Source organism: Flavobacterium anhuiense (assembly GCF_050990855.1).
Taxonomy (GTDB): domain Bacteria; phylum Bacteroidota; class Bacteroidia; order Flavobacteriales; family Flavobacteriaceae; genus Flavobacterium; species Flavobacterium anhuiense_C.
Map to the genome: position 1 here is coordinate 1,808,944 of NZ_CP158861.1, position 115,343 is coordinate 1,924,286.

At 33.7% G+C, this 115,343-nt stretch carries 110 protein-coding genes and 2 tRNA genes (2 of these 112 only partly in view); 60 read left to right on the forward strand and 52 right to left on the reverse strand.

Annotated elements, in window-relative coordinates; all coding sequences use genetic code 11:
• The 17 genes from ABTV69_RS08050 to ABTV69_RS08130 all read left to right on the forward strand — a co-directional run.
• Positions 1-1,075, forward strand: the 3' portion of a protein-coding gene (locus tag ABTV69_RS08050) for an OmpA family protein (protein ID WP_433835233.1). Its footprint begins 938 nt before the window's first position; the window shows 1,075 of its 2,013 coding nt (coding positions 939-2,013); its start codon lies off the left edge, out of view; the stop codon is at positions 1,073-1,075.
• A gap of 410 nt (positions 1,076-1,485) precedes the next feature.
• A complete protein-coding gene (locus ABTV69_RS08055; protein ID WP_433835235.1) occupies positions 1,486-1,911 on the forward strand; it encodes a CBS domain-containing protein in 426 nt (141 codons plus the stop codon).
• 154 nt (positions 1,912-2,065) lie between these two features.
• The gene (locus ABTV69_RS08060) at positions 2,066-4,357 is read left to right on the forward strand and encodes an NADP-dependent malic enzyme (RefSeq protein WP_433835237.1); all 2,292 of its coding nucleotides are present in this window, start codon (positions 2,066-2,068) and stop codon (positions 4,355-4,357) included.
• A 76-nt stretch (positions 4,358-4,433) separates the two neighbouring features.
• Positions 4,434-5,015, forward strand: a complete 582-nt coding sequence (gene ruvA, locus ABTV69_RS08065) for a Holliday junction branch migration protein RuvA (RefSeq protein WP_433835239.1) — start codon at positions 4,434-4,436, stop codon at positions 5,013-5,015.
• A gap of 25 nt (positions 5,016-5,040) precedes the next feature.
• Entirely contained in the window at positions 5,041-12,249 is a 7,209-nt protein-coding gene (gene sprA / locus ABTV69_RS08070) for a cell surface protein SprA (protein ID WP_433835241.1), read from the forward strand.
• A gap of 86 nt (positions 12,250-12,335) precedes the next feature.
• Positions 12,336-12,716 carry a glycine cleavage system protein GcvH gene (gcvH, locus tag ABTV69_RS08075; RefSeq protein WP_095927914.1) on the forward strand — a complete coding sequence of 127 codons (381 nt, stop codon included), beginning with the start codon at positions 12,336-12,338 and terminating at the stop codon, positions 12,714-12,716.
• Positions 12,709-13,092, forward strand: a complete 384-nt coding sequence (locus ABTV69_RS08080) for a VanZ family protein (RefSeq protein WP_433835243.1) — start codon at positions 12,709-12,711, stop codon at positions 13,090-13,092. The genes gcvH and ABTV69_RS08080 overlap by 8 nt, the downstream gene beginning before the upstream one ends.
• A gap of 115 nt (positions 13,093-13,207) precedes the next feature.
• Positions 13,208-13,951 (forward strand): deoxyribose-phosphate aldolase, encoded by a 744-nt coding sequence (deoC, locus tag ABTV69_RS08085; RefSeq protein WP_433835245.1) that lies wholly within the window; start codon positions 13,208-13,210, stop codon positions 13,949-13,951.
• A gap of 19 nt (positions 13,952-13,970) precedes the next feature.
• Positions 13,971-16,094, forward strand: coding sequence for a gliding motility protein RemB (locus ABTV69_RS08090; protein ID WP_433835247.1), 2,124 nt, complete (start codon positions 13,971-13,973; stop codon positions 16,092-16,094).
• 156 nt (positions 16,095-16,250) lie between these two features.
• Positions 16,251-17,153, forward strand: coding sequence for a heme o synthase (cyoE, locus tag ABTV69_RS08095; RefSeq protein ID WP_433835249.1), 903 nt, complete (start codon positions 16,251-16,253; stop codon positions 17,151-17,153).
• A 2-nt stretch (positions 17,154-17,155) separates the two neighbouring features.
• The gene (locus tag ABTV69_RS08100; RefSeq protein WP_433835251.1) at positions 17,156-17,743 is read left to right on the forward strand and encodes a cytochrome c oxidase subunit 3; all 588 of its coding nucleotides are present in this window, start codon (positions 17,156-17,158) and stop codon (positions 17,741-17,743) included.
• A gap of 42 nt (positions 17,744-17,785) precedes the next feature.
• Complete coding sequence (locus ABTV69_RS08105; RefSeq protein WP_433835253.1) at positions 17,786-18,769, forward strand: cytochrome c oxidase subunit 3; 984 nt, start codon at positions 17,786-17,788, stop codon at positions 18,767-18,769.
• Between the two features lie 18 nt (positions 18,770-18,787).
• On the forward strand, positions 18,788-19,138 hold the full coding sequence (locus tag ABTV69_RS08110) for a cytochrome C oxidase subunit IV family protein (RefSeq protein WP_201998583.1): 351 nt from the start codon (positions 18,788-18,790) through the stop codon (positions 19,136-19,138).
• A gap of 79 nt (positions 19,139-19,217) precedes the next feature.
• Positions 19,218-19,865, forward strand: coding sequence for a hypothetical protein (locus ABTV69_RS08115; protein WP_433835256.1), 648 nt, complete (start codon positions 19,218-19,220; stop codon positions 19,863-19,865).
• Between the two features lie 6 nt (positions 19,866-19,871).
• Complete coding sequence (locus ABTV69_RS08120; RefSeq protein WP_433835258.1) at positions 19,872-20,558, forward strand: SCO family protein; 687 nt, start codon at positions 19,872-19,874, stop codon at positions 20,556-20,558.
• Positions 20,559-20,560: 2 nt separating this feature from the next.
• Positions 20,561-21,103: a DUF420 domain-containing protein gene (locus ABTV69_RS08125; protein ID WP_433835260.1), complete on the forward strand. Its 543-nt coding sequence runs from the start codon at positions 20,561-20,563 to the stop codon at positions 21,101-21,103.
• Positions 21,093-21,353, forward strand: coding sequence for a hypothetical protein (locus ABTV69_RS08130; RefSeq protein ID WP_433835262.1), 261 nt, complete (start codon positions 21,093-21,095; stop codon positions 21,351-21,353). The genes ABTV69_RS08125 and ABTV69_RS08130 overlap by 11 nt, the downstream gene beginning before the upstream one ends.
• A 17-nt stretch (positions 21,354-21,370) precedes the next feature.
• Here the strand turns inward: ABTV69_RS08130 and ABTV69_RS08135 are convergent, their stop codons facing one another.
• Positions 21,371-22,777: a DUF4403 family protein gene (locus ABTV69_RS08135; protein ID WP_433835264.1), complete on the reverse strand. Its 1,407-nt coding sequence runs from the start codon at positions 22,775-22,777 to the stop codon at positions 21,371-21,373.
• Between the two features lie 180 nt (positions 22,778-22,957).
• Between ABTV69_RS08135 and ABTV69_RS08140 the strand changes: the two genes are divergently transcribed.
• From ABTV69_RS08140 to tsaB, 7 genes are all read left to right on the forward strand, one after another.
• Positions 22,958-23,659, forward strand: a complete 702-nt coding sequence (locus ABTV69_RS08140; RefSeq protein ID WP_433835266.1) for an ABC transporter ATP-binding protein — start codon at positions 22,958-22,960, stop codon at positions 23,657-23,659.
• On the forward strand, positions 23,652-24,896 hold the full coding sequence (locus ABTV69_RS08145; protein ID WP_433835268.1) for an ABC transporter permease: 1,245 nt from the start codon (positions 23,652-23,654) through the stop codon (positions 24,894-24,896). The genes ABTV69_RS08140 and ABTV69_RS08145 overlap by 8 nt, the downstream gene beginning before the upstream one ends.
• A gap of 2 nt (positions 24,897-24,898) precedes the next feature.
• Positions 24,899-26,164: an ABC transporter permease gene (locus tag ABTV69_RS08150; RefSeq protein WP_433835270.1), complete on the forward strand. Its 1,266-nt coding sequence runs from the start codon at positions 24,899-24,901 to the stop codon at positions 26,162-26,164.
• A gap of 38 nt (positions 26,165-26,202) precedes the next feature.
• Positions 26,203-27,318, forward strand: coding sequence for an efflux RND transporter periplasmic adaptor subunit (locus ABTV69_RS08155; protein WP_433835272.1), 1,116 nt, complete (start codon positions 26,203-26,205; stop codon positions 27,316-27,318).
• An 85-nt stretch (positions 27,319-27,403) separates the two neighbouring features.
• Positions 27,404-28,855: a TolC family protein gene (locus ABTV69_RS08160; protein WP_433835274.1), complete on the forward strand. Its 1,452-nt coding sequence runs from the start codon at positions 27,404-27,406 to the stop codon at positions 28,853-28,855.
• A gap of 6 nt (positions 28,856-28,861) precedes the next feature.
• Positions 28,862-30,154, forward strand: coding sequence for an efflux RND transporter periplasmic adaptor subunit (locus tag ABTV69_RS08165; protein WP_433835276.1), 1,293 nt, complete (start codon positions 28,862-28,864; stop codon positions 30,152-30,154).
• 302 nt (positions 30,155-30,456) lie between these two features.
• On the forward strand, positions 30,457-31,128 hold the full coding sequence (gene tsaB / locus ABTV69_RS08170; RefSeq protein ID WP_433835278.1) for a tRNA (adenosine(37)-N6)-threonylcarbamoyltransferase complex dimerization subunit type 1 TsaB: 672 nt from the start codon (positions 30,457-30,459) through the stop codon (positions 31,126-31,128).
• A 2-nt stretch (positions 31,129-31,130) separates the two neighbouring features.
• Here the strand turns inward: tsaB and ABTV69_RS08175 are convergent, their stop codons facing one another.
• The 3 genes from ABTV69_RS08175 to ABTV69_RS08185 form a co-directional block, all read right to left on the reverse strand.
• Positions 31,131-31,943 (reverse strand): mechanosensitive ion channel family protein, encoded by an 813-nt coding sequence (locus ABTV69_RS08175; RefSeq protein ID WP_433835280.1) that lies wholly within the window; start codon positions 31,941-31,943, stop codon positions 31,131-31,133.
• An 88-nt stretch (positions 31,944-32,031) separates the two neighbouring features.
• Positions 32,032-32,439, reverse strand: a complete 408-nt coding sequence (locus tag ABTV69_RS08180) for a YtxH domain-containing protein (protein ID WP_433835282.1) — start codon at positions 32,437-32,439, stop codon at positions 32,032-32,034.
• Between the two features lie 144 nt (positions 32,440-32,583).
• Positions 32,584-33,483, reverse strand: coding sequence for a NifU family protein (locus ABTV69_RS08185; protein ID WP_433835284.1), 900 nt, complete (start codon positions 33,481-33,483; stop codon positions 32,584-32,586).
• A 143-nt stretch (positions 33,484-33,626) separates the two neighbouring features.
• Between ABTV69_RS08185 and ABTV69_RS08190 the strand changes: the two genes are divergently transcribed.
• Positions 33,627-34,616 carry a PorP/SprF family type IX secretion system membrane protein gene (locus ABTV69_RS08190; RefSeq protein ID WP_433835286.1) on the forward strand — a complete coding sequence of 330 codons (990 nt, stop codon included), beginning with the start codon at positions 33,627-33,629 and terminating at the stop codon, positions 34,614-34,616.
• An 11-nt stretch (positions 34,617-34,627) separates the two neighbouring features.
• Positions 34,628-35,143 (forward strand): gamma carbonic anhydrase family protein, encoded by a 516-nt coding sequence (locus ABTV69_RS08195; protein WP_433835288.1) that lies wholly within the window; start codon positions 34,628-34,630, stop codon positions 35,141-35,143.
• Positions 35,144-35,244: 101 nt separating this feature from the next.
• On the opposite strand, the gene ABTV69_RS08200 is transcribed toward ABTV69_RS08195, so the two are convergent.
• The 6 genes from ABTV69_RS08200 to ABTV69_RS08225 all read right to left on the reverse strand — a co-directional run bounded on the left by ABTV69_RS08200 (position 35,245) and on the right by ABTV69_RS08225 (position 40,081).
• The gene (locus ABTV69_RS08200; protein ID WP_433835290.1) at positions 35,245-35,958 is read right to left on the reverse strand and encodes a LytR/AlgR family response regulator transcription factor; all 714 of its coding nucleotides are present in this window, start codon (positions 35,956-35,958) and stop codon (positions 35,245-35,247) included.
• A 106-nt stretch (positions 35,959-36,064) separates the two neighbouring features.
• The gene (locus ABTV69_RS08205; protein WP_433835292.1) at positions 36,065-36,775 is read right to left on the reverse strand and encodes an intradiol ring-cleavage dioxygenase; all 711 of its coding nucleotides are present in this window, start codon (positions 36,773-36,775) and stop codon (positions 36,065-36,067) included.
• 12 nt (positions 36,776-36,787) lie between these two features.
• On the reverse strand, positions 36,788-37,903 hold the full coding sequence (locus tag ABTV69_RS08210; protein ID WP_433835294.1) for a sensor histidine kinase: 1,116 nt from the start codon (positions 37,901-37,903) through the stop codon (positions 36,788-36,790).
• Entirely contained in the window at positions 37,904-38,230 is a 327-nt protein-coding gene (locus ABTV69_RS08215; protein ID WP_433835296.1) for a DUF4907 domain-containing protein, read from the reverse strand.
• Positions 38,220-39,227, reverse strand: a complete 1,008-nt coding sequence (locus ABTV69_RS08220) for a Kelch repeat-containing protein (RefSeq protein ID WP_433835298.1) — start codon at positions 39,225-39,227, stop codon at positions 38,220-38,222. Before ABTV69_RS08220 ends, ABTV69_RS08215 begins: the two co-directional genes overlap by 11 nt.
• 14 nt (positions 39,228-39,241) lie before the next feature.
• Positions 39,242-40,081: a DUF6268 family outer membrane beta-barrel protein gene (locus ABTV69_RS08225; protein WP_433835300.1), complete on the reverse strand. Its 840-nt coding sequence runs from the start codon at positions 40,079-40,081 to the stop codon at positions 39,242-39,244.
• Positions 40,082-40,312: 231 nt separating this feature from the next.
• Here ABTV69_RS08225 and ABTV69_RS08230 point away from each other — a divergent pair, with 231 nt between their 5' ends.
• Positions 40,313-41,641: a DUF4270 family protein gene (locus ABTV69_RS08230; RefSeq protein ID WP_433835302.1), complete on the forward strand. Its 1,329-nt coding sequence runs from the start codon at positions 40,313-40,315 to the stop codon at positions 41,639-41,641.
• Positions 41,642-42,877, forward strand: a complete 1,236-nt coding sequence (locus tag ABTV69_RS08235; RefSeq protein WP_433835304.1) for an aromatic hydrocarbon degradation protein — start codon at positions 41,642-41,644, stop codon at positions 42,875-42,877.
• Positions 42,878-42,881: 4 nt separating this feature from the next.
• Here ABTV69_RS08235 and murI read toward each other — a convergent pair whose 3' ends face one another.
• From murI to ABTV69_RS08275, 8 genes are all read right to left on the reverse strand, one after another.
• Complete coding sequence (gene murI, locus ABTV69_RS08240; RefSeq protein WP_433835306.1) at positions 42,882-43,658, reverse strand: glutamate racemase; 777 nt, start codon at positions 43,656-43,658, stop codon at positions 42,882-42,884.
• A 150-nt stretch (positions 43,659-43,808) separates the two neighbouring features.
• On the reverse strand, positions 43,809-44,312 hold the full coding sequence (locus tag ABTV69_RS08245) for an OmpH family outer membrane protein (protein WP_198854446.1): 504 nt from the start codon (positions 44,310-44,312) through the stop codon (positions 43,809-43,811).
• A 14-nt stretch (positions 44,313-44,326) separates the two neighbouring features.
• On the reverse strand, positions 44,327-45,361 hold the full coding sequence (locus tag ABTV69_RS08250) for an OmpH family outer membrane protein (protein ID WP_433835309.1): 1,035 nt from the start codon (positions 45,359-45,361) through the stop codon (positions 44,327-44,329).
• Between the two features lie 42 nt (positions 45,362-45,403).
• Positions 45,404-48,151: a BamA/OMP85 family outer membrane protein gene (locus ABTV69_RS08255; protein WP_433835311.1), complete on the reverse strand. Its 2,748-nt coding sequence runs from the start codon at positions 48,149-48,151 to the stop codon at positions 45,404-45,406.
• Entirely contained in the window at positions 48,084-48,824 is a 741-nt protein-coding gene (locus ABTV69_RS08260; RefSeq protein WP_379699223.1) for an isoprenyl transferase, read from the reverse strand. Before ABTV69_RS08260 ends, ABTV69_RS08255 begins: the two co-directional genes overlap by 68 nt.
• Positions 48,825-48,826: 2 nt before the next feature.
• Positions 48,827-49,519: a DUF6089 family protein gene (locus ABTV69_RS08265; RefSeq protein WP_433835314.1), complete on the reverse strand. Its 693-nt coding sequence runs from the start codon at positions 49,517-49,519 to the stop codon at positions 48,827-48,829.
• A gap of 173 nt (positions 49,520-49,692) precedes the next feature.
• Positions 49,693-50,577 carry an NAD kinase gene (locus ABTV69_RS08270; RefSeq protein ID WP_433835316.1) on the reverse strand — a complete coding sequence of 295 codons (885 nt, stop codon included), beginning with the start codon at positions 50,575-50,577 and terminating at the stop codon, positions 49,693-49,695.
• Positions 50,578-50,663: 86 nt separating this feature from the next.
• Positions 50,664-51,323: a CBS domain-containing protein gene (locus tag ABTV69_RS08275; protein WP_433835318.1), complete on the reverse strand. Its 660-nt coding sequence runs from the start codon at positions 51,321-51,323 to the stop codon at positions 50,664-50,666.
• 115 nt (positions 51,324-51,438) lie between these two features.
• On the opposite strand from ABTV69_RS08275, the gene ABTV69_RS08280 reads away from it, so the two are divergent.
• The 8 genes from ABTV69_RS08280 to ABTV69_RS08315 all read left to right on the forward strand — a co-directional run bounded on the left by ABTV69_RS08280 (position 51,439) and on the right by ABTV69_RS08315 (position 58,585).
• Positions 51,439-52,152, forward strand: coding sequence for a pyridoxine 5'-phosphate synthase (locus tag ABTV69_RS08280; RefSeq protein WP_433835320.1), 714 nt, complete (start codon positions 51,439-51,441; stop codon positions 52,150-52,152).
• Positions 52,153-52,177: 25 nt separating this feature from the next.
• A complete protein-coding gene (locus tag ABTV69_RS08285) occupies positions 52,178-52,942 on the forward strand; it encodes an alpha/beta fold hydrolase (protein WP_433835322.1) in 765 nt (254 codons plus the stop codon).
• 56 nt (positions 52,943-52,998) lie between these two features.
• Positions 52,999-53,343: a phage holin family protein gene (locus tag ABTV69_RS08290; RefSeq protein WP_433835324.1), complete on the forward strand. Its 345-nt coding sequence runs from the start codon at positions 52,999-53,001 to the stop codon at positions 53,341-53,343.
• 112 nt (positions 53,344-53,455) lie between these two features.
• Positions 53,456-54,778, forward strand: a complete 1,323-nt coding sequence (locus ABTV69_RS08295) for a trigger factor (protein ID WP_433835326.1) — start codon at positions 53,456-53,458, stop codon at positions 54,776-54,778.
• Positions 54,779-55,095: 317 nt separating this feature from the next.
• The gene (clpP, locus tag ABTV69_RS08300; protein WP_433835328.1) at positions 55,096-55,770 is read left to right on the forward strand and encodes an ATP-dependent Clp endopeptidase proteolytic subunit ClpP; all 675 of its coding nucleotides are present in this window, start codon (positions 55,096-55,098) and stop codon (positions 55,768-55,770) included.
• Between the two features lie 175 nt (positions 55,771-55,945).
• Positions 55,946-57,178 carry an ATP-dependent Clp protease ATP-binding subunit ClpX gene (gene clpX, locus ABTV69_RS08305; RefSeq protein WP_433835330.1) on the forward strand — a complete coding sequence of 411 codons (1,233 nt, stop codon included), beginning with the start codon at positions 55,946-55,948 and terminating at the stop codon, positions 57,176-57,178.
• 164 nt (positions 57,179-57,342) lie between these two features.
• Positions 57,343-57,942, forward strand: coding sequence for a hypothetical protein (locus ABTV69_RS08310; RefSeq protein ID WP_433835332.1), 600 nt, complete (start codon positions 57,343-57,345; stop codon positions 57,940-57,942).
• Positions 57,932-58,585 (forward strand): murein L,D-transpeptidase catalytic domain-containing protein, encoded by a 654-nt coding sequence (locus ABTV69_RS08315; protein ID WP_433835334.1) that lies wholly within the window; start codon positions 57,932-57,934, stop codon positions 58,583-58,585. The genes ABTV69_RS08310 and ABTV69_RS08315 overlap by 11 nt, the downstream gene beginning before the upstream one ends.
• 140 nt (positions 58,586-58,725) lie before the next feature.
• Here ABTV69_RS08315 and ABTV69_RS08320 read toward each other — a convergent pair whose 3' ends face one another.
• The gene (locus tag ABTV69_RS08320; RefSeq protein ID WP_433835336.1) at positions 58,726-59,691 is read right to left on the reverse strand and encodes a GlxA family transcriptional regulator; all 966 of its coding nucleotides are present in this window, start codon (positions 59,689-59,691) and stop codon (positions 58,726-58,728) included.
• A 140-nt stretch (positions 59,692-59,831) separates the two neighbouring features.
• Between ABTV69_RS08320 and ABTV69_RS08325 the strand changes: the two genes are divergently transcribed.
• The 7 genes from ABTV69_RS08325 (at position 59,832) to serB (ending at position 63,997) form a co-directional block, all read left to right on the forward strand.
• Positions 59,832-60,254 carry a VOC family protein gene (locus ABTV69_RS08325; RefSeq protein ID WP_433835338.1) on the forward strand — a complete coding sequence of 141 codons (423 nt, stop codon included), beginning with the start codon at positions 59,832-59,834 and terminating at the stop codon, positions 60,252-60,254.
• A gap of 10 nt (positions 60,255-60,264) precedes the next feature.
• Positions 60,265-60,669 carry an SRPBCC domain-containing protein gene (locus ABTV69_RS08330; RefSeq protein WP_433835340.1) on the forward strand — a complete coding sequence of 135 codons (405 nt, stop codon included), beginning with the start codon at positions 60,265-60,267 and terminating at the stop codon, positions 60,667-60,669.
• A gap of 19 nt (positions 60,670-60,688) precedes the next feature.
• Positions 60,689-61,093, forward strand: a complete 405-nt coding sequence (locus ABTV69_RS08335) for an SRPBCC family protein (RefSeq protein ID WP_433835342.1) — start codon at positions 60,689-60,691, stop codon at positions 61,091-61,093.
• A gap of 127 nt (positions 61,094-61,220) precedes the next feature.
• Positions 61,221-61,631, forward strand: a complete 411-nt coding sequence (locus tag ABTV69_RS08340) for a VOC family protein (protein ID WP_433835344.1) — start codon at positions 61,221-61,223, stop codon at positions 61,629-61,631.
• A gap of 1 nt (position 61,632) precedes the next feature.
• On the forward strand, positions 61,633-62,070 hold the full coding sequence (locus ABTV69_RS08345; RefSeq protein WP_433835346.1) for an SRPBCC domain-containing protein: 438 nt from the start codon (positions 61,633-61,635) through the stop codon (positions 62,068-62,070).
• A 106-nt stretch (positions 62,071-62,176) separates the two neighbouring features.
• Positions 62,177-62,611: a VOC family protein gene (locus ABTV69_RS08350; protein WP_433835348.1), complete on the forward strand. Its 435-nt coding sequence runs from the start codon at positions 62,177-62,179 to the stop codon at positions 62,609-62,611.
• A gap of 156 nt (positions 62,612-62,767) precedes the next feature.
• On the forward strand, positions 62,768-63,997 hold the full coding sequence (serB, locus tag ABTV69_RS08355) for a phosphoserine phosphatase SerB (protein WP_433835350.1): 1,230 nt from the start codon (positions 62,768-62,770) through the stop codon (positions 63,995-63,997).
• Positions 63,998-64,199: 202 nt separating this feature from the next.
• Here serB and ABTV69_RS08360 read toward each other — a convergent pair whose 3' ends face one another.
• From ABTV69_RS08360 to ABTV69_RS08370, 3 genes are read right to left on the reverse strand one after another with little or no spacing between them, the layout of a single operon-like run.
• Positions 64,200-64,727 (reverse strand): STM3941 family protein, encoded by a 528-nt coding sequence (locus tag ABTV69_RS08360; protein WP_433835352.1) that lies wholly within the window; start codon positions 64,725-64,727, stop codon positions 64,200-64,202.
• A 1-nt stretch (position 64,728) separates the two neighbouring features.
• Entirely contained in the window at positions 64,729-64,971 is a 243-nt protein-coding gene (locus tag ABTV69_RS08365; protein WP_433835354.1) for a redox-active disulfide protein 2, read from the reverse strand.
• Between the two features lie 16 nt (positions 64,972-64,987).
• Positions 64,988-66,499 (reverse strand): GH3 auxin-responsive promoter family protein, encoded by a 1,512-nt coding sequence (locus ABTV69_RS08370; protein ID WP_433835356.1) that lies wholly within the window; start codon positions 66,497-66,499, stop codon positions 64,988-64,990.
• A gap of 243 nt (positions 66,500-66,742) precedes the next feature.
• On the opposite strand from ABTV69_RS08370, the gene ABTV69_RS08375 reads away from it, so the two are divergent.
• Positions 66,743-67,537 carry a DUF2797 domain-containing protein gene (locus tag ABTV69_RS08375; RefSeq protein ID WP_433835358.1) on the forward strand — a complete coding sequence of 265 codons (795 nt, stop codon included), beginning with the start codon at positions 66,743-66,745 and terminating at the stop codon, positions 67,535-67,537.
• Between the two features lie 166 nt (positions 67,538-67,703).
• Complete coding sequence (locus tag ABTV69_RS08380; RefSeq protein WP_433835360.1) at positions 67,704-68,750, forward strand: glycosyltransferase family 9 protein; 1,047 nt, start codon at positions 67,704-67,706, stop codon at positions 68,748-68,750.
• 117 nt (positions 68,751-68,867) lie between these two features.
• Here the strand turns inward: ABTV69_RS08380 and ABTV69_RS08385 are convergent, their stop codons facing one another.
• The 3 genes from ABTV69_RS08385 to sppA all read right to left on the reverse strand — a co-directional run bounded on the left by ABTV69_RS08385 (position 68,868) and on the right by sppA (position 74,357).
• Positions 68,868-71,468: an AsmA family protein gene (locus ABTV69_RS08385; RefSeq protein WP_433835362.1), complete on the reverse strand. Its 2,601-nt coding sequence runs from the start codon at positions 71,466-71,468 to the stop codon at positions 68,868-68,870.
• Positions 71,469-71,641: 173 nt separating this feature from the next.
• On the reverse strand, positions 71,642-72,589 hold the full coding sequence (locus tag ABTV69_RS08390; protein ID WP_433835364.1) for an alpha/beta hydrolase family protein: 948 nt from the start codon (positions 72,587-72,589) through the stop codon (positions 71,642-71,644).
• Between the two features lie 10 nt (positions 72,590-72,599).
• Positions 72,600-74,357 (reverse strand): signal peptide peptidase SppA, encoded by a 1,758-nt coding sequence (gene sppA / locus ABTV69_RS08395; RefSeq protein WP_433835366.1) that lies wholly within the window; start codon positions 74,355-74,357, stop codon positions 72,600-72,602.
• Positions 74,358-74,494: 137 nt separating this feature from the next.
• Between sppA and folK the strand changes: the two genes are divergently transcribed.
• On the forward strand, positions 74,495-75,631 hold the full coding sequence (gene folK, locus ABTV69_RS08400; RefSeq protein WP_433835368.1) for a 2-amino-4-hydroxy-6-hydroxymethyldihydropteridine diphosphokinase: 1,137 nt from the start codon (positions 74,495-74,497) through the stop codon (positions 75,629-75,631).
• A gap of 4 nt (positions 75,632-75,635) precedes the next feature.
• Here the strand turns inward: folK and ABTV69_RS08405 are convergent, their stop codons facing one another.
• The 4 genes from ABTV69_RS08405 to ABTV69_RS08420 form a co-directional block, all read right to left on the reverse strand.
• On the reverse strand, positions 75,636-75,986 hold the full coding sequence (locus ABTV69_RS08405; RefSeq protein WP_433835370.1) for an MmcQ/YjbR family DNA-binding protein: 351 nt from the start codon (positions 75,984-75,986) through the stop codon (positions 75,636-75,638).
• Between the two features lies 1 nt (position 75,987).
• Complete coding sequence (locus ABTV69_RS08410) at positions 75,988-78,174, reverse strand: T9SS type B sorting domain-containing protein (protein ID WP_433835372.1); 2,187 nt, start codon at positions 78,172-78,174, stop codon at positions 75,988-75,990.
• A gap of 42 nt (positions 78,175-78,216) precedes the next feature.
• Positions 78,217-78,753 (reverse strand): RNA methyltransferase, encoded by a 537-nt coding sequence (locus ABTV69_RS08415; RefSeq protein ID WP_433835374.1) that lies wholly within the window; start codon positions 78,751-78,753, stop codon positions 78,217-78,219.
• A gap of 74 nt (positions 78,754-78,827) precedes the next feature.
• The gene (locus tag ABTV69_RS08420) at positions 78,828-79,259 is read right to left on the reverse strand and encodes a DUF1573 domain-containing protein (protein ID WP_433835376.1); all 432 of its coding nucleotides are present in this window, start codon (positions 79,257-79,259) and stop codon (positions 78,828-78,830) included.
• 157 nt (positions 79,260-79,416) lie between these two features.
• Between ABTV69_RS08420 and mutS the strand changes: the two genes are divergently transcribed.
• The 4 genes from mutS to ABTV69_RS08440 all read left to right on the forward strand — a co-directional run bounded on the left by mutS (position 79,417) and on the right by ABTV69_RS08440 (position 82,879).
• Positions 79,417-82,023, forward strand: coding sequence for a DNA mismatch repair protein MutS (gene mutS / locus ABTV69_RS08425; RefSeq protein ID WP_433835379.1), 2,607 nt, complete (start codon positions 79,417-79,419; stop codon positions 82,021-82,023).
• Positions 82,024-82,183: 160 nt separating this feature from the next.
• Positions 82,184-82,256, forward strand: a tRNA-Gly gene (locus ABTV69_RS08430).
• A 15-nt stretch (positions 82,257-82,271) separates the two neighbouring features.
• Positions 82,272-82,357 (forward strand) — tRNA-Leu (locus tag ABTV69_RS08435).
• A 138-nt stretch (positions 82,358-82,495) separates the two neighbouring features.
• Positions 82,496-82,879 carry a DUF1508 domain-containing protein gene (locus ABTV69_RS08440; protein WP_433835381.1) on the forward strand — a complete coding sequence of 128 codons (384 nt, stop codon included), beginning with the start codon at positions 82,496-82,498 and terminating at the stop codon, positions 82,877-82,879.
• A gap of 119 nt (positions 82,880-82,998) precedes the next feature.
• Here ABTV69_RS08440 and ABTV69_RS08445 read toward each other — a convergent pair whose 3' ends face one another.
• Positions 82,999-83,214, reverse strand: coding sequence for a PG1828 family lipoprotein (locus ABTV69_RS08445; RefSeq protein WP_008467260.1), 216 nt, complete (start codon positions 83,212-83,214; stop codon positions 82,999-83,001).
• Positions 83,215-83,551: 337 nt separating this feature from the next.
• Positions 83,552-84,781 carry a 3-deoxy-D-manno-octulosonic acid transferase gene (locus ABTV69_RS08450; RefSeq protein WP_433835383.1) on the reverse strand — a complete coding sequence of 410 codons (1,230 nt, stop codon included), beginning with the start codon at positions 84,779-84,781 and terminating at the stop codon, positions 83,552-83,554.
• A 137-nt stretch (positions 84,782-84,918) separates the two neighbouring features.
• Here ABTV69_RS08450 and ABTV69_RS08455 point away from each other — a divergent pair, with 137 nt between their 5' ends.
• The 6 genes from ABTV69_RS08455 to ABTV69_RS08480 all read left to right on the forward strand — a co-directional run bounded on the left by ABTV69_RS08455 (position 84,919) and on the right by ABTV69_RS08480 (position 89,084).
• A complete protein-coding gene (locus ABTV69_RS08455) occupies positions 84,919-86,052 on the forward strand; it encodes a DegT/DnrJ/EryC1/StrS family aminotransferase (RefSeq protein WP_433835385.1) in 1,134 nt (377 codons plus the stop codon).
• A gap of 2 nt (positions 86,053-86,054) precedes the next feature.
• A complete protein-coding gene (locus ABTV69_RS08460) occupies positions 86,055-86,495 on the forward strand; it encodes a nuclear transport factor 2 family protein (RefSeq protein ID WP_433835387.1) in 441 nt (146 codons plus the stop codon).
• Positions 86,496-86,509: 14 nt separating this feature from the next.
• Positions 86,510-87,526 (forward strand): UDP-glucose 4-epimerase GalE, encoded by a 1,017-nt coding sequence (galE, locus tag ABTV69_RS08465; RefSeq protein ID WP_433835389.1) that lies wholly within the window; start codon positions 86,510-86,512, stop codon positions 87,524-87,526.
• 84 nt (positions 87,527-87,610) lie between these two features.
• Positions 87,611-88,522, forward strand: coding sequence for a DMT family transporter (locus tag ABTV69_RS08470; RefSeq protein WP_433835391.1), 912 nt, complete (start codon positions 87,611-87,613; stop codon positions 88,520-88,522).
• 56 nt (positions 88,523-88,578) lie between these two features.
• On the forward strand, positions 88,579-88,773 hold the full coding sequence (locus ABTV69_RS08475) for a hypothetical protein (RefSeq protein ID WP_433835393.1): 195 nt from the start codon (positions 88,579-88,581) through the stop codon (positions 88,771-88,773).
• The gene (locus ABTV69_RS08480; protein WP_433835395.1) at positions 88,758-89,084 is read left to right on the forward strand and encodes a hypothetical protein; all 327 of its coding nucleotides are present in this window, start codon (positions 88,758-88,760) and stop codon (positions 89,082-89,084) included. Before ABTV69_RS08475 ends, ABTV69_RS08480 begins: the two co-directional genes overlap by 16 nt.
• Before the next feature lie 90 nt (positions 89,085-89,174).
• Here the strand turns inward: ABTV69_RS08480 and fabD are convergent, their stop codons facing one another.
• Together fabD and ABTV69_RS08490 are read right to left on the reverse strand one after the other, a co-directional pair.
• Positions 89,175-90,047 carry an ACP S-malonyltransferase gene (gene fabD / locus ABTV69_RS08485; protein ID WP_433835397.1) on the reverse strand — a complete coding sequence of 291 codons (873 nt, stop codon included), beginning with the start codon at positions 90,045-90,047 and terminating at the stop codon, positions 89,175-89,177.
• 71 nt (positions 90,048-90,118) lie between these two features.
• On the reverse strand, positions 90,119-90,481 hold the full coding sequence (locus tag ABTV69_RS08490; RefSeq protein ID WP_433835399.1) for a DUF983 domain-containing protein: 363 nt from the start codon (positions 90,479-90,481) through the stop codon (positions 90,119-90,121).
• Positions 90,482-90,654: 173 nt separating this feature from the next.
• Here ABTV69_RS08490 and ABTV69_RS08495 point away from each other — a divergent pair, with 173 nt between their 5' ends.
• Positions 90,655-91,518, forward strand: coding sequence for a helix-turn-helix domain-containing protein (locus tag ABTV69_RS08495; RefSeq protein WP_433835401.1), 864 nt, complete (start codon positions 90,655-90,657; stop codon positions 91,516-91,518).
• Positions 91,519-91,740: 222 nt separating this feature from the next.
• Here the strand turns inward: ABTV69_RS08495 and ABTV69_RS08500 are convergent, their stop codons facing one another.
• The 4 genes from ABTV69_RS08500 to ABTV69_RS08515 form a co-directional block, all read right to left on the reverse strand.
• Positions 91,741-92,274 carry a YceI family protein gene (locus ABTV69_RS08500; RefSeq protein WP_433835403.1) on the reverse strand — a complete coding sequence of 178 codons (534 nt, stop codon included), beginning with the start codon at positions 92,272-92,274 and terminating at the stop codon, positions 91,741-91,743.
• Between the two features lie 322 nt (positions 92,275-92,596).
• Positions 92,597-93,313: a pirin family protein gene (locus tag ABTV69_RS08505; protein ID WP_433835405.1), complete on the reverse strand. Its 717-nt coding sequence runs from the start codon at positions 93,311-93,313 to the stop codon at positions 92,597-92,599.
• Between the two features lie 426 nt (positions 93,314-93,739).
• Positions 93,740-94,093, reverse strand: a complete 354-nt coding sequence (locus tag ABTV69_RS08510; RefSeq protein WP_433835407.1) for a hypothetical protein — start codon at positions 94,091-94,093, stop codon at positions 93,740-93,742.
• A gap of 6 nt (positions 94,094-94,099) precedes the next feature.
• A complete protein-coding gene (locus tag ABTV69_RS08515) occupies positions 94,100-95,581 on the reverse strand; it encodes a helix-turn-helix domain-containing protein (RefSeq protein ID WP_433835409.1) in 1,482 nt (493 codons plus the stop codon).
• A gap of 211 nt (positions 95,582-95,792) precedes the next feature.
• Between ABTV69_RS08515 and aceB the strand changes: the two genes are divergently transcribed.
• Positions 95,793-97,394: a malate synthase A gene (gene aceB / locus ABTV69_RS08520; RefSeq protein ID WP_433835411.1), complete on the forward strand. Its 1,602-nt coding sequence runs from the start codon at positions 95,793-95,795 to the stop codon at positions 97,392-97,394.
• A gap of 201 nt (positions 97,395-97,595) precedes the next feature.
• Positions 97,596-98,876 carry an isocitrate lyase gene (gene aceA, locus ABTV69_RS08525; protein ID WP_433835413.1) on the forward strand — a complete coding sequence of 427 codons (1,281 nt, stop codon included), beginning with the start codon at positions 97,596-97,598 and terminating at the stop codon, positions 98,874-98,876.
• 150 nt (positions 98,877-99,026) lie between these two features.
• Here the strand turns inward: aceA and ABTV69_RS08530 are convergent, their stop codons facing one another.
• The 8 genes from ABTV69_RS08530 to ABTV69_RS08565 all read right to left on the reverse strand — a co-directional run bounded on the left by ABTV69_RS08530 (position 99,027) and on the right by ABTV69_RS08565 (position 107,355).
• Entirely contained in the window at positions 99,027-99,602 is a 576-nt protein-coding gene (locus ABTV69_RS08530; RefSeq protein WP_073407828.1) for a Crp/Fnr family transcriptional regulator, read from the reverse strand.
• The gene (locus ABTV69_RS08535; RefSeq protein ID WP_433835415.1) at positions 99,602-99,922 is read right to left on the reverse strand and encodes a DUF6370 family protein; all 321 of its coding nucleotides are present in this window, start codon (positions 99,920-99,922) and stop codon (positions 99,602-99,604) included. The genes ABTV69_RS08530 and ABTV69_RS08535 overlap by 1 nt, the downstream gene beginning before the upstream one ends.
• A 2-nt stretch (positions 99,923-99,924) precedes the next feature.
• Entirely contained in the window at positions 99,925-101,085 is a 1,161-nt protein-coding gene (purT, locus tag ABTV69_RS08540) for a formate-dependent phosphoribosylglycinamide formyltransferase (protein ID WP_433835417.1), read from the reverse strand.
• A 184-nt stretch (positions 101,086-101,269) separates the two neighbouring features.
• Positions 101,270-103,138, reverse strand: coding sequence for a peptidase U32 family protein (locus ABTV69_RS08545; RefSeq protein ID WP_433835419.1), 1,869 nt, complete (start codon positions 103,136-103,138; stop codon positions 101,270-101,272).
• Positions 103,139-103,281: 143 nt separating this feature from the next.
• A complete protein-coding gene (locus ABTV69_RS08550; protein ID WP_433835421.1) occupies positions 103,282-104,058 on the reverse strand; it encodes a hypothetical protein in 777 nt (258 codons plus the stop codon).
• Positions 104,059-104,169: 111 nt separating this feature from the next.
• Positions 104,170-104,625: a ferritin-like domain-containing protein gene (locus tag ABTV69_RS08555; protein ID WP_433835423.1), complete on the reverse strand. Its 456-nt coding sequence runs from the start codon at positions 104,623-104,625 to the stop codon at positions 104,170-104,172.
• Between the two features lie 361 nt (positions 104,626-104,986).
• Entirely contained in the window at positions 104,987-106,177 is a 1,191-nt protein-coding gene (locus ABTV69_RS08560; protein ID WP_433835425.1) for a pyridoxal phosphate-dependent aminotransferase, read from the reverse strand.
• 80 nt (positions 106,178-106,257) lie between these two features.
• Positions 106,258-107,355, reverse strand: coding sequence for a fatty acid desaturase family protein (locus ABTV69_RS08565; RefSeq protein ID WP_433835427.1), 1,098 nt, complete (start codon positions 107,353-107,355; stop codon positions 106,258-106,260).
• Between the two features lie 107 nt (positions 107,356-107,462).
• Here ABTV69_RS08565 and rsmG point away from each other — a divergent pair, with 107 nt between their 5' ends.
• Positions 107,463-108,092 carry a 16S rRNA (guanine(527)-N(7))-methyltransferase RsmG gene (gene rsmG / locus ABTV69_RS08570; RefSeq protein WP_433835429.1) on the forward strand — a complete coding sequence of 210 codons (630 nt, stop codon included), beginning with the start codon at positions 107,463-107,465 and terminating at the stop codon, positions 108,090-108,092.
• 36 nt (positions 108,093-108,128) lie between these two features.
• On the opposite strand, the gene ABTV69_RS08575 is transcribed toward rsmG, so the two are convergent.
• The 7 genes from ABTV69_RS08575 to ABTV69_RS08605 all read right to left on the reverse strand — a co-directional run.
• Positions 108,129-108,926 carry a DUF4476 domain-containing protein gene (locus ABTV69_RS08575; protein ID WP_433835431.1) on the reverse strand — a complete coding sequence of 266 codons (798 nt, stop codon included), beginning with the start codon at positions 108,924-108,926 and terminating at the stop codon, positions 108,129-108,131.
• A 60-nt stretch (positions 108,927-108,986) separates the two neighbouring features.
• Positions 108,987-110,141, reverse strand: coding sequence for a thiol-activated cytolysin family protein (locus tag ABTV69_RS08580; protein ID WP_433835433.1), 1,155 nt, complete (start codon positions 110,139-110,141; stop codon positions 108,987-108,989).
• 32 nt (positions 110,142-110,173) lie between these two features.
• Positions 110,174-111,025 (reverse strand): hypothetical protein, encoded by an 852-nt coding sequence (locus ABTV69_RS08585; protein WP_433835435.1) that lies wholly within the window; start codon positions 111,023-111,025, stop codon positions 110,174-110,176.
• Between the two features lie 162 nt (positions 111,026-111,187).
• The gene (locus tag ABTV69_RS08590) at positions 111,188-111,919 is read right to left on the reverse strand and encodes a hypothetical protein (RefSeq protein ID WP_433835437.1); all 732 of its coding nucleotides are present in this window, start codon (positions 111,917-111,919) and stop codon (positions 111,188-111,190) included.
• 259 nt (positions 111,920-112,178) lie between these two features.
• A complete protein-coding gene (gene pruA / locus ABTV69_RS08595) occupies positions 112,179-113,804 on the reverse strand; it encodes an L-glutamate gamma-semialdehyde dehydrogenase (RefSeq protein ID WP_433835439.1) in 1,626 nt (541 codons plus the stop codon).
• Between the two features lie 223 nt (positions 113,805-114,027).
• Positions 114,028-114,414, reverse strand: a complete 387-nt coding sequence (gene apaG, locus ABTV69_RS08600) for a Co2+/Mg2+ efflux protein ApaG (protein ID WP_008467225.1) — start codon at positions 114,412-114,414, stop codon at positions 114,028-114,030.
• A gap of 79 nt (positions 114,415-114,493) precedes the next feature.
• A protein-coding gene (locus ABTV69_RS08605) for a DUF5103 domain-containing protein (RefSeq protein WP_433835441.1) crosses the window boundary here: on the reverse strand, positions 114,494-115,343 show its 3' portion. 404 nt of this gene lie beyond the right edge of the window; only the last 850 of its 1,254 coding nucleotides appear in the window; its start codon lies off the right edge, out of view; its stop codon occupies positions 114,494-114,496.

Genomic DNA, 115,343 nt, shown 5'->3' on the forward strand with positions numbered 1-115,343 from the left:
TGATATTTATAAAGTTGCAATTAATAATGACGGAACTTTTGGCACACCAGAAAATTTAGGTCCGGCTATTAATACAGAAGCGAGAGAAACTTTTCCTTTTATTTCTGGAGAAAACGAATTGTATTTTGCCTCTGACGGGCGTCCAGGTCTTGGCGGACTGGATATTTTTGCTTGTCGCATAAAAGCAAACGGAACTTATGATGATGTTCTAAATGTTGGAGAACCTGTAAATAGCAAGCAAGACGATTTTGCTTTCAGTATAAATAGTCAAAGCAGAAGCGGTTATTTTTCTTCAAACAGAGATAGCGGACAAGGTATGGATGATATTTACAGATTTACAGAAACAAGAAGACTAATCTGTGAACAAAATTTATCAGGAACCGTTACCGATGCAGAGTCAAACGAAATCTTGGCAAATACTGCTCTGACTTTGTTTAATGAAAAATTCGATCCAGTTGGAACAATCACTACAGACGAAAAAGGAAATTATGTTTTTCCTGATTTAAGATGTGGTAAAAAATACACGATTAGAACTGCTAAAAACGATTACAATGCCAAAGAAGTTGCAGTAACAATTAACAAAGAAAAAGGAGAAACAACACAATTGATTGCATTAAATAAAGTGTTCAAACCACTTGCGACAAAAGCGGTAGCAATCAAAAAAGTGGCTATTAGTCCCGTGAAGTTGGAATCTATACGAGTTGGAGTAGATATTGCGAAATTGTTAAACCTTCCAATGAATTTCTTTGATTTGGGTAAAGCAACGATTAAAAAGACATCAGAACCACAATTAATGAAAGTGGTGAATCTTTTAAACGATTATCCAACCATGAAACTTGATATTCGTTCGCATACAGACAGTCGTTCTTCTACAGAAAGCAATCAGATTCTTTCAGAAAAAAGAGCACAATCAACAAAAAACTGGTTGGTTCAAAAAGGAATAACCGAAGACAGATTATCTGCCAAAGGTTACGGAGAAACGCAATTGGTTAACAAATGTGCTGACGGAGTAAAATGTTCAGAAAAAGAACACATGAAAAACAGACGAAGCGAATTTATTATTGTGGCAATGTAAATGGCTTTTAATTAAAGTATATGAAAAACCCTTTTCTAAATTTTAGAAAAGGGTTTTTTAGTATGTGCAAAATAACTCCGCTAAGAGTTTTATGGTTGGTAGAATGTATTGTTTTTGAGTTGTGTTCCAAGGGAACACCTGATTTTTATTTCGTAGAAAAAATAAATATACCAATAACAACTCCGCTAGGAGTTTAAGTCGGTAGGTCGGTAAACCTCGGTAAAAGTTAAAAAATCTAATATTTCTCAAAAAACAATTCTTAGCGATTTCATTTTTTGCATTATAATATTAAAAATTGAATTTAGGGGTTATTATATTTAAAATGAATAAGTTATAGTTTTAATAAATCGTTTTCGTTGCAGATCGTGTTGCTTTTTATTATAACTTTATAATCCTAAAAATTTTTCATTATGACTGTAGATCAAATACTTAAAGCAAAAGGAAGAAATGTCTATTCTATTCTCTCCAATTTAACGGTTTATGATGCGTTAAAAGTTATGGGAGAAAAAAATATTGGAGCAATTTTAATTATCGATGATAATGTTTTAAAAGGAATATTATCGGAAAGAGATTATGCGAGAAAAATTGTTCTGAAGGATAAATCTTCTAAAGAAACTTTTGTTCATGAGATTATGGAAAGTAATGTTTTTACAGTAAAACTTTCAGATAATCTTGAAGATTGTATGGAACTTATGAGCGAAAAAAGAATAAGACACTTGCCTGTTCTGGAAGACGGAATCGTGGTAGGAATCATTTCAATCAGCGATGTAGTGAAGGCAATTATAGAAATTCAAAAAGACACGATCAACCATTTGAATTCTTATATTTCTCAATAAATAGCAACTAAAAACGATAAAAATTCAAACGAGTCCAATTTCTATTGGGCTTTTTTTATTTATTCGAATAGATTTTAGGAAAAGAAAACGACAAAAAGACGCCATTTTAAAACAAGACTTATATCTTTGTAAGCTAGAATAAATGCTAAAAAAAATGAACAAAGAGAGTAAAAGAAGAGAAGCGTTACTGTATCATGCAGAACCAACTCCAGGAAAAATTCAGGTAGTTCCAACAAAAAAATATGCAACCCAGAGAGACTTATCATTGGCTTATTCACCAGGAGTTGCAGAACCATGTTTAGAAATCGCAGCAAACAAAGAAGACGTTTATAAATATACAGCAAAAGGAAATTTAGTAGCCGTAATTTCAAATGGTACAGCTGTTTTAGGACTTGGAGACATTGGTCCAGAAGCAGGAAAACCAGTGATGGAAGGAAAAGGTCTATTGTTTAAAATATTCTCTGACATTGATGTTTTTGATATCGAAATCGATACTAAAAATGTAGAAGAATTTATTCAGACTGTAAAAAATATTGCTCCAACTTTTGGTGGTATTAACCTTGAGGATATCAAAGCTCCAGAATCTTTTGAAATAGAAAGAAGATTGATCGAAGAATTGGATATTCCAGTAATGCACGATGACCAGCACGGAACAGCAATTATCTCTTCAGCCGCTTTAATCAATGCCCTTGAATTGGCAGGAAAAAAAGCTGAAGATGTAAAAATGGTAGTTTCTGGTGCAGGATCTGCAGCAATTGCTTGTACAGATTTATATGTTTCTTTGGGAGTAAAAGTAGAAAACATTTTAATGTACAACAGTAAAGGCCTTTTAACAAAAGACAATCCTTCACTTTCAGATTTGCAATTAAAATACGCTATTGATGGTCCTAAAATTGAATTAGCAGAAGCAGTAAAAGGAGCTGATGTTTTCATCGGATTATCTTCTGGAGACATTTTGTCGCCTGCGATGCTGTTAACGATGAAAGAAAATCCGATTGTATTTGCAATGGCAAATCCAAATCCCGAAATCGACTATAACTTGGCCGTAGAAACGCGTAAAGATGTTATTATGGCGACAGGACGTTCAGATTTTCCTAATCAGGTAAATAACGTTTTAGGTTTTCCTTATATCTTTAGAGGGGCATTAGACGTAAGAGCGACAAAAATTAATGAGGCTATGAAAATGGCTGCGGTAAAAGCTCTAGCTATTTTAGCAAAAGAACCAGTTCCAGAACAAGTAAATGTAGCTTACGGAGAAACAAAACTTGGTTTCGGACAAGAATATATCATTCCAAAACCATTCGATCCACGTTTGATTACTGTTGTGGCGCCTGCAGTCGCAAAAGCCGCAATGGAATCGGGAGTTGCGAAAAATCCTATTACAGACTGGGCAGCTTATGAAGACAAGCTTCGCGAACGCATGGGTAACGATAACAAAATGGTGCGTTTAATTACAAACCGTGCTAAATTAAATCCTAAACGTGTTGTTTTTGCAGAGGCAGATCAATTAAACGTTTTAAAAGCAGCTCAAATTGTTTACGAAGACGGAATCGGATTTCCTATTTTATTAGGAAACAAAGAGCAGATTTTAGAATTGAAAAAAGAACTTGGTTTTGATGCAGATCTAGAAATTATCGACCCAAAAACCGATGAGGAAGCCGCAAGACGTGACAAGTTTGCAAAAGCTTTTTGGGAAGCTAGAGGAAGAAGAGGAGTTTCTAAATTAGATGCAGAAAAATTCATGCGCGAAAGAAATTATTTTGCTGCAATGATGGTTAACGAAGGCGAGGCAGATGCTTTGGTTACAGGACATTCTAGAAGTTACCCTTCTGTGGTAAAACCAATGATGCAATTAATTCCGAAAGCACAAAATGCATCGTTGATTGCAACTGCAAACATGATGCTTACTTCTCGCGGGCCAATGTTTTTATCAGATACAGCAATAAACATTAATCCGTCTGCACAAGATTTGATTAATATTGCTGTTATGACTTCAAAAACAGCTAAAATGTTTGGAATTGAGCCAGTTATAGCAATGGTGTCTTTCTCAAACTTTGGTTCTTCAACTAGCGAAAGCGCTGGAAAAGTGAGAGAAGCAGTAGCTTATTTGCATAAAAATCATCCAGATCTAATTGTTGACGGAGAAATTCAGGCAGATTTTGCTTTGAATCCAGAAATGCTTCAAGAGAAATTCCCGTTTTCTAAATTGGCAGGAAAAAAAGTAAATACCTTGATTTTCCCTAACTTAGAATCGGCAAACATCACTTATAAATTATTAAAAGAATTGTATAAAGTGAATTCAATTGGACCAATTATGATGGGTATGGGCAAACCAGTCCATATTTTCCAATTGGGTGCAAGCGTTGAAGAAATGGTAAATATGGCAGCTATTGCCGTTATTGATGCACAGGAAAAAGAAATCAAAAAGAATAAAATAGCACAATAAACCTTCAACAAGGATTGAACAAATTGTCGTAGTTTTATGGCATTTTGTTTATATTTGATACTAATAAATTAGATCTATGATAGCACATTTGCAGGGAAGATTAGTAGAAAAGAATCCGACGGAAGTTGTAATTGATTGTGGTGGAGTTGGTTATCAGGTGAATATATCGCTACATACCTTCTCCTTAATTCCAAATTCTGAAAATATAAAATTGTATACGCATCTTCAAATTAAAGAAGATGCGCATACTTTATATGGTTTTGTTGAAAAATCCGAACGAGAAATTTTTAGAATGCTGATTTCTGTTTCAGGAATTGGAGCTGGAATCGCAAGAACAATGCTTTCTTCTATCGAGCCAAAGCAAATTATAAATGCCATTGCATCAGGAGATGTGGGCACAATCCAGTCCATTAAAGGAATTGGAAACAAAACAGCACAAAGGGTTATACTTGATTTAAAGGAGAAAGTTGTTAAATTGTATGATATAGATGAAGTTTTTGCCGCTCAAAACAATAGAAATCGAGATGAAGCGTTATCTGCTCTAGAAGTATTAGGTTTTGTTCGAAAAGCTTCAGAAAAAGTAGTTGAGAAAATAGTTAAAGAAGATCCAGAGGCTACTGTTGAAACAATTATCAAAAAAGCTTTAAAAAGCTTATAAATTTCATTTTATATAAAAGAATTCTATGCGTAAAATTTGTATTTTGTTGCTGGTATTACTCTGCAGTAATGTTTTGCGGGCACAGGTTACACCGGCGGCACAAGATACAACTAAAACTCAGTTTTCAGTAGGTAAGATAGAGTTGGAAGACCCACCAAGCGTGCTTTCAGCATATAGATATGATCCTATTACAGATCGTTATATTTATACTAATTCGGTAGATGGTTTCTCTATCAATTATCCTTTAATTTTAACTCCAAAAGAATATGAAGATTTAGTTCTAAAAGAAGCAAGAAGAAATTATTTTAGAAAAAAATCGGATGCTATTGATGGTAAAAAAGCAGGAGCCGAAGCTGCTAAAAAAGATTTATTGCCAAGGTATTACATCAATTCGAGTTTATTCGAAAGTATTTTTGGAAGTAATACCATAGATGTAAAGCCCACAGGATCAGTAGAGATGGATTTGGGTATGCGCTATACCAAACAAGATAATCCATCATTTTCGCCAAGAAATAGATCTAGCCTTACTTTTGATTTTGATCAAAGAATCAGTATGAGTTTAATGGGAAAAATTGGAACTCGTTTGGAGGTAAATGCCAACTATGATACACAATCTACATTCGCTTTTCAAAATTTATTTAAGCTAGCGTATACTCCTTCAGAAGACGATATTGTTCAGAAAGTTGAGGTGGGTAATGTGAGTATGCCTTTAAATAGTACCTTGATTCGAGGTGCGCAAAGTTTGTTTGGGGTAAAAGCACAGCTTCAATTTGGAAAGACTACCGTAACAGGAGTCTTCTCAGAACAGAAGTCTCAAACCAAAAGTATAGTCGCAGAAGGTGGAGGAACGGTACAGAACTTCGATTTATTTGCTTTAGACTATGATAATGACCGACACTTCTTCTTGTCACAATACTTCAGAAATAAGTACGATGCGTCACTTAAAAATTATCCATTAATTGATAGCCGTGTTCAAGTTACACGAATCGAAGTTTGGGTAACAAATAAGCAAAATAGGGTAAGCACATCAAATAATAACTTAAGAAACGTAATTGCACTTCAGGATTTAGGAGAAGGGCAGGTTTCTGGTGTTCCAGATAATGAAGTTGTTGTGATTACAGACCCAGTAGGCTTCTTTAATAATCCTGTAGATTCGCCAACTGATAATACAAATAACAAATACGATCCAGCTGCAATAGGCAAGCCAGGAAGTTATTTAAATTCTAATATTAGAGAAATTGTAACAGCAAAATCTGGATTTAATAATGCTAATACAAATGAAGGGACAGATTATTCTGTTCTAGAAAATGCTAGAAAACTAACCACAAACGAGTTTACTTTTAATGCACAGTTAGGTTATATCTCTTTGCAGCAGCGTTTGGCAAATGATGAAATTCTGGCGGTTGCATTTGAATATACTGTTGGTGGAAAAACATACCAAGTAGGGGAGTTCGGAAGTGATGGTGTAGATGCAACTGTAGTTACAGGAAATAACAATGCCAATCAGGCAATCGTAACACAAAGTTTGGTTTTGAAAATGCTGAAAAGTAGTTTGACAAACGTACAAAATCCTGTTTGGAACTTGATGATGAAAAACGTGTATCAAATTCCACAAGCTTATCAAATCAAGCAAGAAGATTTCAGACTTAATATTCTTTACACAGATCCTTCACCGATAAATTATATTACTCCAGCAACAGGAAGTACTTTTCCTCCAAATCCTGCGCCAGATGATAAGATAGAGCAAACGCCATTATTAAATGTCTTTAATCTGGACCGTTTAAATTACAATAATGATCCGCAGACAGGAGGAGACGGTTTCTTTGATTATGTTCCTGGGGTAACAGTAGATGTGCAGAATGCAAGAATTATTTTTACCACCAAAGAGCCTTTTGGAGAACTGCTGTTTAGAAAATTAAATACTAATTCTGGAGAAAGCTATAATGATCCAAGTACCTACAATGCGAATCAGAAGAAGTATGTGTTCCGAAATATGTACAAAAATACTCAGGCAGGTGCGTTGCAGGATAGTGATAAAAATAAATTCTTATTAAGAGGAAAATATAAATCTTCTGGAAGTAATGGTATTCCAATCGGGGCGTTCAACGTTCCCCAGGGATCTGTGGTAGTAACAGCAGCAGGACGTGTTCTGGTAGAAGGTATTGATTATAGCGTCGATTATCAATTAGGAAGAGTGCAGATTTTAGATCCATCCCTTCAGGCTTCCAATACACCAATTGAAGTTTCATTAGAAAACAATTCTATCTTCGGTCAGCAGACAAGAAGATTTATGGGATTTAATATTGAACATAAAATTTCTGAAAAATTTGTTATTGGAGGTACTTTTTTGAAAATGACAGAACGTCCATTTACTCAAAAATCTAGTTATGGACAAGAGTCTGTAAATAATACTATTTTTGGTTTCAATGGAAATTATGCAACAGAAGTTCCATTTTTAACCAGATTAGCTAATAAATTACCTAATATCGATACAGATGTTCCTTCTAACCTTTCGATTCGTGGAGAAATTGCATTTTTAAAACCAGATGCTCCAAAAGCAAGTGATTTTGAAGGTGAAGCTACGATTTATATTGATGATTTTGAGGGTACGCAAACTACAATCGATATGAGGTCTGCTTATGCGTGGAGTTTAGCTTCTACTCCATTTATTAATTCTGCTACAGACAATACTTTTAATGCTAGTTCAAATACATTAGAGTATGGTTATAAACGTGCAAAGTTGTCTTGGTACAGTATCGATCCAATTTTCTTTACTAATAAGCCATCTGGAATCTCAAACGATGATTTATCTTTAAATACAACGAGAAGAATTTATAGTAAAGAGCTTTATCCAAATACTGATATTGCGCAAGGGCAAATTCAGGTAATTAACACCCTAGATTTAACATATTATCCATCTGATAGAGGGCCATACAATAATAATCCTGATTTTGCTACCAGTGTTCCTTCTGCTAATTTTGGTGGAATTATGCGTGCTTTGAACTCAACTAATTTTGAACAAGGTAATGTCGAATATATTCAATTTTGGGTACTTGACCCTTATGTTGGTACAGGTCAGGCTCAAGGAACTAATAATGGAAAAATCTATTTCAATTTAGGGGAAGTTTCGGAAGACGTTCTTAAAGATGGAAGAAAACAATATGAAAATGGTTTAGGGCCAGATCAGGTAATGGTAAATCCGCAACCGCTTTGGGGAGATGTGCCAGCATCTCAATCTCTAATTTACGCTTTTGATACAAATGCAGATAATCGTAAAAACCAAGATGTTGGTTTAGATGGTTTACCAGATGCAAGGGAGGGATCTATTTATACCAATTACGCAGGAGATCCGGATCCTGCGGCGGATAATTATACTTACTTTTTGAATACAGACGGCGGCGTATTAGAGCGCTATAAAAAATACAACGGAACAGAAGGAAACTCTGCAGTAAGTGTTGATGATCCAAATAGAGGTTCAACAACACTTCCAGATGTGGAAGATATTAATCGTGATAATACGATGAGTACAATCAATGCCTATTATGAATATAGTATTGATGTACGACCAGGTATGCAAGTTGGAGAAAATTATATTACAGATATTAGAGAAGTTCAAAATGTAGAACTTCCAAATGGAGGTTCAACTAATGCAAGATGGATTCAGTTTAAAATTCCAGTTTCAAAACCTCAAAATACAATCGGAAATATTAGTGATTTTAGATCGATTCGTTTCATGCGTATGTTCATGACAGGATTTAATGATCAAATGACAGTTCGTTTTGGAGCTTTAGATTTGGTAAGAGGCGAGTGGAGAAAATATACAGGGACATTAGATGCAAATGATGTAAATCCGGATGATGATGGAACTCAATTTGATGTTGCCGCAGTAAATATCCAAGAAAACGGAACTAAATGTCCGGTAAATTATGTTATTCCTCCTGGAGTTCAGAGAGAGCAGCTGTACAACAATAATACAATTATCAACCAAAATGAACAGTCTTTAGCAGTTAGAATAGGAGGTTCAGGATTAGAATATCAAGATTCTCGAGCTGTTTTCAAAAATGTAAGCGTGGATATGCGTCAGTATAAAAAATTGAAAATGTTCCTTCATGCAGAATCACTTCCAAATGAAAGCCAGCTTTTAGATGACGAAATGATCGGATTTATCCGTTTTGGTAATGACTTTACACAGAACTTTTATCAAGTAGAGATTCCGTTAAAAGTAACAAGCACAGGTGGATCTTGTACAATTAGCGCTGATCAGGTTTGGCTTGAAGAAAATAATATTGACTTAGCATTGTCTTTACTGACAGCAATGAAAATTAAAGCGATGTCGATAGATCCTACTTCAGGTAAAAGAGATATCAATGGCGTTTATTATCCTGATGATGATCCTGAATTAATTCCATCTGGTGGTGATGGTGACAGTAAATTAAGATTAGGTATCAAAGGAAATCCGAATTTTGGATTGGTTCGAAATTTAATGGTCGGAGTAAAAAGTGCGGCAAACCATAAAGATATTTTGGGAGAAGTTTGGTTCAACGAACTTCGTATGTCTGACTTGGAGAATAAAGGAGGTATGGCTGCATTATTGAATGTTGATACCAATATGGCCGATTTAATGACTCTGTCTGCTTCTGGTAAAAAGAGCACGATTGGTTTTGGTTCTCTTGAACAAGGAGCCAATGAAAGAGATCGTGAAGATATTCAGCAGTATAATATTGTGACAAATATTAATTTAGGAAAATTGCTTCCATCTAAGTGGGGTATCAATCTTCCTTTCAATTATGCAATTGGAGAAGAGGTTATTACACCAGAATACGATCCATTTAATCAGGATATTAAGCTGGATCAATTACTAGCTGAAACAACAGACCCAACAGAAAAAGAAAACATTAGAACACGTGCAGTAGATTATACTAAACGTAAAAGTATCAATTTTATTGGTGTCAGAAAAGATAGAGCGCAAGAGCAAAAACCTCATGTTTATGATATTGAAAACTTTACGTTTTCTCAATCTTATAATCAGGTAGAGCGACATGATTATGAAGTTGAAAGTTATGAAGACGAACAATCTAATACTTCGGTTAACTATGCGTACACTTTCCAACCGAAAGAAGTAGTTCCGTTTAAGCAAACCAAATTCATGAAAACGAGTGATTATTGGAAATTGTTAAGCGACTTTAATATTAACTATCTTCCTTCGAATGTTTCGTTTAATACTAATATTTTAAGACAAAGCAATCGTCAGCAATACAGACAAGTTGATGTAGAAGGTATTGGATTAGATCCCCTTTACAGAAGAAATTTTGCATTTAATTATCAATATGGTTTTGGATTTAATTTGACCAAATCATTAAAATTAAATTATACTGCAGCGTCTAATAATATTGTTCGTAACTTTTTGAATGATGATAATACGCCAAAAGAAGACTTTAATATTTGGGACGATTATTTTGACATAGGAATACCAAATCAGCATTTGCAGCAATTGGTTTTAAACTATGATATTCCTATTAATAAAATTCCAATATTTAGTTTTGTAAAAGCAACTTATTCCTATACGGCAGATTACAATTGGCAAAGATCGTCAACGGCGCTTTCTCAATATGTTGATGACAGTGGTGTTTCATGGGATTTGGGAAATACAGTTCAAAATGCCAATTCGAATACGCTTTCTACTACATTAAATATGAATTTACTGTATAAATATTTAGGTCTGGTTCCAGGAGGAAAGCCTGCAAAACCAAAACCAGTAGCGCCGCCAAAACCGGGAGAGAAAATTGTAAATACGGCTAAACCAGTTACAAACAGTAATCCATTTTACGATGGCTTAATTGGAGTTTTGACGAGTGTTAAAAATGTTCAGATTAACTATACCAAGAATAGCGGTACCGTTTTACCAGGATATATTCCAGGAGTAGGTTTCTTTGGCTCCTCTAAACCTTCATTAGGATTCGTATTTGGTAGTCAGGATGATGTGCGCTTTGAAGCGGCTAAAAATGGTTGGTTAACTAGTTATCAGAATTTTAATCAAAACTTTACTCAAGTAAGCAACAAACTTCTGAAGGTAACAGCAAATGTTGATTTATTACCTGATTTAAAAATTGATTTGGCAATGGATAGAGCCTATTCTGAGAATTCATCTGAACAATATAGTGTAGATCAAAATACAGGAGAGTATATGCCATTGTCGCCTTATACTTATGGAATGTTTTCTATTTCGACTGTATTAATTAAAACAGCTTTTTCAACAAGTACGGAAACAGAATCAGCAGCATTTGATGATTTTAGAAGTAATCGTTTGGTGATAGCAAACCGTTTAGCAGAACAACATTATGGTGCAGGTGTTGAGATTCCTAGATATGGAGATGCGAATAATCCAATTCCAGCTGAAACAGATCCTAATTATAAAATTTATGTAGCCAATGAAGGATATCCTATCGGTTTCTCAAAAAGTAACCAAGCGGTACTGTTGCCTTCATTTATGGCGGCCTATACAGGAGGCAATGCTTCTAGCAGTTCTACAAGTATTTTTAGAAGTTTCCCTATTCCAAACTGGAATGTAAAATATAATGGTTTAATGCGTTATAAGTATTTTAAAGATCATTTCAGACGTTTCTCTTTACAGCATAATTATAGAGCATCCTATACAATTAGCCAGTTCAGATCTAATTTTGATTACTTGGAGAACCCAGGCGGTCAAGATGTGAACACGAACTTCTTCAATAAAACAATTATGTCTAATGTTAACTTAGTGGAGCAATTTAGCCCGCTGATGCGAGTAGATTTTGAGTTGAAAAATTCATTCCGTATATTAACAGAGGTTAAAAAAGACCGTGCTTTGTCTATGAGTTTTGATAATAACTTATTGACAGAGGTAAGAGGAATCGAATATGTTGTTGGAGTAGGATATCGTTTTAAAGACGTCATCATCTCGTCAAGATTGGCAGATAATCCAACTGGAATTATAAAAAGTGACATAAACATAAAGGCCGATTTTTCATATCGAAATAATGAAACCTTGGTTCGCTATTTAGATTACGATAACAATCAGCTGGCAGCAGGACAAAATATCTGGACTTTAAAATTAACGGCAGATTATGCTTTCAGTAAAAACTTAACAGCAATATTCTATTATGATCATTCGTTCTCGAAAGCAGTTATTTCGACTTCTTTCCCTCTAACGAATATCAGATCAGGATTTACACTTCGTTATAATTTCGGAAATTAAATTTGAGTTTCTAAACTAGATTTCATTAGAAGATTATTACATTTGTGGCTATAATTTTAAACAATCAATTTTCAAACACAACGATTATGAGCATACCAGCAAATTTAAAGTACACAAAAGATCACGAATGGGTTAGCATCGAAGGAGATGTTGCGACTGTAGGAATTACTCATTTTGCACAAAAAGAGTTAGGAGATATCGTGTATGTTGAGGTAGAAACTTTAGATCAAACACTTTCAAAAGACGAAGTTTTTGGAACGGTTGAGGCTGTAAAAACAGTTTCTGATTTATTTTTACCGTTAACAGGTGAAATCATTGCTTTTAATGAAGATTTAGAAAGTGCTCCTGAAACTGTAAACTCAGATCCTTATGGAGCTGGATGGATGATTAAAATAAAAATTGCTGATGCTTCAGAAATTGATACTTTATTATCTGATCAGGCTTATAAAGAATTAATCGGTGCCTAAACAACTATTATTAATTTGGGCAATTCTCTGTTCTGGAATCATTGGCTATTTTTGTCTGACAGATTCTAGTAATATACCAGCAGTTAGTTTTCCGAGTATTGATAAGATTGTACATTTCTGTTTTCATTTTGGATTTACAATTTCATGGATTTTGTTTTTCAAAAAAGAATTAAAGGGAAAAGATTCAGACGATTATAAAGCGTATCTAATTTCGTTTATATTCTCTGTTTTTTTTGGAATTACAATTGAAATTCTTCAAAGTGCTCTTACGGTGACAAGAACTGCAGATGTTACAGATATTCTGGCAAATGCACTTGGAGCCTTTGTGGCAGTTTTTTCGGCAATAGGATTTAAAAGGCAAATCGATAAAATATAATTCAAGAAACCCACTTCGGTGGGTTTTTTATTACAAGAAAATCAAGCAGTTAAAAAGCTATGTTTTATCAATTTAAAATGTACTTTTGTGCTGGTTTTCTGCAACTTCAATCAAAATGAATGTAAAGCAATATTTAGACTCCACGTATTTAAAAACTGCATCGCAAGCTGGTCTTTCGGAAGCAGAAAATGCTGTTGTGGTCCAAAATGCAATTGTCGAGGCAATTCAAGAAGGTTTTAAACTGATTATGATTCGTCCAGAATATGTTGCGATGGCGAAAAAAATGATTGTCGAAGCCAATTCTGTTTTGTTGGTTGGAACCGTAATCGATTTTCCTGAAGGAAAGTCGAGTCTTGAAGCCAAAATAAAAGAAGCAAACGAAGCAATTGCAAACGGAGCCGACGATTTGGATTTTGTTTGTAATTATGAAGCGTTCAAAAACGGTGATCTTGATTTGGTTAAAAAAGAAATTTTAATTGGAACACAAATCGGATTGGCCAACGATAAAACAGTAAAATGGATTATCGAAGTTGCTGCCTTAACAGATAAAGAAATTATGCAGCTATCTGCTTTGATAAAACATGTTGTAGTATCTAATTTTAAAGAAGATGATTTTGACTCTGTTTTTGTGAAATCTTCGACAGGTTTTTACCAAACAGATAATAACCTGCCAAATGGAGCAACAGTCCCGTCAATAATCATGATGCTAGAAAATGCCTCGCCACTTTTAGTGAAAGCAGCAGGTGGAGTTCGCTCATTTGATGAAGCAGCAGAAATGATTCGGTTAGGAGTAAAACGTATCGGTACTTCTGCGGCAAAAACAATTGCAAACGGAGAAATTTCGCCAAATCAATATTAAACAAATACCCAAATTTTAAGTGAATAAGTTTTTTTTGTCCCTTGTTTTAATTTTTTCGTTCTTTATTATTTCCGCACAGCAAAATGGCAATTCTTCAGTTCAGCCAGGTTTTGCGACAGAAAAATTTCCCGTTTTTCCTAATTGCGAAAATCTAGAGGGCAAAAAATTGGAGAACTGTTTTTATAAAGAAGTTCAGGATTTCGTATTCAACAATTTTCAGGTTCCTCAAAAATTGAAAGAGAACAATTATAAGGGAGCAGTAAAATTGCTTTTTGAAGTAAATGCAGAAGGAGAATTTAAAGTTATTTATGTTTCTGCAGAAAACGAGGAATTGTCTGAAGAAGCAAAAAGAGTATTCGGAACTTTTCCAAAAATAAAACCATCAACTTATAGCGGCAAACCTACTTATTCGAAATATACGATATCGATCGATATTCCGCTAAAAAGTGCAGCACAACTTGAAGCAGAAGCTTTGGCAGCAGCAGAAATAATAAAGCAAACAGCTAAACCAATGACTGAATTGGATAGTATTGTGTATAAAAAATACCGAAATCCAGAATTTGATAGTCATTTAAATATTCCTTTTTCACATAGCTACTATTCGCAATTTGATGCAGAGATGAATCAGGTTGGAAGCAATAGTCATACGGCATCTAAGCCTTATACTTATGCTGAGGTTTCAAAATATTATAATTTAAGAGCAGTTAATGAGTCGTTGCAGAAAAAAACTTCGACTTGGCTGGGAAGAAAATGGTGGAATGAAAATCTAGTACAGATTCAGGGCGAAGATTACTGGTTTGTTTTAAATCCTATTGTGGATTTACAATTAGGAAAAGCTTCAGATCTTGATGCTTCTTATACTTATGTGAATACTAGAGCGCTAAACTTTCGAGGAGGTTTAGGAAAACAAATTAACTTTACGACTACGTTTTTTGAAAGTCAGGGAAGATTTGCAGGATATTTTAATGATTATGCTGAATCAATTAAACCTTCTGGAGGAAATCCAGCTATAATTCCAGGGATTGGAATCGCTAAAAGATTCAAAACAGATGCATACGATTTTCCTTTAGCAGATGCTAACATTACTTTTGCACCAGGTAAAATTTTTGATTTTCAATTAGGTTATGGACGAAATTTTATTGGGGATGGTTATCGTTCTTTATTAGAAAGCGATGGAGCAAGTCCGTATCCTTATTTTAAGTTGAATACAAAATTTTGGAAAATTAAGTATACCAATACGTATATGTGGATGAAAGATGTTCGTCCAGAGGTAACGGCTGAAAGAACCTATGCAACAAAATTTATGGCAAACCATTATTTGAGCTGGAACGTTTCAAATAGATTAAACTTAGGATTTTTTGAATCTGTTGTTTGGACAAACTCGAACAATAGAGGTTTTGATGCTAATTTTATTAATCCGATTATTTTTTACAGAGCAGTAGAATTTGGTTCTTCATCTAAGAGTGGGAATGCTCTTTTAGGAATAACAGGAAAATACAAGTGGAATAACAGCTTAAATCTGTATTCGCAATTCTTGATTGATGAATTTTCTGTTTCTGATGTAGGAGCTGGGAATCAAAGCTGGAAGAATAAATTCGGATTTCAATTTGGGGCAAAGTATTTCAATGCGTTTAATGTAAAAGATCTTTTGGTACAGGTTGAATTTAATCGCGTTCGTCCTTACGTATACTCACATAGTGCTGTTATTACTAATTACGGACATAACAATCAGAGTGTAGGGCATCAATGGGGCGGAAACTTTAAAGAGCTTATTGCGATTGCAAGATATCATAAAGGGCGCTGGCTTGCCGATGCAAAATTTACAGTTGGAACAAGAGGTTTAGATTTTGATACAGTAGAAGACTCTTATAATTATGGAGGGAATATTTATAAAAGTTATGATGTAAAACGTCCGTATGATACAGGCGTCAAGATAGGGCAGGGAAATAAAACAAATGTTTTTATTGCTGATATACAAGGAGGGTATTTAATTAATCCAATGACAAACTTGAAGTTGTTTGGAAGTCTAATCTATAGAAATTTTGATCCAACGCAAGAAACAGCCGCAACTTTTAAGCAAAGTACAACTTGGTTTAGTATTGGATTGCGTTCAGATATTTTTAACTGGTATTTTGATTACTAGCTTTTAATAAGATTTTTCGAAACAATAGTGTTAAAGAATGCTGAGATCTTAATTTGTATAGGTTTTATTGAAAAAATCTAATTTTATAGGTTTAAATTCTACAATCTAATTTGTACATTTGCACCACTCAAAAAAAATATACAAAATACAACGGTATTGAACGCTGCAAAAAATACATTATCACTTAAATCAATATTTCTAGACTTTAAAGAGATTACTAAAGCTGGTTTAGCTATTAGTGTTTTGTTTTCTTCTATTGCGGGATATTTGTTAGGAGTAGATTCTGAACATCCTTTTAAATGGAGTGTTTTGGCTGTTTTGGCAGTTGGAGGTTATTGTATGGTTGGAGCTTCAAATGCTTTTAACCAAGTAATCGAAAAAGATATCGATTCTTTAATGGATCGTACTAAAAATCGTCCGGTTCCTTCTGGACGTATGTCTCCTAAAGTAGCTTTATTAGTGGCAAGTTTGCTGACTATTATGGGTATTGCGCTTCTTTATACAATAAACGCTAAGTCAGCAATGTTTGCTGCAATTTCTATATTCTTGTATACGAGTGTTTATACGCCACTGAAAACAGTTACCTCACTATCTGTTTTTGTTGGAGCTTTTCCTGGCGCGATTCCGTTTATGTTGGGCTGGGTAGCGGCAACTGGCGAATTTGGAATTGAAGCGGGCACTTTGTTTTTAATTCAATTTTTTTGGCAGTTTCCACATTTTTGGTCGATTGGCTGGTTTTTGTATGAAGACTACGAAAAAGCGGGAATTTTTATGCTTCCAACAGGCAAAAAAGATAAGGGAACAGCATTACAAATCATCTTGTATACAATTTGGCTTATTATAGCATCGTTATTACCTGTATTAGGTTTTACAGGACAATTATTTATTTCTCCAATTGCGGCAGTTTTGGTGTTTCTATTAGGGATTTGGATGCTTTTTTATGCAGTTCGTTTGTATAAGTTGAGAACCGCAAAGGCAGCGAGAACATTAATGTTGGTAAGTGTTTCTTATATTTCGCTTTTACAAATTGTATTTATAGTAGATAAATTTTTAAGATAGTTATGGAAATGACATTGAAAACAAATGAAGAACAAGTAAGAAAATCAAAATCAGCAAAATTGATTCTGCTTTTCGCAATGGTTAGTATGACCATGATGTTTGCTGGTTTAACAAGTGCATTTGTAGTAAGTAAATCAAGAGCAGACTGGTTGAAGAACTTTGAGCTTCCTTCTGCATTTTACTGGAGCACTGCGGTTATTATTGCTTGCAGCATTACTTTTCATCTGGCAAAAAAAGCAATTCAAAAAGACAACAGGAGCGCAGTTACTAGTTTGCTTCTAGGAACTTTAGCTTTAGGGATTTTATTTATAGTACTTCAATTCAAAGGATTTGGACAAATCGTTGCAGAAGGGTATTACTTTACAGGAGAAGGTAGTTCAATTACTACAACTTTTCTTTATGTGGTAACAGTTACGCACTTGTTACACTTGGCTGGCGGATTAATTTCACTTTTAATTATAATTTATAATCATTTTAAACAAAAATACAATTCGACTCAAACTCTTGGTATAGAACTAGGTGCGATGTATTGGCACTTTTTGGATTTATTATGGGTATATTTATTTTTATTTTTATATTTCTTTAAATAAGAAAAAAACGTAAATTTGGGAACTTTTTAACGAATATCTTTTATGGGAGCGACAGTTACTACTGCAAACAACGACGAAAAAACTTGGGGAGGCGGTCACAATGAGCCTTTAGGAGCAAGTTATGGTAAAATGATGATGTGGTTTTTTATCGTATCAGATGCCTTAACATTCTCTGGATTTCTAGGAGCTTATGGTTTTTCTAGATTTAAATTTATTGAAACTTGGCCTTTGGCTGATGAAGTGTTCACTCACTTCCCATTTATGCATGGTGTTGCGGCTCCAATGTATTATGTAGCATTAATGACTTTTATTTTGATCTTTTCTTCTGTAACAATGGTTTTGGCTGTTGATGCAGGACACCAATTGAAAAAGACAAAAGTTGCAATTTATATGTTCTTAACTATTATTGGAGGTTTAATTTTCGTTGGTTCTCAAGCTTGGGAATGGAAAAACTTCATTAAAGGTGAATATGGAGCAGTTGAAACTGTTGGAGGTAGCTTACTTCAGTTTGTTGACAAAGATGGTAAAAGAGTAGCTTTAGCTGATTTTGCTGTTAAATTGCCAGAACAAAGAGAAGCTCTAACAAGAAGCCACTCAACTTGGTTTATGGAAGATGCGCAATCTCTTCCGACTTATACAGTTGCTGAAGTTCAGGCTGGTTTTAAAGCACATCCTGAAATCTTAATCAGAACAGAAAAACTTACAGATAAAAAGAAAAAAACAATCTTATCAAGAGAAGAATCTGAAAAGCATTTAGCTACTGCTAAATATGTTGTAGAAGGTGCTAACTTGATTAGAAATGAGTACGGTAATAAATTATTTGCTGATTTCTTCTTCTTTATTACAGGTTTCCACGGATTCCACGTATTCTCTGGAGTTATTATCAATATCATTATTTTCTTTAACGTATTATTAGGTACTTATGAGAAAAGAAGAAGTTACGAAATGGTGGAAAAAGTTGGATTATACTGGCACTTCGTAGATTTAGTTTGGGTATTTGTATTTACAGTTTTCTACCTAGTTTAATTTTAGAATTTAATTATTATGTCACACGAGCACGTATCAAATACAAAAAGAATCTGGTTTGTTTTCGGATTACTTTCAGTAGTAACTACAGTTGAAGTTATTTTAGGTATCTACAAGCCTGCATCATTAGAATTTACTCATTTTGTTGGTTTGAATCTGTTAAACTGGATTTTCTATATCCTAACAGTTTTTAAAGCATATTATATTGTATGGGCATTTATGCACATGGAAGGTGAAAAAAGCAGCCTTAGATGGTCTGTAGTTTCTCCTGTTATCTTCCTAGTTTTATATTTATTGTTTATTCTGTTGACAGAAGGGCATTATATTTATGGGGTTTTTAAAGATTCTACTATTAAATGGAATTTTTAACATGATATTAATTCGAAAAGAAGCTCCGATTTACGGAGCTTTTTTTATTTTTGTACCTCAATAATTTTCCATTAATACAATGAAAAAAAATATAGTTCTCTTTGTACTTTTTGTATTGCCAATCGTAGCGTATTTGTTTTTTGCTTCTGGTGTAAATAGTTTTACAACACTTCCTGTAATAACACCAAAAGTGGCTGATTTTGGAAATTGGAATTCATTAAACGGAAAAAAAATCTCCCTTGATAAAAAGATTACTGTATTAGGTTTTGCTGGTACGAACATTCTTGAAAATAGAGGCAATTATTTTAATTTAAACGAAAAGATCTATAAACGTTACAATGGTTTTGAAGATCTTCAATTTGTAGTTCTTTGTCCTATAGGAACTGAAAAAGAAGCTCAGAAAATAGTTGATGCTTTGTCTCCTTTTACAGATGTTAAAAACTGGAATTTTGTGTTTGCTTCAAAAGAAGACATCCAAAGCTTTTATGACGGATTGCATTTAAAAGAAAAACTAAATGAAAATCTGGGAACTTCTAATGTATACATCATCGACAAAGAACGCAATTTAAGAGGAAGAAAAGATCAGAAAGAGTATAAAGAAGGTTACGATACTTTTCATCCGTCTGAGTTGAGCAATGAAATGCTGGATGATTTCAAAATCATTTTATATGAATACCGCGCGGCTTTAAAGAAGAATCATAATGCTACTAAGCAACTTTTAAAATAATTTATAATGTTTAAAAACAAATCATATATTGGAATCTCTTTTATCATTTTGATTTTTGGGATTTATGCAATTCCTAAAATTGTTGATCGAGTTAAAAACGGTGACGTTGTAAAAGGAAATCGTTTGGATAATGTTGGTGTAAAATCTTCAAAAGAGGCTAAACTTTTGACTATTGGTCCAGCTCCAAAATTTGAATTGACGAATCAGGACAATGTTAAAGTTTCTAATGAAACATACAAAGGAAAGGTATATGTTTTAGAATTCTTCTTTACAACTTGCCCCTCAATCTGTCCAAAGATGAATATGAGTATGTTGGAAATTGAGAAGACTTTTTTCGGTAATCCTAATTTCGGAATTGTTTCTATTACAATAGATCCAAAACACGATACGCCACAAGTTTTAAAAGATCATGCAAAATTGCTTGGAGTCAAATCTTCCAACTGGAATTTCTTGACTGGAGATCGAAATATAATTATGGATTTATCAAACAAAGGTTTTAATCTTTATGCAGGAGAAAATGATAAAGTAAGCGGAGGATTTGAACACTCAGGTTTATTTGCTTTAATTGATAAAGATGGAAACATCCGTTGCCGAAAAGACGAATTCGGAAATCCAAATATCTACTACGATGGTTTAGATAAAAAAGGAGTTCGCGATATTCAAGAAGACATTAAAATTTTATTAGCAGAATAAAAATGGAAGATAATACTTTAGAGAAAAAATATAGTAAATTCATTATTGCCGTTTCAATTATAATTCCGGTTGTAGTAGCAATTTTGTTTGGAGTTAAACTAAAAGACTTTGGTTATAATGTTGAACCTTTGTCTATGCTGCCTCCAATTTATGCAACAATCAATGGTTTTACAGCGGTAGTTTTGGTTGCGGCTGTTTTGGCTATTAAAAAAGGGAATCAAAAACTGCACGAACGATTAATGACTTTGGCTATTGCGTTGTCTGTTGCGTTTTTGGTGATGTATGTTGCTTATCACATGACTTCAGATTCTACTAAGTTTGGTGGAGAAGGAGCAATACGTTATATCTATTTCTTTATCCTTGTAACACACATTTTATTATCAATTGCCATTATTCCGCTTGTTTTAATAACGTATGTAAGAGCGCTTGCAAAACGTTTTGACAGACATAGAAAAATAGCTAAAATCACTTTTCCGCTTTGGCTGTATGTTGCAGTAACAGGAGTAGTGGTTTATTTAATGATTTCTCCATATTATGTACACTAATAATAAAAACCAAAAGTCAAATTCCAAATTACAAAGTTTTATTCTTGGGGTTTGTATTTTCTTAATTGGAATTTCAGCCAATGCACAATGCGCTATGTGTCGTGCGGCTTTAGGAGGAGATTCTAATACTAAAAAAGCTGAAGCAGTAAATGATGGAATTGTTTATTTAATGGTAATCCCGTATTTGCTCGTATTAATAATAGGATATTTGATTTATCGAATGTATTCTAAAAAGAAAAAAGCAGTGTAATTTTACACTGCTTTTTTTTATTTAAGTCCGTTTACCGAAACATTTACCGTTCCGTTTATTTTGATGAAAGCGATAATGGCTTGATTGGTTAGTTGTATTTTGTCAAACTGAATGTCTTCCATTTTTCCGTTTACAAATACTCCAGGCATTGGAGAATAATTCTTTAAATAGCCTGCCATGCTTTTTTTGCCTTCTTCCAAATTCGGCTGAATAGAGTAGCGGCAACTTTCTTCCATTTTTCTCAAAATATAGCCTTGCGCAAGCCAGTTTGCGGTTCTCATCAACTTGCTTTTGGTATCTAAAACATAATCTAGTTTGTCAAAATAAATTTCTTTTGTCTGTGGATTGTATTGCGGAAAACCATTCAAATAAAGTGTTCCGTTTATAGATCCTAAAACGTCTAGTGCAATAACCATTTTTCCGTCTTTGTGCCAGATCGAAACATTTTTTACAGTTACTTTTTTGCCGCCTGAACCAAATTCCTGACCAGCAAAATTTTTGGTCATAATCTTAGAAGCGTCCACATAACTTGAAATCGCGGCAATATTAGCGGCAATCTGATTTGGAATTTTAGCAACAGGCTTTAGAACAATTTTGCTTGCGCTATACTTAGATTCTGGCTGTTTTCCGACAATAGTTTCCATGTTGCATTTCATACCCATGTCAAGCAAGAAAGAATCGTTTTTAAGTTTGGCGTTTGTAGAGTAAATTTCGATAGGAACAATTCTCAACCAACTTTCATATGTATCGCTCATTTGAAACGGAGTACATATTTTTTCAACCGCTTGCAAAACGTTAGGTTTGAAATCCATTGATTTTTCAATTGCTTCGTCTATTTTCTTTTCCAATTTGCTTTTAAAAATAGAAATCGCAGGATTTATTAAATAAGTAATTGGCATGTTTTTGCCGAAGACAGTCATTGTTGGACTTTCACTCCAATCCAAAGATTTAAATTCTGTTTTTGTAGTTAGTTTCCAATTGGTTAAAGCAGTTTCGCTAGATAAAGTTATAATTCCGTTGAGATTAAATTCTCTAACGTCGTACAGTTCTACACCCAGTTTTTTTGTGCCTATTCGATATTTAATATTTGCTTTTAGCGGTAAAATTGTTCTGATTCTTTTATCAGGATTTGATGGATCATTTTGAATTTTAATTGGAGCCTGTTTCCAGATTTTCATTTCAATATCATCATCTTCGATATTGTTATCTTCATAAATTAAGCCAGTAAGCAGAGCATTTGTTTGATTCTCAATATCATTTAGTTTTATTGTAATAGGTAGATTGATAAATGAAGGGCTACTATCATAAACCAGCGGACTAGCATCGTCTGGTTCTGGTTTTAATGTTTCTAATTTTTGAGATGAAGAACAGCTTGTTAATACGGCAAGCACCGAAAACACTGAAATAATAGAGGTGAGTTTCATTTTAGTATGAATTTTTATACAAGGTAAAAGTATAAAAACATTCATATTTTATAAAAAAAAGTGTAACAATAAGTATAAAAGCAAGTCTAATACAAAATAGGTAACTCAAATTATTAACTTTTTATTATCATAAAATACTTAATAAAAAGGTTATTATTGTCTAAAAAATTTAACAATACCATGATTGAAATTAAAGATTTACATAAATCCTATAAAATGGGGAGTTCAAAATTACATGTATTAAAAGGAATTAATTTTAATATAGAAGAAGGAGAATTAGTTGCAATCATGGGGTCATCAGGTTCAGGTAAATCAACACTTCTTAATATTTTGGGAATTTTGGATGAAGCCGATTCTGGAAGTTATATTTTAGACAAAACGCCAATCAAGAAATTAAACGAAACCCTTGCTTCAAAATATCGAAACAAATTTTTAGGTTTTGTTTTTCAGTCTTTTAACTTAATTAATTACAAAAATGCATTGGATAATGTTGCAATGCCACTGTATTATCAGGGTATTAAAAGAAAGGAACGTTACGAGATAGCAATGAAATATTTGGAGAAAGTAGGTTTGGGTTCGCATGCTCATCATTTGCCTAACGAGCTTTCTGGAGGTCAGAAACAGCGTGTTGCAATTGCAAGAGCATTGGCTTCGAATCCGAAAGTTTTGCTTGCTGATGAGCCTACAGGAGCGCTTGACACCAAAACATCTTATGAGGTTATGGAGCTTATTCAAGGAATTAATGATGAAGGAAAAACAATTTTGATTGTTACACACGAACCTGATATTGCTGCAATGTGCAAAAGAAATGTAGTCCTAAAAGATGGACTAATTATCGATGATAAAAAAGTAGAACAAGTTAGAGCTTCATCTTATGTTTAATATTGAACGTTGGCAGGAAATATTTGAAGGCATTTCTAAAAACCGTTTAAGAACATTCTTAACGGGAATTTCTGTGGCATCTGGAATTTTTATCCTTGTGATTTTGCTGGGTGCTGGTAAAGGACTTCAAAATGGAATTGAAAGGTCTTTCGAACGAGATGCAGCAGGGCTTATTGAAGTTTGGTCTGGAACGACAACAAAGGCGTACAAAGGTTTGAATTCTGGAAGACAAATTCAGTTGAGAAATAGTGACTATTCGCAATCTGTTCAAAAATTTGAAGATAAATTAGATTTGCGTTCTGCTTCATATAATTTTTGGGGTGGTACTATTTCTTATGGTAAAGAATCTGCAAGTTATCAATTCAGAGGAGTAGATCCTGATCATGGTTCAGTAGAAAACCTTACAGTTGTTCAAGGCCGATTTATAAATAGTAACGATTTGGCTAACAATGAAAAAGTAGCAGCAATTGGGATGAAAGTAAAAACAGATTTGTTTAAAGATAAGGACCCTTTAGGAAAAGAGATTTTAATTAATAATGTCAATTTTAAAGTAGTGGGTGTTTTCACAGATCCTGGAGGAGAAAGAGAAGAATCCAGAGCGTATTTACCTAGAACTACAGTGCAAAGAGCTTTTGGGGGAGGTGATAAAATTAGTTATATGTCTTTTAACTTAAAGAAAACAAAGGATTATGACGAAGCTTTAGCAGAATCAGAAAAATTTACTCAAGATGTTAAGGCTCTACTTAAAAGTAAAAATATGGTAGCGCCAGATGATGATAGCGGAATTGGGGCGTATAATTCAGTAAAAGATGCAAAGCAATTTTATGATTTAAATCTGTATATAAGACTTTTCTTTTGGTGGGTAGGTATTTGTACTATTATCGCTGGGGTTGTTGGAGTTAGTAATATCATGTTGATTATAGTGAAAGAACGAACAAAAGAAATTGGAATTAGAAAAGCATTAGGTGCTTCGCCATTTTCAATTATCTCAATGATTTTGCATGAGTCGATTTTTATTACCACTATTGCTGGTTTTGTTGGTCTGCTTGCTAGTTTGTTATTGTTAGAAACAGTTGGGCCAATGGTTCAGAGTGAATATTTTGTAAATCCTACGGTTGATTTTGGAGTGGCTTTAACTACGCTTGTTCTTCTTGTTTTTGCTGGTGCTTTGGCAGGCTTTTTTCCAGCTTATAGAGCAGCCAAAATTAAACCTATTGTAGCACTTAGAGACGAATAATTATGTTTAGTAAAGATAATTGGGATGAAATTTTACAGGCTTTAACAGCCAACGTTTTTAGAACGGTGCTAACTGCATTTGGAGTATTTTGGGGTATTTTTATCTTAGTTATTTTACTTGCAGCAGGAAAAGGTTTGGAAAATGGTATAAAAAAAGGATTTGACGGAATTGCTACAAATACTATGTTTATGTGGAGTCAAACCACATCAAAAGCATACAAAGGATTGCCAAAGACACGTCGTTATGATTTTAGAAACAGCGATGTAGCAGCTTTAAAAGAAGCATTGCCAGATTTATTATACGTTTCTCCAAGAAATCAATTAGGAGATTTTAACGGAAGCAATAACGTTGTTAGAGGGACAAAAACGTCGGCATTTACAATTTATGGCGATTATCCGGAATTGATTAAACAACAGCCAATGGATATCGTTAAAGGCCGATTTGTGAATCAGCAGGATATTTTAGAAAAAAGAAAAGTCTGCGTTATTGGTAATGGTGTTATCAGTGAATTATACGGCAGAGAAGAAGAGGCTGTTGGAACTTATATAAAAATAAACAGCATCAATTTTATGGTTGTAGGAATTTATAAATCCAAACAACAAGGAGGAAATGCTGAACAAGAACAAAAAAATATTTTCATTCCGTTTACTACTTTTCAGCAAGCATTTAATTATGGAGATAAAGTAGGTTGGATGGCACTAACGGCAAAAGACGAGACATCAATAACAGATTTAAAACCTAAAATTTTAGAATTAATAAAAGCGTTGCATTCCATAAATCCAGCTGACGATAGAGCAGTAGGAAATTTTGATTTGTATGAGCAGTTCAATAAAGTGCAGAGTTTGTTTAATATTTTAAATTTCATTGCCTTTTTTGTTGGGACATTAGTTTTAATTTCAGGAGTAATTGGAATTTCTAATATTATGCTAATTGTGGTGAAGGAGCGTACAAAAGAAATTGGAATTAGAAGAGCTTTAGGAGCTACGCCAGCAGCTATACGCGGACAAATTTTAGCAGAATCTATATTTTTAACTATCATATCAGGAATGTTTGGAATTGCAGTTGCTACGGGTATTATCGCTCTTTTAAATAAGGCTTTAGATTCAATGCCTCCAGACAGTAATACCATGTTTGCAAACCCTAGTGTAGATTTAGGAGTTGTATTTGTTGCTTTGTTGATATTGGTTGGAGCCGGTTTGCTTGCCGGATTCATACCTGCTCAAACAGCGATAAATGTAAAACCTATAGATGCATTAAGAACAGAATAAATTATCAATCAAAATAAATCGATTAAACCAAAAACAAAATGAAAAAAGGAGTAACCGTTACCATTTTAATATTTATTGCAATTGTTTTTTTTGGCGCGCTTTACTATTTGTATGCTAAAAATCAAGAATCGCCGATTGTATTTAAAACGGAAAAAGCAGAGATTAAAACTATCGTAAAGAATACTATTGCGACAGGAAATATTCAGCCTGATGAAGAGGTTTTAATCAAACCAAATATCTCAGGTATTATTGAAGAAGTGTACATTAAAGCTGGGGAAAAAATCAAAGCAGGTGATATGATTGCTAAAATTAGAGTTGTAGCAAACGTTTCTAATGTGAGTAGTTCTCAAAATCAGGTTACGACAGCTAAAATTGCTTTAGATAATCAGGAAAAGCTTTATAAAAGACAAAAAACATTGTTTGAAAAAGATGTAATTTCTGCAAATGATTTTGATGCGGCTCAAGTAGCATACAATCAGGCTAAACAAACTTATTTGGCTGCGAAACAAGGATTGGATATTGTTAAAACAGGAACAACTTCTTCTTTAGGGAGTTATGCTAATACTTTAATTCGCTCTACAGTGAACGGGATGGTTTTGGATGTTCCTGTAAAAGTGGGTAATCAGGTAATTGAAAGTAATAACTTTAATGAAGGAACTACAATTGCAAGCGTTGCAGATGTTGGAAGAATGATTTTTGTTGGAAAAATTGATGAATCTGAGGTTGGGAAAATTAAAGAGAAAATGCCAATTGAAATTACAATTGGAGCGATCGAAAATAAAAAGTTTGATGCAGTCTTAAATTATATTGCGCCAAAAGGAGTTACAGAAAACGGTGCAATCCAGTTTGAAATTAAAGCGCAAATGGTCAACAGGGATGATACTTTTATTAGAGCAGGATTAAGTGCCAATGCTTCTATTATTTTGGAGAAAGCAGAGAAAGTTTTGGCAATAAAAGAATCTTTGGTTCAATTTGACAAAAAAACGCAAAAGCCTTATGTAGAAGTTGAAAATGCTCCACAAAAATTTCAAAGAAGGGATTTGGTTCTTGGAGTAAGCGACGGAATCTACGTTCAAGTTAAAAGTGGTATAAAAGATTCAGATAAAATTAAAATTTGGAATCAGGGCTTGATTACTGAAGGAGAGAAAAAATAATTTAATTTGAGAGTTTAAGGATCTTTTTGGTTTTAAAAATGTTAAATTTGCGTAGTTCGGTTTACTGCGCTTTCATTAAAAGTATATGAAAATAAACAAATATAATAGTCTGTTATTTGCAATGTTATTCGGTTTCGGATTAACTGGACAGGCGCAAACAAAAAAATGGACTTTGGAAGAGTGTGTTAGATATGCACTTGAAAATAATATCACGATTAAACAATCGGAATTGGATTTAAAAAATGCCGCTATAGATAAAAAAGTAGCATTTGGCAATTATCTCCCATCTGTAAACGGAAGTGCTTCTCACTCTTGGAATATTGGTTTGAACCAGGATGTTACAACCGGTATTTTACGTAACTCAACTACGCAATATTCTTCTGTAGGATTAAATGCTGGAGTAGATATCTACAAAGGTCTTCAGAATCAAAATAATTTAAGAAAAGCAAAATTAACAATTGTGGCTTCGCAATACCAATTGCTAAAAATGCAAGAAGATATTTCTTTAAATGTTGCCAGCGCGTTTTTGCAGATTTTATCCAACAAAGAGGATTTAAAAGTTAAAAAAGAACAGTTGTCAATTGATGAAAAGAGATTTGCGCGTTCTGAAGAAATGGTAAACGCAGGAACTATTCCCCGTGGAGATTTGTTTGATTTGAAGGCAACTGTTGCAACAGACAAACAAAATATTGCCGTTTCTGAAAACAATTTATTGATTTCTAAATTGAGTTTGGCGCAGCTTTTACAATTAAAAGAATTTGCAGATTTTGACGTAGTTGACGATACAAATGTGATGGATGAAAATAACATCCTAGCTCAAAGTCCGATTGAAATCTATAATAAAGCCAAAGAAACAAGAACAGAGCTAAAATTAGCGCAAGCAAATCTTGAAATTGCAGAGAAAAATGTTGCTATTGCAAAAGGTGCTTATCAGCCAACTTTGAGCGCTTTCTATAGCTTTAATACCAGAGCAAGTTATTCTGATGTTATAACAGGAACAACACCAAATACGGCAAATCCAACCTCTCAAATCGGATTTGTTGAAGGAACTAATCAAGCGGTTTTACAAAATAATTATGTTCCTGTTTTAGGAAAAGCAGATCCTATTATGGATCAGTTTAATGATAATAAAGGACAATCTTTCGGATTTCAATTGAATGTTCCGATCTTCAATGGTTTTTCTGTTAAGAATAATGTAGAACGAAATAAAGTAAGTTTAGAGAAATCTAAAATAGATTTAGAGCAAAAAAGTTTAGATTTGCAACGTAACGTTTACACTGCTTTTACAGATGCAAGAGGAGCTTTAAATACTTACGAATCTTCTACTGTAACTTTAGAAGCAAGACAACAGGCTTACAATTATGCAAAAGAAAAGTATGATGTTGGTTTAATGAACTCGTTCGATTTCACACAAGCTCAAACATTATTGACTAATGCGCAGTCTGATGTAATCAGAACAAAATACGATTACATGTTTAAAATTAAAATATTAGAGTTTTATTTCGGAATTCCAATTGTTCCAATTATTACAAAATAATTCATTATGTCAAAAAAAACTGTTTATTTCTTAGTTGGCGGTGTGCTAATACTTATCGTTGCTTTAATCGCTCTTAAAAATGGCGGAGTAATAGGAAATAAAGATGAAGGGAAAGAAGTTGAAATAGCCACTGTAAAGGCTTCAACAATTGTTGAAACCGTTTCTGCAACAGGTAAAATCCAGCCCGAAATAGAAGTGAAAATTTCTCCTGAAGTCTCAGGTGAAATTATTCTTCTTAACGTAAAAGAAGGCCAAGTGGTTAAAAAAGGTGATTTATTAGTTAAAATTAATCCCGATTTATATACTTCTAGTTATAATCGTTCTCTTTCAAATTTATCAGGTTCTAAAGCAGGACTGACACAGTCGGAAGCTAGTTTTAAAGAAGCAAAAGCAAACTATGAAAGAAACAAAACATTATACGACAAAGGTGTAATTTCAAGATCAGATTGGGATAAAGCAATTGCATCATTTGAAGTTGCTAAGGCTACAAAACAAAATTCTTATTATAATGTTCAGAGTGCATCGGCTTCTGTAAATGAAGCTCGAGACAATTTAGGGCGTACAACAATTTATTCTCCAGCAGATGGAACAATTTCTGTATTAAATGTAGAATTAGGAGAAAGAGTTTTAGGAACGCAACAAATGGCAGGAACAGAGCTTTTGCGTGTGGCTAACCTGAATAATATGGAAGTTGAAGTTGATGTCAATGAAAATGACATTGTAAAAATTAAAATTGGAGATGAAGCCAATGTTGAAGTTGACGCTTACTTAAAAAAGAAATTTAAAGGTGTTGTAACTAGCATTTCAAATTCTGCGAGTACAACTTTGACTTCAGATCAGGTAACGAATTTTAAAGTTAAGGTTCGTATTGTGAAAGATTCATATCAAGATTTATTAGAAGGAAAGCCAAGCACATATTCTCCTTTTAGACCTGGAATGACAGCGACAGTTGATATTATTACAACAACCAAAAACAATGTTTTGGCAGTGCCAATTAGTTCTGTTGTAGTAAAATCAGATACTACGGCTGTAAAAGATTTTAAAGTTGATGACCCAAATGAAGATAAAAAAGCAGCTCCAAAAAGCGATAAAAAATTCGAATGTGTTTTTGTCAAAGTTGGAGACAAAGCTAAAATTAGAGTTATTAAAACTGGAATCCAAGACGATACTAACATTGAAGTAATGTCTGGTCTAAAATCTGGGGATGTTGTTATAACAGGTCCATATACGACAGTTTCTAAAGAACTAAATTCTGGAGATAAAGTAAAGCTTAAAAAAGCAGAAGCTCCAAAGAAATAATTTAATTTTTATAATTATGATTTCATTATGCGGAAGTCCGCCAGAGGGATTTTTTCAGCTTATAGGTGTAAGCTTAATTATAACAATTGTGTTTCTTAGTTTTACCCATTATAAGGTTTATAAAACAGATTATTACAATGAAGAATATGTTTATTTTTCATCTGGCAAAAAGGTTTTACTTTATTTATTGTTTTTAGCTATAAATTTATGTGTTTTACCTTTGCTGCTTTTGATATCTGTCTTTCTCTATGCAAGAGTTCTTAAGTAAAATATTTAATAATTAATTTTTAAAACTACACATTTTGTCTTTTATTCTCAATATCGAAACGGCTACTAAAAATTGTTCTGTATCTATAGCAAAAAATGGTCAGATGATTGTTTGCAGTGAATTGGCAGATGAAGGCTATTCGCATGCCGAAAAACTTCATGTCTTTATTGAAGAAGCAATAGCAAAAGCAGGAATAACGGCACATGATTTAAAAGCGGTTGCCGTAAGTCAAGGGCCAGGATCGTATACTGGTTTGAGAATTGGCGTTTCGGCTGCAAAAGGGTTGTGCTATGCTTTAAATATTCCGTTAATTGCTGTTGATACCTTGCAGACTCTAGCATCTCAGGCAGAAGTTACAGATGGAAAAATTATACCGATGCTGGACGCGCGTCGTATGGAAGTGTATAGCGCTATTTTTAATTCAGATTTGACCGTTGAGAGAGCGATTCAAGCTGAAATTATTGACGAAAATTCATTTCAAGCATATACAGACAAACTTTATTTTGTTGGTGATTGTGCTGATAAATGCAAACCTGTTTTGACTAAAGAAAATTTTGTGTTTTTAGAAAATGTAAAATATCCTTCAGCGAAAGCAATGAGTAAAATCAGTTTTGATAAGTATCAAAAAAGCGACACTGTAGATGTCGCTTATTTTGAGCCTTATTATTTAAAAGATTTTATGATTGCTCCTCCAAAAAAACAATAATATTATTTCTGAATAGTATACGGTTGAACTGCAATTCCAGCCTCATCCAAAGCTATTTTGCAATTCTCTAATGTTTCAGAGAAAACCGATCCATAATTAGCATTTTTCGCCCAAGGACGAACCGCAAAATCAATAGAACTAGCAGATAAATTTTTTACAAAAACTTCTGGTGCGGGAGCTTTTAGGATTTTTGGGTTTTTAGTTAAAACATCTAAAAGTATATCTTTAGCTTTTTTGATGTCAGAATCGTACGAAATAGAAAAAGTCAGATCGGCTCTTCTTTCTCCTTGCATCGAATAATTGATAATGTTTCCATTAGACAAAGCTCCATTTGGAACAAAAACCGTTTGATTGTTTCCGGTAAGCATTTTGGTTACAAAGATTTGAATTTCAAGAACTGTTGCAATAACTCCTTGCGCTTCAATAGTATCACCAACTTTAAATGGTTTGAAAACAATAATAAGCATTCCGCCGGCAAAATTAGAAAGTGATCCTTGCAATGATAAACCAACAGCAAGGCCCATTGCTCCTAAAATAGCTACGAAAGAAGAAGTTTCGATTCCTAATTTAGAAATAAAGGTTACAAATAATAAAATTCGTAAAGCCCACAATAAAATATCAGCTAAAAATTTTGTCAATGTAGGATCAAGATTTCGCTGAATCATTATTTTTCTAATAATTCGATTAATCAATCTGATGGCATACAAACCAACAAATAAGATTAAAAATGCAGAAATCAGTTTTGGTGAATAATCAACTAAAATGTCAACAAAACGAGTAACGTATTTACTGACTTGTTCTGGGTTCAGGTTCATGATTTTAAAAATAAAAAAAACCTTCTCAAAAGAGAAGGTGTATTAGTGTTGCAAATATAAAAATATTTACATTATCAGAAAAGTGTGTTTATGCCTTATCAATAGTATCGCCTGCTATTTCTTCTACTTCTGCTATCGGTTTTTCGCTTTCATCGACAACGGTTTCAGAAATAGTTTCCGGTACCTCATTATTTAAAGAAGCTGTTCTTTCTTTAACAGAATCCACAACGTCATTTGCCACCTTAGCCACTTTATCAGCATATTCGCTTACGGTATCTTTTGCTTTTTCAGCATAATCTGCTGCTTGGTCGATTATAGGTTCTGAAACTTCTTTTACTTTTTCAATTGTTTCTTCTGCAAAAGCTTCAGCTTTTTCGATATACGGTGCTGCAGTTTCTTTTGCTTGTTCAAAAGTGGTTTCGGCATTATGAGCCAATTCAGTTACAGATTCTTTGGTTGAGCCAAATAAATTTTTAAAAAATGAAGATAATCCCATGGTTTTTAATTAATTGGTTAAGATTACAATATTAATTAATTTTATAGAATTACTCGTTTTTTTTAATGGTAAATAATTGATAACTAATGGTTAATGATAAAAAAAAGCGCCTCAAAGAGACGCTTTCAATTGAGGTTTTTAAAATTAAGCATTTACCGCTTCTACTTTTATCGCTTCATCATTTAGCATGCTTTTTAGCATATTTTCGATACCGCTTTTAAGAGTAAAAGTAGATGATGGGCAACCACTGCAAGCACCTTGCAATAGCACTTTTACCGTTTTGTCATCTTCATTATAAGATTCGAAAGCAATGTTTCCGCCATCAGCAGCTACAGCTGGTTTTACATATTCTTCCAAGATGTTGATGATCTGCTGAGAAGTCACATCCAATTTGTCAAAAGCTTCGTCTTTTGCTGCATCGTTTTTAGTTGCTGTTTGGATTAAGCTTTCATCTAAAACAGTTCCTCCATTTTCTATAAATTGTTTAATGAAAGTTCTAAGTTCTAAAGTGATTTCGTCCCAGTTATTGATTTCATATTTTGTAACAGAGATATAATTTTCGTCAATAAAAACCTCTTTCACATAAGGGAATTTGAATAATTCCTGAGCTAGTGGAGAAGAAGCAGTCTGGTCGATATTTTTATATTCTACAGCTGTACGGGTTAGCATTCTGCTGACCACAAACTTTAAAGCAGATGGGTTTGGAGTTGTTTCTCCGTAAACCGTGATAGGCTGTTTTTTTGCTTTTGTTTCATCAATTTTAATGATAACACCACCTTTGTCAACAAAAGCGCTAATTTGCTCTGCAACTGCATCTTTTACATCGTCCCAATCAACAATGCTGTATCTTTCGATAGCAATGAAATTTCCAGAGATATAAACGGTTTTAACAAACGGTAAGTAGAATAATTGTTGCGCTAGAGGCGAAGCTTGTGCTTCGTCAATATTTTTGAATTCAAAGTTTTGATTTTGAGTAATAAAATCATCAAATTCAAACTTTAAAATAGTTGGATTTTGGGTCTCTTTTATAGTGATTTTAGTCATGATTATATATTTTTTGCAAATTTACTAAAGTTATTTTCTACTAATGGCTATATTTGATTTTTTAATGAAATAATTAAGACTCTTTTCAAATAAATCGTGTTAAATTGCAAGAGTGAAAATTATAGGGAAACAAAATTGTCTTTATGAAATTTAAAATCAAGGTTTTATTAATTTTTCTCATTACTGCTTTTCACTCTTATTCGCAAGAGGGACTACCTGTTTATTCCGATTATTTGTCTGACAATTATTATTTGATTCACCCTTCAATGGCTGGTGCAGCCAATTGTGCCAAGATTAGATTGACCGCCAGAAAGCAATGGTTCGGAGAAGAAGAGGCGCCGTCACTTCAGACCTTGAGTTTTAACGGAAGAATTGGTGAACGTTCTGGGGCTGGTATAATTCTTTTTAACGATAAAAATGGCTATCATTCTCAAAAAGGGGTGAAATTGACATACGCACATCATATCATGTTTTCGAGAGACGAACTAGATCTAAATCAGTTGTCTTTTGGAATTAGCGGAGGCTTAATTCAAAGTCAGTTGGACGAAACCAAATTTGGTGGAACTTTTGATCCAATTGTTTTTGGACAGATTCAGAAAGATTCTTATTTCAATGTTGATGTTGGAGCATCATACAATTATCTAGATTTCTACGCACATGCAACAGTTCAAGGATTGTTAGAAACTAGAAGAGAATTATATACCGATTACGAAAGTGATAACCTTAGAAAGTTTTTATTGAGCGCGGGTTATGTATTTGGTAAAAACAGCAGTTGGACTTGGGAGCCTTCTATTCTTTTTCAGCTGTTTGACCAAACCAAGGCAAAAACACTCGATTTGAATATGAAAGCCTACAAAAGCATGGATTTTGGAAGTCTATGGGCGGCTTTGTCTTATAGAAGAGGTTTTGATGGCGCACAGTATGTTTCGGGAACAGGAGTGTCGTCTCAAAGGTTGCAATATTTCACACCTATTGTTGGAGTTAATTTTAAGAATTTTATGTTTGCTTATACCTACACTCAGCTAATGGGAGATGTTAAGTTTGACACAGGTGGGTTTCATCAAATTACTTTAGGAATTAATTTATTCTGCAAAAAAGAACGTTACGACTGTAATTGTCCTGCAGTTAACTAAAAAATATTTTTATGCTGATTAAATCTGTAAACGGAAAATCGCCTCAGATTCCAGAGGATTGCTATGTTGCCGAAAATGCTACTATTGTAGGAGATGTTACTTTTGGAGCGTCTTGCAGTGTTTGGTTTAATGCGGTTGTGAGAGGTGATGTTCATTTTATTAAAATCGGAAATAAAGTAAACATTCAGGATGGTGCCGTAATTCATTGCACCTATCAAAAACATCCAACAATTATAGGAAATAATGTTTCAATCGGGCACAATGCAATTGTACATGGCTGTACGATTCATGATAATGTTTTGATCGGAATGGGGGCAATTGTGATGGATAACTGTGTAGTAGAAAGCAATGCTATTATTGCTGCTGGGGCTGTTGTAACTCAAAATACAGTTGTAGCTTCAGGAAGCATTTATGCAGGAGTTCCTGCCAAAAAGGTAAAGGACATCGATCAGTCTGATTTTGCAGGTGAGATTGAACGTATTTCGAATAATTACGTCATGTATTCGAGTTGGTTCAAAAACGAATAATAGATATTGCAACAAAAGGAAAATTCAAAAAATAAAATTTCAAATTCCAAATAGATCAGACGTTTGGAATTTGGAATTTTTTTATTGGAACTTTCGAAAAATTAGAGGTTGATTTTTTCGAAGAAAGTATTTTTATAGCTTTCGCTAATTGGAATTCTTTTATCGCTTATTAAAACCTTGTTTTTTTGAATTGATTTTACGTGTTTAATGTTAATGATATACGATCTATGAATTCTTGCGAAACCTTTGCTAGAGAGCAAATTTTCAAGTTTGATCAAGCTGATTAACGTCAACGTAAATTTATTGTCTGTTGTGTAGATTTTGACATAATCTTTTAAGCCTTCGATGAATAGAATATCAGCAAAATTCAATTTTACATTTTCATATTCAGCTCGTACAAACATAAAATCCTGTTCGATTTCAGGAGTATTGTTGTTTTCTGCAGTTATTGGATTTGCTGCGGGCTGTAAAACTTGTTGTGCTCTTACAACCGCTTTTAAAAAACGATGAAACGGAATTGGTTTTACTAAATAATCGACTGCGCCAAGATTAAATCCTTCTACGGCATAATCAGAATAAGCCGTTGTAAAAATAACTAAAGGTTTTTTTTCTATTGTATTTAAAAAATCAATTCCAGAAAAATGAGGCATTTGAATGTCAAGAAAAACCAAATCAACATTATTCTGGTTGATAAATGAAACAGCATCAATGGCATTATTGAAAGTGCTAATCAACTCCAGAGTATCTACTTTTTTGACAAAATCCTGTAATAATTCTACAGCTAAAGGTTCGTCATCAATAATTACACATTTCATCTTTTCTCAATTAATTTTTTAAAATTTTATTTCGCATTCAAAAGTAGTTTGAAACCAGTAAATTAAGTTTTAAAATTTTCATAAAATACTGGTTAACTAATCAAAATTATGCGTTAACAGTTATGGTTTTCGTCAATGTAAAACCATCTGTCAAGTTACCAGTTATGGTTGCCAACTCATCAGCTAAACTATCAGCAAAAACATTGTCTTTTGTGTTTGCTGTATCAGCTTGTCCGTGTGCGGCATAATTGGTGCTTGAATATACTGCGCTAGAAATGGTTTCTGGAAAGGCAATCTGTGTTACCAACAAAGAACTGCCTGAACTTGATAATACTTCTACATGTATATGCGGTGCTCTTCCTTGGTACCAACCAGGATAAATTGAAATAAAGGAAACTTCTCCACTAGTATTTGAAGTTTGTCTTCCTCTCAGGAAATGAACAGAAGTATAATCTGTCTGTTGCATTTGAGTGCCGCCATATTCAGAATAATTTCCATCTTTATCGCAATGCCAAACATCTACTAAAACTCCCGAAAGAGGCTCGCAATTGTTATTCTTGTTTTCGATTTTTAAATTAATTAACAAAGCAATTCCAATACGGTCAGATTTGATGTTTTCTAAAACCAGCTGACTTGGCGTTTTGATAGGAAAAGGACCTTTTGTTTCTGATGGAGAAACCGTGCAGCTTCCGTTTCCAGAATTGGTTGTGTCAGTCTCTTCATTGTCGCTTTTAGAACAAGATTCTAAAAATTTTGAAGCTGTTGCCAATGAAGCAATGCCCAAAATACCATTTCGGATAAATTTTTTTCTGTCCATAATCAGTTTTGTCTAATGTATTGCGGTTTTAATTTCGTCTAACTTTAAATTCAAATGAACTCGATAATATTCACTATCCTGAGTGATGGTTAGTTCGTGTGCGTTCGGGTATAAAAGATCTAGACGGTTTTGAATATTTACCAATCCAATTCCTGAGTTTTCAGGATCTTTTACATAATTCTCAATAGTGTTTTCAATCCAGAAGTCTAAATTATGATCTGTAATGAGAATCTTGATTTTTACGTGAGCAGCGCCTTTGTAATCGGTTCCGTATTTAAAGGCATTTTCGACAAAAGAAATCAATAATAAAGGCTCAATAAACTTGTTTCTAGTGTCGCCATGCACATTAATTACAATGTCTTCAATATTGTTTAAACGAAGTTTTTGCAACTCGATATAATTCTGGATATAATTGACTTCTTTTTCTAAAGCCACCGTTTTGTTGTCTGTCTCATACAACATGTAGCGCATAAGCTCAGACAAGGTTACGATGGCATCAGGGACCAAATCAGATTTTTTGTGTGCCAGAGAATAAATACTGTTTAGAGAATTAAATAAAAAATGCGGATTGGTTTGTTTACGCAAATAGATTAATTCAGTATTTGTTCTATGTGTTTCGGCAATCAGCTTATTTTGCTGATTATTATAAAATTCAGTTAGTGTTCTAATAATTGCAGAGATTGTAATGATCAGAATATAAAAAAACGATGGGCCAATTTTAAAGAAAAGGGGCTGTTTCATCTCAATTCTCTGATGCATTCTTCCTCCCTCTGGAAAAAAGTGAGGACCATGGGGGATAGTGCTAGGAGGAACTATGTTTTCTGGTCTTAAATGTCTAAATTCTGGAATAAAGTAAGTTAGCCTAATAATCATAAACAAAGCAATTAAGCCAAATGCAAACGTAAAATATAGCCAGTATTTTTTTTGCAGCAGGTAATTGGGAACCAAATAAAAATAGTTTAGATAAAACAAAACAATTCCCGTTATCCATTGGACATAAAAATCATTGTTGATCTTGAACGGACTTTCGTAAAATTGAATTAAAGAAGTCAAAATAAAGAAAAGCCATATTGCACAATGGAATAATATTTTGTTGTTGCCTGTATTTTTAATGGTATCTATCTGCATTTACAATTTTATTTTTAATAAAATTAATTCATTTTTGGTTACCGTTGGAGATAAGTTTTGTTTGAGTTTTTGCTTTACAAGACCCGCAACCTTTAAGGCGTCGTCTTCTGTTTGAAAACTTTTAGTATCACTTATGACAGGAATAACCGACTGTTTAATCAAAACTTTTTCTTTGTAGGCAATTGTGTATCCCCAACCCGAATTTGTTTTAAAAGAAGCAGTTATTAGCGCATCTTTTTTTGAGCAAGCAATAAAAAGAAGAAGAATAAAAAAGATCAAATACTTCTGAATGTTACTCCAGAAGTATTGTTTGTTATTAATTATCATCGTCACTTTGTTCCTCTAAAGGTTTAAATTCCCAAGCGTCATCAAAGTAAGTAGAACTTAATCTTCCTAACATATAGAATCCACGGTTATTGATGGCGAAACCTACTGCATCAGTTCTTGTAGCGCCTTCCATTGGGGTTCTTTCTACCCAGATATCAGTTGTTGGATTGTATTCCCAAACCGTTTTTATGTTTTCACCTCCAACAACATATCCTAAACCATTCATGGCAAAACTAGAAGCATTAGAACGCACAATAGCATAATCGTCGTTAAAGCTGTAACTGTCATCGGTATCTTTGTCAATATCTCTTTTTCTCGTCCATACATCTGTTGATGGATCAAATTCCCAGAAATCTTCCTGATAAACGCCATTATTTACACCCGTTACTAAATACGCCTTATCAGCAATTGTAAAAACAGTCGCGTTACGTCTCTTGTTTCCGCTGAACCCATTTACTAGAGTCCAAGTATTGGCTGCATCATCGTACTGATAAAAATCTTTCAAATAATTTCCGTCATAACCGGTTCCAAAATATGCTTTACCGCCAACTTGAAAACCTACAGCGGCATAACGTGCAGTTCCAGCAAAATCTGTTTTCTGAGTCCAACTGTTTGCAGAAGGATCATATTGGTAAAAATCTTTCAGTTTGTTTGTTCCGTCATAACCAAGGCCAACATATCCTTTTTCGTTTAATGCAAAGCTAGAAGCAGAACTTCTTCCGATACCGCCAAAATCTGCTTTTTGTTCCCAATAATCTCCGTTTGAGTTATAAGCCCATAAATCTTTTAAATAAACATCTCCTGTATAACCGCCAACTACATAAGCATAATCTCCGATAACGAAACTTGTAGCACTAGATCTTGCAGGGCCATCAAAGGCTGATTTTTTAATCCAGTTTCCCATCAACTCGTCATCATCATTATCATTGCTGCAGCTTATCAAAAAGAGGCTTGAAAAAAGCGCTGTGAATAAAATTCCTTTTTTTAGATTAATCATAGTGTATTTAATATTTATTGTTTGTATTTGATCCCTATTCCTAGAACGTAACCATTGCCGGTATTATAGTCGTATGTTTTATGGTCACTACTGTTTAGTAAATTGTATTTTTTGTTAAAATCGTAGCCTGCTTTAAAATCTAAAAACCAATTGCCGCCAACATTTCTTTCATATTCTAAAGCCAATGTCATTTGTGATAAAACTGCTTTTTCAGCATTTTTGTCTGTGTCCGTTTCGTTTAAATGATAAAAATTCCCATTAAAACTATTGGTAAAGCTGAATTGATTTCGATCATTATTGGAATAAGAAATTCTTGAGTCTGGGAATCCAACTCTAAAATTGGTTTTCTCATTCATTTTATAATCTAAAGCAACAATCGGGGTGAATTTTGGTGCTCCAAAAATCGATGTTCTGCCCGCTCCAACGATTACATTTAGTTTACTGCTCAATTCCTGGCTTATTGTGAAACTTCCTAAGACTGTAACATCTGAAAAATCCAATTTGCTTTGGAAATTTGCTGTAGGAACAATAGATAGTCGCCATTTTGTTTTTTCTGATAATTCAGATGAATATTCAAACTTGTCTTGAACTTGGTTGAATTTGTCTTGGTCCGCATAAAAATTATAAGGATTGAATTCGTAATTCACCTTCAGGCTAGAATATTCTAACGTGTTCGCTATTTTGTTTTTTGTTCCTAGTTTCTTCTGATAAAAAAGAGCCATGTTTGTTTCGCTAAAATTTATCTTGTCAGTAGGCTCTGTTTTGAAATTTACAGTGGCACTAAAATTTTCCTGAGCTTTTAAACCTAAAAATGAAATCAAAAAAAGAGAACAAATTAAAAACCTTACTTTCATTATTTATTTTATTGGTTCAAAATTAGATGGATGAAGCCCTTAAAAAAAAGAAGATATATGTATGACGTTTTTTGATAGACAAAATCACTGTTTTTAAGGTCGAATTAAAATTTGAGAACAGAATTCAGATTATAGATTGTTTTGTACAATTTGTAGCTTAAAAAAGCGTGGTAGTATATGTTATGGTGTGTTGCCAAAGTGTGCAATTTATATTTGTTCAAAAATTAAATTATGCGCAAGTTTATATTGATACTGCTTTTTGCACTTACCTTATTTTCATGTGGTACAGATACAGATACTGGAGAATTTACTGTTGGGTCAGATTATTTGGCTTTAAGCAATAAAGTAATCTTGATCGATACCGTTACAGTTGAAATGTCAACCATCAATTTTGATTCGCTGGTAACTTCAAATAAAAGTAGAATCTTGGTCGGGAATTATGACGATCCGATCTTCGGAAAAGTTAAGTCAGATAGTTATTTTCAGCTTTCTGGAGCTTCCTATGCTTTAAATAGTACGAGTTCAGATACCGAGGCTGTAAATTATGTTTTTGATTCAATTTCGATGATTCTCAAATATGATAAATATTATTATGGGGATACAACACAAGTTCAAACATTTGACATTCATCGTTTGCTTCAAAAAGTTAAGCCTAATACAGACGATAGTAATTTTTATAACAATTCTAGTTTAAGTTATAGTGCTGAAAGCTTGGGAAAGATATCTTTTATACCAAGGCCAAAACAAAAGGACTCTATCAATATTAAAATGGATAAAGAATTCGGTGAAGCGCTTTTTCAGAAAATAAAAAAAAGAGAAATTACAGATTTTGACAGTTTTACAGAATATTTAAAAGGCCTTGTTTTAGTTCCAGAAACCTCCAATTCTTCCAACATAATTGGATTTAGTGCTGGAACTAGTAAGGTCAGGTTGTATTATTCAAAATATATGGCCGATGAAGATGAGGTGTCTTATGTTCTTGATTTTACAATTGCAGACAAAACAAAGCAATTTAATTCTATTTCTTTAAATAAAACAGGAACCTTATTGCAGAATTTGCCCATTTCGAGTAGTAATTTGTCAAGTAATTTGACCAATAATCAAGGATATATCCAATCTGGAACTGGAGTAGCCTGTCGAATAGAATTTCCTAATATTAAGCAGTTTAAAAATATTTCGACCAATGGGGCGATTGTAAATGCAGAGCTGTTTTTAAAGCCTGTAAATAATTCTTATTCGGAGAAATACCCGCTAGCAGATTCTCTGTCGGTTTATGTAGGGGATAACTTAAATCGAATAAGCGGAACTTTAGTAAATTCTGCAGGAACTACTGTTTATGGACTATTAAATAAAAAAAGTGATGAGTTTAATGAGAATGTTGGCTATACAATTCCTGTTGGAGCTTTTCTTCAGAAGGAAATGATTAAGGCTGCCGATTCTAGATCATCTCTTATTTTGACGTTGCCTGGAATTTCCAAATCTGTTGACCGACTTATTTTAGGCAATCAAAAGCACGCGAATAATAAAATTCAGCTCAAAATTTATTACATCTCTTACTAAATGAAAAATAAAATTGTTTTATGGAGTTGCTTCCTATTAATGTCGCTAACTTCTTTTTCTCAAAGTATCTCAAGTTCGCCATATTCGCTTTATGGCGTAGGAAGTTTGTATGATTCTGATTTTGGTTATTTGCCTTCGATTGGTGGTTCTGGAATTGCATTGCCTTCAGATACTTTTATCAATAATTTAAATCCTGCCTCTTTAGGGCTTATATATCAAAATCACTTTCTCTTTGATATTGGAGGGAAAGCTATTGAGACAACTTATCAGAGCAGCAATCGTTCAGAAAAACGAAATAATTTTCAATTTTCTCATTTAGCTTTCGCTTTTCCGGTAACTAAAAATTCTGGTTTTAGTTTGGCGCTTCGTCCCTATTCTAGTTCAGTATTCAAAATATCTAATTTAAAGCTCCCCATTGCCGATAGCCAAGAATATTATTATGTAACCGCACAAGGATCAGGAGGTTTGAATAATTTGGATTTTTCATACGGTTATAGATTTGGAAAAAAATTGACGATAGGAGCAACTGGAACGGTACTTTTTGGAAATACGGTTGATGATCGTGCTTTTTTAATCTCGAACGCAATTACCACCATACATAAGAAAACAGATTATAGTGGGGTGCGCGCAACACTAGGCGCTCAGTTCAAAATAGATTCGACTTTTACAGTTGGGACGACCGTTAAAGTTCCAGCAAAAATAAACGCTTCAAAGCTGCAGACCGTAAGCAGTATTGCAGATGAAGTAGTGTCTTCTATAGAAACGGACAAAGTCACACCTACAGAGGATTATTATATGCCTCTCGAACTTGGTTTTGGAGTTAGTAAACGATTTAAAAACAATCTCAATCTAACTTTTGATTACGAGAAAAGTTTTTGGAAAGACACAAATCAGTCTGATTTGTATGGCGAATTTGTAAATCAGGATCGCTTTGCCCTTGGTTTTACTTATAGTGCAAAAAAGAATGTTAGAAAATATTGGGATAGAGTAGGATATGCGGCAGGTGTGAATTTTGATAACGGTTATCTAGAAGTCGACAAACAACGTGTTAATAATGCCTCTGTTTCTATTGGATTAAATTTGCCCATTGAAAACACATTTTCGTCACTCAATATTTCTTATTCTTATGGGCAGAAAGGGAGAATTGCGAACGATCTAATAAAAGAGAATTACCATAAAATATCACTCAATTTATCGTTGGACGGAATTTGGTTCGTCAAGCGAAAGTTTGAATAATAATCTAAAAGTCTTTCTGTATAACGGGATATTTGTATTCCAAAATTGACTCTAAAACCTTCGGGTTGGAGTTAACATAAAATACCGGATCATGGTCTCCACTTTCAGAAAAACCAACTTTATCGCGAAGCAGATTTTTTGTCTGACGTGCAACAGCTTCTCCCGAATCTATTATTTTAATATGGTCTGGGAGAATTTTTTTTATCTGAGGAATTAGATAAGGGTAGTGGCTGCATCCAAGAACCAAATAATCAATATTAGCCTCAATCATAGGTTGTAAGTAGGACTCCAACAACTGCGTCATTTCAGGCGAGTACAAATTACCATCTTCAATAAGCTGTACAAGTCCGTGGCCTACCTGTTCAATGATTTTAGTATTCTGAAACATCTCGGCAGTTTTATTAAATAACTCACTGTTAAGAGTTCCTTTTGTAGCTAGAATTCCGATTACTTGTGTTTGAGAATTATTTGCTGCAGGCTTAATGGCAGGCTCAATTCCAACAAACGGGACATCGTAATCTGCACGGAGTTCGAATATGGCATTTGTGGTTGCAGTATTGCAGGCAACAACAATTAATTTGCAATTATTCTCCAGTAAAAATTCTACATTTTTTTTACTTAAAGCAACAATCTCGTCTTTGCTTCTTTGGCCGTAAGGCGCATTTTTGCTGTCAGCCAGATAAATGGTTTTTTCATTTGGAAGAAGATCATGAATGGCGCTCCAAATGGAAGTTCCGCCAATACCAGAATCAAAAACGCCTATAGGATTATTGTTTGTCATAAAGCAAATTTAATATTTTTTAAATATAATTCGGTATTCTAAGTTAAGTCAAATCTTGAAATAATGCCAAAGATTACTTTTAATTTTTTGTAAAAAAAAACTGCTCAAATTGTATAAATTGAGCAGTTTAAATTATTGAGATTTAATTTCTTAGAATCCTAAATCTTTTTTAACGTCAGCAGTGATGTTTGGACCATCAGCTAATAATAAAGTAGAACCGTCTAAAACATATTGGAAACCTTTAGCTTTTCCAACTTTTTGGATAGAAGCTCTTACTTTTTCCATTAAAGGTTTTACGATATCAGTTTCTTTTTGTTGTAATTCTTTTTGAGCATTGTCTCTATAGTCAACAATTCTCTTTTGCATATCTTGAACTTCTTTAGAACGCTCTCCGTTTACAGCATCAGTTACCGTTGCAGCTTCAGCTTCGTACTTTTTGATTTTTACTTGATATTCATCAACCATTTTTTTGTATTCAGCATCGTATGTACCACTTAATTTTTGCAGTTGGTTTTGAGCATCTAGCATAGCAGGCATTTTCCCCATGATCTCGCTTACATCAACATGTGCTACCTTCGCTTGCGCGTTCATTGTGTTACTTGCTCCTAAAATAAGAATTGCAGCAATTAGTAAAGTTTTGATTTGTTTCATCATTTTTAAAATATTAATTAATTATTGGTCGTATTTGTTTTTTGCGTTTCGGCTTCTTTTGCTTTTTTAGCCGCTTCTCTTTCTTCTAAAATTTTCTTTCTTCTTTCTTCCAATTCCTTTTTACGCTGTTCGTAAAGTAATTGCCTTTCTTCTGCTTTGGTCATTGCTGGCTGTTCGCCTGCAGGTGTTTCTCCTGAAACAGGGGATGTGGTCTTAGCTGTAGAACCATTTGCAGCAGGACTAGCTGTTGTAGCAGCAGGAACTGCTGTTGATGTTGCTGTTCCAGAAACCGTGCCATTTTTCTTAGCTTCTCTTTCTTCCTGTAAAGCTTTTCTTCTGTCGTCGTATTCTTTTCTCTTAGCTTCTTGTTCTAATTTCCTGTCTTGAATTAGTTTTTCCCTAGCTGCTCTTTTCTCATCAAGTGCTTTTTGGCGATCGGCCATTGCTGGATTTTCGTCAATTGCATTTTCAATATTTTCCTTAGCCTCTTGCTCTTTCAATTGTTTTTTGGTCAGCTGCTCACGTTTTTCAGTACGGTTTAAAATTCTTAAAACCTGATCACTGATATCAAATCTTTTGTTGCTAAAAAGCATGGTAAGATCTGATGACTTGTCAAAAACAAAATCGTAATTTTTTGCTTCTGCGATATCTTGTACAGCAGTAAAAACCTGATCTTGAATCGGCTTTGCTAAAGCTGCTTTTTGTCGCATTAGATTTCCGTCAGAACCAAATTGCTTCTGCTGATAATCCATCATTTCTTGTTCAAGAAACTTAATTTCTGTTTCTCTTTCTTCTATTAATTCTTTTGTCAGTAAAGCTTTTTCTGTTTTTAAGCTTTCCTTCAAATTATTTATATTTAATTTTTTAGCCTCTACTTCTTGTTTCCACTTTTGAGCTTTTTGCTCTAATTGTGACTTAGCTTCTTTATAATCGGAAACATTTTCTAAAATATATTCCATGTCGATGTAGCCAATTCGAGTAGTCTTTCCTTGTGCCTGACTTGTATTTGCTACAATCAAGGCTAAAAATATAAATAAAAATTGTTTTCTCATAACATAACTTTATTTGATGATTTTTAACCAAACGTTATTTCACTAAAATTGTTGTCCAATAATAAAGTGTGTTTCCCAACCATTAGCTTTTGTTTGTCCTGGAAGAGCGTCAAACCCGTAACCAAAGTCAATACCCAATAATCCGAATGCAGGCATGAATACACGTAAACCAGCACCAGCAGAACGGTTTAAGTCAAATGGGTTGTAATCTTTGAAGGTTGGGTAAGATGAACCTGCTTCTAAGAACGTTAATGCAAAGATCGAAGCCGATGCTTTTAATGTAATTGGGTAACGTAATTCCATAGAGAATTTGTTGTAAATCGTTGCTCCAATTGCATCACCTACAGCGTTTACTGGAGTTAAAGAGTTGTTTGGATAACCTCTTAACTGGATCGTCTCTCTACCATCCATTGAGTAGTTTGCCATACCATCACCTCCTAAGTAAAAACGTTCAAACGGAATTACACCTCTTTCTTGATTGTAAGCTCCTAAGAAACCAAACTCAGTAAGTGTTCTTAAGACCAGTTTACCATAAACTTTAGTATACCAGTCACCTCTAAATTTAACTTTATAGTACTCTAACCAGTTGTATTTTTTCTGATCGACTTTTGCTACATCTGTATCAGCACTTGCATAATCAGATCCAACACTCACATAACCAGTTTGACCATTTACAGTTTCTGTTTTAACATAGTCACCATTGTTAAGCGGTTTTCCATCTATACCGCTTCCTGATGTTCCTGTATATTGTGTTTTGTATTCTTTTTGGTTTTGTAAATCGCCATAATCAATACCATTAAATAATGAATATGGAGGTGTAACTTTTGCTGTAATACTAAACTCAGAACCATAAGTTGGGAATATTGGGTTTACCCCTTTATTACTTCTTGAAAGTCCGATAGTGTAAGCTAAGTTTCTTGATGCACCGTTACCAAAAGTAAACAAACCTGTGTTGTAATTGTTCAAGTCGTAATGCTGATAACTTACAGATTGTGATAATACGAAATAGTCATCTGGCACAGTTAATCTTTTTGCTAAACCAACTTGTACTGTAAAAATATTAAAACTTTTGCTTTTATCAACGGTTCTAGTAATGTAATTGTTAAGAAATTGCTTACTGTATGAAATAGATGAACTAAATTGTACAGGTTTCTTTCCTCCAAACCAAGGCTCTGAGAATGATAAACTATAAGTTTGGAAATAAGTACTTCCTTGCAGACGAAGTGCAACTTTTTGTCCATCTCCCATTGGTAAAGGCTTATACGCTTCTTTGTCAAAGATCTTTCGTGCCGAGAAATTGTTAAACGAAAGTCCCAAAGTCCCAATGAAGCCTCCACCGCCATAACCTCCTTGAAGTTCGACCTGGCTAGATCCTTTTTCTACTACATTATATTCGATATCAACAGTTCCAGCTCCGGCATCAACGTTTTTAAATTTAGGATCGATTGCCTCAGGATCAAAGAAACCTAATTGTCCGATCTCACGAATCGTTCTAACTAATTGTTCTTTACTGTATTTTTCACCTGGTTTTGTTCTTAACTCACGATAGATAACATGGTCGTTTGTTTTGTCATTTCCAACAACTGTAATTTTGTTGAAATAAGCAATAGGACCTTCGGTAACTCTAATCTCAAAATCGATAGTATCGTTTACTGTTTTTACCTCTACAGCATTAATATTTGAGAACAAATAACCATTGTTTTGGTATAAGTTTGTAATATCTTCTGCATCTGGTTTTGTCTTATCGGCAATTCTTTTTTCTAGTAAAACTCCGTTATAAGTTTCTCCTTTTTTGATTCCTAAATAACGGCTTAAAAGCTGATCTGAGTAAACCGTATTACCCAAGAATTTAATATTTCCGAAGTAATATTTATTTCCTTCTTCTACATTAATTTTAATATCTAAAGTGTTCTTTTTCTTGCTGTATTGTACAGAATCGTAGATAATACGAGCATCACGATAACCTTTTTCTTTATAGGCAGCGATTACCTTTTCTAAGTCTGTTTTGTATTTTTCTGGAATAAATTTAGAAGCCTTAAATACGCGAATGAAATTTTTCTGTTTGGTGTCTTTCATTGCAGCACGCAGTTGAGTGTCTGTCAACTGTTTGTTTCCAATGAAGTCGATACTGCTGATTTTTACTTTGTCTCCTTTGTCTATTCTGACAAGCATATTAACTTGGTGTCCGTTAATAGTATCAGGAGTGTTGGTTATAGTAACTTTTGTGTTATAAAAACCTTCTTTTTTGTATTTGTTTTCGATGTAATTTTTGGTCGTAGTAATTAAATTTTCGTTGACAATCTTATTCTTTGTCAAGTTGTTATCTTTAATTAAACCTTCTATTTTGCTTTTCTTGACACCAACGATTTTAACCTCGTTTAATTTAGGAAGTTCAACGATGTCAAGATCAAGATAGATACTGTCGTTTTCTACCTTATTAACGTAAAAAGCAATTTCGTCAAATAGGCCTAATTTACCTAATTTTTTAATTGCGCTACTGATTTCTTCTCCAGGTACCGTAATTTCCTGACCTTTTTGAAGGCCCGAAAAAGTAACAACAGTCTGCTCATTGAAGCTTATTTTACCAATAACAGAAACTTTAGCTAGAATATATTTTTTTCCCTGATCAAAAGGAACTCTTTCTTGTGCTTTAATTTGTGAAAAACTACCCAAAAGTAATAGGGTAAGGACTATTTGTATTTTTTTTTGCAACACTAAAAAATTATTTAATTTGTTCACTGGTTTTTCCAAATCTACGTTCTCTTTTTTGATAACTAATAATAGCCTCATATAAATCTTGGTCTTTAAAGTCTGGCCACAAGACATTAGTAAAATACAATTCTGCATAGGCTATCTGCCATAGCAAAAAATTACTTATTCTATGTTCTCCACTTGTTCGTATTAATAAATCTACGTCTGGTAAATTTTGCGTGTAAAGATGCTCATTTATAATTGAATCGTCAATAGTGTCTATTGAAATTATATTATTTTTAACTTTATCACTAATTGACTTTACGGCATTTACAAGTTCTTCCCTAGAACCATAGCTTAAAGCGAGAGTAAGAGTTAGGCGCGTATTGTTTTTTGTCTTTTCCATCACATCCAAAAGTTCTTTTTGGGCTGTTTTTGGTAATTTATCAAGATTTCCAATTGCATTAAGACGAATATTGTTTTCTTGAAGTGTAACAAGCTCTTTTTTTAATGAATTAATCAATATTTTCATTAATGCTTGGACTTCAAGTTTTGGGCGATTCCAGTTTTCTGTAGAAAAGGCATATAGAGTTAAATATTCAATTCCAAGTTTAGCACTAGTTTTGATTATTTCTTTTACGGATTTTGTACCATTTTCGTGACCAAACGCACGCAAAAAACCTTGTTGTTTTGCCCAGCGTCCATTACCGTCCATAATAATGGCCAGGTGTTTAGGTAAGTTTGTGTGATCTATAGATTCTATTAAATTCATTTTTAGTATGCGCAATAGCATGGCTTTTTTCCAAAAGTATACGTTAAAGTCATACCAGAAAAAATGTACCAATCATTATTATTTAAATTTCCAAACTTCATAATGTTTGGATTGGTTGTATTAGGATTGCTTCCGTCAAGGTTGTCTGTAAAAGTATAGCGCGCACCAACTTCAGCAGCTAAAACAAAACGTGGTGTTATATTTGATTTTATACCCAATGTAATAGGTATAGACATTGAACTTCGATTTTTTAGCGCGTATACTGTATTTGGGCTAGTAGTGTATCGGTACAAATTATCAAACAAAAAGTAGTTTAAACCAGTAAATACATAAGGTGTCACTTTTGTATGATAATCGTGCAGGTTAAAATCGAAAAAATTAAATTCTAAACCAGCAGAAAATTCTTTGATATTGTTGTCAAAACGATAACCTCTTTGGTTTCTTCCAGTTTCATCAGATTTGAAGTCGTTTCCGCTAATATTGGATTGTGTGTAAGAGAAGCGCCATGCGTGTCTTGGACTTCTGTTCCATTTATAAAGAACGCCAAAAGCTAGTTTTTCTGGAGCGATATAAGTTGTTTTTCCAACATCGCCTACAAAGTTGCTTCCGCCCAGAAAAACACCAATCTCATTGATTTGAGCATTAAGTGTAATAAAGGGGAAAAAACATAACAATAAATTAAAAATTTTCTTCATTTAATTCAAAATTGCGTGCAAATATAATAATTATCAATACGAATCAAAGTTCCTTTAGTTAAATGTGCTTTTTTTTCAATTTACGTTATGATTTTGAGCCATTTAATGATGATTCACTACATGCAGAACGAGAAAATGTGGTATTATCGTATAGTGAAGAATCAGAAAAGAGTTTAATTTCTTTTATCTTCTCCCCAGAGCAGTTTGTTTCTTAACGTCTTTAAGAATGTCTCGCCTGGTATTTCAACCATTTTAATTTTGTAATCTGTTTTTTTAATTTTTAGAATAGATTCGTTTTTTACTGAAGAAATTCTAGAATCTAAAGAAACTAAATATTGGTCTTCTCTTCCTGATACGCGAAGTGTAATTTCGGTATCGTCTGGAATAACAAGAGGTCTGGCAGTTAAATTGTGTGGGGCAATTGGCGTAATTACTAAACTTTTGACATCTGGCGTTAAAATTGGTCCGCCACAGCTTAAAGAATATCCTGTAGATCCGGTTGGCGTAGAAATGATTAGTCCGTCAGCCCAATATGAATTTAAATATTCGTTATTCAAATACGTTTCAACGGTAATCATCGACGTTGTATCTTTTCTGCTCACTGTAACTTCGTTCATGGCGAAATTAAGTTCTTTAAAGGCTTCGTTGTAAGGATCACTGGTAAGTCCTAATAAAGTTCTTTCAGAAGTAGTGTAGTTTTGGTCGATAACATATTGCAATAGGATGTCAATGTTCTCTTTTTGTACTTTGGCTAGAAATCCTAAACGTCCGGCATTGATACCTAATAAAGGAACACCAGAATTACGGACAAAAGCAGCAGCTCTTAAAATTGTTCCGTCACCTCCAATACTTATTAGCATTTCGAAACTATTGTCTAAAGCAGTGTTTGGCGAAAAAGTTTTGTATTCTTTTTTTACAAGCTGTTTTTCATAAAGCATATTCAGGAAATTTTCTTCAATTACCATTTCGACGTTATTGGTATTGAAAAATGTGAAAATGTCTTTTATAATAGGTTCAGTGCTATTCTGATAGTATTGTCCGTAAATGGCTATTTTCATTCTTTTTAATTAGAGAATTTGTCAATGTGTCAATTAGATAATTAGGAAATGCAAAACCATCTAATTTTCACTGGCACATTCATAATTTATATGTTAAGATACTTGTCTAAATAATCTGATCGCTCTTTTAAGCTGTTGATATAGTTGTCTTCCTGATGTTCTGAAATAATTTCGTAACCGTACCTTCTATAAGTCTGGATGATTTCATTGATTGCTCCTAAGCCAATTTTTACAGTAATTTGAACATTTTCTGTGTCAGCTTCAGAAACAAAACAGCCTAAAACCTTTCCGTTATTACTCTCTACAATTTGGGTAACTTCGCTCATAGAATAATCCAAAAGTCCTTTTTGTACAATAATGATAGCGCCTGGTTCTTTTAGAAATGGCGTTTCCTGAAAAAACTTCATGATATCTTCCATTTCATAATAACCGATGTAATTATTATTTTCATCAAGAATAGGAAGGATGTTGGTGTGGTTTTTAGCAAAAACTTCGAGAACATCTAGCCATATCATCGACTTTCGAGCAAAAAAGCGTTCTAAAGTGTATTTGTAATCTATGGCTTTTTTTTCAATGTCAAATGTTTCAACATCGTCAGAGGAGATGCTTCCAATAAAAATGCCGTCTTCTAAAATCGGAAAATGAGAAAAATTTACATCGATGAAAAAGTCCTGAATCGAGGCTATCGTTTCCTGACTGTCAATCGCTCTGAAATCGTTTGTGATATAGTTTGTAATTTCTGTCATAAATCAATTGAGGATATTTGATGCAAAATAATCAAAAAATACCGAAAACCGCTCTGTTTTACTTTGTATTTTTGTCGTAACAAATATAAGATTACTAGAATTAATATCTATTTATATGACAAAATTAAGTGTAAATATCAATAAAATAGCAACGCTTCGAAATGCCCGCGGCGGAAATGTACCAGATTTATTAAAAGTAGCTGTGGATATTCAGCGTTTTGGCGGACAAGGAATTACGATTCATCCACGCCCAGATGAGCGTCATATTCGTTATCAGGATGCACGCGATTTGAAAGCAGTTGTTACAACAGAATATAATATTGAAGGAAATCCGCAGCACAATTTTATTGACTTGGTTTTAGAATGCAAACCAGACCAGGTTACATTAGTTCCAGACGCAATTGGAGCCATAACTTCATCTGCTGGCTGGGATACGATTAATAATAAAGGATATTTAACTGAAGTTATTCAGGAGTTTCAAAAAAATGGAATCAGAACTTCGATTTTTGTGGATCCAATTTTAGAAATGATTGAAGGAGCCAAAGAAACAGGAACAGATAGAATTGAATTGTATACAGAATCTTTTGCACACCAATATAGTTTAGGAAACGAAAGAGGAATTGATCCTTACGTTGAAGCTGCTAAATTGGCAAACCAATTAGGTTTGGGTATCAATGCCGGGCATGATTTGAGTTTGGATAATATAAAATTCTTTAAAGAAAACATTCCAGGATTATTAGAAGTTTCTATTGGTCATGCTTTAATTTCAGAGGCACTTTATCTTGGTTTGGATAATACAGTAAACCTGTATCTGAATAAATTGAAATAATTCTTTAAAAGAAAAAAATAAAAATATGCTTTATTCAAAAATAGAAGGCGAAGGAAAGCCATTTGTTATCATGCACGGATTTCTTGGAATGTCTGATAACTGGAAAACACTTGCTGGGCAATATGTAGAAGCTGGATTTCAAGTCCATATTTTAGATTTAAGAAATCATGGTCGAAGTTTTCATTCAGATGAATGGAGTTATGAAGCGATGGTTCAAGATGTATACGAGTATTGTCAAGCAAATAGTTTAGCTCGAATTGATATTCTAGGACATTCAATGGGAGGGAAAGTGGCGATGCTTTTTGCTACGACGCATCCAGAAATTGTGGACAAATTGATTGTGGCTGATATTGGTCCGAGGTTTTACAAACAGCATCATCAAGATATTTTGGCAGGATTAAATGCAGTTGACTTTTCTGTAAAACCAAGCCGAAATGATGTGGAAGCAATTTTAACACAATATGTTTCAGATTTTGGAACACGTCAGTTTTTGTTGAAAAATTTATATTGGGCAGAGCCAGGGCAATTGGCCTTTAGATTTAATTTGGAAGCTTTTAATAATAATTTAGATGCCATTGGAAAACCGTTGCCAGAAGATTTAGTTTTTGATAAGCCGACATTGTTTATTCGCGGGGGAAATTCAGGTTATATCCAAGATGAAGATGTTGATGGAATTCGCAAGCATTTTCCAAACTTAAAGTTGGAAACAATTCCAAACGCAGGGCACTGGCTTCATGCTGAGAATCCGCAGTTGTTTTTTGAACTTACAGCGATGTTTTTGAAGGAATAAGAACAAATTTGATAAAAATTTTATTACTTTTAAATAAATTTTAAACCAGAAAAACTATGAAATTATTACTTAGACTTCTTGTTACCGCTGCTTTGGTTTTATTATTGTCTAACATTTTAACGGGGGTTCACGTTGCTAGTTTTGGTACGGCTGTAATTGTTGCAGTAGTTTTAGGATTGTTGAATATCTTTATTAAACCAATTTTAGTATTACTGACACTACCGGTAACGTTTGTTACGCTTGGCTTGTTTTTATTAGTTATAAACGCACTAATTATTCTATTGTGTACAAAAATCGTTGGAGGTTTTGTAGTAGATAGCTTCTTAACAGCATTAATATTCAGTGTTATTTTGTCTATACTTCAATCTCTTACTTATAAAATATTAGGAGACGACAAATAAAACAATGGAGCAGATTAAAACTGCTTCAAATACAATAGATTAAAAACTTGGTTGGGTTGCAAAAATTTTATAATTTTGCAACCCAATTTTATTATGTAAATTAAAGAAGAAGATGGATATTAAAAGAGTAGCAATAGACGCTGTAAACGAGACAATCGTTATGAACGTTGTTCATATGGATTATAAAGGTCAAGTAGCAAAAAGAATTAACGAAAAAATGCCTTTAGCTCAAGTTAAAGGATTTAGAAAAGGGGCAGTGCCTAAAGATCTTGTTGAAAAACAATACGGAAAAGCTATTAAGCAAGAAGAGATCAAAAAAGTAGTTGATTTGGCTTTAGAGCGTTATATTCAATCTGAAAGATTAAATCTTTTAGGAACTCCTCTTGCTAAAGTAAACGAAAATTTTAACTGGGATGCAGAAGAATTAACTTTCGAATACGAAATTGGTTTAGTGCCAAACTTCGAAATTGATTTAGAAGCTAAAAATGATATCGTAAAATATATCGTTACTGCTGACGATAAATTAATTGACGGACAAGTTGAGCGTATCCAAAAACAATTTGGAAAAGCAATTCCTCAAGAAGTATCTGATGCAAACTCTGATTTGACAGGAACTTTCTCAAGCGAAGCAAACGGAATCAATAATACAACTACAATTGCAGTTGATGCTTTCAGCAAAAAAGCTGGAGAACAATTCGTAGGTAAAAAAGTTGGAGATGTTGTTGCAGTAAGCACAAAAGGTTTATTTGATGATGACCACCAATTAATGGATTACTTGAAAGTAGGTCACGAAGGTGTTCACGGTTTAGATGTTGAAGTAAACTTCACAATCGAAGCAATTAACGGTTCTGAGCCAGCTGAGTTAAACCAAGAATTATTCGACAAACTTTTTGGTGAAGGAAAAGTAGCTTCTTTAGAAGATTTAAAAGCTAAAATTAAAGAAGATGCTGAGGCACAATTCGCGCAGCAAGCAGAGCAAAAATTATTATTGGATGTTCAAGATTTCTTAATCGAAAACACAAAATTCGATTTACCAGCTGAATTCTTGAAAAAATGGTTACAAACTGTTGGAGAGAAAAAATTAACTCCAGAAGAAGCTGAAGTAGAATATGCAAGATCTGAAAAAGGTTTACGTTTCCAATTAATCGAAGGAAAAGCATTAGCTCAAAGCAATATCCAAATTACATTTGAAGATTTGAAAGAGTTTACATCAAACGCGATCAGACAGCAAATGGCTCAATTTGGTCAAACAAACCCAACTGACGAAGAAGTTCAAGGAATCGTGGCTAGAGTTTTATCTAACCAAGACGAAGTGAAAAGACTATCTGAGCAAGTTGTGGCATCTAAAATGTTAGACATCTTCAAAGAAAAAGCGAACCCAACTACAAAAGAGGTTACTTACGAAGAATTTATCGCTGCGTCTTACGGAGAATAAATTTTAGCCTGAAAGTTAAAAGTTATAAAGTCGAAAGTTAAGAAATATACTTTTTTAAAAATTAAGATTTTATTACAGAAACTGAAAGATAAAAATAATTATATTTGAACGTCAATGGAAGTTTTTCTTCTGTTGACGTTCTTTTTTTTGTTTCAAGTTTCAGGTTTCACGTTGCCTGGGGTTAACTTGAAACTTTAAACCTGAAACGAAAGAAACATTTTCAGACAAATTGGCATCCTTTATAAAAAGGTATGAACTTTGTTTTATCCGTTTAAGTCATTTTCTGACTTTAGACATTTCAACTTTAAACTAAAAATATGAACTACGGTAAAGAATTCAAAAAATTTGCTACAAAGCACCAAGGAGTAAACGCAATGTATTACGATAAAATCGTAGCAGCAATGACTCCAACAAACATGACTCCATATATTATCGAAGAGCGCCAATTGAATATTTCTCAATTAGACGTTTTCTCAAGATTAATGATGGATAGAATTATCTTTTTAGGAACTGGTATCGATGATCAAATCGCAAATATCGTTCAAGCTCAGTTATTATTCTTAGAAAGTGCTGATGCATCAAAAGATATTCAAATTTATTTAAACTCTCCAGGAGGAAGTGTTTATGCAGGTTTAGGAATTTACGATACTATGCAATACATCAAACCAGATGTAGCAACAATCTGTACAGGAATGGCAGCTTCTATGGGAGCCGTTTTATTATGTGCAGGAGCAGCAGGAAAACGTTCTGCATTGCCTCACTCGAGAGTAATGATTCACCAGCCATCTGGAGGAGCGCAAGGTGTTGCTACAGATATGGAAATCAACTTGCGTGAAATGTTGAAATTAAAAGACGAATTATACCACATCATTTCTCAACATTCAGGGCAGTCTTTCGAAAGAGTTCACAAAGACAGTGAGCGCGATTATTGGATGAAAGCTGACGAAGCAAAAGAATACGGAATGATCGACGAAGTATTAAGAAGAGGATAATTCTTAAAAGTTAAAGTTTGTTTCAGGTTTCATGTTCCAAGTTAATCAGGCAACGTGAAACCTGAAACTTTAAACAAAAAATAAAAAATATTAAGCTGTAAAGGGTTAAGTTTTTAGGTATTAGGTCAAAAAGTTTAGAAACTTAGTATCTTTGCAGCTTAGTAACATAAATAGAATGGCAAAAGTAGTATTAGAATGTTCGTTTTGTGGAAGAAAAAAGCCAGAAACTAATTTATTAATTGCAGGTATCAATGCACACATTTGTGATAAATGTATTGAACAAGCACACGGAATTGTTTTAGAAGAATTAAAATCTAGCGGAAGCTCAAAACTAGTTGGGGACTTAATTTTAAAGAAACCAAAAGAAATTAGGGCTTTCTTGGATCAATATGTTATTGGTCAAGATCAAACTAAAAAAGTAATGTCGGTTGCGGTTTACAATCACTACAAACGTTTAATGCAACAGCAATTAGACGATGAAGTTGAGATTGAAAAAAGTAACATCATCATGGTAGGTCAAACTGGAACAGGAAAAACATTGGTAGCAAAAACTATTGCCAAAATGTTAGACGTTCCGTTGGCAATTGTTGATGCAACAGTATTAACAGAAGCAGGATATGTTGGAGAAGACGTTGAAAGTATTTTGACACGTTTGCTTCAAGCAGCAGATTATGATGTGGCAAAAGCAGAGAGAGGAATTGTATTTATTGACGAAATTGATAAAATTGCCCGTAAAAGTGATAACCCTTCAATAACACGTGATGTTTCTGGAGAAGGTGTTCAGCAAGCATTATTGAAATTATTAGAAGGAACTGTTGTAAATGTGCCACCAAAAGGAGGACGTAAGCATCCAGATCAAAAATTTGTTGAGGTAAATACTCAAAACATCTTGTTTATTGCAGGTGGAGCTTTTGATGGTGTTGAGCGTATAATTTCTAAACGTTTAAATCGTCAGGCAGTTGGATACTCAACTTCTAAAAATGCAGACAATATCGACAAAGACAATTTGTTGCAATATATTATTCCAAAAGACATTAAAGATTTTGGTCTAATTCCTGAGATTATTGGTCGTTTACCAGTTTTAACGCACATGGATCCTTTGGATAAAGAAACGCTTCGTGCGATTTTAACGCAACCTAAAAATGCATTGGTAAAACAATATCAAAAATTATTTTTAATGGATGATGTTGAATTTACGATTACAGACGAAGCTTTAGATTTTATCGTAGACAAAGCTTTAGAATACAAATTAGGTGCACGTGGATTGCGTTCGTTATGCGAAGCTATCTTAACAGACGCTATGTACGAATTGCCAACTTCTGACGATACAACTTTGACAATCGATAAAGAATATGCAGAGCATACTTTGAGTAAAAACTTGTTGAAACGTATGGAGATTGCTTCTTAAAGTAATCAAATAACTTTGTCAAAGTTTTAAACTTTGACAAAGTTCAATTATAAACCTGTTCATTTATTTGAGCAGGTTTTTTTTATGCCAGAAATAGTTAAGTAATATTTTTCTTTCTTGTTTTTAAAAGAATATATTTGATGCTTAATCTTTTTTCATTAAATATGATAAGTGAAGTTTTAAAAAATTTAGCATACTTGTATTATCCTAAAAATATATGTCCTTGGACTCAAAAAGACTTATATATTGAGACTGTTGAATATAAAAGATTAAAGGTATTAATAGAACATTTTGATTCAGATGGAAATCAGGAAGTTCGAAACAATATTAAAACAGAATTTGATAAAGATTCAGTTCTAAAAGATTTTCAAGATTTTTCGAGGTTGGACAATGAAGATCGTTGTTGTACATTTTTTTTAAATGTTATTGAAGGAGGAGAGCTATGTTCTATAATTTTATATATGAGTATTTTGGTTCCGTATTATGTAATCGGTATCATAATTCATAAAAACCAAATGATTATTCCAAGATCAAGAATTGAAGAATTAGAAAAGGAAAATTTAGATCCAAGAAAAATTAAAGATTTGGTTTTAGAAGTAGAAAATATAGTTGAAAAGAAGTTTCTATATTCAAAATTTCCAAAAGAAATATTGAATGATAAATTTGAAGATATCAGTTTTCAAGATTCGTATATAGGCGAGTTTAAAATGTTTAATGCTTTTTTTAATAATCAAGTTGTTTATCTAGAGAAAGATGATAATTAAGAACTATTTACTCCTGTTTTTTGTTTTAGGATTTTCTTGTAATAAAGAAAACAAAGCAACAGCTGTTTCTGAAAACAAACATAAAAACGAAATAGTTTCAGAAGAAAAACCTCGAGTCGAAATCAATTATAGTGATTATTATAAAGAAGCAGAACAGTATTGCAAGAAAAACAATCTGAATCAAAGTAAATTTATTTTAATTGATCTTAGCGTTCATTCTGGTTATAAAAGATTTTTTATTTACGATTTCAAAAAGAAAGCGATTTCTAAATCTTATATGGTAAGTCACGGTTGCGGTGATAATCAATGGGGAAGAACTTCTTCTAAAGCAAAACCACAGATTAGTAACGAGTTCGATTCTCATTGTTCCTCGGTTGGAAAATACGTTGTTTCAAATCGCGGTGTAAGTCAATGGGGAATAAAAGTCAATTATGTTTTACAGGGAAAAGACAAAACAAATTCAAATGCACGAAGTCGAGCGATTGTTTTGCACTCTTGGGATGCAATTTCAGATAATGAAGTTTATCCTGAGGGAACGCCAGAAGGTTGGGGTTGTCCTGCTGTTTCAAACGAAAGCATGAAAGAAATTGATGAACTGCTGAAAACGAATAAAAAAGTTTTGATGTGGATTATTAAGTCCTAAACTATGGTTGTTATGGAAACAAAAGTTCTTTTTTAGCCCTGATCGAAACGGCATCCTTTTGCTCTGGCGTTCAGAGCAAAAGATATAGTGTAGAGCAGGACGAGAGTTCTTTTGATAACATAATGTTCTGCTTCTAAAAACTATTGAACTCTAAATTTCTCTCTGTATTCAATTGGCTTCATACCAACCATTTTATAAAATACTTTTCTGAACGCTTTTGGATCATTGTAACCTGTTTTTTCGATAATTTCTGAAATGGAAAGCTGGGTTTGTTCCAGATATTTCTTCGAACTTTCAACTCTAATGTTTTGCAAATATTCAATTGGAGGAATTCCTGTCACTTGTTTAAAACGGCGCGTCATGTTTCTTGCGCTAGTCGGAATATCTTTGGTGATTTCTTCTAGTTTTTCGATAGAATGATACTGACTTTCAATTTTCTGTTGCAACATCGCAACCAAAGAATCATTGTGTAAATGATTGGGTCTAAAAGTGCTAAAATAACTTTGCTTGTATCGATTTAAGTCGATAGAAAAGATTTTGGCAATTTTGACTGCCATTTCGTTTCCACAGAATTTCTGAACCAAAAGAATCAATAAATGAAAAGTTGAGGTTGAGCCGCCGCTCGTATATAAACTTCCATCTGCCGTCAGTGTTTCTTCAGATTTTAATTTCACCATTGGAAATGCTTTTGTAAAAGCACTGCAAGCATCCACATGTGTTGTGGCTAATTTTTCGTTTAACAAACCAGAAGCAGCAAACAAAAAGGCGCCTGTGCAAAAGCTTGCTAATTCGGCTCCAGAATGATGTTGTTTTTGTAGCCACGGAATGAAATTTCTATTCTTTTTAATCATTTCACTCATATTGTCCGTTGTAAAAGCTGGAATTAAAATGAGATCCAGTACAATATTAGAAGTTTCAATTTCGTTTGAAGTATAACCAAATATATTACCCTGATCCGATTGTTCTTTAGATTGAAAAATCATGATTTCGAATGGCTTTTCAGGTCCCGAACTCAATTTATTGGTCGTTTCAAATACTTCTAAAATTGCCGCGATGCTTAACAATTTGTAGTCGTGAGGCACTATTAATCCTAATTTCTTGCTCATGATATTTGTGGTTTTTGAAAATTCAGTCAACACAAAAATAAGCAAATTGTCTTAAATGCCCCTAAACTTGACTTTTATTGTCATTTTAAACTAATCTTAAAATTTTACATTTGCTTTGATTAATTTGTAAATTTATAAACATGAAAACAAAAATATTCTTAAATCTTGCAGTAAAAGATTTAAATCGTGCAGTAGCTTTTTTTAATGAACTTGGTTTTTCTACAAATCCAAAGTTCACAAATGAGCAGGGAGCTTGTATTGTAATTAGTGATGACATTTTTGTGATGCTTTTGGTTGAAGCGTTTTATCAAACCTTTACCCCGAAGAAAATTTGCGATTCTACTACAACAAGCGAGGTTCTTATTTCTCTTTCGATGGACTCGCGTGAGAAAGTAGATGAGATAATTCAAAAAGCGGTAAAAGCTGGAGGAACAGATTATCAGGAAGCGAAGGACTATGGATGGATGTACCAGAGAACGTTTTTAGATTTAGAGGGACATCATTGGGAAGTTTTCTATATGGATGAAAGTCAGATTCCGAGTGAAATGCCAACAGAAATGTAATTGAAGAAAAATGATTTCGGTAGCAGTTATAATCAAAGCGCCAATAGAAAAAGTTTGGGATTTTTGGATTACGCCAAAACACATTCAGAACTGGAACATAGCTTTTGAAGAATGGCATACACCCTATGCAGAAAATGACTTGAAAGAAAATGGAAAGTTCAAATATGTAATGACAACAAAAAGTAAAACTGAAAGTTTTGATTTTGAAGGCATATATACAAAAATTGAAAAATTTCAATTAATCGAATATAAGCTTTCAGATGATAGAATTGGAAGTATTTGTTTTGAGAATTTTGGAGATAGTGTAAAGCTTACAGAATATTTCGAACCCAATAAAACCGATTCTGAAAGCATGCAAAAGCAATGGTGTCAAGATGTAATTGACAATTTTAAAAAATATACAGAGGAATTTTAAAACTAAGAACTGAGATATAATGATAACAATAAAAAAGACAGTAAAAGCATCTGCAGAAAAAGTTTGGAAGTTTTGGAACACGCCAGAACATATTACAAAATGGAGTTTTGCCTCGCCAGATTGGCACACGCCTTATGCTGAAGCCGATTTAAGAGAGGGAGGTAAATTCAAATCGACTATGGCAGCTAAAGACGGAAGCATGAGTTTTGATTTTGGTGGAGAATTCACTTTGGTTAAACCAAATGAAGCGCTTTCGTATGTTTTAGGAGATGGAAGAAAAGTAGAAATTACTTTTACGGAAACTCCAGATGGTATCGAAATCGTGGAAAGTTTCGATCCAGAAACTCAAAATCCAGAAGAAATGCAGCGCGCTGGTTGGCAAGCCATCTTGGATAATTTTAAAAGCTACGTTGAGGCTAATTAAATCACGGAGTTGCAAAGTAACAGAGTAGCTTAGTTTTGAAAGAACATATTTAAATTAACTTATATCACTTATATGGTTTAAAAAAAAGAAACAACTAAATATCTAACCCAACAAAAAAAAACAAAAAATGACAAAACAAATATGGTTGAATCTTCCTGTAAAGGACGTAGCAAAAGCGAAAGATTTTTTCTGGAAAATTGGTTTTTCGTTTAATGAACAGCATGACACGCCAAGTTCGACGTGCATGATTGTAGGTGAAGGGCATTTTGTGGTGATGCTTTTTGAAGAAATGCTTTTTTCTAGTTTTTCTCAGCACAGTATTACCGATACCAAATCGAGTTCAGAAGTCTTGATTTCGATCGATGCCGAAAGTAGAGAGGAAGTTGATGAACTGGCTGAAAAAGTCAAAGAGGCTGGCGGAACTGTTTTTGCGCCTCCTGCAGAAAGCCAAGGCTGGATGTATGGCTGTGGTTTTGCCGATTTGGATGGTCATCGTTGGAATGTTTTATTTATGGACTTTAGTAAATTACCGAGTTAAGATGGAAAAATTAGTTTTTGATATCGATGTAAAGGCTTCTAAAGAAAAGATTTGGAAAGTCTTATGGGATGACGAAACTTACAGAAAGTGGACAAGCTCTTTTTGTGGAGAAAGTTACGTGCAAACCAGTTGGAATGAAGGCGATAAAATTTATTTTTTAGGGTCAGGCGGAGAAGGAATGAATAGTATCATTGAAAGTAAAATTCCTAACGAATACATGGCGTTTAAGCATATGGGGGAGCTAAAAGATTTTAAAGAAGTTCCGCCAAATGAAGAAACAGAAAAATGGGTTGGAGCGATGGAAACCTATCGTTTAGATCAAAAAGGAGATGTGGTTAATCTTCATGTAGAAGTTGACGTTATCGAGCAACATATAGACTATTTCAAAGAAGCTTTTCCAAAAGGATTGGAGACGATTAAAGAGCTGTCTGAGAAGTAGAAAATGTGGAAAATGTAGAAAATGTAGAAAATGTAGAAGAAAGAAGCAAGAATAAAGACTAGATTTTGAATTGACACTTTATAATTAACAATTAATAATTAAAAAAATGACAGCAATAAATCCCTATTTAATGTTTAACGGAACTTGCGAAGAAGCGTTTCTGTTTTATAAATCAGTTTTTGGAGGAGATTTTCCGTATATCGGAAAATATAAAGATGCTCCAGCAGAAGAAGGAGAAGTCCTTTCAGAAGAAGCATTAAATCGTATCATGCACGTTTCACTCCCAATTGGAAATACCATTTTGATGGGAAGTGACAGTCATCCGCGATACGGAGATGTAGGTTTTGGAGATAATTTTTCGATTTCGATCAACACAGAAAGCACAGAGGAAGCAGACAAAATCTTCAACGGACTTTCAGCTGGAGGAAAAGTAGAAATGCCTATGGATAATACTTTCTGGGGATCGTATTTCGGAATGTTTAAAGATAAGTTTGGTGTAAACTGGATGGTAAGTTTTGATAAAAATGAACCAATGAAATAATTAAAAAGTTACGTTATTTTAATAATAAAAGATAATTGTTAAATTACTCGAAAAAGCACATTTATATGTGCTTTTTCTTTTCAAAAAAACAAGGATTATTCTTTTTTATCAACGAGAGATTGCCGATTTTTGTCGCTTCAAAATCAAGAAAGAAAAATGGCAGTAGAAGATAAAGAAATAATTTTATTAAAAGTTTCAGGACACGATAAAATTGGAGTTACAGCAGGTTTAACAGCTGTATTGGCGGCATACGATGCTAATATTTTAGATATCGGTCAAGCCGATATTCATGATACGCTTTCTTTAGGAATTTTGTTCGAAATTGCAGCTGGCTCTTCTTCAGCGCCAGTTTTAAAAGACCTTTTGTTTAAGGCGTATGAACTGGAAATCAAAGTGAAATTTATTCCGATTTCTATAGAAGATTACGAAACTTGGGTAAAATCACAATCTAAACAACGTTATATAATCAATATTTTGGGCGAAAAACTAGCAGCTTCTCAATTGTCTGCAGTAACTCAAATATTGTCAGATCAAAACCTGAATATCGATTCAATTATTCGATTAACAGGAAGAACTTCTGTTGTCGAAAAAGAAGAATACCCTCGTTCTTGCATTCAATTGTCTGTAACAGGAGAAATTGTAAACAAGATCATCATGACGGCAAGTTTTATGGAAATTTCCAGAACGCTTAATGTTGATATTTCTTTCCAAGAAGATAATATTTACAGAAGAAACCGTCGTTTGGTTTGCTTCGATATGGATTCGACTTTAATCCAAACCGAGGTAATCGATGAATTAGCAGAACTGAATGGAGTAGGAGATCAAGTTCGCGCCATTACAGAATCGGCTATGAATGGTGAAATCGACTTCAACGAAAGTTTCAAAAAGCGTATGGCTCTGTTAGAAGGTTTGAGCGAAGAAGTTCTGCAAAACGTCGCTATCAATTTACCAATAACGCAAGGAGCACATCGTTTAATGAAAGCTTTAAAATACTACGGATACAAAACTGCAATTCTATCTGGAGGTTTCACTTATTTTGGTGAATATCTTCAAAAAGAATTAGGAATAGATTATGTGCACGCTAATCAATTAGAAATAAAAGATGGTAAGCTGACAGGTAAATATTTAGGCGATATTGTAGACGGTCAGAAAAAAGCAGAATTCTTAAAAGCAATCGCCGAAAAAGAAGGAATCCACATCAATCAAACTATTGCAGTTGGAGACGGAGCAAACGATTTGCCAATGCTAAACTTAGCAGGTCTAGGAATTGCTTTTCATGCCAAACCAAAAGTAAAAGAAAGCGCTTCAACTTCAATTTCAAGTTTAGGTCTTGATGGTGTTTTATATCTTTTAGGATACCATGACAGATATATTGATATGATGTAGTAATTGTCATTCTAAGTGAAGGCGAAGATTTTTTAACCCATTTTTGTCATTTCGACCGAAGGGAGAAATCGCACTAGTATTTCCACAATCAAAATAAAAAACAAAACCTCAGTCTTTTACAATAAAGAGCTGAGGTTTTTTTATTTGGGCATGTTTCGCCGTGGCGAATCGGGCTATTAGTGATGCAGGTTTAGTGGAAATATCATGATTTATATTTGTTCCATTCCTCATGTAGTAATTTCTCAAGATAGTCAAAATTGTAGTTTAAACTATTAGAAGTAATAGAGAGAGGAGTTCCATACATTTTTAAGTTAGCTTTCATTAATGATGCTTTTATCCAAGAGCTTTTCTGAATAAACTCTTGAGGATTTGAAACATATATTAATAAAAATTTAGTTGACATGATCTGTTGAGTTCTTATGGCTATGATTTTTGACCAATCAATTAACCCAGCACTTCCATAATGGGAATTGTCGGTAATTCCAATATCATTAATTACTAATCCGGGCTTTTTGTCAAAGATTTTAAAAAGAATAAAAATTAAGCATAGTCCAAAAAAAGATACTGATGTAAAACCAGTAATTTTTATTAACTCAATATTTCTGTACATTGGTGAGACATATCTCTCTGGGTCTAAAATAAACTGAATTCCTAATGCTACGAAAATTGCAGAAGCTATAAAAGCTAAAGCCGTTTTCTTTTTGCTTAATTCAATTCTAATTTCGCCCATTTTATCCACGAGATTCTAATTCTCGTTTAATCTCTTTCAAATTTTTCAGATTCAAAAAAAGAATAGGCAATAAGGCAATCGGAATAACATTCATCGCGCTAAAGCCTTTCATAAAAACAATGAATATATTAAGAACGAACAATATAAAAAGTACAACACAAAAAATAGTATTCACCGTTTTTAATGTTTTCTGATTTTTAGTTAGTTCTTCAGTTGTCATATCGCTGAATTTTGTATCCTTCATTTTATAGTAAGTTTTTTTAGCACATTTCTTTTAATTGCTCCAAATAATCTCTCTGATTCGAAAGTCTCGGAATTTTATGCTGACCACCCAATTTGTCTCTTTCTTTCAACCAGTCATAAAAAAGATTCTCGCGAGCAACATTAATCACCAAAGGATTTAAAGTCATATTATTGTAGCGTTTTGCTTCGTAATCGGAGTTTAAAGTCTGCAAGGTTTCGTCTAACACTTTTTGGAAAAGGCCAACATCGGCAGGATGTTTTTTAAACTCAATCATCCATTCGTGAGCACCTTTTTCTTTGTCTTGCATAAAAATAGGAGCAACCGTATAATCGATAACTTCTGTTTGCGTAACCTGACAAGCTTTTGCAATGGCTTGATCGGTATTTTCGACCATCAATTCTTCACCAAAAACATTAATATGATGTTTGGTTCTTCCAGTAACTCTAATTCTGTATGGATTTAATGAGGTAAAACGAATCGTATCTCCAATCAGATAACGCCATAAACCAGAATTAGTCGTGATAACAATCGCATAGTTTTTATTCAATTCAACATCGGCTAAACGAATTACTTTTTGATTTGGAGTTCCAAAAGTATCCATCGGAATAAATTCGTAGAAAATTCCATAATCCAACATTAGTAATAAATCGCTCGAATTATTCAAATCCTGAATAGCAAAGAAACCTTCAGAAGCATTGTATATTTCGTAATATCTAAAATCTTTGCTAGGCAGTAATTTTTTGTATTGATCTTTGTAAGGCGAGAAACTCACACCTCCGTGAAAGTAAACCTCTAAATTTGGCCAAAGTTCTAGTAAGCTCTGTTTGCCAGTGTTTTCTAAAACTTTATTCATTAAAACCAGCATCCAAGAAGGAACTCCTGCAAAACTGGTTACATTTTCATTTTTGGTTTCGTTGATAATGGCGGCAATTTTAGTTTCCCATTCGCTCATCAACGAAGTTTTGCTGCTTGGCGTGCTGCTGAATTCTGCCCAAATTGGCATATTTTCAATCAGAATCGCTGATAAATCTCCAAAGAAAGTATTGTTATTTTCGTAAATCTGAGAACTTCCGCCCAAGCGAAGACTTTTTCCTAAGAACAATTCAGAATCTTCATTGTTATTCAAATAAAGGCATAAAAGATCTTTACTTCCTTTGTAATGGCAATCTTCAAGTGCTTCATTACTTACCGGAATAAATTTGCTTTTTGCATTTGTTGTGCCGCTTGATTTGGCAAACCACTTAATTGGTGTTTCCCAAAAAACGTTTTGCTCACCCAAACGCGTGCGTTCGATAAGTGGTTGTAGCTCTTCGTAAGTTGCAATTGGAACTCTTTCTGCAAAAGTTTGATAGGAGTTGATACTGGAAAATTCATATTTTTTTCCAATAACTGTATTTTCAGATGCCGTCAATAAGTTGTGCAATAATTCTTCCTGAACTTCATTTGGGTATTTTAAAAAAAGCTCTATTTGATGAATCCTTTGTTTTAGGACCCAAGATGCAAACGAATTGATAATAGATAAAGGCATGAATCTGGTTTTTAGTTAACGGAATTTTAGGTCTTAAATTTCACAATCTATGTAAAAACAAAAAAACTTAAAATTTGAATATCGAGAGACAAATAGTAACTTTGTCTTCATATCAAAAATACTATTTTTTTGTAAAAAACAATTCGATTTGAAGTAAAGATTCTATGTTTTTAAACGAATTTTAGCACAAAAAATTTTAATCTTTTGATAAATCTAAATCAGCAATTATAAATAAAAATACGAATGCAATATCAAGGCGTACTGACAAAAATGCAAACTGAACTTGGAAGCCCAATTCAATACTATTTGGTTTTCGAAGATAGTTTCTTAAATGTGAATCAATTATTAGATAAAGAAATTGAAATCAATTTTGTAGGTTGTCAATGTTTGAATTGCGGTAAAAAGAAAAAAATATACCGACAAGGTTTTTGTTATGAGTGTTTTTATTCGAGCCCTGCGGTTGGAGACTGGATTATGAGACCAGAATTGAGCACGGCACATTTAGGTATTGCAGACAGAGATTTAGAATACGAGTCCAAAGCACAACTGCAGCCGCATATTGTTTATCTAGCTTCGGCTTGCGAAATAAAAGTGGGAGTTACACGCAAATCGCAAGTTCCAACTCGTTGGATCGATCAAGGAGCTTCTCAAGCCATTGCCATTGTTGAGGTTCCCAATCGTTATTTGGCGGGAATTACAGAGGTGGCTCTAAAAGATTATTATACAGACAAAACCAATTGGAGAAAAATGCTTCAGAATTCTGTTGAAACTTTTGACTTAATTGCAGAAAAAGCAAAAATTGAAAATCTGATTCCAACAGAAGCTAGAGATTATTTTTATGCAGAAAAAAATGATGTTTACGATCTACAATATCCAGTTTTGAACTATCCTGCAAAAGTGAATAGTTTAAACTTGGATAAAACACCTTCTTTCAGTGGAAAATTAACTGGAATTAAAGGTCAATATTTATTGTTTGAGAACGGAACAGTCTTTAATATTCGTGGTTCAGAAGGTTATGTGGTTACAATAAATGTGTAAGTTTTTATTACTAAAATGTTATCTTTTTTTGGTTTTAGGTTGTTTTAATTTGAAAATTGCAATTTATTTTGTGTTTTTGTGTTAATTAGTTGAAAAAATAATTATAGCTTTATATAGCAAACAAGTTTAATTTTTCAAAAAAAATAAATACCACAAAAAGTAACACATGAGTAACTTAAAAAAAGTTAATGTTTTTAGGCGTTCGTTAATGCGAAATCTAACCAAGAATATTGGAAATTCGGAAGTTAGTACTATCGGACCCATTGATAAAAGTAAGATTAAAAAAGTTTTAATCTGCAGACCAAATGGGCGATTAGGAAACATGCTTTTAATTACGCCTTTAGTTCAGGAAGTGAGTAAGATTTTTCCTGATTGTAAAATCGACGTATTTGTAAAGGGAACTTTGGCGCCAATTGTTTTTGAAGAATACGAGAACATTGATAAGATTATTCATCTACCCAAAAAACCTTTCAAAGAATTAGTAAAATACTTTAAAGTTTGGACTCTTATTAGAGCACAAAGGTATGATATGGCTATAAATGTCGATCAGAATTCTTCTTCAGGTAGACTTGGTGTAAAATTTTCGACAGCAAAGTATAAGTTTTTTGGAAATCTTCCAGAAGGAATTATTTTAGAATATCCAGATTACGATCATATCGCAAAATATCCAGTTTATAATTTTAGATATTTTCTAAGCCAAGTCGGATTAGAAGATAAGAAGGACCCGATAGCACTTTTAGATTTAAAATTATCTGATGCGGAAATTGCAAATGGTAAAAAGATTTTGGATAAAATTATTGATCCAAGTAAGAGAACCATTGCTATTTTTACGTATGCAACGGGAGAAAAATGCTATTGCGTTTCATGGTGGCAAGAATTTTATACTGCATTGAAAAATGAATTTCCGAATAATAATATTTTTGAAGTTTTACCAGTCGAAAATGTTTCTCAGATCAATTTTGAAGCACCAACTTTTTACAGTAAAGATGTTCGAGAAATAGGTTCTGTTTTGGCAAATGTTGATGTTTTTGTTGGCGCAGATAGCGGAATTATGCATTTATCGAGTGCTTCAAAAGCACCAACTGTAGGTTTGTTTTCTGTTTCTAATTTGAAAAAATACGAACCATACGGTAACGAAAGTGTAGGTTTAGACACCAATACACTAACCGTTCCAGATTTTATAAAAGCAATCCACAAGATTCTAGATAAATAAAAAAAAATCCTGTTCTTTAAGAACAGGATTTTTTAGGTTTTAAGATGCTGAGATACTAAGTTTCAAAGTTGTATGTTTTAGAGTAACTCACTACCTAAGAATCTTAGCATCTTTTTATTATGGATTCTTTTTCTTAAACAATCCGTTTAATAGATCACTTGCTTTTTTCGTCACTTCTTGCGTTTTTTGCTCTTTTTCAGTTTTAGCCGCCTGAGTGGTGTCTTTTGCTTTTGTGTTTTTATTGATTAAGTCAGTAAGTGCAGAAGTTCCTTTTTGAGTCAGTTTTTCTTTTTGCTGATTTACCAATTGTGCTGTTAAATTGCTGACCGCAGTCTTCATGTCTGTACTAATTTTCGGATTTGAAAAATTACCCGTTAAAGAAGCATTAATTGGAATGTTATCCAATTTTGCAGCATCTGCAGGAGACATTTTTGCAATTAAATTATTCGCTTCTGTTCCTAGATATTTCGCAGGAACATCAAATTTAAGCGTATAATTCATCGTTTGATCAAAACCATGCGTTCCACCAACTGTAACTTTTATGTCTTGATATTTAATATCAAAAGGTTTAACGTTTACTTTTCCATTATCAAAAGTTAAAGCCATTTTTAAATCATTTAGATTTACTTTGTTCAAATCTAAGAACTTCACATTTGATGTAAGCGTATTTAAAACAGTCGAATTTTTAGCGTTTACTGTAGTTGATAATAATTGGCCTAATAAATCTCCTGAAATAGATTTTAAATCAGGTGTCAATTCTTTGGCATCTAAATTACCATTCAACTTAATAGTCGAATTTAATTTTCCATTAATAATTCCAGCAATCGGAGCAATTTTTTTCATCATATCCAATTGCGTAAATGTCTGCGCAATATCAACTTGATTGAAGCCTAAATTCATATCAAAAGTTGGTACTTTTTCTTTTGTAGAAACGGCTCCGTTAAGGCCGATAGATCCTCCAAAGATATTGGTTTTAAAGTTTTGAAGCGTTGCTTTCTCGTCTTTAATAATTAATGTTCCAGCAACATCTTGCAATTTTAAATTATCATACAAAACCGTTGTAGCTTTGGCATTTAAAGTACAGTTTAAGAAAGCAGGAATCTTCATTGCTTCGGCAGGTTTTGCTTCTGTTTTTGCAGTTGCAGGTTGTCCAGAAGTCATAAAATCGTCAACTGCCAATTGTTTTGAGCTCATGTTGAAGTTCCCTTTTAGTTCTTGTTTTTTAAACATGAAACCATAGAAATTTTCTAAGACTCCGTTAATGCTAATATCACTTTTTCCAGTTGTAGCATCAAATTGTTTTAAGTTGATTTTACTCGGATTAAACTCAACCAATGCCGTGCTAATGTTCATCGATTTATTGTTTTCATCCGTATATTTAAATCCTGACAAACTCATTGTACCAGCGTTTTTGATATTTTGGTATTGGCTTTTTTCTACAGAAGCCATATCAAAATTGGTCGTAACATCTGCTTTTAGAATACCCGCCAATGGTTTATCCATTTTAATCGGATATGCTTTTGAAAGATTAGCAAGATTGATTGTTCCTTTTAAAGCCGCATCAACAATTGGATTTACCGTTATGTTTTTAATATTCGCTTTAGCGCTAAAAACATCTTGATCAATTCTAAAAGATAACTTATCTAAATTTACATAAGTATCATTTAAAATTCCCGTTTCATTAATGATTTTAGTGTCGATTACAATATTTTGAACCGATTTTGGAAGGTTTGGATATTGGAAAGAAGAATTGTTAGATGCGATTTCGATATTGAATTTAGGAACCGTAGTATCGGTCAATTCCCCTTTTACAAAACCATTTACTGTAAAATCTCCAGTCGTTTTTACACCTTCTAAGCTAGAAGCGTAAGCAGAAGGAATTAAACCTAAGAAATTAGTAAATGATGAAGTAGGTGTTTTAAATTTCAAATCGTAAATCTGAGCTTTCTCAGCCATTTGAATGAAACCGTCAAATTCTAACGGCAATTGATTGATTAGGGCTTTGTTTTCTTTGAAAGTATATTTGCTCTTTTCTAAATCAATTCCTAAAACAGCATCTAAAGTTAGTTTTACATTTTTCATGTAATTGATTTTATCCATATCTAAAGAAACTTTAGCCGTAGATTTTGTAGCCAAATCTAATTTTGAATTGGTAAAATCACCAGTTCCTTCGTGGTTTAAACTGTCAATTACCATTTTAATTTTAGAACCTTGATCGATATATCTAAAAGTAAAATTCTCAATTTTATAATTTTGAATTTTCAATGCAAGCGGTTTGCTTTGCTCGTCTTTTTTATCTTCTTCTTTTTTGTTTTTTAAAGCAATATCAAAGTTTCCGATACCATCTTTATTGAAAATAATATTTACTAATCCGTTTGTAGAACTAATTCCCTGGATGCTTAAAGGTTCGTCTTTTCCTTTGAAAAGTTCTTTAACACTCATTTTTAAATTCAATTCTCCCAAAGAAATTAAAGTGTCACCTTCGAAGGGAGCTTTATTGATAATTACTAATTTTTCGATTCCAACCGTTGCGTTTGGAAAGTTTTTGAATAAGCTTAAATCGGCATCTGTAAAACTTACTTTGGCATCAACACTTTCGTTAATGGCCTCGACGATTTTAGACTTGATTTGGTCTTTAAACAAAAACGGAATGGCAAATAATGCAGCAACAAATACCACCATAACTATGGCACTTATTTTTAAAACTTTTTTTAGCATATAAATAGATTTGAGGGTTTAACGTGTTAAATCGACTCCTGCAAAAATAGTTTTTTTTACTAGAGTTTGCAGATAAAGTTTTCTTAAAATGTAGGAATTTTATTAAAAATGTGAAATAAGAAAAATCCGTTGAGAAATACTTTCAAAACGGATTTTTAACTGGATTTATTTTATTATTTCTGAATAAATGAAACTATTTTTTCAATGAGAACCTCCGAGATAGGAAGTGTTTCATTATTATAAGTTGCTAAATTGGCTTCTTGATTGCTCTCAACAGTTTTCATGATATGATTCATTTTGTCTATAATTTGAAGATCGGCATTTTTATTGGCTTGCTTTAAATTTTCAGCATCTTTGACAGCAATTTGAATATCATTATTTCCCTGCAGGATTAAAACAGGAATTGTGAGCTTTTGTATCTCAGTCTGCGGATTGTATTTGAACCAAGAAATTAAATAAGGCTGAATGCTTGGCCTAAAAAGAGAATTCAACATCGGATCTACTTTTTTAACCTCAAATCCGTTTTTTAAACTATCGATAATCGGGAAGGTCATGTCGTTAAGCTGTTTCATTGACTTTGCTCCAATCTGTGTTTTCAAGATTTGATCTGCTGGTTCGCCTGCACCTGCAATCGATACAAATTTGTCTGCTTTTGCACTGGCAACCATTCCGATCAAAGAGCCTTCGCTGTGTCCAATAATGATAATTTTAGAAAAGCGTCTGTCTTGTTTTAAATAATTGATCCAGCTTTTGGCATCTTGGATATAATTTTCAAATACCAAACTGCTTTCAGCGCCTCCAGCAGCTTTGCTTTCTCCAATAGCTCTTTTATCATAGCGTAACGACGCAATTCCATGTTTAGCCAAAGCTTCCGCTAGCATTTTTAACGAATTGTTTTTCATCAGCGGATTATTTCCGTTGCGGTCTGTTGGACCAGAACCCGCAATAATTAAAGCAACCGGAACTTTTTTGGTCAAATCGGGTGTTGTCAGTGTGCCAAAGATTTGATCATTGTTTATTTTTAATACCGCTGGAGCTTCCTTAAAAGTGATTTCTTTCGTAGTTTGAGCATTTAAAAAGCTCCAAAATAAGACCGTTAGAAAAAGAATTACTTTATTCATCTTAGTTGAATTAATAAATATTGATTCCGAAAGGCAATATCGCTTGAACTCCTTTTTGTTTTTGGAATTTTTTAATCTGCTCAATAAGAAGGTAGTTTTCTTCTCCAATTTCTTCTTTTATGAAAGTCTCTTTAGATTTTGCAAATGGAAGATTTCCAAACAAATCGTTAAGTGTTTTTTCGTATTCAGGATAATTTTGAGTACTATATTTTTTTACTTTAGCTATTTTGGCAGCCTCCGCAATGGCATCATTTAATCCACCAATTTTATCTACTAAACCAATTTTTAAAGCTTCAGTTCCAGACCAAACTCTACCTTGTGCAATAGAATCTACTTGTGCAAAAGTCATTTTACGACCTTCTGCAACATGAGTAACAAAAGTATTGTAGATTTTTTCGACTCCTTCTAAAGTAAACGCTTTAAATTTTTCATCAACCGGTAAAAACGGACTGTAATTTGCGGCGTTTTCGTGAGTTTTAACCTGTTCTGAATTGATTCCTAATTTATTAGCCAACGGGCTAAAGTTGGGTAACATTCCAAAAACTCCAATAGATCCTGTAATGGTATTGTTTTCAGCAAAAATTTTATTAGCGTTACAAGCAATATAGTAGCCGCCAGAAGCTGCGTAGTTACCCATAGAAACAACAACTGGTTTTACTTTTTTCGTAATTTCAATTTCTCGCCAAATTAAGTCAGAAGTTAGAGCACTTCCTCCTGGGCTGTCAATTCTAAGAACAATGGCTTTAACGTCATCATTTTTTCTAGCTTCTTGCAAAGAACGGCGCATAGAACCTTCTCCAATAGTATTTACATCTCCTTCACCGCTTCCAATTTCGCCTTGAGCGTAAATAATTGCAATTTGATCGCTTGAAGAGTCTGTTAAAGCTGTTGTTATATGATTTTGAGTATAATCTAAAATCGAAATTTTGTTGTAATCTTCGTCTTTGTCGACTTTTAAAACTCTTCTAATGGCATCGTGATAAACATCTTCGTAAGCAATAATATCCACTAAATGCTGTTCTTTTGCCATTTCTGGAGTTCTGGCCAAAAGTCCGTTTGCAATTTCATTTAATTTCGGCAACGGAATATTTCTGCTTTTTGAAATATCGGCAGAAACAGTAGTCCAAATAGAATTTAGAAGCGCAGTAATCTGCTCTCTGTTAGCCTCACTCATTTTATTTTCTAAGAAAGGCTCAACGGCACTTTTGTATTTTCCGTGGCGAATCACTTCCATGCGAATTCCAGATTTGTCTTGGAAATCTTTGAAAAACATGATTTCAGAAGAAAGACCTTTAAAATCTAAATCTCCAGCTGGATTAATATAAATAGTATTGGCAACAGAATTTAAATAATATTCTTTTTGAGAATATGTATTTGCATAAGCCCAAATATATTTTCCTGATTTTTTGAAACTTTCTAGAGCATTTCTCAAATCTTTATATTGCGCAAGACCAAGAGAAGATTCATCGTTTAAAATTGAAATTCCTTTGATATTGTCGTCTGTTTTTGCAGCTTCAATGGCATTGATTACATCGGTCAATCCAATGCCTTTTTTGTCTGAAAAGACACTTACCCATGGATCTTTATATTTCCCCGCGTAGTCATTTTTAATTTCTTTTAAATTCAATTCAATCACCGAATCCGATTTAACCGAAACGGTGTCGTCACCGCCAAAAATCGCGCTGATAAAGATTACTCCGAAAAAGAAGAGCATAATAAAAACAAAAATACCAATTACTGTGGCAATTATATTTCCTAAAAACTTCATATGTATATTTTTTTAATAAGTAGCAAAAAAGAGCAAAATGTTACAAACGAGACATCTAAATTTAGGATTGAATTGAAGACGCCGTTTCACAAATATATTGGTTAATTCTAAATAGTTTTAGTTAATTTGCATTAATTATGAAATTACAGCATCAAGTCGTTTTATCGATAGGCAGCAACCAAGGCAGCAGACTAGAAAACATTCAAAATTGTATTGATTTAATACATCAAAATGTGGGGACTGTTATTGAGGTTTCAAAACTTTACGAGACTCCAGCATGGGGTTTTGAGAGCGATGCTTTTTATAATTGTGCACTTCTTTTACATACCAATTCTTCTGCGCAAAAAATCCTAACTCAAATTTTAAAAGTCGAAAAGGAACTAGGAAGAATTCGCTTGAATCAAGAAGGATATCAATCTAGAATTATTGATGTTGATTTGATTGCTTTTGATGCTGAAATAATTGAGACCGAAAAACTGCAAGTTCCGCATCCGTTAATGCAAAACAGAAATTTTGTTTTGTTGCCAATGCAAGATTTAAAGTTAAATTGGAGGCATCCGATTTTGCAAAAAACAATTCCCGAACTGATTGCGGTTACTCCAGATGATAGTGTGTGTACAGTTGTACAAAAGCTGAAAAGTCCGATTGAAGAAATTCCTTTAAACCAATTTAATTATGTTGCTTTTGAAGGGAATATTGGAGCTGGAAAAACTACTTTGGTGCATAAAATTGCAGAAGACTTTAACGGAAAAACAGTTTTAGAACGATTTGCCGATAATCCGTTTTTACCAAAGTTTTATAAAGATCAAAACCGTTATGCGTTTCCTTTAGAAATGTCTTTTTTAGCTGATCGTTATCAGCAATTGGCAGATGATTTGGCACAATTTGATTTGTTTAAAGATTTTATCGTTGCCGATTATCATATTTTTAAATCGCTGATTTTTGCAAAAATTACCTTGGCAGAAGATGAGTATCGTTTGTACAGAAATCTATTCGATATCATTTACAAAGAAATGCCAAAGCCCGATTTGTATGTTTATTTATATCAGAATACAGAAAGACTTTTGCAGAATATAAAAAAGCGCGGACGTATTTATGAACAGAATATTGAAGCTGCATATTTAGAAAAAATCAATAACGGTTACTTGGAATATATAAAATCTCAAACCGATTTGAATGTTCTAATAATAGATGTTTCTGATCGTGATTTTGTAAAAAAACATGAAGATTATCTTTATATATTGAATGAAATTAAAAAGAAAACGGATTCTTAATAACTTATATTATCCCGAGTTGTTTTCTAACTTTTGCTGATAATTTTTCCTGAACCAAACGATAGGACTGCTGAATGTATTTTTCCCATTCTGATTTTTTCATTCGTGTAATGTCATCAATTAAAACCCATTTATATTTTGCAACATAAGGTGCTGGTTTAAATCCAGGTTTATTACTCATTTCTTCAAATTCTTCGTCCAAGACTTTAAAAGAAGCCGAAGTCGGATTTTGATCAAGCCCTACAACACAATACATTTTAGTGCCTACTGAAAACACAAGATCATGTTCCCATTTTATATCTTCGGTTGTGCCAGTTAGTTTTTGACAGATTTCTCGAATTGTTTCTATATCCATATTATCTTTTTAATGTAAAATGTCCTCTTAGGATCGGCGTTGAATCATCAACTTTCAAAGCATACCAATAATCGGAAGCAGGAAGTGGTATTTGATTTAAAGTGCCATCCCAACTCATTTTAAAACGGCTTAATTGTGCAATTAATTTCCCATAGCGATCAAAAATGGTAACAACAGCCAATGGATAATTTTCCATTCCGGTTACTTCCCATAAATCGTTATAAGAATCATTGTTTGGCGTAAAAAAAGCAGGAAAAACAAGTACAACAAATTGTTTGGCAGTTCCTCCGCATCCACTTTTTTCTCGAGCATAAGCAGTTTGAAGTCCGCCAGGAACATCATAAAAAACAGTAGAATCTTGAAAATTGACTCCGTCTACAGAATACTCAAAATAGTCTTCTTCTTTGACAGGATAAATAATAGCTCTTGTTCCTTCAACGTCAACACGAGCAATCTGCGGAACGTTGTGTTCATCGACTATAATTGTTTTTGTGCTCGTACAATTTTCAGGAGAAGAACTTGTAACGTCGACTGTATATTTTCCGCCTGTGTTAACACTAATAGTCTGTGTAGTTGCGCCATTGGACCATAAATAGCTCATTCCAGAAATTCCAGCGTCTAATTCTATAGTTTGAAATTGGCACAATAACAAAGTTTCATCTGTAACAACTGGAGGTGTATAAATTTCTATGTTTATAGGAGTTCTAGTTGCATTTGTGCAGCCATTATTGGAAGCTTCTGCATAATAAGTTTTATTTGATGAAATTGTTGGAGTTGTAAAAGAGGATCCTGTGTAAAGGCTTGTACCTCCTGTTGCTGAATCATACCAATTTATAGAACCAACATTTGAAGTTGCTTTTATAGTTAAACTTCCTGGGCCGCAATTGGTATAAGTGTCTTGTTCTGCAATAGGATTTGAAGGAGTTGCATTTACAGTTGCTTTTACTGCTTTACGATTAGATTCGCAACCTGCATCAACATAATAATTTGTGGTTGTAGTTAATATCGGAGTAGTATAAGTTGGGCCTGTAGTCAATAAATTTCCGCCAACAGCAGCATCAAACCATCTTATGGTTGCTCCAGCCGTTGCAGTTGCATTAAAAGTAAAACTTCCAGAATCACAAACTGGACTTGGGTCAATAGCAGGTGTTGCCACAGGAATTGTAATTTTAGTGCTGGTAGCTATTTGTAACGGAGCTTCGCCTGGCATTCCTCCGTATTCTACTAAATAGCCTTTAGGTTGATAATTTCCAGAGGTGTCTCCATTATTTGATAAATCATTCCAAGAACCTCTTATTCCAACACCAGGTTGCGTAATATGTGCATAATCTTCATCACCTTGCTGATTTGGTTCTGCTGTATTCCAAAAAGCAAAATTTGGTGTTGATCCGTTTGCATTTCCGTTCCAGAAAATAGTTCCTGCTTCGGGACCTGTAACCCATTTCCAAACGCCTTCTGTTTGGGCATCGCTTCCTCCAATCCATCCAGTTCCAGAGGCTTGCTCACCAATTAATTTTGCTTCATCTGCAGACAAAATGGTAGCCAAATATCCTTGAAGTCCATAATAGGTACGAGCTGCCGCCGCATCTCGCGCCGCAGTCCATGTGATGCCTAAACTTGGAACATATTCATAATAATGCTGTGTAGAGGGCAAGTAGTTTGCTTTGCCCATTGTTATAGAGAATGTTCTTGTTCCAGAAGCTGTTGCTGAAGAATTGGTAAATGCTACATCCTTAATAGCATCAACAAGTTCAGAATATAAAACATCTGCTCCTGTTGGATTAAATAATGTTAATTTTCCAGCCGTGGCATCCCAGCTTGTAACAATAGATGAGTGCGCCGTTGGATTTAAAAGTTCAAGCTTGTCAAAACCACTGGAATATCCTGAAGAAATCTGAATATAAAGTGCTTGTGCGCCATTTTCATTAATATCATGATCAATTGTAAAGTCTGTTACAATATTAATAGAGGTCTGTGGGCAGTAAAGTTGATCGCCTTGCGCGACAAGTCTTGGAGGATCAATTACAAAATTGGATTTTTTGTGTTTTTTTGCTTTCTGATTTATATTGGGTTTTGATATGTATGTATTCTTTTTGTTAAAAGTTTTGGGGTTTTCTTTTGAATTAGAAAAATTAAAACTTAAAACAGAAAATAAAAGAGGAATAATTGTTAATTTGATATTTTTCATTTGCTAAAAATATCAATTAATTGATTATAAAAAAATAAATTTTTATTCAGGCCAGTTTATTTTTTGAAATAAATCCCAAACTACAATTCCCGCACTTACAGAAATGTTTAAAGAGTGTTTGGTTCCAAGTTGCGGAATTTCAATACAGCCATCACAGATTGCAACAGCTTCTTGCGAAACACCATAGACTTCGTTTCCAAAAACTAAAGCATATTTTTTGTCTTTTACAATTTCAAAATCCTGAAGAAAAATAGAACTTTCCACTTGTTCAATGGCCATTGTCAAAACATTTTCTTTCTTTAAGTTTTCGATAACTTCCAAGACATTTTCGTGATGTTCCCAAGCAACGGTTTCAGTTGCGCCAAGAGCGGTTTTATGAATTTCTTTATTTGGAGGAGTTGCGGTGATTCCGCATAAGATTATTTTTTCAATCAAAAACGCATCAGCAGTTCTAAAAACAGAGCCAATATTGTGCAGACTTCTAATATCGTCTAAAACTAATATTAAAGGGGTTTTCTCCGATTTTTTAAAATCTTCAATTGATTTACGGTCTAGTTCGCTGTTTTCGAGTTTTCTCATTGTTTTTGAATTGTAGTCATAAAAAAAGCTTCCAAAGATAAGGAAGCTTTTTCATTATTTAAATGTTTTTCAGATTAGCTTTTTACTGGATCTGGTAAAACAGTGCCTTTAATAGTAAGGATTTTTGTTGGCTGACCTTCAGCATTAGAAGTTACAGTAACGGTTTTTGTAAAAGCACCAACTCTATCAGTAGCGTATTTTACACCAATAACACCTTTAGCTCCTGGAGCAATTGGTTCTTTTGGCGTAGTTGGAACAGTACATCCGCAAGATCCTGTAGTGTTAGTAATGATTAATGGTTTAGTTCCGTTGTTAACAAAAACAAATTCACGTTTTCCATCAGCGTTATGAGCGATAGTTCCGTAATCGATAGTTTCAGTTTCGAAAAGCATTCCAGCTCCTTCAACTTTAGCAACTTTAGTAGCTTTAGCTTTTTTAGTTGTTTGTGCATTAGTAGCTGTGATACCAGCAACAGCTAACATAGCGAATAAGATTATTTTTTTCATCTTTAAGGGTCTTTTTTTAAATGATAAACAAAGCTATATAAAATTCTTAAACCAGTAACTAAAAATATCTTAAAATATTTTAATTTTTGAAGCTTTCGATTTGCCACTAAAAAATCATAAATTCGCTGTCTTAATTTTTCATTTAAAACATTACAATTTGGCAGCTAAAGAAAAAGTGGTGAAGGAAACACCTTTAATGAAACAGTACAACGAAATCAAGGCTAAATATCCTGATGCATGTCTGCTTTTCAGAGTAGGAGATTTTTATGAAACCTTTGGAGAAGACGCCATTCGAGCTTCTAAGATTTTAGGGATAACCTTAACTAAGAGAGGAGCAGGGTCTGATACCGAAACAGCTTTGGCTGGATTCCCGCATCATTCTGTAAACACTTATTTGCCAAAATTGGTAAAAGCTGGACTTCGTGTGGCGATCTGCGATCAGCTGGAAGATCCAAAAATGACTAAAACAATCGTAAAAAGAGGGGTGACAGAACTTGTAACTCCGGGAGTTTCTTTAAACGATGAAGTTTTACAGTCAAAATCAAACAATTTCTTAGCCTCTGTTTATTTTGCTAATAAAAATATCGGAATCGCATTTTTAGATGTTTCTACAGGAGAGTTTTTAACGGCTCAAGGAAATGCAGAATACATCGACAAATTATTGCAGAACTTTAATCCAAGTGAGGTTTTGGTTCCGAAGAATAATAAAAATGATTTTAAAACTGCTTTTGGAGAAGATTTTCATAGTTTCTACTTGGAAGATTGGATTTATAAAGAAGATTATGCTTTAGAAACTTTAACAAAGCATTTTCAAACCAATTCCTTAAAAGGATTTGGTGTTGAAGAATTGAAAGAAGGAATCATCGCTTCTGGTGCAATTTTATACTACTTGTCAGAAACGCAACATAATCGTGTACAGCATATTACAGCAATTCAGCGTATTGCAGAAGATGCGTATGTTTGGATGGATCGTTTTACGATTCGAAACTTAGAATTATATCACAGCTATAACCCAAATGCAGTTACGCTTTTGGATGTGATTGATAAAACGCTTTCTCCGATGGGAGGGCGTTTGCTAAAACGTTGGTTGGCATTGCCTTTAAAAGATGCGAACAAAGTAAAAGGCCGTCATGAGGTTGTGGCGTATTTAAAATCAAATCCAGAAATTCTGCATAATATTCAATATCAGATTAAGCAGATTTCAGATCTAGAGCGTTTGATTTCTAAAATCGCTGCAGGAAAAGTTTCTCCAAGGGAAATTGTTTATTTAAAGGAATCTTTAGATGCTATTATTCCAATTAAAACATTGGCGCTTGAAAGTCCGCAAGAAGCTGTTAAAGTAATTGGAGACAGTTTGCATGCGTGTGATTTGCTTCGCGAAAAAATTAAAACAACTTTAAATCAAGATGCGCCTGTTGCTATTTCTAAAGGAAATGCTATTGCAAAAGGGATTAACGAAGAGTTGGATGAATTGCGTGCAATTTCAACTTCTGGAAAAGAATTTTTAGAAGGAATTGAGAAAAGAGAATCGGAAAGAACCGGAATTTCTTCATTGAAAATCTCGTTTAATAATGTTTTTGGATATTATATAGAAGTTAGGAATACCCACAAAGATAAAGTTCCTGAAGAATGGATTCGTAAACAGACTTTGGTAAATGCAGAGCGCTATATTACGGAAGAGTTAAAAGAATACGAAACTAAAATTTTAGGAGCAGAAGAAAAGATCTATAAAATAGAAAGTGAACTTTTTGAGCAATTAGTAGCGTGGATTGGAACGTACATTAAGCCGGTTCAAATGAACGCGTATTTAATTGCGCAATTGGATTGTTTGTGTTCGTTTACGCAAATGGCTGTCGAAAATCAATATGTGTGTCCGGAAATCGACGATACTTTCGAATTGGATATTAAAAACGGAAGACATCCGGTAATTGAAAAACAATTGCCTGTTGGAACTCCATATATTGCAAACGATGTTTTCTTGGATAGAGAAACGCAACAGATTATTATGATTACCGGACCTAACATGTCGGGTAAATCTGCAATTTTAAGACAAACGGCTTTAATTGTGCTTTTGGCTCAAATGGGAAGTTTTGTTCCTGCTGATAGTGTTAGAATGGGAATTGTAGATAAGATTTTTACCAGAGTTGGAGCTTCAGATAATATCTCGATGGGAGAATCTACTTTTATGGTCGAAATGAACGAAACGGCGTCTATTTTGAATAATATTTCAGATAGAAGTTTGGTGTTGTTGGATGAGATCGGAAGAGGAACAAGTACCTATGACGGAATCTCGATTGCTTGGGCAATTGCTGAATTCTTGCACGAGCATCCAGGAAGAGCAAAAACGCTTTTCGCAACGCATTATCATGAATTGAATGAGATGACCGAATCAATGCCGAGAATCCAAAATTTTAATGTTGCTGTAAAAGAGCTTAAGGATACCGTTTTATTCGTTAGAAAATTGGTAAAAGGTGGAAGTGCGCATAGTTTCGGAATTCACGTTGCAAAAATGGCTGGAATGCCGCAATTGGTTATTTCGAAAGCGCAGAAACTTTTAAAGAAATTAGAAAAGAATCATTCAAGTGATGCTTTGAATGGAATTAAGTCGGCAAATGATGAAATGCAGATGAGTTTCTTTAATTTGGATGATCCTTTATTGGAAGAGATAAAAGAAGAGATTCTGAATCTCGATATTAATGCAATTACGCCAGTAGAAGCGTTGATGAAACTGAATGAGATCAAAAGAATGCTGGTGAAAAAATAAAATAATAAAATTTTCAATTTTAAAGTTTAGGTTATCAGAACGTTATAAAATAAGTTGATTTTTTTTTGAAAAAACGCTTGTGTAATTGAATAAATGTCCTAAATTTGCACTCGCAATACGAAACAAAACAAGTGTTGCAGTTCTGATAAAATTTGAAAATGCGAAAATAGCTCAGTTGGTAGAGCGCGACCTTGCCAAGGTCGAGGTCGCGGGTTCGAGCCCCGTTTTTCGCTCTAAAACCATACAATGCTCGGATGGTGAAATTGGTAGACACGCTGGACTTAAAATCCAGTGAACAGCAATGTTCGTGCGGGTTCAAGTCCCGCTCTGAGTACTAAAGCCTCTTCTTTTGAAGAGGCTTTTTTTATGGGGAAAAATTAAGTTTTAGTGTTTTTTAAGGGAAATCTCAGTATCTTAGAAACTTAGTGGCTTAGTATCTAAAAAAAATAAATCTAAAATCTAAAATTTGTAAATGGGTGCTTTTGTAATTAGCAGGCGATTTAATGATGAATATAAATTTACTTTTACTTCGCGAAGAGGAAAGGTTATTTTTACGAGTTTGAGTTATGAGTTGAGATTTGAGTGTGAAGAGGATATTGAGAAATTTAAAGCGAATATTGAGCTTGCGAAGTTTTTGAAGTTTAAGGGTTCTGGAGGTAAGTATTTTTTTAAATTGATGTTGGGTGATGTGCACTTTGCTACAAGTCGAAAATACAGTACGGAATTGCTTCTGCAAAAAGGAATAAAAGAGATAGTGACTTATTCATCTAGGTCGGAGATTTTGGATTTCTCTTCAAGTGAATCGATTTTTGGTGATGAAGAGTCTGAAGAGGAATTAGAAGAAGTGGCTGAATAAAAAAAAAGCGTTCGCAATGCGGACGCTTTTTTATTTGTGTTGATTAATGTGTAAAAAATAATCATAAAAAAAAACCATCTAAAAAGATGGTTTTAAAATCGTTAGAACTTAGGTTCTAATTATTTTTTTACTTCTTCTACTTTAGCAGCAGCAGAATCAACTTTAGCAGCAGCAGAATCAACAGTTGCAGCAGCAGAATCAACAACAGCAGCAGCTGAATCAACAGCAACAGCAGTAGAATCTACAGCAGGAGCTTCAGCAGCAGCGTCAGCTTTTTTACAAGATACAACAGTTAATACAGCAACAACAGCTAAACTTAAAAATACTTTTTTCATCTTACTTTATTATAAAAGGTTAATTATTAATTCGTGGCAAAGATATAAATTTTTTAATATGTAAAATATTTTTTCACTTTTTTTTTAAAATATTTTCCTTACTCACGTTTATCTTATTTATCAAAGAATATGCCAAAACTACAAAATTTTCTTAAATTATCTAATTTCTACACTAAATAATTTTTTGTTGAATATTCTTTATAAAAATTGGTTATTTTATTTCGCCAATTTATGGTTTCTTTTGTTTTTTAAGACTATTTATTCGGCTGGTTTAGATGAAAAATGTTCTTATTAATTACTTTTTTTCAATTTTAACACTTTTAAATCAATTCAAAAGCTATGAAACGGCTTTTATAATGGTTTCAGTTGCGCCTTTATGATCTTGAATAAAAGAGCTGCAAATTTCGCTTTTTTCTTTTAGGAAGTTTTTGTCGTTCAATAGTTTGTCTAAGATTTCTTTTAGTTCGCTACTCGCTGATATTGGCATGCAGCCTCCGATTTCAACTAAAGCAATTGCCTCTGCAAAATTGGAATAATTAGGGCCAATTATAATTGGCATTCCGAAAGTTGCTGGTTCCAGGATATTATGTATTCCAGGATTTCCAAATCCGCCGCCTACATATGCAATCGTTCCGTAGCTATAAATCTTGGTAAGAATGCCAACAATATCAATTATAAAGACATTGTATTCTGATAGGTCTTTGTTTTCTTTTTCCGAAAATAAAACAGTCGATTTTGTGATTTTTGATTGAAGATCCGCGATTTGGTCTGGTTTGATGTTATGCGGAGCAATTATAAATTTTACATTCTCAGGCGCCTGATTGATGTAGTCGGCTATGATAGCTTCATCTTTTGGCCAAGAGCTTCCGATAACAATTGTAGGTAGATTGTTTTTAAAGTGTTCGATAAAATCCAAGCGATTGTCTCTTTCTAAGATCGCATTTACCCGATCAAAACGGGTATCTCCTGAAACAATTGCATTTTTAAAACCGAGACTTTCAACTTTTTCTTTTGATTTTTCATTTTGAAGAAAGAAATAAGTAAAAGCTTTCAATGCCTTTCTGTAAAATCCGCCATACCATTTAAAAAACATTTGGTTGTCTCTAAAAATTCCAGAAATTAAATAAGTTGGAATTTTATGGTTTTCTAGCTCTTTTAGGTAATTCAGCCAAAACTCATACTTAATAAAGAAGGCTTGTTCTGGATGCACTAATTGTATGAATTTTTTCGCATTGCCTTTCGTGTCTAAAGGAAGGTAAATAGTAACATCGGCAACAGTGTTATTTTTACGCACTTCGTATCCAGATGGCGAAAAAAAAGTTACAATAATTTTATGGGAAGGATGTTTTTCTTTGATTTTTTCTATAACTGGAAGTCCTTGTTCATATTCGCCTAATGAAGCAGCATGAAACCAAATAGTTTTGTCTTCAGGTTTTATTTTTTCTTTTAGTGTACTAAAAACACTTTTTCGGCCTTCCACAAAAAGCTTAATTTTCGGACTAAACAAGGCTACTATTTTTAAGAAAAATCCTGCGATATGTACGGCTAAATTGTATAAAAAAAGCATGTAATTTTTTTTGCAGCTAAATTACATTTCTTTCGACTATTTTCATTGGTTTGAAGCTATTAATAACTATTTTTGTTCCTCCTTTTAGAGATTTCTGCCTAAAAAACAGTGTCTTTAATTTTTAAATACATTCAAAAATGAAAAAAATTCAAATGGTTGACTTAAAAAGTCAATACGAAAAAATAAAATCTACTGTAGATGCTTCAATTCAAGAAGTTTTAGATACAAATACTTACATCAATGGACCTTTAGTTCACCAATTTCAAAAGAATTTGGAGAATTATTTAGGTGCAAAACACGTTATTCCTTGCGCAAACGGTACAGATGCTTTGCAGATTGCTATGATGGGACTTGGTCTTCAGCCAGGAGATGAAGTGATTACTGCCGATTTTACTTTTGCAGCAACTGTTGAGGTTATCGCTTTATTGCAATTAACACCAGTTTTGGTAGATGTTGATATGGTAAATATGAACATTGATATCGATGCAGTCAAAAAAGCAATTACTCCAAAAACAAAAGCAATTGTTCCTGTTCATTTATTCGGGCGCGCTGCAAATATGGATGCTATTATGGAAATAGCTGCTCAATATAATTTATATGTAATTGAAGATAATGCACAAGCGATTGGAGCAGATTATATTTCTAAATCGGGTTCAAAAACTAAAGTAGGAACGATTGGCCACGTTGCGGCAACTTCTTTCTTTCCATCTAAAAATTTAGGATGTTATGGCGATGGAGGAGCAATTTTTACAAATGATGATAATTTGGCTCACATCATCCGCGGAATTGTAAATCACGGAATGTATGAGCGTTACCACCACGATGTTGTGGGGGTTAATTCACGTTTAGATAGTATTCAAGCAGGAGTTTTAAATGCAAAATTGCCTTTACTGGATGAATATAACGTGGCACGTCGTTTAGCAGCAACAAAATACAATGCAGCTTTTGCTGGAAATGCAAAAATCATTACTCCTGATTTTGATGTAAACCAAAATGATCATGTCTTTCATCAATATGTATTAAGAATTATTGATGCAGACAGAAATGCTTTGATGCAACATTTATTAGATAAAGGAATTCCATGTGCAATTTATTATCCAATTCCGCTTCACTCTCAAAAAGCATATTTAGATCCTCGTTACAAAGAAGAGCAGTTTCCTGTAACCAATCAGTTAGTTCAAGAAGTTATCGCATTGCCAATGCATACAGAATTGGATGACGAGCAGATTAAATTTATAACTGATTCTGTTTTAGAATTTCTAAACAAATAAAAATGAGAAAAGTTATTCTTTTAATTTGGGTCATTTTTGTTCAGTTTTCCGTTTTTGCTCAAAAAACGAATTCTAAAGAAGAAAATGCTGTTGCTTCTCAGGTCGAAATTTTGCGTCAGGCAATGATTGATGCTGATGGGGCCAAATTGAAAGCACTAACTTCAGATAAGTTGAATTATGTCCATTCCAACGGTAATTTTCAAAATCAAACAGAATTTGTTGACGGAATAGTTAGCGGAAAATCAGATTTTGTAACTATTGATTTTCAAAATCAGACTGTAACAATTCAGAACGATGTTGCTATAGTTCGACATGTTTTGGCAGCTCATACCAAAGATGATGGAATTGATAGAGATATCAAAATAGGTATAATGCTTGTTTGGCAAAAACAGAAAAATAAATGGATTCTAATTGCAAGACAAGCCTATAAATTAACTACATAAAAAACAACCACAAAATGAAAGTATTAGTAACAGGAGGATTGGGATTTATTGGTTCTCACACCGTAGTCGAATTGCAGAATGAAGGCTTCGAGGTTGTGATCATTGATAATCTTTCTAATTCTTCAGAAGATGTTTTAAAAGGAATTACAGCGATTACAGGAAAAACGCCTTTATTCGAAAAATTAGATTTAAGAGAAAAAGCGTCAGTTCGGGATTTTTTTAAAAAACACCATGATGTTACAGGGATAATTCATTTTGCAGCTTCAAAAGCGGTAGGAGAAAGTGTTGAACAGCCTTTGTTGTACTACGAAAACAACATTAGCAGTTTAATTTACCTTTTACAGGAATTACAGCAAAAACCAGAAGCTAGTTTTATTTTCAGTTCTTCTTGTACGGTTTACGGTCAAGCCGAAAAAATGCCAATTACAGAAGACGCGCCAGTTCAAACAGCAATGTCTCCTTACGGAAACACAAAACAGATTGGCGAAGAAATTATTACAGATACTGCTAAAGTAACCAATATCAGTGCTATTTTATTGCGTTACTTCAATCCAGTTGGAGCACATGAGTCGGTAGAAATTGGAGAATTGCCTTTAGGAGTTCCTCAAAATCTAGTGCCATTTATTACGCAAACAGGAGTAGGATTGCGTCAAGAATTATCTGTTTTCGGAAATGATTACCCAACTCCAGACGGAACTGCAGTTCGCGATTATATTCACGTTGTAGACTTAGCAAAAGCGCACGTAATTGCTTTACAGCGTTTATTAAACAAGAAGAATTTAGCAAAAGTTGAAACTTTCAATTTAGGAACAGGAAAAGGAAGTTCTGTTCTGGAAGTGATTCAAAGTTTTGAAAAAGTGAGCGATAAAAAATTGCCATACGTCATTAAGCCTCGTCGTGAAGGTGATATTACTGAAGCTTACGCGAATACGGATAAGGCAAATAATGTCTTAGGATGGAAGGCTGAACTAAGTTTAGACGAAGCTATGGCAAGTGCTTGGAAATGGGAACAAAAAGTTAGGAATAAATAGTTTTTTAAATAAAATTATAAATTTTAAAGTCCCAGATTATAGCAATATAATTTGGGACTTTTCTTTTAACAACATTTAATTTTTATGAAAAAAGATTTAGATTATAAATTAATATTTGCCCTTGCAGCGGTTGGAATTATTTGGGGCACAACGTTTTTAGGAATCAGAGTTGCGGTAGAAACTATTCCGCCTTGGTTTGTAACTTCCATCCGTCAGGGATTGGCTGGAATGATTATGATGACGATTTTATTGTTTAAGAAAGAGTTGAAATGGATTGGCTGGGAAAATCTCAGACATCAGCTTGTTCCTTCAATTTTGATGATTGTGGTAGCGAATGGTTTTACAACTGTTGCCGAGCAGACTATACCAAGCGGATTGGCTTCAGTAATTAGTGCGATGGCTCCGATACTTATTTTTCTGGGCAGTATTTTAATTAAATTGCAAAAACCAAGTTTAAAAGGATTTTTTGGAGTTGTAATAGGGTTTTTGGGAGTCGTTTTTATATTTAAAGACGGACTAGGGTCTTTTTTAGATGCCGATTACAGAATCGGAATGATGTTTATGGGATTTGCGATTACGGCTTGGGCAGGAGGAACAATTTATACCAAAATTCATGGAAATAAATCTAAGAATATAGTTCTGAATTTGTTTTACCAATTTACAATGGCGTCGTGTATTCAGATCGTTTTGGCGTTTATTTTTTCGCCTACTATTGATGTGAATTTATGGAGTAGTAAGAGTATTTTAGCAGCATTGTATTTGTCAATTTTTGGATCTGTAATTGCTTTTTTCAGTTATAATTATGCACTGAAACATGTTACGCCAGTTCAAGTTTCTATTTTAGCGTACATCAATACGATAATTGCAGTATTTTTTGGTTGGCTTATTTTGGATGAAAAAATTACTGTTGATTTTATAATTGCAACATTCCTGATTATTTTGGGAGTTTTTATTATTAATTACAAAAAGAAGGAAAAGCCAGCTTTGCAAAAATGATCAATTTTGGGTTAATTTATTTTTCGTAAATTTGTAAGAATAAAAATACAGGAATTATGGGTAAGGATAAAGAAAATAAAAAGATCGATAAGGTCGAAGAACCTGCAACAGAATATGAAATTCAAAAACCAATCCGACAAGGTATAGATCCCGAAACTTTTGATTTTGATGCTGAGTTTGCTAAGGGCTTAACGCCAGAAGAAGCAAAGGCTGAAACGAAAAGAAGAATTAGAGAATGGTGGGGGAAATAAAAGTTGTTTTTACACCATCAGTAATAAGTTATCTTGAAGATTTAGTTTTAATTTTATATAAAAAAAGATATTTTGGTTTTATAGAATCAGCAGATGAATATGTCGATAATATTTATGATGCAGCTTCCGAAAGAATAAAAAAATGTCCTCACAAGAAAACGCCGAGATCACTTAGTTATCTAGTTTCAAATTATATTTTCTATAAAGCTAATTCAAGAACAACTTGGTATATGTTTTTTGAAGAGAGAAATCAAAATTATTTGATTACTGGAATTCTAAATAATTATAATGAAGAAGCGAAAGATTTATAAAACAAAATCCTCACAAACTGATTAAAGTTGATGAGGATTTTTTATACAGTTAACGACTGAAAACTGCGACTGAGACTGAACACTTAAAAATTAAGCGTTAGCAGTAGCCGCTTCTTTATCAATTTTACTGATCAATCCAGTTAAAACTTTTCCAGGACCAACTTCAGTAAATAACGTGGCGCCGTCAGCGATCATTTGTTGAACAGACTGAGTCCATTTTACAGGAGCAGTCAACTGAATGATTAAGTTCTTTTTAATTTCGTTTGCATCAGAAACTGCATTTGCAGTAACGTTTTGGTACACTGGACAAATTGGAGTAGAGAATGTAGTCGCTTCAATTGCAGCAGCTAATTCTTCTCTTGCCGGTTCCATCATTGGCGAGTGAAAAGCACCTCCAACAGGTAAAATTAAAGCACGTTTTGCTCCGGCAGCTTTCATTGCCTCACAAGCTTTTTCAACAGCAGTAGTTTCTCCAGAAATAACCAATTGACCTGGACAGTTGTAATTTGCAGCAACTACAACACCATCGATAGAAGCACAAACTTCTTCCACAACATTATCAGCTAAACCTAAAACCGCAGCCATTGTAGATGGAGTGATTTCGCAAGCTTTTTGCATTGCCAAAGCACGTTGAGAAACCAATTTAAGTCCGTCTTCAAAAGATAAAGTGCCGTTTGCTACTAAAGCAGAGAATTCTCCTAAAGAATGTCCTGCAACCATTTCCGGTTTGAAATCTTCTAAAGTTTTAGCTAAAATAACCGAGTGTAAAAATACAGCTGGCTGCGTTACTTTAGTTTCTTTTAATTCTTCGGCAGTGCCTTCAAACATGATATCTGTAATTCTGAAACCTAAAATTTCATTAGCTTTTTCGAATAATTCTTTGGCTAAAGCCGAATTTTCATAAAGGTCTTTACCCATTCCTGTGAATTGCGCGCCTTGACCCGGAAATACGTATGCTTTCATTTGTCTAATTTGTTTTTTATTTTTTTGAAATTGAAAATTAGCTTCAATTGAAAGGCAAAAATACTACTTTTTTATTTCGAATAATCCTTAAACATGTAAATCCATGCTAATCTGGAAAATCGGAGATTAAAAGAAGTGAGTAAAGTAATCACAACAGCGATAATCGGAATGATTCTCAAATCGAAATTTTTCTCGAAGAAGAACTGTGCAATACAATAGGTCGCAATCCCTTGAGCGACTGTTAGTCCATAGTTTACATACATCGCACCGAAAAAATAACCAGGTTCTTTTTGGAATTTATAATGGCAATGACTACAGTATTCATTCATTTTTGGTAAGCCAAAATTGAAGAAAATATTTTTGTCTGTAAAAACTTTTCCTTTATGACAAATAGGACATTCGTTGCTTAAAATATGAGTTAATGCGCTTGACATGACTTTGTTATTTTTTGTTTGTACAAAGGTAATTCAGAGGTTTATAAAAGTCTTTTTTATATCTTCGCTTATTATAGCACAATAAAGACATTTTTAACTAAAAATTCAAAGTTTAAATTCCAAATTCCAAATCGTCAATAGCTTTCTGGAGTCAAAAAAACAAATATTTATGTATGAAGCGATATCCAATTTATAGTGTTCAGAATTTTAGTTGCAACGATATTCACCGCGATTTTTACGTCAATACTTTTACCGAACATTTAAAAAGTCACAGTTTTGTAGAAGAACCGCACCGTCATGATTCGTATTTGATGGTGTTTTTTACCAAAGGTTCAGGATTGCATGAGGTTGATTTTGACCAATTCGAAATCAAAAGGGGAAGCCTTTTTGTGCTACAGCCGGGACAAATGCACCATTGGAATTTATCTGAAGACATTGAAGGTTTTGTCATTATCTTTTCTCAAGAATTATACAATTTGTATTTCGGACAGAAAAAAATCAATGATTATAATTTTTACCACTCGATTCATAACCGACCAGAAATGGTTTTTGAAGAAAATGAAGTTCCAAAAATCCTTCCTTATTTCGATTTGCTGATTCAGGAAAATAGTCAGAATAATAAATATCAATTAGATAAATTACTGAATCTTTTGGACTGCATTCATATTGAAATTGCTAGAAAATATAGCGAAACCTATTCACATCAAACGCATTCATATAACATCAAAATCAATACATTCGAATTGCTTTTGGAAGAATATTTCAGAACCGAAAAACTGCCGTCATTTTATGCAGAAAAATTAAATATCACACTCAAACATTTAAACAGAATCTGCAACGAAATTCTCCAAAAAACAGCCACAGAAGTAATTACAGATCGCGTTATTCTTGAAATCAAAAGAATGCTGATTGATAAACAACTAGCTGTAAACGAAGTTGCTTTCAAAGTCGGATACGAAGATTACTCATACTTCTCCCGATTCTTCAAAAAACAAACAGGAATGTCACCAACAGAGTTTAGAAATACGGTGCGTTAAGTTTTTGTTTGCTACGAATTGCACGAATTATTTTTTTTGCCACACATTAAAGGATTATTTGGATTAAAAAATCTGTGAAAATCTTTTAATCTGTGGCAAAAAAAAATAGTATTTTGAGAAAAATTAGTGGAAATTCGTATAAGTCGTGGCAACAAAAAAAGCCCTGCGAATAAAACGCAGAGCTTTTAACCAACCAATTAAATCTAATCTTAAACCAAAAGATTAAGCTTGTTTTACGAATTGTAGTTCGATGTTCAATTTTACTTCTTCTCCAACTAAAACTCCACCAGTTTCAAGAGCTGAGTTCCAGTTTAATCCCCAATCTTTACGATTGATTTTTCCTTCTATGCTTAAACCAACTTTAGTATTTCCCCAAGGGTCAGTCAGAATTCCGCTATATTCTACTGGAAAAGTTACTGATTTTGAAACTCCTTTGATGTTTAAATCTCCAGTGATTTCATAGCTTCCTTCATTGATTTTTTTGAAAGAAGAAGCTTTGAAAGTTAATTTTGGATGATTTTCAGCGTCAAAAAAGTCACCACTTCTTAAGTGTCCGTCTCTGTCTGCGTTTGCAGTGTCAACAGAAGCGATATCAGCAGAAAATTCGATAGCTGCATTTTCGAAGTTGTCTCCGTCTGTAGTAATGGTAGCTTCGTAAGTTCCAAATTTTCCTGAAACATTAGTAAACATCATGTGTTTTACTTTAAAACCAATTTCTGAGTGAGTTGGGTCAATTGACCATTTTGTAGTTGCCATAATTTTATTTTTTAAATAATTAATTTGTTTCATTTTGATAGGACAAAGTTACGGTGACAGTAAGCCTAAAGCACTTAACCTAGATTAAGAAATGAATAATCCCAATCGAGATTGTGATGTTTTTTCTCTCGCAGATTTAGCAGATTCAAGAGATTAAAAAGAATAAATCTGCACCATCTGCAAAATCTGCGGGAGACTTTAAACTTTTTCAGGTCTAAAGCCATCTGATTATTCAAGTTACAAAAAAAAGAAACGATAATAATCTGATTTACAGATTTATTATCGTTTCGGCATTCAGGTATTAATTGTTTTTTTGTTTGAATTAATAATTCATAGGAACATCCATTAATAAAAATTCAGCATCTGTATTTGCTACAATGTTTAAAGTATCAGTTCCTGAAATTCCAACCGCATCACGAGAGTTTAATTCCTGACCGTTGATGGTTACATTTCCTTTTAAAACGAAAGCATAAACTCCGTTTCCTTCTTTTTTGATTTTATATTCTGTAGAAATTCCAGCATCAAAATTACCCATGTTGAACCAAGCGTCTTGGTGAATCCAAACTCCTTCATCGTCTGCATTTGGAGATAAAACCTGAGATAATTTATTATGTCTGTCTGCAACATCCAAAGTAATCTGCTGATAACGTGGCGTAACATTTCTTTTATTCGGAAACAACCAAATCTGTAATAATTTAGTCTGCTGATCTGCATTCGGATTAAATTCGCTATGCTGAATTCCAGTTCCTGCACTCATCACCTGAATATCACCATTTTTGATTACTTCAGTATTTCCCATGCTGTCTTTATGAGCCAAATCACCTTCCAACGGAATCGTAATAATTTCCATGTTATCGTGAGGGTGAGTTCCAAATCCCATTCCGGCAGCAATGGTATCATCGTTCAAAACACGAAGCGCTCCAAACTGAATTCTATCTGGATTATACCAGCTTGCAAAACTAAAGCTGTGATAAGCATTTAACCATCCGTGATTTGCGTTTCCTCTTGTTTCTGCTTTATGTAATACTATATTTTCCATGATTTTGTCCTTTTGTTATTTTTATAGTACAAAGGTACAGCCATGGTAAAGGAAAAGCACTTAACCTAGATTAAGAAAAAGATTCTAAGGTTCTGAGATGCTAAGATTCTAAGATTTTCTTTTTAGGTGCAAAGAGACAGAGAGATAAAGGTTCAAAGGTTGTTTCAAACGTTCCGGAGGAATAAAAGATATTGTAGGGATGGATTTTAATCCATTCTTCGCATGCAAAATCGCCAATCTTTGTCATCTCGACGAAGGAGAGATCACACGCGAAATTCCACAAAGTAACCACAATTTTGTCATTCCGACGGAGGAGGAATCTCCGCAAGTAGCTCCTCAAAGTGAATCGCCAATCTTTGTCGAGTTTCTAACGGAGATTCCTCCTCCGTCGAAATGACAAAAAATGCGTGGTAAGAATAAAATAAACTATTTTATCCTAATCAATTTCCCTTTTCCAGTCGTTACATCCAGATAATTAGCATCATTTCTATCATGCATAAAAAACTCAATAGTATCCTTCTGAATTTGATCTTTTGGAATAGTTATTACCAGATCAGTATTTATGAAGTTCTCCAATAGTATTGCATTTCCATAAGAAATCTTTCCTTTTGGCATATACTTGTTGTCAAAAACAAAAACGCTATCCTTAAAAGTAATTTTATCTTTTTGGACATATTGATTTTCGTCTTCGATTAAGTAGCTGTAACGGCCATTAAGTTTGTCTGCTTTCTGATTGAAGTTAATAGAAATCAGCGCTATTATTAAAGTGAAAAATTTCATGCTATTCTAACTATATTGATTCATAAACTGCTGTACAACTGCGTCTGTATTTTCATGGCGTTTCTTTTTCTCCAAGACAACAGGCGGAGCACTTCTTTCTAAACAATCTTGTACCGCACAGGTTTCGCAAGTTACACCTACAATTCGTTTTACCAAAGGTTTTCCGTCAATGAATTTAAATTTCTTTTTCATTGTCGGATTAATTAAAATTCCAACTGAAATACTTCGGATATAATTTTCTGCAAAAGGATCTTTTGTAGCCGATGAAAAAACCAAATATTCATTCCCACTATTAGCATAACTTGAAATTTGCGCATCAAAAAAATGAGGTTTGTTTTGTTTGATGGCTTCGTCAATAGTTTTTACCGAAACCCATCTTCTGCAATAATGTTCATTGGTTTCATTAGCGTGCGGTTCCTGCTGATGCGTGATGTGTAATTCCTTATTGATTTGATAAAAATCAGAGCCAATTTTATGGGACAATCTGAGGAAGAAAAGGTTTTTCAGCTGAAAATCTTTTGGTAATAAATTAGTCAATCGCTGATAAAAAGATTCTGGCGATACCTCAAAACTTTCGATTAAAGTAACAAATTCTTCTGGTTTTGGATTCTCGTTTTCTAAAAAAGCATTGATTTTGTTTACAACTAATTTTCTCGGCAATAATAAAGCTCCCGCAAAATAAGAAGCATAAAAATTATTCAAAACCTGATCAAAATTTTCAAATTTTATCCAGCTGAAAGTCAGCAGACGATCTGAGATTTTTAAATAATTATAAGCTATTTCTTTGGCTAAAATAAAAGCCTTTTGCGGATCATCTAATTCGGTTGAAAGCAGTAAAGTTCTGCTTTTTGGAACATAAATCGAACGCAAATCTTCTAAAGCTTCTTGATCTTTAAAAACGATTTCTTCAATCTTATAATCGTATTCTTCTTTTAAAATCGCTTCCAATTCTTCAATACTGATTTTAGAATCCAGATTAATCTGAAACGACTTCGAAAAAGCGATTACTTTCTCTTCTAAATCTTCAAAATAATTACTGTGCGCTTCCTGATATGAACGCAAAGCGGCAAGGAAAAAACTTTCTCGGCTTAAATTATAATGCTGTGCAATTTCAATAATCGTACTGATAAAAGCATTGACTTTTGCTGGAGCATTCGCTATAATATCGATTAAATCCGCTTCTTGAATTCCGAAAAGCTCTAGCGGAATCTCTTTTAAGATTCCAGATTTTAAGATTTCGCCAATCGGAGCGAGGTTATTATCGAGTTTTAAAGACACCATTTGGTCATAAGTCACGTCCAAATGTTCGCATAAAAGCAAAATTTTATCTGTTTTGGGATATTTTTTCCCCTTTTCAATTTCGTTTAAATACGATTTTGAAAGATTAGTCAGTTTGGCCAAACCAAAAAGTGACAAGTTCTTTTGTGTGCGAACTTGCTTCAGTTTTAGCCCAAAAATCAGCTTTATATAGTCTTTTTCGATATCCATAATGTCAAATATAGAAATTCTAAAAACAATCGCAAAATAAATATTTTTTAAATTTAGCGAACGTTCGCTTGTTTTGTAAAAAACTTTTTTATAACATTGTACTGTAGAAACGAATTAATTATGAGTTAGTTATGATTTGTTTGTTTTGATAAAATGAAATAGGATTAAGAAGAAAAACTTTTTAACCCAATAAAAATTAAAATCTGCAGCTATGAAAAACCAATTAGAGATTACTGAAATGGCTATAGAATTCCTAGCCGACAAAAAGCTTGCTTATCCAAAAATCTGGACTGAAGAAGGGACTGCGTTTATTACCGAATTGCACAAAAAATTCGAATCACAAAGAAAATTACTGCTTTTGCAAAGAGAGCAAAAACAAGTTGCTTTTGATCAGGGCGTCATGCCGGTTTTTACTCCAGAAACAAAAAGCGTCAGAGAAGGCAATTGGACAGCTGGAGAAATTCCGAAAGATTTATTAGACCGAAGAGTGGAGATTACGGGACCTGTTGATCGCAAAATGATTATCAACGCTTTGAATTCGGGAGCCAAAACGTTCATGGCCGATTTTGAAGACAGTACTTCGCCAACTTGGAAAAATCTAATGGACGGGCAAATGAATTTAATCGATGCGGTAAACAAAACCATTACATATACCGATTTGGTAAAACAGAAATCGTATCATTTAAATCAAAAAAATGCAACACTTATTGTACGTCCGAGAGGTTTGCATCTTCCTGAAAAACATGTTTTGATTGAAGGGAATGAAGTTTCAGGATCGTTGGTAGATTTTGGTTTGTACGTTTTTCACAATCATAAAAGACTTTTAGAAAACAATTCTGGGCCGTATTTCTACATTCCGAAATTGGAACATTATCTGGAAGCAAGATGGTGGAACAATGTAATTGATTTTACGGAAGAATATTTGAAACTGAAACGAGGAACGATAAAAGTGACGGTTTTAATTGAAACGATTACGGCAAGTTTTCAATTGGATGAAATCATTTATGAATTAAAAGAACATATCGTTGGCTTGAACTGCGGACGCTGGGATTATATTTTCTCATACATTAAAAAGTTTAGAAAAAATCCAAAATTCATTGTTCCAGATCGCGATCAGGTAAATATGACTTCGCCTTTTATGAATGCGTATTCCAATTTGGTAATTCAAAGATGTCATAAAAGAGGAATTCACGCAATTGGCGGAATGGCAGCTCAAATTCCGATTCGAAATAATGATGAAGCCAATGCAATTGCTTTCGCGAAAGTGAAAACCGATAAAGAACGCGAAGTTCGAAACGGCCACGACGGAACCTGGGTGGCGCATCCAGATTTGGTTCCGTTGGCAAAAGCTGTTTTTGACGAAGGAATGCCAAGTCCGAATCAGATTCATATTAAAAGAGAAAATCGCAGAATAACAGAAGAAGATTTAATTGAACCACCAATTGGATTAATTACAGAAAATGGTGTTCGAAAAAACATCAATGTTGGGGTTCTATATCTAGCTTCATGGTTGAACGGACAAGGAGCAGCGGCCTTGCATAATTTAATGGAAGATGCCGCAACCGCCGAAATTTCGAGATCGCAATTGTGGCAATGGCTTCAAAACAAAGTGGTTTTGGATAACGGCCGAAAATTAGATTTGGCGTATTATCACGAATTGGCTTTGGATGAATTCCAGAAAATCAAAACAGAATTAGGAGAAGAAAAGCACGAAGAACAGCAATTTCCATTAGCCGAAAAGGTATTGGAAAGATTAGTTGTAAATCCAGATTTCGTTGATTTCTTAACGATTCCGTGTTACAAGTATTTATAGTTTTTCAAGAAATTATAAAATAAATCTGCTGAATCTGCTGAATCTGCGAGCTAAAAAAAAATCTCTCGCAGATTACGCAGATCAGGCAGATAAAATGAGTGAAAAGATTTGCGCAGATATTTCACGTTTCAGTAAGAAACTGAACACTAAAAACTGTGAACTGAACACTATTACTTACTAACCAACTTAACTATACTATTTATGAAAACAACAGAAGACAGAATTCAGGAATTGATTAACGATTGGATTACGAACCCGAGATGGAAAGGAGTGGAGCGTCCTTACACTGCGAGTGAAGTTGTGACGCTTCAGGGATCGTATAAAATTGAGCATTCTATTGCTAAAATGGGTGCAGAGAAATTATGGAGAAAGTTAAAAAGTCAGGATTATGTAGCGGGTTTGGGGGCTTTAACAGGGAATCAGGCGATTCAGGAAGTGGATGCCGGTTTAGAAGCAATTTATTTGAGCGGATGGCAGGTTGCTGCTGATGCAAATTTGGCGGGTGAAATGTATCCGGACCAATCGTTGTATCCTGTAAACAGCGTTCCGATGGTGGTAAAAAAGATCAACAATGCTTTATTGCGCGCTGATCAGATTCAGATTGTAAATAAAATTGAAGATAGAAAAGATTATTTAGTGCCAATTGTAGCTGATGCCGAAGCAGGTTTTGGAGGAAACTTAAATGCTTTTGAATTAATGAAATCAATGATTGAGGCTGGAGCTTCAGGAGTTCATTTTGAGGATCAATTAAGTTCTGCTAAAAAATGCGGGCACTTAGGCGGAAAAGTTTTGGTTCCGACACAAGAAGCGATTAATAAATTGATTGCCGCTCGTTTGGCTTCGGATGTTATGGGAGTTCCGACTTTAATCGTTGCCCGAACAGATGCTGATGCGGCTAATTTGCTGACAAGTGATGCTGACCCAAGAGATCGAAAATTCTTAACTGGAGAAAAAACGGCCGAAGGTTTCTTTTATGTAAACAATGGAATCGATCAGGGAATTGCAAGAGGTTTGAGTTACGCTCCATACGCCGATTTGATTTGGATGGAAACCAGCAATCCCGATTTAGATTACGCTAGAAAGTTTGCAAAAGCGATGAAAAAAGAATTTCCAGACAAAATGCTGGCATACAATTGTTCTCCTTCTTTCAACTGGGCTGCAAAATTATCAGTTGCCGAAATGGAAACGTTTAGAGAAGATTTAGCTGCAATGGGATATAGTTTCCAATTCATCACTTTGGCTGGATTTCACGCTTTGAATACGAGTATGTTCGAATTATCTAAAGCGTACAAAGAACGTGGCATGGCTGGATATTCTGAATTGCAGGAAAGAGAATTCGCTCTCCAAAAAACCGGATTCAGAGCTGTAAAACACCAAGCTTTTGTGGGAACTTCTTATTTTGATGCCGTTCAAAACACGGTTATGATAGGAAGATCATCAATAACTGCAATGAAACATTCTACAGAGGTTGAGCAATTTTAATTTTTTAGCCACAGATTACACAGATTAAAAGGATTTTGTCGCGAATTTCGCAAATTTCCACTAATTAAAATTGAATATAAATTCGTGTGAATTAGTGAAATTCGTGGCAACCTTTTATAATCATTTTAATCCTTTAAATCTGTGGCTAAACTATTTCTTCAAAAGGCGAGCTTTCATTTTGCTGAAAAATTCAGGCGTTACACCAATGAAAGATGCAATTTGTTTTTGAGGAACTTTATGAACTAATGTTCCGTATTTTTTAGTGAATTTCTCAAAACGTTCTTCGGCAGGTAAACTTAAATTGTCCATTAATCGCTGCTGATTCGCTACTAATGAATTTTCAATTAAAATTCTGAAAAAACGCTCCAATTTTGGAATTTCAAGATACAATTGCTCTTGGTTTTCTTTGGATAACGAAACTACTTCCGCTTCTTCTAAAACTTCAATAAAAAGCTGTCCTGGTTTTTGCGAAAAAAAGCTGTACATATCACTCATCCACCAGCCTTCGCAGGCAAATGAAAGTACGTGTTCCACAATATTATCGTTGATATTGAAACTTCTTAAAATTCCAGAATTTACGAAGTATGAATGTTTGCAAACTTCGCCAGCATTCAATAAAAGCGTTTTGGCCTTGTAAGTGTTAGTTTCTAATTTAGATAAAAAAAGCGCCTGTTCTTCTGGAGTCAGAGAAACGTGTTTGGCAATGTTTTCAAGAATTAATGCCATTATTTTTTATCGTCAATTAAAGTAAATGAAGTGGCTTTGAATCTGTTGTTTACGATTTCTCCCGTAACTAAAGCTTTGCTGATTGCATTGCAAAAACCTTTTTCAGCATGTGCATCTCCATGATCGTGAATCGTTGTTCCGTCAACAAAATAGCTTTTTCCGTCAATGCGAACAGCTAAATCACAGCTTTTACCTTTCATTCCGAATTGGCATTCCCCGCAAGAAGCTTCTACAACTGTTGGTTTATCAAATTTCTTTTTGCTTTGTGCTTGTACAGCGATTCCAATAAAAAGGAAAGTCGCTAATATTATATTTTTCATAGTTAAGAATTTACAGTTATTAATTTCGCGGTTTCTTTTGCGCGTTCTGTTACTTCGTTGATTGGAGTTGAAAGCGTATCGTGACTTAAAACGACTCCCATTCTTCGGTAAGGTCTTGAAGTCGGTTTTCCAAAAATTCTGAAATCGGTTTTTGGGAGAGCAGCTACTTTTTCAATTCCTGTAAAACTTGGATTTGTTGAATCTTCTGAAGCTAAAATTACAGCACTTGCTCCGGCTTTTTCTAAAGTAATTTCAAAAATAGGAAGACTTAAAATAGCACGTAAATGCAATTCGAATTCGTTGAAATTTTGTGTTCCTGCTAAAGTTACCATTCCCGTGTCATGAGGACGTGGTGAAAGTTCAGAGAAATAAACGCCTTCGTTAGTCAGGAAAAATTCAACACCAAAAAGTCCTGCACCGCCAAGCGCTTCGGTAATTTTTTCGGCCATATCCTGAGCTTCGTACAAATCTTTTTCTGAAACTAAAGCCGGTTGCCAACTTTCTTGATAATCGCCTCTTTCTTGTCTGTGACCAATTGGCGAGCAGAATAATGTCGGATTACCGTTTTGAGTAATCGTTAAAAGTGTAATTTCAGAATGGAAATCTATAAAAGCTTCTACAATAACTTCGATAACATCACCACGCGAACCTGCAACGGCGTATTGCCAAGCTTTCTCGATATCACTTTCAGTTTTGATTGTCGATTGCCCTTTTCCAGAAGAAGACATTAAGGGTTTTACCACACATGGAATGCCAACTTCTTGAACGGCTTTTCGAAGTTCTTCGGCTGATGTTGCGTATTGGTATTTTGCAGTTCGTAACCCAAGTTCTTTTGCTGCTAAATCACGAATTGCTTTACGATTCATGGTAAAGTTGGCCGCTTTCGCTGAAGGAACAACGGTAATGCCTTGTTTTTCGTAATCGTAAAAACGTTCGGTGCGAATGGCTTCTATTTCGGGAACGATAAAATCTGGTTGATGTTTGGCTACGATTCGGTCAAGCGCTTCGCCGTCAAGCATATTAATAACTTCAAAACCATGTGCAACCTGCATTGCCGGTGCATTTTCGTAACTGTCAACTGCGATTATAGTTTGTCCGATTCGTTGTGCAGCGATGACAAATTCTTTGCCTAATTCGCCTGAACCTAGGAGTAATATTTTCATTTTGGAGTGTTGTATTGTTGGAGAAGTAAAAGTAGGGAAAATGTATTTAACCGCAAAGTTCGCAAAGATTTACGCGAAGAACGCTAAGTTTTGTTTTGAAGTAAAATAAAAAAGGTTCGCAAAGATTTATTAAACCTTTGCGAACCTTGCGTAAATCTTTGCGAACTTTGCGGTTAAGTCATAATTAATGAAAATGATCTTCTTCAATTTCAAATTCGGCATCTTTTTCCCAGATTTCCATTTCGCAAGGTTTGCAGTTGAATTTTAATTTGTATTCTAATTCGCCCTGTTTTAAAACCAAAGGTTCTTTTACCTTAACACCAACAATATCTTTTTGGTGAATCGGACATTTTTTTAATTCGTATTTGATGCAATATTTCGTTGTCATTACACGAGATTTTCCTGGATCCCATTGTAATTCGAATGCTTTTTCGATTTCAGTAACACCGTGGCGTTCGTAGAATTTACGAGCGGTTTTGTTCGAAACGTTGTACATGAAATCCAGTTTCGTTTCCGGATAAGGATGTGACGTTTTTACTAATTGGTGTTCTTCACGAACGTAATTTGCCAGACGAATTTCTGATAATTGTTCGAAAACATTTCTTCTCATTTCGTTGATTTTTGAAATAGGAAGGAACCAGTTTTGAGAGAACATTACATTAATTTCATCGGCGCTATAAGGCGTAAAACCTGTTTTTGCCAATTGAACTTTAATGTTTTCTTCGATTGATTCGCCAGTTTTAGTAGGCTCTTTTGAGTGTTCTAATTTTACTGTACTTACGTTTCCATCTTCGTCGGTTGCTATTAATTCGAAACCATTTTCGTTTTCGGTAAGCAATAAAGTCGTTCCGATTTTACGGATTGCACTATCTTCTCTTTCAACAATTTTGATGAAAGCTGTATCGTTGTTACGGTAAATGAAAGTTCCGTCTTTGATTTCTTTTAGAACGTTTGGATATACTTTTCCGTTTTCAGCTTTGTTTACGTAAATTCCGTCGGCTTCGTTGTTTTCGTTGATGAAACAAAGTCCGTCACCGTTGTTTAGCAATTCGCCGTTTTCGATTTCGTAAGCATCTCCGATTGTACGGATCAATTTACCGATATATTGCCCCTTAGATTTTGGGCTTTCCCAAGAGCCAATACTAGCGTGTCTTTCGTTTACGAAATAATCCGTATAACCACGGTTGAAAGTTCTGTCTAAAGTAGAATCGAAAGTATAAGTACATTTTCCAGAAGAGGCTTTGATGTATTTATCGCTTCCTTCTAAATAGCTGTCTAATTTTTGACGTAAATAAGAAACGTTGTTTTTAACGTAAGCCACATCTTTAAGACGTCCTTCAATTTTGAAAGAAACGATTCCCGCTTCGATCAAATTCGGAATTTGATCTGAAACGTCTAAATCTTTAATCGAAAGCAAGTGACTGTTTCTGATTAAAGTATCTCCGTTTCCGTCGATTAAGTTGTATGGTAAACGACAGTTTTGAGCACAAGAACCACGGTTTGCGCTACGTTCTCCGTTTGCCACACTCATATAACAGTTTCCGCTGAAAGATACACATAATGCTCCAGTTACGAAGAATTCCAGTTCAACATCAGCTTCGTCGTAGATGGTTTTAATTTGATGCAAGTTTAATTCACGGGCTAAAACCACACGTTTAATTCCGGCATCTTTTAAGAATTTAATTTTATCTGCATCACGGTTATTGGCTTGCGTGCTGGCATGAAGTACTATAGGAGGCAAGTCCATTTCCATAATTGCCATATCCTGAATGATCAAGGCATCGACACCAATATCGTATAATTCCCATATCATGGCACGACACGTTTCTAATTCGTTGTCGTATAAAATGGTATTCATTACCACAAAAACCTGAGCATTAAATAAATGCGCATATTTTACTAATGCAGCTACATCTTCAATAGAGTTGTTGGCATTAGAACGTGCACCAAATTGTGGCGCACCGATATATACTGCATCTGCACCGCTGTTAATAGCTGCCATTCCGCCGATTAAATCTCTTGCTGGAGCTAATATTTCTATTTTCTTCTTCATTTCTAAAACTTTAGCCTTTTGTGGTATTCACGAAAAAAAGTGTGCAAAGGTCTAATAAATTATTTGAGTTTGCTAGTCCTGAAGCGATTTTTTTGAAATTGTTAACTTAATATGGAATGATGATGGTTAACAAATGTAATTATTTAGAGATATTTAATTGTTCTTGTAGTTTCTGATTTTTTTACAATTTTGCCTTCCGTTATTGTTGAATATTTCTTCTTAATCCAATTTCCGAATTTATCGTATTTTAATTCCATCTCATATTTTGACGATTTTATAATATCTCCATATTCATTTACAATGTCAGCAGGATCGCTTTTTGAAAAGTTTATTTTACTGGTTTGAGAATTCATAAGTTGATTATTTATGTCAAAATATTTAATGATCACCTCATTTTTATCATAGTCATATTCATTTTTTTCTGTCCCAATAATTTGATTTCCCTTAAAGTTTATGATCTCAATTGGATTTCCTTTTTCATCATTTACAAAATCAGTATGTCTAAAAATGTTTCCATTTTGGTCTTTGTCTGTTACATTAACTAAATAGCCTTTAGAGTCGTAATTATAGTAGGCAATTTCAATTGTGTGCCCGAGATATCTGTGCCAATTTTCAAATTTTCTGCCTATACAACGAACTCCAGTTGAGTCATATGACCTTGTTAAACGTTGTTTTAAATTACCCTCTCCGTCATATCTAAATTCTGTGACAATATTATTTTGGGTATTGTAAGATTTAATTTCTTTAGTTTGTTCAGTTGTATTATTTGAATTATAAAAAGTTGTGTTTGTTATAGTTTGTAAAACTGACCTTGTTGAATGAAAGTCATTGTTTTTGCCAAAATTTAAAGAAGTTAAAGTACTTTGAGAATAAATATTGATATTTGAAAAAAGTATTAATATGAAGATTAAATTTTTCATTTTGATTAGAAATTGGTTGCAACGAAAGTAAGATTTATTTTTCAATTTCAATAAAACAAAAACCACCCAACCCGAAGGTTAAAGTGGTTTTCAAAAAAAAGCATGAATCGATTAGTTTGCTCTTATTTTAATTTGTGATAAAGTATTTTGAATACTGTTTAATTGTTTTGAAACGATGTAAATTTGATCGTGTTCTAAATTATTTCCGTCGAGTGCCATTTTGTACTTCTCGATTGCAGCCTCTTCACCAGTAATGCAGGCATTAATGATAGCTTCGGTATCGCCTCCTGTAAAAGCTGATTTGATATCAATCCAAGTACGATGCAAAGCGCCAAGCGGGCCTCCGCCTGAAGTGTCTGTTGATTTACCTAGTTTGTTAATTTGGTTTTGAAGTTCTACAATAAACAAAGCTCTTTCGCGGGCGTATTCAAGGAAATCGGTTTTCATTGCTGGATTTTCTACATGCTCTGCTGCATTTGTATATCCTAGTTTTCCATCTTCAAGAATTGAAATTAATCCTTCTAAAGTTTTAATTGTTTCTGTGGTGGTTTCTTCTGCATGTGTCATGACATATAATTTTTTGAAATTAATATGTTACAAAGTTTGCAATTATAAAGGGCTTTGCTTTACAGGATTACACTCGAAGATTTATAATATTGTAGAATGGGAATTGTGAAACTGGTTTAAAAACTTCATGCAAGTTAAAATTGATGAGGGCAGATTTTTTCTTTTGAAAACGATATTTTCTATACACCGTTTTGCGTGAGGGATAGGAGCGATATCCTTTTATGGTGGGGTTCACCATAAAAGATATAGCGGATAGCCCGGTTCACCGCGGCGAAACACGCCCCATAAAAAAAACAGCTTAAAGTATAAAAGTGATGAAACTTTTGAACCTTAAGCCGTTTTTATAAAAGTTAGAATATGGTTATGCAGTCAAAGCTTCTTTGATTCTGCGTAATGCTTCTTTTAAAATATCATTGCTAGTTGCGTAAGAGAAACGAATACAGTTTGGATTTCCGAAAGCGTCTCCTGTTACTGTTGCTACGTTTGCTTCTGCTAAAAGATACATAGAAACGTCGTTTGCATCTTTAATTTCGTGACCTTTCAATGTTTTTCCGAAGAAAGAAGAAACGTCTGGGAATACGTAGAAAGCTCCTTCTGGAACGTTGATTTTTACTCCTGGGATTTCTTTTAATAATCCAACAACTAAATCTCTACGTCCGTGGAACGCTTGAACCATTTCGTTTAATACGCTTGGATCAGCATCTACAGCTGTGATTGTAGCTCTTTGTGCAACAGAATTTGCACCAGAAGTTACTTGTCCTTGAATTTTTGTACACGCTTTTGCGATGAATTCTGGAGCTCCGATGTACCCAATTCTGTATCCAGTCATTGCGAATGCTTTTGCAACTCCGTTTACAGTGATTGTTTTTTCTAACATTCCTGGGATAGAACCGATACTGCAGAAAGTTCCAGAGAAGTTGATGTGCTCATAGATTTCGTCTGCAACAACGTAAATATTTGGGTGTTTTTCTAAAACTTTAGCCAAAGTTGTTAATTCTTCTCTGCTGTAAACAGAGCCTGAAGGATTACATGGAGAAGAGAACCACATCATTTTGGTTTTTGGTGTAATTGCAGCTTCTAATTGCTCTGGAGTGATTTTGAAATCTGTTTCTACAGAAGTTGGAACTTCTACAGGAACTCCGCCAGAAAGTTTTACGATTTCGAAATAAGAAACCCAGTAAGGTGCTGGTAAAATTACTTCGTCGCCGTCATTTAACATTACTTGCGCGATGTTGTATAATGATTGTTTTGCTCCTGTAGAAACTACAATTTGAGATGGTTTATATTCTAAATCATTGTCTCTTTTGAATTTTCTGCAGATCGCTTCTTTTAAATCTTGGTATCCATCAACTGGAGAATATGTGCTGTAGTTATCGTCGATTGCTTTTTTTGCAGCTTCTTTGATAAAATCAGGTGTGTTGAAATCTGGCTCACCTAAACTTAAGCTGATAATGTCTTTTCCTTGTGCTTTTAATTCTCTTGCTAAAGCGGCCATTGCCAATGTTTGTGAAGTCGCAAGGTTGTTGATTCTGTCCGAAAGAATATGGTTCATTATAAAAATTTTGAAGGTCCTTAAATTTGCTGTGTTGTTTAAGGAAGGTTAATTATTAATAGATTTTCTCTTAGTTTTTTTTAAACTGCTAATTCTGGTTTCATTCCCAATTCGCGTAAATGCTTAAAGTGAGCAATAACAGCACTTCGCATGGTTTTATATTCATAATATGGCAAGTTGCACTCTTTCGCAGTTTCTTTTACGATTTTTGCAATTTTACCGTAATGAATATGACTAATATTTGGGAAAATATGATGTTCGATTTGATGGTTTAATCCGCCTGTGTACCAATTTACGATGGCATTTTTAGGCGCAAAATTAGTTGTGGTGTACAATTGGTGAATTGCCCAAGTATTGTCCATTTCTCCTAAATCATTTGGAGTTGGATTTGTAGTGTGATCTACCACGTGTGCCAATTGAAACACAATGCTTAGAATTAATCCTGCCGTATAGTGCATTGCAAAAAATCCAATAAGAACTTTCCACCATGTAATTCCAATTACCATTGGCAAAACAATCCAAATTGACACATAAATTATTTTGGTGATGATTAATGTAGTCCAAAGAATTTTAGGGCTTTTTGGCTCACCGTAAGATAATTTTCTTTTTAAGTAGTTTCTCATCTGCTTAAAATCGGTAGTTAATGCCCAATTGAAGGTCAATAATCCGTATAAGAAAACAGAATAATAATGTTGAAAACGGTGAAAACGATGCCATTCTGCATGTTCTGTAAAACGAATAATACGTCCTGCATCTAGATCCTCATCGTGACCAGGAATGTTAGTGTAAGTATGATGAAGTACATTGTGCTGTACCTGCCAGTTGTAAACGTTTCCAGCTAGAACATAAATGGTTCCGCCCATGAATTTATTGATCCAGTTTTTTGTTGAGTATGATCCGTGGTTACCGTCGTGCATTACGTTCATTCCGACACCGGCCATTCCAATACCCATTACGACAGATAAAAGCAACATCACCCAAAAAGGCATATTAAGCGTAAGGATTAAAAAGTATGGAGTTAAAAAAACAGCAAATAGAATAACAGCTTTTAAATGTAACTGCCAGTTTCCGGTTTTTTTGATATTATTTTCTTTAAAGTAATTGTTAACGCGTGAGTTAAGCGTTCTGAAGAACTTCAAATTGTCTTGCCGTGCAAAAGTTGGAGCAGTGTTATTCATAATTAATTTAAATAGTTTTCAAAGGTAATTATTATAAATTTTCAATTTGCAAAATTGAGTTAAATATTTCAATCGTAAAGTAGTACTTTTGTTAAAAATTTACAGCAATGGATGAGATATTGAAATATTTTCCCAATTTGACCGATCTTCAAATCGAACAATTTCAAAAATTAGACTTTTTATACCACGATTGGAATGAAAAAATCAATGTAATTTCTAGAAAAGATATTGATTCTTTATATACAAAACACATTTTGCATTCGTTAGGAATTGCCAAGGTTATGAAATTTGAACCAGGTTCTACTGTTTTGGATGTTGGAACAGGCGGTGGTTTCCCTGGAATTCCATTAGCGATTCTTTTTCCTGAAACTCGTTTTTATTTAATTGACGTTATCGCAAAAAAAATAAAAGTGGTTCAAGGTGTTGTTGATGCATTAGAATTAAAGAACGTAAAAGCAGAGCAAAAACGCGCCGAGTTGGTAAGAGGCGATTTCGATTTTATTGTGAGTCGCGCTGTAACCAATATGCCAGATTTTGTTTCATGGATTCATGATAAAATCAAAAAACAGCATAAACATCTTTTAAAAAATGGTATTCTCTATTTAAAAGGAGGCGATTTAGCAGAAGAATTAAAGGATTTTCCAAATGCAACTTTATACGATTTAGCTGACTTTTTTGAAGATGAGTTTTTCGAAACTAAGAAAGTGGTACATTTGCCATTGAAATTTAAACCGTAATAAAGAACCGAATCTTAATAAAAAAGATTCGGTTTTTTATTTTTTAGAATTTATAAAATTCATGAATTCTTGCTGATCGACTTGAAAAGAAAAAACGTCTTTTAGTGAATAATAGTTTTTGAGGTCAATACAAGAATTGTAAGCGTGTTTTACAAATTCCAATTGATTATCTGCAAATGAAAAAGTCTTGGCAATTTGCGCAATTTGATCTGTTTTTAGACAATTATTTAAAATTATGTTTTTTGCGACTGCTGATTTTTGGTCGTCAAAATTTTCTTTTTTAATAGATTTCATTACAATTTCAAAATCGATGGAATTCATTTCAGGGCATTTCCTTTCTTTACGATCCAAATTTGGTTTCGAATTTTTGTTATTATTAATGGTAATGTTTACCCCATTTTCGATCGTAACATTTTGGTTCGGATAAGGGATTTGATTTATATTCAAAATATCTTGATTGGGATGAAATTCAGAAGCAATTTCTTTTCCCGAATAATAATTCAGTTTTGTTTTTTTGGTTTTGTAATCAATCTTGATTTTATAAGTTACATCTTCAAAAGTTTTTCCGTCTTTGCTCAATACTGATACGTAATTGTTGATGCTATTTTTTAAATCAGTATTCTCAAATGAAACTTTCACATTGTAATAACGCTGATTTAGATTTTTTATCGTCACACTTGAGTTTGGCTGTTTATTTTGCAATTCACCATTTAGATAAACAAAAAATGCTTCTGAATTATCGCAGAAAATAGTTAAGTTACCACTTAACGGATATGATTGAGCAAATAAGATTGAGGAAAGAAATATAAAATAAAGGGAAAATAATTTTTTCATCTGTTGGTATTTATTCTAACAAAGCCAATCTTAAAAAGAGATTGGCTTTGTTAATTAAATTTAGTTTGCTTTTAATTCCTTGAATTGTGTAGTGTACATGTCTTTTACTTCAACTTCAGTATTATCTTTTAATCGTCTTATTTTATAAGATATAGGAGCAGAAGAGGAAACCAAATCAGAAGAAGTTGGTGCTTTAAGAAATTCGACAAAACTATTGTAATCTGTAACTTTTCCTCCTAGAGTTAATGGACCTCCTACAATCATTACCTTAATTTTATTTTGTGCGAATAACTTTTTGAATTCTTCAGAGTAAGATACATCTACACCAATGTCTACAACTTTTAGAGCCACACTAACGGCAGCTTTGACCATCATATTGTTGTATGTTTCATCTTTTGCAGTTTCAATTAGTATGTAAGCAACACGCCCGTAATCTACATTGCTTACATATACTGGTTCGTGAGTGCCAAAATTGTTAGCGTTAATATCTCCATCTATCCAGTCTGTATAGTATTTAGGATCTATGGTCATACTATATAAACGCTGTCTAACTTTTACCATTACATATGAAGTAGTTTTGGAAGATCCGCTATTCTGAGTATATCCAAAATTAGCTTTTACCAATCCTCCTAATACATTTACACTTAGATGCGCATCTAACGCTTTTTTAAAGCTATCTTCTGTAGTTATTTCATCACTTTGATATTCATAATAAGTTGGAATAGCTTCATAATCGATATCATTCTTGTTATTGCTTATTAAGCCCTTTGTTACGTTTCTTACTTCACTCGGAATAGGAAGAGTACTTGCTGTAACAGGAATCTTTCCTCTTAAAGACATCGATATCACAACAGGTTTAAAAGAGTTTTTTAAAACCAATGGATCATAAGTTGCATTCATAAAACTAGAACCACGTAGAATACTTCCTGGGTAAATTACATCTAGATTTGATTCGTTTATAATCGAAAGCGGAGATAATGTGGTTTGCTTTTCTACAGTAGTAAGATAGACATATTCATTATTACCAGTTGTAGGATTTAGTTCTTGCGCTCCTGTATTTTTAGAGCTTAATATATTGTCTGGTTTTGATATAAAAGTTACAGGTTGTAATTTATCCAGAGAGCTATTTGAATTCTTATCTTTGCTGTCATCGTTACTACAGGATGTCAAGAATGTCCCGCAGATTGCTAGGGCTAAAAGGACTGTTTTTTTCATTTGATCTTTCATAGTTAAATTTATAATGATTATTATTTTTGTTTGATAGGTAGATTATTATATGTAATAATGTTGTCTGGTTCGTGATTCCTTTTTTGTATTATTTTAAGTTCAAATAATGTCCAGGTTGGGACAGTTTGTGGGCCTTTTTCTGTATTTACCTTTTCGCTAAATGTCATTGGTTTGTTGATTACAATATTTCCATCATATTTTTTATTATTATACAATGCCTGATAGCTATTTTGTTTAAAATCATTATCTGTTAGATAAGTGTCGTTTGTCTGGTCTCCATCATCGATTGTAAATTCATAATAACGGGTATGTTTTGAGCTTGAAAACATCGTAGAATTGTCGGTCTGTTGATTCCAAGTATAAACATCAATTTTTACGGCAGAGAATAAAAGTTCTTGTGTAGATCCAGCGACATATTTGTTTAATCGCATTTTTCGCAATTCATATTGTTGGATAAAATTCCCTGGTTTTAAAATTGAAACAAAAAATGACGAGCTAGATTTTTTTAATATAATACTGTCTTGAGTTTTCTTAATAGGAATGCTGTCTTTTGAAGAAGAGAGACTTGGAGATGCAATTTTTACTTCCTGTTGAAAATTATAATCAATTTTGTTTTGCTGATGTTTTGTAGCGTCAGTAGTTATAGGTTTTAGGACGTATACGATATCGGGAGAAAAGTCAAAGTTTTGAATTTTAATATCAAACTGTAAAGTTTCACCCACTTGAATATTATTCCATGTCGAACGCTGATTGTTCTTTGTTAATACGAAAATGGCTTCATTGTGTTCAGTTTTATTATTTGAACTGTTCTCTTCGCTACAAGAAATTAAGAAAAGGCAAGAAATACATAGTAGAGCAAAAATTTTTCTCATATTTTTAATTTTTTACCAAGTAAGAAATTTTCTATGTTTTAATTTTTCTCAGAAAGTTTTAAAAATGTTGGAATAAGGTATTTATGATTAAACAAGTAAACCCGACGAAGAAATTAATTTCTTCGTCGGGTTATTCAAAAACATAAAAAAGAACTATTAAAATTAAGAAGCCTTTTTAGAAAAACTTAAAAAAGCATTTGCCTTGTGATCCAAGTTACTAATGAAGTCATCGAGTGCGTTTTTTGTGTTTTCAACGGAGTAAACAAATGTAGAATCGAAAAAATACTCTCGTGAAATTATAGGTTCGGCAGAAGAATCATATACTGCTTCATCACTCTCGTCTAGGTTATCATTAATGTAAGAGTTGGAATGTGTAGTAATGAGTTTAGAAATAGTATTTCTAAACCATTTGTCAAATTTTTTCTTTTTCGGTGTTATATGTCTTGCTAATAGAACTAAACCAATAAGTTCATTTTGCAAAAAATAAGAACCCTTTCTATATTTTACATCTATAATTGTGACATTCATTAAGGCAATCCATAAAGCTCCATTTACTGGACCTACAGCAGAAATTTCTAAATCGGCATCAAAAATTAACGATTTTGTGTCTTCCTTGCTATTTAAAGAACACCAAAGCGCCTCAATCCGTTTTTGTGTGTCATGTGTTTCTTGCGTGTATCCTGTAAAACGCCAATAAATCCATTCAAGTAATGCGGCTGTTAGTCCTATCGAGCCTTTGTGGTTAATTTGCATTAAAGTATTTTCTAAATCATCATTATTTTCAATTGGGTCTAAAAATGTATTGATTTTCTTTTTCGTCCATTTGTAGTTAATGGAATGTCCGATACTTTTTGATTCTATTATAACTTCTGGGACATTGTTTAAATTTCTCATTTGAATAATTTTGTTTAAAATTGGCTAATATTGATTTATATTGAAACAAAATTATAAGGGTGTCCTTTTTTAAACAGTTACAAAAAGTTTTTAAAATATCAGAATAAGGTAAATCCTTTTTTTAAAGTATTGATTTTAAATAAAATAAGAAAAATACCACTTTTTGTTTTTGATTGCAAAATTAATTAATGCAAGAAGCCGAATCTTTTGGGATTCGGCTTCTTTATATAAAAAGTATAAATTTTAATAGCAACAATTCTTAACCCAAGAAAGGATATCTGTAATCTTCTGGAGTTACAAATGTTTCTTTGATAGTTCTTGGAGAAGCCCAACGTAATAAGTTTAATGCAGAACCAGCTTTATCATTAGTTCCAGAAGCTCTTGCTCCACCAAATGGTTGCATTCCTACAACAGCTCCAGTTGGTTTGTCGTTGATATAGAAGTTACCAGCTGAGTTTTGTAATTTAGTTGTAGCTACTTCAATAGCGTAACGATCTTGGCTAAATACAGCTCCTGTTAAAGCGTACTCAGAAGTAGTATCAACTAATTCAAGCGTTTCTTCCCATTTCGCATCTTCGTAAACATAAATAGTAATAACTGGTCCGAACAACTCAGTTTCCATTGTAGTATATTTAGGATTTGTAGTTACAATAACTGTTGGTTCAATAAAGTATCCTACAGATTTATCGTAATTTCCTCCAACGATGATTTCAGCATCGGCATCTTTTTTAGCTTGGTCGATATAACTAGCTAATTTGTCAAAAGAACCTTCGTGAATAACTGCTGTAATGAAGTTTCCAAAATCTTCTGGAGAACCCATTTTCATAGATTTAACATCAGCAATTAATTGCTCTTTTACAGCTGGCCATAAACTTTGTGGAACATAAGCTCTAGAAGCAGCAGAACATTTTTGTCCTTGATATTCAAATGCTCCACGAGTAATTCCTGTAGCAACTTGTTTTACGTTTGCACTTGGATGAGCAATGATAAAATCTTTACCTCCCGTTTCTCCAACGATTCTTGGGTACGTTTTGTAGTTATTAATGTTTGCACCAATTTTAGCCCAAATATCTTTAAATACATGAGTTGATCCTGTAAAGTGAACGCCAGCAAAATCACGGCTAGCTAAAACAGTATCTGTAATCATTAAAGCATCTCCGAAAACTACGTTGATAACGCCGTCTGGAATTCCAGCTTCTTTGAAAACATCAACGATAACTTTTGCAGAAAATACTTGGCTATCACTTGGTTTCCAAACGACAACGTTACCCATCATAGCAGCACTTGCAGGAAGGTTTGCAGCGATAGCAGTAAAGTTGAATGGAGTAATTGCGTAAACAAAACCTTCTAATGGTCTGTATTCTACACGGTTCCAAACAGTAGAATCTGATTTTGGCTGATCGTTGTAGATTTGAGTCATAAACTCAACATTGTAACGTAAGAAGTCGATTAATTCGCACGAAGAATCGATTTCTGCTTGGTGGATATTTTTAGATTGACCAATCATTGTAGCCGCGTTGATACGAGCTCTGTATGGTCCTGCAATAAGTTCTGCAGCTTTTAAGAAAATAGCAGCACGTTGTTCCCATGCCATGTTTGCCCATGCTTTTCTTGCTTCAAGTGCATTAGCAATTGCTTTTTCGATATGTTGTTTTTCAGCTAAATGATATTTTCCAACAACGTGTTTGTGGTCGTGTGGAGCTGTAATGTTTCTTGTGTTTCCAGTTCTGATTTCTTCGTTTCCAATATATAAAGGAACGTCAATTTGAGAATTCCACATTGTGGTGTAAGCTGCCTGAACTGCTGCTTTTTCTGGTGAGTTCGGTGCGTAGCTTTTTACTGGCTCGTTTACCGCTTTTGGTACATGAAAGAATCCTTTTAACATGGGATAAATTATTTTAAAATTACGATTTGTTTAATTTTTTACAAAAGTACAAATGATAATTTGAATTTATCACAATACAATATTAAAAAGTTGTATTTTAATAAAAGAATAATTCAGGTTGCAGAATATTTAACATTTTTCTTGCATAAAAAGAAATGTTTTAGGCAAAAATTAAATGTCTTATCGAATTTTATAAAATGAAAAAGTGCGATTAAACTATAAATTAGTTCAATGCAAAAGGAGCGCACATTCTAAAAGTCGGAACAATTACTTTGAATGTTTTTGTAGTAGTAAAATTGATCATGTTAAAATGACCTTTCATTGCGCCGTAAGGAGACGATAGTAAACAGCCAGAACTATAAGTATGGTTTTCACCAGGTTTTAAAACCGGTTTTTTACCAATTACACCTTCACCATCTACCACTTCTAAATCGTTTAAAGAATCGAAAATTTCCCAGTGGCGTGACGTTAATTGTACAGAATCTTTACTGTGGTTTTCGATGGTAACTACGTAGCTAAAAGCAAAATGAATCTTGTAGTTTTTGAAGTATGTACCTTCAAAACTAGTCAAAACAGATATTTTTATGCCTCGTGTAATTTGAGAAACCATACTAACGCCGTATATATGTGAGTGTTATAGAGGCAAAGCTACGAAAAAAAATCGTTTAAACTAAAACCTTAACATTGTTTTAATTGACTATATTGATAGAGTTTGCATTTCCCTTTCCGATTACACGCTGATAACGATCGGTTGCTTCTTTGTAATAAACTAAGACGGTGTACTCGTTTTCAGTCTGATAAAAGTTTCCGTCTATAGCATTTTCAAAATCAACAACGCCCTTTTTGTCTGCAACAGTATACTGAAAATTAGTAAAACCTTGTTTAATCATAATGGCTTTTTCAAAAACTCCCTTGTCGTTATTGTAATCCATTTTGTATTCTGGCGAAAGGCTGTAATTATTGAACATTCCCGTAATGTAAATGTCTTTGTTCATTCTAAAAGCAGGAGCCGAAAGGGTAAAATAAACCCAAGCATAATCGGCTTCAATATCGTTGTTAGAGCCGTTAATGTTTTTTACCACAAAGTTTCCGTTTACATCTTCATAATTAGTATAAATCTGATTTCCTCTTGCGGCATTGGTATATAAGAATGAATTGTAAATATCATTGCTAGAACCTATTTTGGCAACATTGTTACTGGCTGCTCGAATGTCTTTATTTTCAAAATACAAATATTCGTTTCCGCCCCAAAACTGAGTTTCTTTATCGTATTTATAAATTAATTGATTGCCGATTGTGTATTGTGGCACAATATTTTTTATCTCCGTATGGAAATTACCGTTTTGCAATAAAAGTACTTTTACATTCTGTAATGGGGTTTGAAAAGCAATATCATTAGACAAAATTGCAATTTCGAGATTTTGTTTGTAGTCAATGTTGCTTAGGTTACGGCTTCTTTTTACCTGAACGCCAACAGTACAATGACTTTCGTATAAAATAAATTTTCTAGAGAAGACAAGCTCTCTGTCTTCATTAAGA

Coding starts and splice junctions, on each gene's coding strand:
- ABTV69_RS08055 (WP_433835235.1), top strand. CDS start 1,486: ATGACTGTAGATCAAATACTTAAAGCAAAAGGAAGAAATGTCTATTCT.
- ABTV69_RS08060 (WP_433835237.1), top strand. CDS start 2,066: ATGAACAAAGAGAGTAAAAGAAGAGAAGCGTTACTGTATCATGCAGAA.
- ruvA (WP_433835239.1), top strand. CDS start 4,434: ATGATAGCACATTTGCAGGGAAGATTAGTAGAAAAGAATCCGACGGAA.
- sprA (WP_433835241.1), top strand. CDS start 5,041: ATGCGTAAAATTTGTATTTTGTTGCTGGTATTACTCTGCAGTAATGTT.
- gcvH (WP_095927914.1), top strand. CDS start 12,336: ATGAGCATACCAGCAAATTTAAAGTACACAAAAGATCACGAATGGGTT.
- deoC (WP_433835245.1), top strand. CDS start 13,208: ATGAATGTAAAGCAATATTTAGACTCCACGTATTTAAAAACTGCATCG.
- ABTV69_RS08100 (WP_433835251.1), top strand. CDS start 17,156: ATGGAAATGACATTGAAAACAAATGAAGAACAAGTAAGAAAATCAAAA.
- ABTV69_RS08105 (WP_433835253.1), top strand. CDS start 17,786: ATGGGAGCGACAGTTACTACTGCAAACAACGACGAAAAAACTTGGGGA.
- ABTV69_RS08110 (WP_201998583.1), top strand. CDS start 18,788: ATGTCACACGAGCACGTATCAAATACAAAAAGAATCTGGTTTGTTTTC.
- ABTV69_RS08115 (WP_433835256.1), top strand. CDS start 19,218: ATGAAAAAAAATATAGTTCTCTTTGTACTTTTTGTATTGCCAATCGTA.
- ABTV69_RS08120 (WP_433835258.1), top strand. CDS start 19,872: ATGTTTAAAAACAAATCATATATTGGAATCTCTTTTATCATTTTGATT.
- ABTV69_RS08125 (WP_433835260.1), top strand. CDS start 20,561: ATGGAAGATAATACTTTAGAGAAAAAATATAGTAAATTCATTATTGCC.
- ABTV69_RS08130 (WP_433835262.1), top strand. CDS start 21,093: ATGTACACTAATAATAAAAACCAAAAGTCAAATTCCAAATTACAAAGT.
- ABTV69_RS08135 (WP_433835264.1), bottom strand. CDS start 22,777: ATGAAACTCACCTCTATTATTTCAGTGTTTTCGGTGCTTGCCGTATTA.
- ABTV69_RS08140 (WP_433835266.1), top strand. CDS start 22,958: ATGATTGAAATTAAAGATTTACATAAATCCTATAAAATGGGGAGTTCA.
- ABTV69_RS08145 (WP_433835268.1), top strand. CDS start 23,652: ATGTTTAATATTGAACGTTGGCAGGAAATATTTGAAGGCATTTCTAAA.
- ABTV69_RS08150 (WP_433835270.1), top strand. CDS start 24,899: ATGTTTAGTAAAGATAATTGGGATGAAATTTTACAGGCTTTAACAGCC.
- ABTV69_RS08155 (WP_433835272.1), top strand. CDS start 26,203: ATGAAAAAAGGAGTAACCGTTACCATTTTAATATTTATTGCAATTGTT.
- ABTV69_RS08160 (WP_433835274.1), top strand. CDS start 27,404: ATGAAAATAAACAAATATAATAGTCTGTTATTTGCAATGTTATTCGGT.
- ABTV69_RS08165 (WP_433835276.1), top strand. CDS start 28,862: ATGTCAAAAAAAACTGTTTATTTCTTAGTTGGCGGTGTGCTAATACTT.
- ABTV69_RS08175 (WP_433835280.1), bottom strand. CDS start 31,943: ATGAACCTGAACCCAGAACAAGTCAGTAAATACGTTACTCGTTTTGTT.
- ABTV69_RS08180 (WP_433835282.1), bottom strand. CDS start 32,439: ATGGGATTATCTTCATTTTTTAAAAATTTATTTGGCTCAACCAAAGAA.
- ABTV69_RS08185 (WP_433835284.1), bottom strand. CDS start 33,483: ATGACTAAAATCACTATAAAAGAGACCCAAAATCCAACTATTTTAAAG.
- ABTV69_RS08190 (WP_433835286.1), top strand. CDS start 33,627: ATGAAATTTAAAATCAAGGTTTTATTAATTTTTCTCATTACTGCTTTT.
- ABTV69_RS08195 (WP_433835288.1), top strand. CDS start 34,628: ATGCTGATTAAATCTGTAAACGGAAAATCGCCTCAGATTCCAGAGGAT.
- ABTV69_RS08200 (WP_433835290.1), bottom strand. CDS start 35,958: ATGAAATGTGTAATTATTGATGACGAACCTTTAGCTGTAGAATTATTA.
- ABTV69_RS08205 (WP_433835292.1), bottom strand. CDS start 36,775: ATGGACAGAAAAAAATTTATCCGAAATGGTATTTTGGGCATTGCTTCA.
- ABTV69_RS08210 (WP_433835294.1), bottom strand. CDS start 37,903: ATGCAGATAGATACCATTAAAAATACAGGCAACAACAAAATATTATTC.
- ABTV69_RS08215 (WP_433835296.1), bottom strand. CDS start 38,230: ATGATAATTAATAACAAACAATACTTCTGGAGTAACATTCAGAAGTAT.
- ABTV69_RS08220 (WP_433835298.1), bottom strand. CDS start 39,227: ATGATTAATCTAAAAAAAGGAATTTTATTCACAGCGCTTTTTTCAAGC.
- ABTV69_RS08225 (WP_433835300.1), bottom strand. CDS start 40,081: ATGAAAGTAAGGTTTTTAATTTGTTCTCTTTTTTTGATTTCATTTTTA.
- ABTV69_RS08230 (WP_433835302.1), top strand. CDS start 40,313: ATGCGCAAGTTTATATTGATACTGCTTTTTGCACTTACCTTATTTTCA.
- ABTV69_RS08235 (WP_433835304.1), top strand. CDS start 41,642: ATGAAAAATAAAATTGTTTTATGGAGTTGCTTCCTATTAATGTCGCTA.
- murI (WP_433835306.1), bottom strand. CDS start 43,658: ATGACAAACAATAATCCTATAGGCGTTTTTGATTCTGGTATTGGCGGA.
- ABTV69_RS08245 (WP_198854446.1), bottom strand. CDS start 44,312: ATGATGAAACAAATCAAAACTTTACTAATTGCTGCAATTCTTATTTTA.
- ABTV69_RS08250 (WP_433835309.1), bottom strand. CDS start 45,361: ATGAGAAAACAATTTTTATTTATATTTTTAGCCTTGATTGTAGCAAAT.
- ABTV69_RS08255 (WP_433835311.1), bottom strand. CDS start 48,151: ATGAGGCTATTATTAGTTATCAAAAAAGAGAACGTAGATTTGGAAAAA.
- ABTV69_RS08260 (WP_379699223.1), bottom strand. CDS start 48,824: ATGAATTTAATAGAATCTATAGATCACACAAACTTACCTAAACACCTG.
- ABTV69_RS08265 (WP_433835314.1), bottom strand. CDS start 49,519: ATGAAGAAAATTTTTAATTTATTGTTATGTTTTTTCCCCTTTATTACA.
- ABTV69_RS08270 (WP_433835316.1), bottom strand. CDS start 50,577: ATGAAAATAGCCATTTACGGACAATACTATCAGAATAGCACTGAACCT.
- ABTV69_RS08275 (WP_433835318.1), bottom strand. CDS start 51,323: ATGACAGAAATTACAAACTATATCACAAACGATTTCAGAGCGATTGAC.
- ABTV69_RS08280 (WP_433835320.1), top strand. CDS start 51,439: ATGACAAAATTAAGTGTAAATATCAATAAAATAGCAACGCTTCGAAAT.
- ABTV69_RS08285 (WP_433835322.1), top strand. CDS start 52,178: ATGCTTTATTCAAAAATAGAAGGCGAAGGAAAGCCATTTGTTATCATG.
- ABTV69_RS08290 (WP_433835324.1), top strand. CDS start 52,999: ATGAAATTATTACTTAGACTTCTTGTTACCGCTGCTTTGGTTTTATTA.
- ABTV69_RS08295 (WP_433835326.1), top strand. CDS start 53,456: ATGGATATTAAAAGAGTAGCAATAGACGCTGTAAACGAGACAATCGTT.
- clpP (WP_433835328.1), top strand. CDS start 55,096: ATGAACTACGGTAAAGAATTCAAAAAATTTGCTACAAAGCACCAAGGA.
- clpX (WP_433835330.1), top strand. CDS start 55,946: ATGGCAAAAGTAGTATTAGAATGTTCGTTTTGTGGAAGAAAAAAGCCA.
- ABTV69_RS08310 (WP_433835332.1), top strand. CDS start 57,343: ATGATAAGTGAAGTTTTAAAAAATTTAGCATACTTGTATTATCCTAAA.
- ABTV69_RS08315 (WP_433835334.1), top strand. CDS start 57,932: ATGATAATTAAGAACTATTTACTCCTGTTTTTTGTTTTAGGATTTTCT.
- ABTV69_RS08320 (WP_433835336.1), bottom strand. CDS start 59,691: ATGAGCAAGAAATTAGGATTAATAGTGCCTCACGACTACAAATTGTTA.
- ABTV69_RS08325 (WP_433835338.1), top strand. CDS start 59,832: ATGAAAACAAAAATATTCTTAAATCTTGCAGTAAAAGATTTAAATCGT.
- ABTV69_RS08330 (WP_433835340.1), top strand. CDS start 60,265: ATGATTTCGGTAGCAGTTATAATCAAAGCGCCAATAGAAAAAGTTTGG.
- ABTV69_RS08335 (WP_433835342.1), top strand. CDS start 60,689: ATGATAACAATAAAAAAGACAGTAAAAGCATCTGCAGAAAAAGTTTGG.
- ABTV69_RS08340 (WP_433835344.1), top strand. CDS start 61,221: ATGACAAAACAAATATGGTTGAATCTTCCTGTAAAGGACGTAGCAAAA.
- ABTV69_RS08345 (WP_433835346.1), top strand. CDS start 61,633: ATGGAAAAATTAGTTTTTGATATCGATGTAAAGGCTTCTAAAGAAAAG.
- ABTV69_RS08350 (WP_433835348.1), top strand. CDS start 62,177: ATGACAGCAATAAATCCCTATTTAATGTTTAACGGAACTTGCGAAGAA.
- serB (WP_433835350.1), top strand. CDS start 62,768: ATGGCAGTAGAAGATAAAGAAATAATTTTATTAAAAGTTTCAGGACAC.
- ABTV69_RS08360 (WP_433835352.1), bottom strand. CDS start 64,727: ATGGGCGAAATTAGAATTGAATTAAGCAAAAAGAAAACGGCTTTAGCT.
- ABTV69_RS08365 (WP_433835354.1), bottom strand. CDS start 64,971: ATGAAGGATACAAAATTCAGCGATATGACAACTGAAGAACTAACTAAA.
- ABTV69_RS08370 (WP_433835356.1), bottom strand. CDS start 66,499: ATGCCTTTATCTATTATCAATTCGTTTGCATCTTGGGTCCTAAAACAA.
- ABTV69_RS08375 (WP_433835358.1), top strand. CDS start 66,743: ATGCAATATCAAGGCGTACTGACAAAAATGCAAACTGAACTTGGAAGC.
- ABTV69_RS08380 (WP_433835360.1), top strand. CDS start 67,704: ATGAGTAACTTAAAAAAAGTTAATGTTTTTAGGCGTTCGTTAATGCGA.
- ABTV69_RS08385 (WP_433835362.1), bottom strand. CDS start 71,468: ATGCTAAAAAAAGTTTTAAAAATAAGTGCCATAGTTATGGTGGTATTT.
- ABTV69_RS08390 (WP_433835364.1), bottom strand. CDS start 72,589: ATGAATAAAGTAATTCTTTTTCTAACGGTCTTATTTTGGAGCTTTTTA.
- sppA (WP_433835366.1), bottom strand. CDS start 74,357: ATGAAGTTTTTAGGAAATATAATTGCCACAGTAATTGGTATTTTTGTT.
- folK (WP_433835368.1), top strand. CDS start 74,495: ATGAAATTACAGCATCAAGTCGTTTTATCGATAGGCAGCAACCAAGGC.
- ABTV69_RS08405 (WP_433835370.1), bottom strand. CDS start 75,986: ATGGATATAGAAACAATTCGAGAAATCTGTCAAAAACTAACTGGCACA.
- ABTV69_RS08410 (WP_433835372.1), bottom strand. CDS start 78,174: ATGAAAAATATCAAATTAACAATTATTCCTCTTTTATTTTCTGTTTTA.
- ABTV69_RS08415 (WP_433835374.1), bottom strand. CDS start 78,753: ATGAGAAAACTCGAAAACAGCGAACTAGACCGTAAATCAATTGAAGAT.
- ABTV69_RS08420 (WP_433835376.1), bottom strand. CDS start 79,259: ATGAAAAAAATAATCTTATTCGCTATGTTAGCTGTTGCTGGTATCACA.
- ABTV69_RS08440 (WP_433835381.1), top strand. CDS start 82,496: ATGGGTGCTTTTGTAATTAGCAGGCGATTTAATGATGAATATAAATTT.
- ABTV69_RS08445 (WP_008467260.1), bottom strand. CDS start 83,214: ATGAAAAAAGTATTTTTAAGTTTAGCTGTTGTTGCTGTATTAACTGTT.
- ABTV69_RS08450 (WP_433835383.1), bottom strand. CDS start 84,781: ATGCTTTTTTTATACAATTTAGCCGTACATATCGCAGGATTTTTCTTA.
- ABTV69_RS08455 (WP_433835385.1), top strand. CDS start 84,919: ATGAAAAAAATTCAAATGGTTGACTTAAAAAGTCAATACGAAAAAATA.
- ABTV69_RS08460 (WP_433835387.1), top strand. CDS start 86,055: ATGAGAAAAGTTATTCTTTTAATTTGGGTCATTTTTGTTCAGTTTTCC.
- galE (WP_433835389.1), top strand. CDS start 86,510: ATGAAAGTATTAGTAACAGGAGGATTGGGATTTATTGGTTCTCACACC.
- ABTV69_RS08470 (WP_433835391.1), top strand. CDS start 87,611: ATGAAAAAAGATTTAGATTATAAATTAATATTTGCCCTTGCAGCGGTT.
- ABTV69_RS08475 (WP_433835393.1), top strand. CDS start 88,579: ATGGGTAAGGATAAAGAAAATAAAAAGATCGATAAGGTCGAAGAACCT.
- ABTV69_RS08480 (WP_433835395.1), top strand. CDS start 88,758: ATGGTGGGGGAAATAAAAGTTGTTTTTACACCATCAGTAATAAGTTAT.
- fabD (WP_433835397.1), bottom strand. CDS start 90,047: ATGAAAGCATACGTATTTCCGGGTCAAGGCGCGCAATTCACAGGAATG.
- ABTV69_RS08490 (WP_433835399.1), bottom strand. CDS start 90,481: ATGTCAAGCGCATTAACTCATATTTTAAGCAACGAATGTCCTATTTGT.
- ABTV69_RS08495 (WP_433835401.1), top strand. CDS start 90,655: ATGAAGCGATATCCAATTTATAGTGTTCAGAATTTTAGTTGCAACGAT.
- ABTV69_RS08500 (WP_433835403.1), bottom strand. CDS start 92,274: ATGGCAACTACAAAATGGTCAATTGACCCAACTCACTCAGAAATTGGT.
- ABTV69_RS08505 (WP_433835405.1), bottom strand. CDS start 93,313: ATGGAAAATATAGTATTACATAAAGCAGAAACAAGAGGAAACGCAAAT.
- ABTV69_RS08510 (WP_433835407.1), bottom strand. CDS start 94,093: ATGAAATTTTTCACTTTAATAATAGCGCTGATTTCTATTAACTTCAAT.
- ABTV69_RS08515 (WP_433835409.1), bottom strand. CDS start 95,581: ATGGATATCGAAAAAGACTATATAAAGCTGATTTTTGGGCTAAAACTG.
- aceB (WP_433835411.1), top strand. CDS start 95,793: ATGAAAAACCAATTAGAGATTACTGAAATGGCTATAGAATTCCTAGCC.
- aceA (WP_433835413.1), top strand. CDS start 97,596: ATGAAAACAACAGAAGACAGAATTCAGGAATTGATTAACGATTGGATT.
- ABTV69_RS08530 (WP_073407828.1), bottom strand. CDS start 99,602: ATGGCATTAATTCTTGAAAACATTGCCAAACACGTTTCTCTGACTCCA.
- ABTV69_RS08535 (WP_433835415.1), bottom strand. CDS start 99,922: ATGAAAAATATAATATTAGCGACTTTCCTTTTTATTGGAATCGCTGTA.
- purT (WP_433835417.1), bottom strand. CDS start 101,085: ATGAAAATATTACTCCTAGGTTCAGGCGAATTAGGCAAAGAATTTGTC.
- ABTV69_RS08545 (WP_433835419.1), bottom strand. CDS start 103,138: ATGAAGAAGAAAATAGAAATATTAGCTCCAGCAAGAGATTTAATCGGC.
- ABTV69_RS08550 (WP_433835421.1), bottom strand. CDS start 104,058: ATGAAAAATTTAATCTTCATATTAATACTTTTTTCAAATATCAATATT.
- ABTV69_RS08555 (WP_433835423.1), bottom strand. CDS start 104,625: ATGACACATGCAGAAGAAACCACCACAGAAACAATTAAAACTTTAGAA.
- ABTV69_RS08560 (WP_433835425.1), bottom strand. CDS start 106,177: ATGAACCATATTCTTTCGGACAGAATCAACAACCTTGCGACTTCACAA.
- ABTV69_RS08565 (WP_433835427.1), bottom strand. CDS start 107,355: ATGAATAACACTGCTCCAACTTTTGCACGGCAAGACAATTTGAAGTTC.
- rsmG (WP_433835429.1), top strand. CDS start 107,463: ATGGATGAGATATTGAAATATTTTCCCAATTTGACCGATCTTCAAATC.
- ABTV69_RS08575 (WP_433835431.1), bottom strand. CDS start 108,926: ATGAAAAAATTATTTTCCCTTTATTTTATATTTCTTTCCTCAATCTTA.
- ABTV69_RS08580 (WP_433835433.1), bottom strand. CDS start 110,141: ATGAAAAAAACAGTCCTTTTAGCCCTAGCAATCTGCGGGACATTCTTG.
- ABTV69_RS08585 (WP_433835435.1), bottom strand. CDS start 111,025: ATGAGAAAAATTTTTGCTCTACTATGTATTTCTTGCCTTTTCTTAATT.
- ABTV69_RS08590 (WP_433835437.1), bottom strand. CDS start 111,919: ATGAGAAATTTAAACAATGTCCCAGAAGTTATAATAGAATCAAAAAGT.
- pruA (WP_433835439.1), bottom strand. CDS start 113,804: ATGTTAAAAGGATTCTTTCATGTACCAAAAGCGGTAAACGAGCCAGTA.
- apaG (WP_008467225.1), bottom strand. CDS start 114,414: ATGGTTTCTCAAATTACACGAGGCATAAAAATATCTGTTTTGACTAGT.